105 protein-coding genes (1 of these 105 running past the window's edge) are annotated in these 115,343 nt (G+C 36.7%); 62 read left to right on the top strand and 43 right to left on the bottom strand.

All coding sequences use genetic code 11. The annotated features are described in order from the left end of the window. A partial coding sequence (locus tag WA249_RS10080) for a LysR family transcriptional regulator (protein WP_336168411.1) occupies positions 1-866 on the bottom strand: 866 nt, incomplete at its 3' end. A 130-nt stretch (positions 867-996) separates the two neighbouring features. Further along, a complete protein-coding gene (gcvA, locus tag WA249_RS10085; RefSeq protein WP_336168413.1) occupies positions 997-1,881 on the bottom strand; it encodes a transcriptional regulator GcvA in 885 nt (294 codons plus the stop codon). 120 nt (positions 1,882-2,001) lie between these two features. Between gcvA and WA249_RS10090 the strand changes: the two genes are divergently transcribed. Next, complete coding sequence (locus tag WA249_RS10090) at positions 2,002-2,706, top strand: SDR family oxidoreductase (RefSeq protein ID WP_198072579.1); 705 nt, start codon at positions 2,002-2,004, stop codon at positions 2,704-2,706. A 71-nt stretch (positions 2,707-2,777) separates the two neighbouring features. Further along, entirely contained in the window at positions 2,778-3,983 is a 1,206-nt protein-coding gene (locus tag WA249_RS10095; protein WP_336168418.1) for an MFS transporter, read from the top strand. Between the two features lie 53 nt (positions 3,984-4,036). Here WA249_RS10095 and WA249_RS10100 read toward each other — a convergent pair whose 3' ends face one another. The 6 genes from WA249_RS10100 to WA249_RS10125 all read right to left on the bottom strand — a co-directional run bounded on the left by WA249_RS10100 (position 4,037) and on the right by WA249_RS10125 (position 10,253). Further along, complete coding sequence (locus WA249_RS10100; RefSeq protein ID WP_336168422.1) at positions 4,037-4,789, bottom strand: SDR family NAD(P)-dependent oxidoreductase; 753 nt, start codon at positions 4,787-4,789, stop codon at positions 4,037-4,039. A 10-nt stretch (positions 4,790-4,799) separates the two neighbouring features. Continuing rightward, the gene (locus tag WA249_RS10105; protein WP_336168423.1) at positions 4,800-5,555 is read right to left on the bottom strand and encodes an SDR family NAD(P)-dependent oxidoreductase; all 756 of its coding nucleotides are present in this window, start codon (positions 5,553-5,555) and stop codon (positions 4,800-4,802) included. Positions 5,556-5,662: 107 nt separating this feature from the next. After that, positions 5,663-6,421 (bottom strand): SDR family NAD(P)-dependent oxidoreductase, encoded by a 759-nt coding sequence (locus WA249_RS10110; RefSeq protein WP_336168425.1) that lies wholly within the window; start codon positions 6,419-6,421, stop codon positions 5,663-5,665. Between the two features lie 100 nt (positions 6,422-6,521). Beyond that, the gene (locus WA249_RS10115; RefSeq protein ID WP_336168427.1) at positions 6,522-7,301 is read right to left on the bottom strand and encodes a helix-turn-helix domain-containing protein; all 780 of its coding nucleotides are present in this window, start codon (positions 7,299-7,301) and stop codon (positions 6,522-6,524) included. A 98-nt stretch (positions 7,302-7,399) separates the two neighbouring features. Then, the gene (locus tag WA249_RS10120) at positions 7,400-8,902 is read right to left on the bottom strand and encodes a CoA-acylating methylmalonate-semialdehyde dehydrogenase (RefSeq protein WP_205668346.1); all 1,503 of its coding nucleotides are present in this window, start codon (positions 8,900-8,902) and stop codon (positions 7,400-7,402) included. A 16-nt stretch (positions 8,903-8,918) separates the two neighbouring features. Beyond that, positions 8,919-10,253 (bottom strand): aspartate aminotransferase family protein, encoded by a 1,335-nt coding sequence (locus tag WA249_RS10125; RefSeq protein ID WP_336168429.1) that lies wholly within the window; start codon positions 10,251-10,253, stop codon positions 8,919-8,921. A 624-nt stretch (positions 10,254-10,877) separates the two neighbouring features. Between WA249_RS10125 and dapA the strand changes: the two genes are divergently transcribed. The 10 genes from dapA (at position 10,878) to WA249_RS10175 (ending at position 25,171) form a co-directional block, all read left to right on the top strand. Beyond that, on the top strand, positions 10,878-11,753 hold the full coding sequence (gene dapA / locus WA249_RS10130; RefSeq protein WP_141315359.1) for a 4-hydroxy-tetrahydrodipicolinate synthase: 876 nt from the start codon (positions 10,878-10,880) through the stop codon (positions 11,751-11,753). Between the two features lie 122 nt (positions 11,754-11,875). Next, positions 11,876-13,132: an NAD(P)/FAD-dependent oxidoreductase gene (locus WA249_RS10135; RefSeq protein ID WP_005110708.1), complete on the top strand. Its 1,257-nt coding sequence runs from the start codon at positions 11,876-11,878 to the stop codon at positions 13,130-13,132. A 27-nt stretch (positions 13,133-13,159) separates the two neighbouring features. Next, on the top strand, positions 13,160-14,638 hold the full coding sequence (locus WA249_RS10140) for an aldehyde dehydrogenase family protein (protein WP_336168433.1): 1,479 nt from the start codon (positions 13,160-13,162) through the stop codon (positions 14,636-14,638). Between the two features lie 12 nt (positions 14,639-14,650). Then, on the top strand, positions 14,651-15,673 hold the full coding sequence (locus tag WA249_RS10145) for a proline racemase family protein (protein ID WP_336168435.1): 1,023 nt from the start codon (positions 14,651-14,653) through the stop codon (positions 15,671-15,673). A 35-nt stretch (positions 15,674-15,708) separates the two neighbouring features. Continuing rightward, entirely contained in the window at positions 15,709-16,422 is a 714-nt protein-coding gene (locus WA249_RS10150) for a GntR family transcriptional regulator (RefSeq protein ID WP_336168437.1), read from the top strand. 765 nt (positions 16,423-17,187) lie between these two features. Next, positions 17,188-18,696, top strand: a complete 1,509-nt coding sequence (locus WA249_RS10155; protein WP_336168439.1) for an alanine/glycine:cation symporter family protein — start codon at positions 17,188-17,190, stop codon at positions 18,694-18,696. A gap of 107 nt (positions 18,697-18,803) precedes the next feature. Beyond that, positions 18,804-19,973 carry a hypothetical protein gene (locus WA249_RS10160; RefSeq protein ID WP_304392648.1) on the top strand — a complete coding sequence of 390 codons (1,170 nt, stop codon included), beginning with the start codon at positions 18,804-18,806 and terminating at the stop codon, positions 19,971-19,973. Positions 19,974-20,015: 42 nt separating this feature from the next. After that, positions 20,016-23,468, top strand: coding sequence for a pyruvate carboxylase (locus WA249_RS10165; protein WP_336168443.1), 3,453 nt, complete (start codon positions 20,016-20,018; stop codon positions 23,466-23,468). Positions 23,469-23,686: 218 nt separating this feature from the next. Beyond that, the gene (locus tag WA249_RS10170; RefSeq protein ID WP_336168444.1) at positions 23,687-24,613 is read left to right on the top strand and encodes a LysR substrate-binding domain-containing protein; all 927 of its coding nucleotides are present in this window, start codon (positions 23,687-23,689) and stop codon (positions 24,611-24,613) included. Positions 24,614-24,700: 87 nt separating this feature from the next. Further along, positions 24,701-25,171, top strand: coding sequence for a PaaI family thioesterase (locus WA249_RS10175; RefSeq protein WP_336168446.1), 471 nt, complete (start codon positions 24,701-24,703; stop codon positions 25,169-25,171). A 39-nt stretch (positions 25,172-25,210) separates the two neighbouring features. On the opposite strand, the gene WA249_RS10180 is transcribed toward WA249_RS10175, so the two are convergent. Further along, positions 25,211-26,395, bottom strand: a complete 1,185-nt coding sequence (locus WA249_RS10180; protein ID WP_304392644.1) for a YbfB/YjiJ family MFS transporter — start codon at positions 26,393-26,395, stop codon at positions 25,211-25,213. Positions 26,396-26,503: 108 nt separating this feature from the next. On the opposite strand from WA249_RS10180, the gene WA249_RS10185 reads away from it, so the two are divergent. Continuing rightward, positions 26,504-27,424 (top strand): LysR substrate-binding domain-containing protein, encoded by a 921-nt coding sequence (locus WA249_RS10185; protein ID WP_336168449.1) that lies wholly within the window; start codon positions 26,504-26,506, stop codon positions 27,422-27,424. A 49-nt stretch (positions 27,425-27,473) separates the two neighbouring features. Here WA249_RS10185 and WA249_RS10190 read toward each other — a convergent pair whose 3' ends face one another. The 6 genes from WA249_RS10190 to WA249_RS18960 are packed head-to-tail and all read right to left on the bottom strand — an operon-like array spanning position 27,474 to position 32,300. Further along, positions 27,474-28,661, bottom strand: coding sequence for an MFS transporter (locus WA249_RS10190; protein ID WP_336168451.1), 1,188 nt, complete (start codon positions 28,659-28,661; stop codon positions 27,474-27,476). A 60-nt stretch (positions 28,662-28,721) separates the two neighbouring features. Further along, on the bottom strand, positions 28,722-29,735 hold the full coding sequence (locus WA249_RS10195) for a zinc-binding dehydrogenase (protein ID WP_336168453.1): 1,014 nt from the start codon (positions 29,733-29,735) through the stop codon (positions 28,722-28,724). A 17-nt stretch (positions 29,736-29,752) separates the two neighbouring features. Further along, positions 29,753-30,844, bottom strand: coding sequence for a flavin monoamine oxidase family protein (locus tag WA249_RS10200; protein ID WP_336168454.1), 1,092 nt, complete (start codon positions 30,842-30,844; stop codon positions 29,753-29,755). Further along, positions 30,845-31,510: a cupin domain-containing protein gene (locus WA249_RS10205; RefSeq protein ID WP_336168456.1), complete on the bottom strand. Its 666-nt coding sequence runs from the start codon at positions 31,508-31,510 to the stop codon at positions 30,845-30,847. It lies immediately after the preceding gene. Positions 31,511-31,519: 9 nt separating this feature from the next. Continuing rightward, positions 31,520-32,029 carry a DUF2938 domain-containing protein gene (locus tag WA249_RS10210; protein WP_336168457.1) on the bottom strand — a complete coding sequence of 170 codons (510 nt, stop codon included), beginning with the start codon at positions 32,027-32,029 and terminating at the stop codon, positions 31,520-31,522. After that, positions 32,013-32,300, bottom strand: a complete 288-nt coding sequence (locus WA249_RS18960) for a DUF2798 domain-containing protein (protein ID WP_442891964.1) — start codon at positions 32,298-32,300, stop codon at positions 32,013-32,015. The genes WA249_RS10210 and WA249_RS18960 overlap by 17 nt, the downstream gene beginning before the upstream one ends. Before the next feature lie 1,350 nt (positions 32,301-33,650). Here WA249_RS18960 and WA249_RS10215 point away from each other — a divergent pair. From WA249_RS10215 to WA249_RS10230, 4 genes are all read left to right on the top strand, one after another. After that, complete coding sequence (locus WA249_RS10215) at positions 33,651-34,037, top strand: RidA family protein (RefSeq protein ID WP_304392637.1); 387 nt, start codon at positions 33,651-33,653, stop codon at positions 34,035-34,037. Between the two features lie 46 nt (positions 34,038-34,083). Further along, positions 34,084-35,265 (top strand): diaminopropionate ammonia-lyase, encoded by a 1,182-nt coding sequence (dpaL, locus tag WA249_RS10220; protein ID WP_304392636.1) that lies wholly within the window; start codon positions 34,084-34,086, stop codon positions 35,263-35,265. Between the two features lie 54 nt (positions 35,266-35,319). Continuing rightward, the gene (locus WA249_RS10225) at positions 35,320-36,483 is read left to right on the top strand and encodes a M20 aminoacylase family protein (protein ID WP_336168461.1); all 1,164 of its coding nucleotides are present in this window, start codon (positions 35,320-35,322) and stop codon (positions 36,481-36,483) included. A 229-nt stretch (positions 36,484-36,712) separates the two neighbouring features. Next, positions 36,713-37,993: an aromatic amino acid transport family protein gene (locus WA249_RS10230; RefSeq protein WP_336168462.1), complete on the top strand. Its 1,281-nt coding sequence runs from the start codon at positions 36,713-36,715 to the stop codon at positions 37,991-37,993. Between the two features lie 44 nt (positions 37,994-38,037). On the opposite strand, the gene WA249_RS10235 is transcribed toward WA249_RS10230, so the two are convergent. Further along, the gene (locus WA249_RS10235) at positions 38,038-38,505 is read right to left on the bottom strand and encodes an Lrp/AsnC family transcriptional regulator (protein ID WP_304392633.1); all 468 of its coding nucleotides are present in this window, start codon (positions 38,503-38,505) and stop codon (positions 38,038-38,040) included. A gap of 124 nt (positions 38,506-38,629) precedes the next feature. Here WA249_RS10235 and WA249_RS10240 point away from each other — a divergent pair, with 124 nt between their 5' ends. Beyond that, positions 38,630-39,883, top strand: a complete 1,254-nt coding sequence (locus WA249_RS10240) for a Zn-dependent hydrolase (protein ID WP_304392632.1) — start codon at positions 38,630-38,632, stop codon at positions 39,881-39,883. Between the two features lie 130 nt (positions 39,884-40,013). Here WA249_RS10240 and gmtX read toward each other — a convergent pair whose 3' ends face one another. The 7 genes from gmtX to WA249_RS10275 form a co-directional block, all read right to left on the bottom strand. After that, complete coding sequence (gene gmtX / locus WA249_RS10245; RefSeq protein ID WP_270907202.1) at positions 40,014-40,691, bottom strand: gamma-mobile-trio protein GmtX; 678 nt, start codon at positions 40,689-40,691, stop codon at positions 40,014-40,016. A 4-nt stretch (positions 40,692-40,695) separates the two neighbouring features. Then, positions 40,696-43,281, bottom strand: a complete 2,586-nt coding sequence (gene gmtZ, locus WA249_RS10250; RefSeq protein ID WP_304392631.1) for a gamma-mobile-trio integrase GmtZ — start codon at positions 43,279-43,281, stop codon at positions 40,696-40,698. A 15-nt stretch (positions 43,282-43,296) separates the two neighbouring features. Beyond that, on the bottom strand, positions 43,297-44,742 hold the full coding sequence (gene gmtY / locus WA249_RS10255) for a gamma-mobile-trio recombinase GmtY (protein ID WP_270907204.1): 1,446 nt from the start codon (positions 44,740-44,742) through the stop codon (positions 43,297-43,299). A gap of 173 nt (positions 44,743-44,915) precedes the next feature. Then, complete coding sequence (locus WA249_RS10260; protein ID WP_270907205.1) at positions 44,916-45,110, bottom strand: DNA-binding protein; 195 nt, start codon at positions 45,108-45,110, stop codon at positions 44,916-44,918. 387 nt (positions 45,111-45,497) lie between these two features. After that, positions 45,498-46,604 carry a porin gene (locus tag WA249_RS10265; RefSeq protein WP_336168467.1) on the bottom strand — a complete coding sequence of 369 codons (1,107 nt, stop codon included), beginning with the start codon at positions 46,602-46,604 and terminating at the stop codon, positions 45,498-45,500. Positions 46,605-46,860: 256 nt separating this feature from the next. Further along, a complete protein-coding gene (locus WA249_RS10270; protein WP_111853820.1) occupies positions 46,861-47,274 on the bottom strand; it encodes an HIT family protein in 414 nt (137 codons plus the stop codon). Between the two features lie 18 nt (positions 47,275-47,292). Beyond that, a complete protein-coding gene (locus WA249_RS10275) occupies positions 47,293-47,562 on the bottom strand; it encodes a YARHG domain-containing protein (protein ID WP_004792570.1) in 270 nt (89 codons plus the stop codon). Between the two features lie 800 nt (positions 47,563-48,362). On the opposite strand from WA249_RS10275, the gene WA249_RS10280 reads away from it, so the two are divergent. Continuing rightward, positions 48,363-48,827 carry a hypothetical protein gene (locus WA249_RS10280; RefSeq protein WP_336168469.1) on the top strand — a complete coding sequence of 155 codons (465 nt, stop codon included), beginning with the start codon at positions 48,363-48,365 and terminating at the stop codon, positions 48,825-48,827. Between the two features lie 233 nt (positions 48,828-49,060). Here the strand turns inward: WA249_RS10280 and WA249_RS10285 are convergent, their stop codons facing one another. Beyond that, positions 49,061-50,146, bottom strand: coding sequence for an alpha/beta fold hydrolase (locus WA249_RS10285; protein WP_336168471.1), 1,086 nt, complete (start codon positions 50,144-50,146; stop codon positions 49,061-49,063). A 134-nt stretch (positions 50,147-50,280) separates the two neighbouring features. On the opposite strand from WA249_RS10285, the gene WA249_RS10290 reads away from it, so the two are divergent. From WA249_RS10290 to WA249_RS10310, 5 genes are all read left to right on the top strand, one after another. Beyond that, complete coding sequence (locus WA249_RS10290) at positions 50,281-51,468, top strand: O-succinylhomoserine sulfhydrylase (RefSeq protein WP_336168645.1); 1,188 nt, start codon at positions 50,281-50,283, stop codon at positions 51,466-51,468. A 183-nt stretch (positions 51,469-51,651) separates the two neighbouring features. Next, complete coding sequence (locus tag WA249_RS10295) at positions 51,652-51,885, top strand: hypothetical protein (RefSeq protein ID WP_336168472.1); 234 nt, start codon at positions 51,652-51,654, stop codon at positions 51,883-51,885. Positions 51,886-52,168: 283 nt separating this feature from the next. Next, positions 52,169-52,498: a YbaB/EbfC family nucleoid-associated protein gene (locus tag WA249_RS10300; RefSeq protein ID WP_004792558.1), complete on the top strand. Its 330-nt coding sequence runs from the start codon at positions 52,169-52,171 to the stop codon at positions 52,496-52,498. 9 nt (positions 52,499-52,507) lie between these two features. Further along, entirely contained in the window at positions 52,508-53,104 is a 597-nt protein-coding gene (recR, locus tag WA249_RS10305) for a recombination mediator RecR (protein WP_004792557.1), read from the top strand. 329 nt (positions 53,105-53,433) lie between these two features. Beyond that, a complete protein-coding gene (locus tag WA249_RS10310) occupies positions 53,434-54,558 on the top strand; it encodes a ribonuclease D (protein ID WP_336168475.1) in 1,125 nt (374 codons plus the stop codon). 431 nt (positions 54,559-54,989) lie between these two features. Here WA249_RS10310 and WA249_RS10315 read toward each other — a convergent pair whose 3' ends face one another. Beyond that, entirely contained in the window at positions 54,990-55,688 is a 699-nt protein-coding gene (locus WA249_RS10315) for an FMN-dependent NADH-azoreductase (protein WP_336168477.1), read from the bottom strand. Between the two features lie 118 nt (positions 55,689-55,806). Between WA249_RS10315 and WA249_RS10320 the strand changes: the two genes are divergently transcribed. The 3 genes from WA249_RS10320 to WA249_RS10330 all read left to right on the top strand — a co-directional run bounded on the left by WA249_RS10320 (position 55,807) and on the right by WA249_RS10330 (position 57,538). Then, entirely contained in the window at positions 55,807-56,658 is an 852-nt protein-coding gene (locus WA249_RS10320) for a LysR family transcriptional regulator (protein ID WP_336168478.1), read from the top strand. A gap of 97 nt (positions 56,659-56,755) precedes the next feature. Beyond that, on the top strand, positions 56,756-57,022 hold the full coding sequence (locus WA249_RS10325) for a hypothetical protein (protein WP_336168480.1): 267 nt from the start codon (positions 56,756-56,758) through the stop codon (positions 57,020-57,022). Between the two features lie 180 nt (positions 57,023-57,202). Beyond that, positions 57,203-57,538, top strand: coding sequence for a hypothetical protein (locus WA249_RS10330; RefSeq protein WP_336168482.1), 336 nt, complete (start codon positions 57,203-57,205; stop codon positions 57,536-57,538). Positions 57,539-57,606: 68 nt separating this feature from the next. On the opposite strand, the gene WA249_RS10335 is transcribed toward WA249_RS10330, so the two are convergent. Further along, positions 57,607-57,771, bottom strand: coding sequence for a hypothetical protein (locus WA249_RS10335; protein WP_336168483.1), 165 nt, complete (start codon positions 57,769-57,771; stop codon positions 57,607-57,609). 472 nt (positions 57,772-58,243) lie between these two features. Here WA249_RS10335 and WA249_RS10340 point away from each other — a divergent pair, with 472 nt between their 5' ends. The 8 genes from WA249_RS10340 (at position 58,244) to WA249_RS10375 (ending at position 65,645) form a co-directional block, all read left to right on the top strand. Next, on the top strand, positions 58,244-58,549 hold the full coding sequence (locus WA249_RS10340; RefSeq protein WP_016138215.1) for a YcgL domain-containing protein: 306 nt from the start codon (positions 58,244-58,246) through the stop codon (positions 58,547-58,549). Beyond that, entirely contained in the window at positions 58,542-58,928 is a 387-nt protein-coding gene (locus WA249_RS10345) for a hypothetical protein (RefSeq protein WP_336168485.1), read from the top strand. The genes WA249_RS10340 and WA249_RS10345 overlap by 8 nt, the downstream gene beginning before the upstream one ends. A gap of 29 nt (positions 58,929-58,957) precedes the next feature. Further along, positions 58,958-59,809: an AAA family ATPase gene (locus WA249_RS10350; protein ID WP_336168487.1), complete on the top strand. Its 852-nt coding sequence runs from the start codon at positions 58,958-58,960 to the stop codon at positions 59,807-59,809. Between the two features lie 15 nt (positions 59,810-59,824). After that, a complete protein-coding gene (locus WA249_RS10355; protein ID WP_004792541.1) occupies positions 59,825-61,012 on the top strand; it encodes a vWA domain-containing protein in 1,188 nt (395 codons plus the stop codon). Between the two features lie 35 nt (positions 61,013-61,047). Next, positions 61,048-62,253 (top strand): tryptophan synthase subunit beta, encoded by a 1,206-nt coding sequence (gene trpB / locus WA249_RS10360; protein WP_336168490.1) that lies wholly within the window; start codon positions 61,048-61,050, stop codon positions 62,251-62,253. Positions 62,254-62,479: 226 nt separating this feature from the next. After that, the gene (gene prmB, locus WA249_RS10365) at positions 62,480-63,484 is read left to right on the top strand and encodes a 50S ribosomal protein L3 N(5)-glutamine methyltransferase (protein WP_003651622.1); all 1,005 of its coding nucleotides are present in this window, start codon (positions 62,480-62,482) and stop codon (positions 63,482-63,484) included. A 12-nt stretch (positions 63,485-63,496) separates the two neighbouring features. Continuing rightward, entirely contained in the window at positions 63,497-64,588 is a 1,092-nt protein-coding gene (gene aroC, locus WA249_RS10370; protein ID WP_336168493.1) for a chorismate synthase, read from the top strand. A 331-nt stretch (positions 64,589-64,919) separates the two neighbouring features. Further along, entirely contained in the window at positions 64,920-65,645 is a 726-nt protein-coding gene (locus WA249_RS10375; protein ID WP_336168494.1) for a hypothetical protein, read from the top strand. A 300-nt stretch (positions 65,646-65,945) separates the two neighbouring features. Here WA249_RS10375 and WA249_RS10380 read toward each other — a convergent pair whose 3' ends face one another. Continuing rightward, positions 65,946-67,175, bottom strand: coding sequence for a GGDEF domain-containing protein (locus WA249_RS10380; RefSeq protein WP_336168495.1), 1,230 nt, complete (start codon positions 67,173-67,175; stop codon positions 65,946-65,948). A gap of 320 nt (positions 67,176-67,495) precedes the next feature. On the opposite strand from WA249_RS10380, the gene WA249_RS10385 reads away from it, so the two are divergent. Next, positions 67,496-68,248: a TenA family transcriptional regulator gene (locus tag WA249_RS10385; protein WP_336168497.1), complete on the top strand. Its 753-nt coding sequence runs from the start codon at positions 67,496-67,498 to the stop codon at positions 68,246-68,248. A gap of 50 nt (positions 68,249-68,298) precedes the next feature. Here WA249_RS10385 and WA249_RS10390 read toward each other — a convergent pair whose 3' ends face one another. Together WA249_RS10390 and lipA are read right to left on the bottom strand one after the other, a co-directional pair. After that, positions 68,299-69,438 (bottom strand): transcriptional regulator, encoded by a 1,140-nt coding sequence (locus tag WA249_RS10390; RefSeq protein ID WP_336168499.1) that lies wholly within the window; start codon positions 69,436-69,438, stop codon positions 68,299-68,301. 156 nt (positions 69,439-69,594) lie between these two features. Next, complete coding sequence (gene lipA / locus WA249_RS10395) at positions 69,595-70,581, bottom strand: lipoyl synthase (RefSeq protein WP_336168500.1); 987 nt, start codon at positions 70,579-70,581, stop codon at positions 69,595-69,597. A 359-nt stretch (positions 70,582-70,940) separates the two neighbouring features. Between lipA and WA249_RS10400 the strand changes: the two genes are divergently transcribed. Genes WA249_RS10400 through WA249_RS10425 form a run of 6 tightly spaced genes read left to right on the top strand, consistent with a single transcriptional unit; the run spans position 70,941 to position 77,787 of the window. After that, positions 70,941-71,903, top strand: a complete 963-nt coding sequence (locus WA249_RS10400) for a thiamine pyrophosphate-dependent dehydrogenase E1 component subunit alpha (RefSeq protein WP_003651635.1) — start codon at positions 70,941-70,943, stop codon at positions 71,901-71,903. 13 nt (positions 71,904-71,916) lie between these two features. Continuing rightward, a complete protein-coding gene (locus WA249_RS10405) occupies positions 71,917-72,936 on the top strand; it encodes an alpha-ketoacid dehydrogenase subunit beta (RefSeq protein ID WP_336168502.1) in 1,020 nt (339 codons plus the stop codon). A 1-nt stretch (position 72,937) separates the two neighbouring features. After that, complete coding sequence (locus tag WA249_RS10410; RefSeq protein WP_336168504.1) at positions 72,938-74,473, top strand: 2-oxo acid dehydrogenase subunit E2; 1,536 nt, start codon at positions 72,938-72,940, stop codon at positions 74,471-74,473. A 10-nt stretch (positions 74,474-74,483) separates the two neighbouring features. Beyond that, positions 74,484-75,887, top strand: coding sequence for a dihydrolipoyl dehydrogenase (gene lpdA, locus WA249_RS10415; RefSeq protein WP_336168506.1), 1,404 nt, complete (start codon positions 74,484-74,486; stop codon positions 75,885-75,887). A 26-nt stretch (positions 75,888-75,913) separates the two neighbouring features. Continuing rightward, positions 75,914-76,699, top strand: a complete 786-nt coding sequence (locus WA249_RS10420) for an acetoin reductase (RefSeq protein ID WP_336168508.1) — start codon at positions 75,914-75,916, stop codon at positions 76,697-76,699. Positions 76,700-76,728: 29 nt separating this feature from the next. Next, the gene (locus WA249_RS10425; RefSeq protein WP_336168510.1) at positions 76,729-77,787 is read left to right on the top strand and encodes a 2,3-butanediol dehydrogenase; all 1,059 of its coding nucleotides are present in this window, start codon (positions 76,729-76,731) and stop codon (positions 77,785-77,787) included. A gap of 47 nt (positions 77,788-77,834) precedes the next feature. On the opposite strand, the gene WA249_RS10430 is transcribed toward WA249_RS10425, so the two are convergent. Continuing rightward, positions 77,835-78,746, bottom strand: a complete 912-nt coding sequence (locus WA249_RS10430; protein WP_336168512.1) for a bestrophin family protein — start codon at positions 78,744-78,746, stop codon at positions 77,835-77,837. 69 nt (positions 78,747-78,815) lie between these two features. Continuing rightward, positions 78,816-80,087 (bottom strand): sigma-54 interaction domain-containing protein, encoded by a 1,272-nt coding sequence (locus WA249_RS10435; protein WP_336168514.1) that lies wholly within the window; start codon positions 80,085-80,087, stop codon positions 78,816-78,818. A 191-nt stretch (positions 80,088-80,278) separates the two neighbouring features. Here WA249_RS10435 and WA249_RS10440 point away from each other — a divergent pair, with 191 nt between their 5' ends. From WA249_RS10440 to WA249_RS10455, 4 genes are all read left to right on the top strand, one after another. Then, positions 80,279-80,974 (top strand): MBL fold metallo-hydrolase, encoded by a 696-nt coding sequence (locus WA249_RS10440; protein WP_336168516.1) that lies wholly within the window; start codon positions 80,279-80,281, stop codon positions 80,972-80,974. A gap of 9 nt (positions 80,975-80,983) precedes the next feature. Then, positions 80,984-82,639, top strand: a complete 1,656-nt coding sequence (locus WA249_RS10445; RefSeq protein WP_336168518.1) for a TIGR01244 family sulfur transferase — start codon at positions 80,984-80,986, stop codon at positions 82,637-82,639. Between the two features lie 175 nt (positions 82,640-82,814). Continuing rightward, positions 82,815-83,606, top strand: a complete 792-nt coding sequence (locus tag WA249_RS10450) for a sulfite exporter TauE/SafE family protein (RefSeq protein ID WP_336168520.1) — start codon at positions 82,815-82,817, stop codon at positions 83,604-83,606. Positions 83,607-83,717: 111 nt separating this feature from the next. After that, on the top strand, positions 83,718-84,722 hold the full coding sequence (locus WA249_RS10455; protein ID WP_336168521.1) for a homoserine dehydrogenase: 1,005 nt from the start codon (positions 83,718-83,720) through the stop codon (positions 84,720-84,722). A 33-nt stretch (positions 84,723-84,755) separates the two neighbouring features. Here WA249_RS10455 and WA249_RS10460 read toward each other — a convergent pair whose 3' ends face one another. After that, a complete protein-coding gene (locus WA249_RS10460) occupies positions 84,756-85,673 on the bottom strand; it encodes a DMT family transporter (protein ID WP_336168523.1) in 918 nt (305 codons plus the stop codon). Positions 85,674-85,839: 166 nt separating this feature from the next. On the opposite strand from WA249_RS10460, the gene WA249_RS10465 reads away from it, so the two are divergent. Continuing rightward, positions 85,840-86,694: a helix-turn-helix domain-containing protein gene (locus tag WA249_RS10465; RefSeq protein WP_263031728.1), complete on the top strand. Its 855-nt coding sequence runs from the start codon at positions 85,840-85,842 to the stop codon at positions 86,692-86,694. Between the two features lie 18 nt (positions 86,695-86,712). Here WA249_RS10465 and chrA read toward each other — a convergent pair whose 3' ends face one another. Together chrA and WA249_RS10475 are read right to left on the bottom strand one after the other, a co-directional pair. Continuing rightward, the gene (gene chrA / locus WA249_RS10470; RefSeq protein WP_336168527.1) at positions 86,713-88,059 is read right to left on the bottom strand and encodes a chromate efflux transporter; all 1,347 of its coding nucleotides are present in this window, start codon (positions 88,057-88,059) and stop codon (positions 86,713-86,715) included. 182 nt (positions 88,060-88,241) lie between these two features. Then, positions 88,242-89,528 (bottom strand): MFS transporter, encoded by a 1,287-nt coding sequence (locus tag WA249_RS10475; RefSeq protein WP_336168529.1) that lies wholly within the window; start codon positions 89,526-89,528, stop codon positions 88,242-88,244. A gap of 524 nt (positions 89,529-90,052) precedes the next feature. On the opposite strand from WA249_RS10475, the gene WA249_RS10480 reads away from it, so the two are divergent. After that, positions 90,053-92,257 (top strand): TonB-dependent siderophore receptor, encoded by a 2,205-nt coding sequence (locus WA249_RS10480; RefSeq protein ID WP_336168530.1) that lies wholly within the window; start codon positions 90,053-90,055, stop codon positions 92,255-92,257. A gap of 55 nt (positions 92,258-92,312) precedes the next feature. Here WA249_RS10480 and WA249_RS10485 read toward each other — a convergent pair whose 3' ends face one another. Further along, a complete protein-coding gene (locus WA249_RS10485) occupies positions 92,313-93,731 on the bottom strand; it encodes an aspartate ammonia-lyase (RefSeq protein WP_192835877.1) in 1,419 nt (472 codons plus the stop codon). Positions 93,732-94,144: 413 nt separating this feature from the next. Here WA249_RS10485 and WA249_RS10490 point away from each other — a divergent pair, with 413 nt between their 5' ends. From WA249_RS10490 to WA249_RS10505, 4 genes are all read left to right on the top strand, one after another. Continuing rightward, entirely contained in the window at positions 94,145-94,327 is a 183-nt protein-coding gene (locus tag WA249_RS10490) for a hypothetical protein (protein ID WP_336168535.1), read from the top strand. A gap of 111 nt (positions 94,328-94,438) precedes the next feature. Further along, on the top strand, positions 94,439-94,660 hold the full coding sequence (locus WA249_RS10495; protein WP_080645707.1) for a hypothetical protein: 222 nt from the start codon (positions 94,439-94,441) through the stop codon (positions 94,658-94,660). A gap of 545 nt (positions 94,661-95,205) precedes the next feature. Then, positions 95,206-96,099, top strand: coding sequence for a LysR substrate-binding domain-containing protein (locus tag WA249_RS10500; RefSeq protein WP_336168536.1), 894 nt, complete (start codon positions 95,206-95,208; stop codon positions 96,097-96,099). A 241-nt stretch (positions 96,100-96,340) separates the two neighbouring features. Beyond that, on the top strand, positions 96,341-97,234 hold the full coding sequence (locus WA249_RS10505; RefSeq protein ID WP_003651675.1) for a LysR family transcriptional regulator: 894 nt from the start codon (positions 96,341-96,343) through the stop codon (positions 97,232-97,234). Between the two features lie 47 nt (positions 97,235-97,281). Here the strand turns inward: WA249_RS10505 and WA249_RS10510 are convergent, their stop codons facing one another. The 6 genes from WA249_RS10510 to WA249_RS10535 form a co-directional block, all read right to left on the bottom strand. After that, positions 97,282-98,454 carry a thiolase family protein gene (locus WA249_RS10510; protein WP_336168538.1) on the bottom strand — a complete coding sequence of 391 codons (1,173 nt, stop codon included), beginning with the start codon at positions 98,452-98,454 and terminating at the stop codon, positions 97,282-97,284. 65 nt (positions 98,455-98,519) lie between these two features. Further along, entirely contained in the window at positions 98,520-99,929 is a 1,410-nt protein-coding gene (locus tag WA249_RS10515; protein WP_336168540.1) for a short-chain fatty acid transporter, read from the bottom strand. A 115-nt stretch (positions 99,930-100,044) separates the two neighbouring features. Continuing rightward, positions 100,045-100,686: a 3-oxoacid CoA-transferase subunit B gene (locus WA249_RS10520; RefSeq protein ID WP_004642758.1), complete on the bottom strand. Its 642-nt coding sequence runs from the start codon at positions 100,684-100,686 to the stop codon at positions 100,045-100,047. A gap of 1 nt (position 100,687) precedes the next feature. Further along, entirely contained in the window at positions 100,688-101,392 is a 705-nt protein-coding gene (locus WA249_RS10525) for a CoA transferase subunit A (protein WP_016138175.1), read from the bottom strand. Positions 101,393-101,637: 245 nt separating this feature from the next. Beyond that, positions 101,638-102,519: a LysR family transcriptional regulator gene (locus WA249_RS10530; RefSeq protein ID WP_336168544.1), complete on the bottom strand. Its 882-nt coding sequence runs from the start codon at positions 102,517-102,519 to the stop codon at positions 101,638-101,640. A 115-nt stretch (positions 102,520-102,634) separates the two neighbouring features. Beyond that, on the bottom strand, positions 102,635-103,024 hold the full coding sequence (locus WA249_RS10535) for a hypothetical protein (protein ID WP_336168546.1): 390 nt from the start codon (positions 103,022-103,024) through the stop codon (positions 102,635-102,637). A gap of 187 nt (positions 103,025-103,211) precedes the next feature. On the opposite strand from WA249_RS10535, the gene WA249_RS10540 reads away from it, so the two are divergent. Then, positions 103,212-103,619, top strand: a complete 408-nt coding sequence (locus tag WA249_RS10540; protein WP_336168548.1) for a J517_1871 family lipoprotein — start codon at positions 103,212-103,214, stop codon at positions 103,617-103,619. Between the two features lie 408 nt (positions 103,620-104,027). Here the strand turns inward: WA249_RS10540 and WA249_RS10545 are convergent, their stop codons facing one another. Further along, on the bottom strand, positions 104,028-104,291 hold the full coding sequence (locus WA249_RS10545; protein WP_336168550.1) for a hypothetical protein: 264 nt from the start codon (positions 104,289-104,291) through the stop codon (positions 104,028-104,030). A gap of 230 nt (positions 104,292-104,521) precedes the next feature. On the opposite strand from WA249_RS10545, the gene WA249_RS10550 reads away from it, so the two are divergent. The 4 genes from WA249_RS10550 (at position 104,522) to WA249_RS10565 (ending at position 109,043) form a co-directional block, all read left to right on the top strand. Beyond that, positions 104,522-104,965 (top strand): BLUF domain-containing protein, encoded by a 444-nt coding sequence (locus WA249_RS10550; protein WP_336168646.1) that lies wholly within the window; start codon positions 104,522-104,524, stop codon positions 104,963-104,965. 525 nt (positions 104,966-105,490) lie between these two features. After that, a complete protein-coding gene (locus WA249_RS10555) occupies positions 105,491-106,912 on the top strand; it encodes a GntP family permease (RefSeq protein ID WP_336168552.1) in 1,422 nt (473 codons plus the stop codon). A 33-nt stretch (positions 106,913-106,945) separates the two neighbouring features. Then, complete coding sequence (locus WA249_RS10560) at positions 106,946-107,731, top strand: 3-hydroxybutyrate dehydrogenase (RefSeq protein WP_336168554.1); 786 nt, start codon at positions 106,946-106,948, stop codon at positions 107,729-107,731. Positions 107,732-108,056: 325 nt separating this feature from the next. Then, entirely contained in the window at positions 108,057-109,043 is a 987-nt protein-coding gene (locus tag WA249_RS10565) for an AraC family transcriptional regulator (RefSeq protein ID WP_107973821.1), read from the top strand. 68 nt (positions 109,044-109,111) lie between these two features. Here WA249_RS10565 and WA249_RS10570 read toward each other — a convergent pair whose 3' ends face one another. Then, positions 109,112-110,455: an MFS transporter gene (locus WA249_RS10570; RefSeq protein WP_336168558.1), complete on the bottom strand. Its 1,344-nt coding sequence runs from the start codon at positions 110,453-110,455 to the stop codon at positions 109,112-109,114. 329 nt (positions 110,456-110,784) lie between these two features. Here WA249_RS10570 and WA249_RS10575 point away from each other — a divergent pair, with 329 nt between their 5' ends. The 5 genes in view from WA249_RS10575 to WA249_RS10595 are tightly spaced (at most 52 nt apart) and all read left to right on the top strand, a layout consistent with a single transcriptional unit that may run on beyond the window. Beyond that, entirely contained in the window at positions 110,785-112,035 is a 1,251-nt protein-coding gene (locus tag WA249_RS10575; RefSeq protein WP_336168560.1) for a dienelactone hydrolase family protein, read from the top strand. 12 nt (positions 112,036-112,047) lie between these two features. Beyond that, positions 112,048-112,833 carry an SDR family oxidoreductase gene (locus WA249_RS10580; protein ID WP_336168562.1) on the top strand — a complete coding sequence of 262 codons (786 nt, stop codon included), beginning with the start codon at positions 112,048-112,050 and terminating at the stop codon, positions 112,831-112,833. A 43-nt stretch (positions 112,834-112,876) separates the two neighbouring features. Beyond that, entirely contained in the window at positions 112,877-114,115 is a 1,239-nt protein-coding gene (locus WA249_RS10585; RefSeq protein ID WP_336168563.1) for a styrene monooxygenase/indole monooxygenase family protein, read from the top strand. A 28-nt stretch (positions 114,116-114,143) separates the two neighbouring features. After that, positions 114,144-114,674 carry a flavin reductase family protein gene (locus WA249_RS10590; protein ID WP_336168565.1) on the top strand — a complete coding sequence of 177 codons (531 nt, stop codon included), beginning with the start codon at positions 114,144-114,146 and terminating at the stop codon, positions 114,672-114,674. A gap of 52 nt (positions 114,675-114,726) precedes the next feature. Beyond that, positions 114,727-115,343, top strand: the 5' portion of a protein-coding gene (locus WA249_RS10595) for a SphA family protein (protein WP_336168567.1). It continues 331 nt past the right edge of the window; only the first 617 of its 948 coding nucleotides appear in the window; it begins with the start codon at positions 114,727-114,729; its stop codon lies beyond the right edge, outside the window.

Here is a 115,343-nt window from a genome sequence, read left to right on the forward strand (position 1 = left end):
ATATTATTCGCTTTACTCTTTTTAGTAATTAAACAAATTTTAGTGTTGTAAGTAATTTCTGATTTAAATATAGGTTTCATTTTCTGTTCTTGTACCCATTTAGAAGCATAATGATCCGGAAGAAATCCAAGGAAGTTTCCTGTCAAAATTAAAAATGCTATGCCTTCTCTGTCTGTAGCAGTTGCCTTACAGTTAAGAAGTTGATGTAAATTAATAGCTTCTGCGGTTATATTATAGTTAGGTGTTACAGCATCCCATTTTTTCAAATCATTTTTTAATAATAAAGTGGTTGAAGAAAATAGAGGATGTTTATTACCACAATAGAGAAAAGACTTCTCTTCATATAGATCAAAGTAATTGAGTCCAGATAGGGAAGCAACAAATGGAATAGCTCCAACATGTAGACGACCATCTAATACTTTACTCTCAATATCTGAAAGAGTACTCATACTAATATTTATTTTTACATCAGGATGTTCATTACTTAACTGCCTTAATGTATGAGTAACATTACAATTTGGCATTGTAACTAAGTTATTGATAATGCCAATATTAAATTCACCTTTGAGCTTATTATGGATTTGGTTGACCTTTACGCGGAAATCTTCAATAGATACCAAAAGTATCTCAATATATTCTAATAGTTCCTTTCCTTCTTCTGTCAGAGCAAAACCAGCTCTACCTCGTTGGCATAATCTGAATCCCACTCTTTGTTCTAAGTCACTTACATGTAAGCTAATTGCAGATCGGCTAATACCCAACATACTTTCAGCAGAGGTAAAGCTGCCACATTCACAAACAGTTTTAAAAATCTTTAAAAGCTTTATATCAGTATTGCTAATTTGCTGTAGTTGTTTGAGCTTCATATTGGTGGCTTTTTGAGCAATATAAAACTAAATTTATCAAACATATAGTTGAATGTGAAATAATTTTAAAAGAAAAAATTAATTTGAAAGTCCTTATTAAGAATAAAGTTATAAATGAAATATTTTATTTTCAATTGAACTGATCAAATAGCCATTTACGAACTTTAGCAATAGATTCAGCATTTATAGAATATCGAGGAGTAACTAAATAAAATCCAGTTTCCATTTTTAAGTCTTGCTCAAAAATTTTAATGAGCTTTCCTGTTTCTAAGTCGGAACTGACAAATATGGGATTACTTAATGTAATACCTTGTGCAGCAACTGCGGCATCAATAGCCAATAAGGTTTGATTAAAACGGATATTTTTAAATAGGTTTTTAGTTTTTTTTACTTCTAATTTATCTAAAAAGTGGGACCAAAGATTATTAGCATCATGTAGTAAAGTATATTTATATAAATCATTTAAATCTAAAGGCTGATTTTTTAAAGGGATTAAGTGAGGGCTTGCTACAGCGATAAAACAATCTTGTAAGAGTAACTCTGTATGAAGACCAGCACCGAAAGGAGGTTTACCATAACGGATTGCTAAATCGACCCCATCATTTTGAAAATGTGAAATTCTTTCTGTAGCTAAAATCTGTAAATCAATATCGGGATGAGTTTGAGTAAACTGGTTGAGCCGAGGAATTAACCACTTAGATGCAAATGTTGGAGTTACGCTAATAGTAATATGTTTATTTGAATGGCGAAATGACTGAGTTGCTTCAAAAATTAAATTAAAAGCTTGAGTAATGCTATGAGAGTAACTTCTACCATTTGGAGTTAAAGTTACGCCTTTAGAATGTCTCTCGAATAATTTTGAACCTAGCTCCTCTTCAAGACTACGAATTTGTTGAGCAATTGCACTTTGAGTAACATTTAACTCTTCTGCTGCGAGTTTAAAATTTAAATGTCTACTTGCTGCCTCAAAAGCTTTTAGTGCATTCAATGAGGGTAAACGATTGGCCTGATTCATACTGTAGTTTTTCTTCATTCAATGGAGAGAAAAGTTAAAGTCAGCTGAAGAGTTCACCATGATATTCTATTCAAAATATTAAGGTGTGCATGGTTTTAGCACTTTTAAAGGATAGCATATATGACTGTAGAAAAAGTAGCGCTAATTATAGCGGGTGGTAGTGGCATGGGAGCGGCGGCTGCACGACAATTAAATAAAGATGGCTATCATGTAGGTATTCTTTCTTCTTCTGGAAAAGGAGAAGATATTGCCAAAGAGCTTAATGGTATTGGTGTGACGGGAACAAACCAATCAACTCAAGACATAGGTAACCTTGTTGACCAAGCTTATCAAAAATGGGGAAGAGTTGATGTATTAGTTAATAGTGCGGGACATGGTCCTCGAGCTCCTATTTTAGAGATTACAGATGAGCAATGGCATTTAGGTCTAGATACTTATCTCATGAATGTCATTCGAGCAACTCGTTTAGTGACTCCAATTATGGAGAAGCAAAATTCAGGCGTAATTATTAATATTTCTAGTGCATGGACATTTGAACCAAGCGATATGTTTCCGACATCAGCTGTTTTTCGTGCTGGCTTAGCATCCTTTACTAAAATTTTCGCTGATAAATATGCAGCGAATAATATTCGTATGAATAATATTTTACCTGGCTGGATAGATAGTCTTCCTGAAACAGAAGAGCGTCGCAAATCTGTACCATTACAAAGATATGGTACCAGTGAAGAAATTGCTGCAACCATTAGCTTCCTGGCTTCCCAAGGGGCTGCGTACATTACAGGACAAAATATTCGTGTAGATGGAGGCATCACTCACTCTGTCTAAATATGTTTCATCAAATGAGTTGGTTAAGCCTCGTAAAATAATTTACGGGGCTTTTTAAGTGAGTAAAAAAGATGGCAGCATTGACTCTAGGGAAACAGTCTAATTTAGACGTGACAAGGAAAATCATTTCAGTCGTTATTTTTACAGCTTTTGCTTATTTATCGGTAGGGTTGCCATTAGCAGTCTTACCAAAATTTATTGTAAAAGACCTTAATTTTGCACCTTTTTTGGTTGGTTTAATTATCAGTTTACAATATTTAGCAACGCTATTGACTCGCCATAGTGCTGGTCAACTTGTCGATAGAAAAGGCTCCAGATATGTAGTTCTTTTAGGGTTAAGTTGTTGTGGATTAAGTGGAGTATTTGCTTTTTTAGCACTTTCGTTAGTTTCATATCCACTAGTAAGTATTTCCTTACTCGCAATTTCAAGACTATTTTTAGGTAGTAGTGAAAGCTACTGCAGTACTGGTGCAACACTTTGGGGAATGCAACTAGCCGGCCCTACAGAAACTTCTCGGGTAATTTCATGGAATGGCGCAGCAACATATCTATCTATGGCAATCGGGGCTCCATTAGGAGTCTTTTGTAATGCGCAGTTTAGTCAATTCGGCTTTGCCATTTTGACTATAATTTTAGCTATTGTTGGATTTTTTCTTGCATATAGAAAGACAGCAATACGGACTGGGAATGTTCGACCTGTAAGTCTACCAATTTTATCAGTACTTTCTAAAGTTTGGATTTTCGGTTTAGGGCAAGCTGTTGGAACTCTTGGTTTTGGTGTACTTTCAACCTTTGTAGCTTTATTTTTCTTGGAAAAGGGTTGGAGTAATGCAGCACTGGCTTTGAGCTTATTTAGTATTGGTTTTGTAGGTGTAAGATTTATCTTCTCTAATACCATTCAAGCTTTCGGCGGTAAGAATGTGGCTCTATGCGCATTTCTTGTCGAAGCTATCGGCCTTTTAACAATTTGGCAATCAGGTGACCGAATAATTGCTTATGCGGGAGCATTTCTTGTCGGGACAGGTTTTTCTATGGTCTTCCCAGCGATGGGTGTTGAAGCAATGAAAAAATTTAATGACCAAAATAAAGGTATAGCTTTAGGTGTATTTACAGCCTTTTTTGATATCGCTTTATTATTAATTGGTCCAATTGCGGGCCTATTAATCCCGATTACTTCCGTGCAAAATCTTTATGGAGTAATGGGTTGTATAACTTTATTATCAATAATTCTTCTATATTTTTTATTTCTTAAAGACACTAAACAACAGATAATTTAATTTTTAGAATAAGAGTATTGGGGGGAAAAACCCAATACTCAAATAACTTAATTTTAGCGAACGTAATCTGCTCCTGTAATATCGATCGTTGCTCCAGTCGTATGACGGGAAAGACCAGTAGCTAAAAAGGCTACCATTTCAGCAACATCACTCGCAGGAGTAACTTCACCTAAAGGCAGATTTTCTAATACAGAAGGCTTAATTGCACCCTCTGCTAAATCTGTTGCAACCCATCCTGGTGCAATTGCATAAGCAAGAATATTGTCACGACCATATCCTCTGGCAATACCTTTTGTCAAAGCAAGCAAGCCACCTTTAGCTGCTCCATAAGCTAAATGCTCAGCATCATCACCACGATGCGCTGAACGACTGGTAATATTGATAATAATGCCGCCATGTCTTTGCTTGAAATGTAATAAAGCTAAACGGCATAATTCAGCAGGAGCTGCAAGATTAATAGCAATATTGCTTTCCCATCCCTCACGCCAAGCTTGGCTAGAATTGATATCAGATGGTAACCAAGCTCCTGCATTATTAACTAATACATCTATATGCCCGAAGCAGCCAATGGCTTTGACCCAAACATTCTCTGCACCATTTATACTACTTAAGTCACCCAATACTAAACGAACATTTTCACCTAACTGATTTAATAGTTCATCTAAATGAGGTGTCGAAGAACGTGCGTGAATAATTACTTTAGCTCCTCGTTTATGAAGAAGCTTTGCTGTAGCCAAGCCTATACCACGTGAACTACCTGTAACCAAGATAACTTTATCTTGTAGATCTAGAGCAGTATTTGTCATTAGTATTTCCTTATGCTACAGCTTGAGCACCAGTGATTTCTACACATGCGCCACAAGTAAATGCTGCTTCATTTGATGCTAAAAAAGCGATTAACGCTGCAACTTCTTCTGGTTTGCCAATGCGCCCAAATGGAACCATTGCATCTAAATCTGCAATTGTTTTCCCTTTTTCTGCAATACCTTTTTCAAGCATCGGTGTATGTATTTCACCCGGACAAACTGCATTTACTCGAACTTTATGAGGAGCATAATCACGAGCTAAGCTCTTAGTAAAAGCGACTACGGCTGCTTTACTTACATTGTAAGCGATATGACCTGGAGCAGGTGTTAAACCCCATTGAGATGCTGTATTTACAATTGCTCCACCACCAGCAACAATCATTTTGGGTAATACTGCTTGGCATAAGTGAAAGAGGGCATTCACATTCACTTCTAAACTTAACAACCAATCAGCTTCACTTGTATGCAGTAAATCACCACGACGCATTGCACCAGCATTATTAACTAATATATCTATATGCCCATAATTAGCTTCTATATCTGCTATCGCCTGACGGCATGCATTTCCATTCGTCAAATCAAATACTAAAGTTTCCGCTTTACCACCTTGTTTAATAATATAACTTACAGTTTTTTCTGCTGTCTCATATACGGCATCTGCCACGATAACTGTAGCACCTTCTTCTGCTAAACGAAGAGCAGTTGCTGAGCCAATACCACCACCAGCACCCGTTACTAAAGCTGTTTTACCAATGAATCTAGCCATTTTATTTCCTTTTAAATGGTTGTTATTAGTACTTTATATATTGCATGCAATTTTGCATACAATTTATATTTGATGATTAAATTTGTCAATTCTTAATTGGGAGAAAATTAACGAATATAACTACCGCCATTGATATCAATAGTGGAACCATTTAAAGAAAGTTGCGAAGGTATAAGAACAAAAGAAACTAGTTCAGCTAATTCTTCAGGCTTCACCATTTCAGCAATAGGTATTTCAGCCAAGGCGGATTGCTGTGCATTGCTAGAAATTGAGTTTTCATCGAGTTCAGACTGAACCCATCCTGGAGCAATCGCAACAGCAGTAATACCGTCGTTTCCGAAAGAACGTGCGATAGATTTTGTTAGATTAATCAAAGCTGCTTTACTGCAACCATAAGGTAATGCTTCTGCTACATAACCTCGTTGTCCTGCGCGGCTTGTAATATTAATAATTCTACCTTTACCAGCTAATTTAAAATGGGCAATCGCTTCTTTACAAAGATCTGCGGCAGCAAAGAAGTTTATTTGAAACTCTTTTCTCCATATTGCCTGCCAAGATTCAGGAGGTGAATCTATACTTAGTTCAGTTCGAATACTGGCATTATTAACTATTGCATGTATTTGACCTGCTTCTATGAGCGCTGTTTCCCATAATTTAAACGGCCCGTCTAGAGCAGATAAATCGGCTTGAATAATCCAGCCTTTATTATCAATTTCTCTAAGCAATGATTCGGCTAATTTTTTATCCTTTTCAAATTGGATAATAATGTTAGCCCCTTCACTGGATAATTTCTTTACAATTGATTTACCCATACCATTTTCAGAACCAGTTACCAGTATATTCTGGCCTTCTAAAGAGAGTTTCATTTAAGATTTCCTTAAGTTAATGTAAGCAGTGAAAATTAAAGGTTAAGCAAAATTCTTTTAAGGTGTAACTTGTTGTTTAAATTGAAGTATAAAATTTTATTTAGTTAAATCTGGATAGTATTTCTTTTTTATATTTATTAGGTGTTAATCCTGTCCACTGTTTAAACATAGTTATAAAACCTGAGGTTGTAGAGTAACCTAAGTTTTTAGCAATATTATCGATTGAAGCATTCTCATCTAATAAGGAAATTGTATTTAGGATCTTTAATCGTTGTTTCCATTCTATGAGACTCATTCCTAACTCGTGATTGCATTGTCGACTTAAGGTTCTTTCATTTACTTCAAATTGTTTTGCCAAAGTCGATATATTGATGTTTTGAGAAGAGTGGTCTTTTATATATTGAAGTATAGCCGCGAGCTTTGGATGATTTGTGAGAGGAAGAAAACTATTTGAATATTCTGAATCTGTAATTTGATCTAACAATACTTGATATAAGTGCTTATCTTTTTCAGATCTTATTGATGAAATGGTTTTCTCTTTACAGTGCCTCAAAATTGAATCTGTTATGGAATTGCAAATAACTGTACTTATAACAAATGGTAATGTATTAGCGAGTTCGTTAGGTATCCTGATGACACAATATTCTTGAGAATTGATAGTAATTATTTCATTTAAATACTTTTTTGGTATCCAAACACCATATGAGGGAGGGGCTTGAATTAAAGTTGAACCTAAACTGACATTTGATTTTTTGGAATAACAATAGATAAAAATTCCAAAATCATTTTTTGATTCTGAACAATCAAAAGCATTGTAGTTTATAAATATATTTTCTATATCATTATTACTTAAATTAGGTTCGCTTAGATAAGTGTTCATAGATATATAACTATATAAGTAAGATATTGTGTATTTTAGAAAACATAAATAGCGTTAAAATCAGAATGGGCTGATCCTAACGCTATATTTATAAACTACTACAGAGTTGGCATTGAGAATTGAGCACCTTCTCTAACACTTGAAGATGGCCAACGTTGAGTAATTGTCTTACGGCGAGTATAGAAGCGAATACCATCTGGACCGTAAACATGAAGATCACCAAATAGGGAACGTTTCCACCCACCAAAACTGTGATAAGCAACTGGGACAGGAAGAGGAATGTTTACGCCAACCATACCTACAAGTACGTTATCGCAGAAATAACGTGCAGCTTCACCATCGCGAGTATAGATACATGTACCATTGCCATATTCATGTTTATTAATGAGTTCTAAAGCCTCTTCCATAGTATCAACACGAATAACTTGTAATACTGGGCCGAAAATCTCAGCTTTATAGCTGTCCATTTCAGGCGTAACTTCGTCGATTAAGGTTGCACCTACGTAGAAACCATCTTCATGACCTGCAACTTTTGCTTCACGGCCATCAACGACAACTTTTGCACCTTGTTGTTCTGCACTTGTAATATGGCTAACGACTTTATCTTTATGGGCTTTAGTAATAACTGGGCCAAAATCGTTACTATTTTCTGAATAAGCGCCGTATTTTAAAGAGCCGATAGCTTTAGAAAGATTTTCAATTAATTGATCACCAATTTCTTTACCTACAGTTACAGCAACAGATAGGGCCATACAGCGCTCACCTGATGACCCGAATGCAGCACCAAGTAATGAGTTAACAACGTTATCAAGATCAGCATCAGGCATGACAATCGCATGGTTTTTTGCACCACCTAAAGCTTGGCATCGTTTTCCATTTGCAGCAGCAGTCTTATAGATATACTCAGCAATAGGAGTTGAACCTACAAAACTTACCGCTTGTACACGACTATCACTTAATAAAACATCTACAGCTTCTTTATCACCATTAACGATGTTAAAAACACCTTCAGGTAAACCAGCTTGATAGAGTAATTCCCCAAGAAACATGGTCGAACTTGGATCACGTTCTGAAGGTTTTAAAACAAATGTATTACCGCAAACTAGAGCCATTGGAATCATCCATAATGGCACCATTGTTGGGAAGTTAAATGGTGTAATGCCAGCTACCACACCTAAAGGATGAAAATCGCTCCAAGAGTCAATATTTGGACCTACGTTTTTAGTGAATTCACCTTTTAGTAGTTCAGGAGCACCACATGCATATTCAACAACTTCAATACCACGTTGTAATTCACCTTTTGCATCATGCAAAATTTTTCCATGCTCTTCACCAATAAGATGAGCAATTTTTTCAGCATTTTGTTCAAGTAGCTCTTTAAACTTAAACATAATACGTGCACGACGTAAGGGCGGCGTATTTTTCCACGCAGGAAAAGCGGCCTGAGCAGCAGTGATTGCTTCCTCTACAGTTTCTTTTGAAGCTAACGCAACTTGTTTAGAAACTTTGCCTGTAGATGGGTTAAAAACATCCTGTGTTCTTTGAGTGTCGTGAATTTTTTTACCATTGATCAAATGACCAACAACGTTCAACTCGCTCATTTATTATCTCCTAAAATTAATGGCAACCAATTTCTGTTAAAACTTCGTCATAGATTTTTAAAGCTTCTAAAACTTCTTCTTTAGTAACGATACATGGAGGTACAACATGAATACGGTTATCTGCAAGGAAGGTTAAAAGACCTTTTTGTGCACAAAGATTCTTAATTTCAGTCATAGTCTGAGCTGAAACGCGTTCTTTTGTTTTTTGATTGCTAACTAATTCAATTGCCCAGAAAACACCAGCACCGCGTACTTCACCGATAATATTGTGCTTCTCAGCAAGCTTTTTAAGGCCAGGTCCTAAAACTTCATTACTGATGTATTCCACATTTTCTAGAACTTTTTCTTCTTTCATAGCATCGATAGTTGCCACAATAGATGCCATTGCCAAAGGATGACCTGAATAAGTCAACCCTCCAGGGAAGAAAGTAGTATCAAAGTACTGGCTAATTTTTTCAGAAATAATCACTCCACCTACCGGCACATATCCAGAATTTACGCCTTTAGCAAAGGTAATTAAATCTGGAATAACTCCATAATGTTCAAGTGCAAACCATTTGCCAGTTCGGCCAAAGCCAGCCATGACTTCATCAAAAATCATGATGATGCCAAATTCATTACAGAGTTCACGAACACCTTGCATATAGTTTTTAGGTGGCACTAAGATTCCAGCTGTGCCTGGAAGGCTTTCAAGTAAAATTGCAGCAATACTTGATGGTCCTTCACTTTCGATAATTCTTCTCAAATGTTGTAAAGCACGCTCGCATTCTTCCACTTCATTTGATGCATGGAATTCCGATCTATAAAGATATGGGCTAAAAAAGTGAACGTGACCACGTGCATACTCGTTTGGAATACGGCGAGCATCACCGGTTGCTACAATTGCTGAACCTGTATTGCCATGATATGAGCGGTACGAAGATAAAACTTTTGTTTTACCTGTAAATAGTCGAGCCATACGAATAGCATTTTCGTTGGCATCTGCTCCACCATTTGTAAAAAAAACTTTATTAAAGCCTTCAGGAGCTAATTCTACAATTCTTTTTGCAGCTTCATTTCTTGCTAAGTTTGCAGTTGAAGGGGCAATTGTCATTAATTCTTGAGCTTGTTTAACAATTGCTTCAACCACTTTTGGATGTTGATGGCCAATATTTGTATTCACCAACTGGCTGCTAAAATCCAGATATTCATTACCATCAAAATCCCACAGTTTCGATCCTTTACCAGATTTAATAACTAAAGGATTTAAATTGCCTTGGATTGACCAAGAATGGAATACGTATTTGCGATCCATTGCGTAAACATCATCGTTATCGATGGTTGATACATGACTGATTGAGGACATATCCATAATCGTTCCTATGAAAATGGTTAGCGAAGTAATCGCTTTAACTCAGCAAATCCAATATTTCTATTATTCATCTGATGAGCACGACGAGCTAAATAACTAAAATTCAATACATTAAAATGTAGAATTTAAAATGTATGCAATATTGTATGCAATGAGATTAAGAGATAAAAATTATCCTGTCAATCAGTTCAAAAAAGATTTTTTTATTTAAATTTCTAACATTCGGGCAAGATTTAGTTTGGAAAAGAGAAATATCCAATTAAAACAAAAATCTATTTGGGGGCTTAAATATCTTAATATTTCTAATAATTCTAATTAAAAAATATCTTGCAATTTAAATCTTAATTAAAAATAAGATGAGTTAAATATAAAAAATCTTTTTCTTAAAAAATATATCTTTGAAAAATCTATTCTTTTTATAGGTAAATTAATTTTCTCATGAATGATTGACATCTAAAAAAATTACAGATATTGTTTGTGTATGCAATATTGTACACAATGTAATAATCTGGAATTGAATACTAAATCTTCAATTTTAAGTTATTGAAATAACATTAGTTATTTTCTTAATTTTGTATGAGATAGGGAAATTCAGATTTAAAAATTTTTATGGAGAAATTTAAAATGTTGCAAGGTATTCTTCCTGCTCTAGTAACACCTTTTGATGAAAATAACCAAGTCGACTATAAAACGTTGGTTGATATTATTGAATATCAATTAAAAGCCGGTGTTAAAGGTTTCGTACCATTAGGTTCTACTGGTGAGTATTACGCACTGACTAATGAAGAGCGCCGTGAAATTCTTAAGGTAGTAAAAGACACAGTTGGCGATCGAGGTATTTTAATTGCTGGTGCAAATGGTTCGTGTACACGTGAAGTTTTAGAACAGGTTCAGCAAACAGTTGATCTTGGTTATACAAACCTTTTAATTGCACCTCCTTATTATGCTTTACCATCTCAAGAAGAGTTGATTGCTCACTACAATGCGATCTTAGATGCTTTTCCACAAATTAATATTGTTCTATATAACTATCCTGTTCGTACAAATGTAGAAGTTGGGTACGAAGTACTTGAAGCTTTTAAAGACCATCCACGTGTTATTGGTATTAAAGAAAGTAGTGGTAATTTATTACGTGCTATTGAAATTGGTGGAAAGTATAAAGATAACTACCAGCTTTCATGTGGTTCAGATGATCAGGCATTGGATTTCTTCTTGTGGGGCGCAACAAGTTGGATCTGTGGTCCAGCTAACTGTTTCCCAAACAAAGTCGTTGAAATTATCGATAAATATAATGCTGGTGATATTAAAGGCGCTCAGGATGTTATGCGTCAATTATTCCCAGTTATGGCAATTATGGAATCAGGTAAATTCGTTCAAAAAGTTAAATATGGTTGTGAATTGGCTGGATTTAAAGTTGGTAATGCACGTATGCCATTATTACCTTTAACTGAAGAAGAAAAAGCTGAATTTAAACGCGCATTTGATGCAATCGATAAGTAAGTAAATTTGAAACCTATGAGTCAAAAGGCTCATAGGTTGAATAAAGTTTTTTTAAAAGAGTAGGATAGGTTTTTATTATATCTCATCAATATAAAACCTCAATTAATCAATGGAATGTAAAAATGTCTATAGAATCTAATTTGAAAAATACTGTTGTAATTGGTGGCGGTATAGTGGGTATCTGTTGCGCTCTTTATCTGCAAAAAAAAGGTTTTAAAGTCACTGTTGTTGACCCATCCGAAGCTGGTGAAAGCACCGCGAAGTGGAGCTGTGGACAGATGGCCGTGAGTGAAATTATTCCACTTTCAAAAAAAGGGATCTTAATGAAGATTCCTGGTTGGTTACTAGATCAACAGGGACCTTTAGCATTAAGACCATCCGCTTTTCCAAGCATTATTCCATGGTTTTTACGTTTTTTAAATTGTGCAAGAGAATCTCGTATAAATGAGATTGCTAGCTCTTTGGCTTCATTAACTCAACATGTCTATGAAGACTATGCAGTATTGTTGGAAGACTGCCCAGACAAAGATTTAATAGGCACACGACCTATTTTAGAGCTTTTTGACAGTGCTGATGATATTGAACATGAGAAGAAATATTTGGAGTTAAGACAAAGTTTTGGTTTCAAACATCAAATTCTAAATGAAAAAGAAATTTCAGACTTAGAACCTGTTTTTACAGGAAAATTCAAACACGGTTTGTTATTTAATGATTGGACCGCTGTAAAAGATACTAAAGGTTTTATTGCTGCACTCACTGAAAGTTTTATTGCAAAGGGCGGTGAAAGGATACGTGCAGAAGTTGTCGAATTACGTGAAGAAAATAATAGATTGCGCCAAGTTCTTTTAAGTAATCATCAAATTATTGATGTTGACTATGCAGTGGTTGCTGCAGGTGTTGGTTCACAACTATTTTCAAAACAACTCGGTATAGATCCACCTTTAGCAGGCATTGCGGGTTATCAAGTCGTTTTGCCAAAACCTGAAGTCGACATTAAGCATTCAACTATCTATGCGTCAGGTGGCTTTTGTTTTGCCCCAATGAGCAGAGGCCTGCAAATTGGTGGAACGATTGAATTTGCTGCAGCTGGCGCAAAACCCAATATGAAACGTGCTGAAATAATTTTGGATAAAGCTAAAAAAGTTTTACCTCAATTAAATACCGAAGGAATGGAATTTGGTGTTGGTTATAGACCATTTTTGCCTGATACAAAGCCAATTATTGATATGAGCTCACGTTTACCAAATGTTGCCTTAGCCTTTGGCCATGGGCAGCTTGGGTTAACTTTAGGTGCGACTACAGGACGTTTAGTCACAGAGATGCTATGTCAGCAACCTACCAAAGTGGACCTCACACCATTTAAAGCAAATAGATTTTAATTATTGAACTAATAAGGATAAATAGATATGACTTACGATCAATTATATATCGATGGAAAATGGACTCCGACACGAAAAGGAAATACTTTCCAAAGTATCGATCCAAGTACTGAAGAGGTTATTGCTCATGTTGCTTGTGCTTCAGTAGAAGATGCCGAGCTTGCAGTTCGTGCAGCGCGAGAAGCATTTGATAATGGTTCATGGTCGAAATTATCAGGTAAAGAGAGAGCGCATTATCTAAGGGCAATTGCTCAAGAAATTCGAGATAATCTAAAAGAAATTTCGTCTTTAGAAGTTAAAGATAATGGTAAACCTTACCCAGAAGCTGAGTGGGATATCAGTGATGCTGCAGGTTGCTTCGATTTTTATGCAAATTTAGCTGAATCACTGGATGAAAATAGTGAAGAGAAAATAGAGCTGAGTGATGATCGCTTTAGTTGCGTAGCAACAAAAGAACCAGTAGGGGTGGCATGTGCAATTATTCCATGGAATTACCCACTATTAATGGCTGCATGGAAGGTAGCACCTGCATTGGCTGCAGGTTGTACAATGATTCTTAAGCCTGCTGAAGCAACCTCACTTACAGCTGTTGAATTAGGACGTATTGCTGAAAAAGTGGGTTTACCGAAAGGTGTTTTAAATATTTTGACTGGATATGGGCGAGAAATTGGTCCGTACTTAACAGAACATCCTGATATTGATAAAGTTGCATTTACTGGTAGTGTACCTGTAGGTAAACAAATTATGTTATCAGCGGCTTCAAATGTTAAAAATATTAGTTTGGAGCTAGGTGGAAAATCTGCATTTATCGTATTTGATGATAGTGATATTGAAGCTGCTGTTGAATGGATCATGTTTGGTATTTTCTGGAACCAAGGACAAGTTTGTTCAGCAACATCTCGAGTTTTGGTACAAGAAGGCATCTATCCAAAACTTATGGAAAGACTAGTAGAAGAGAGCCAAAAAATTAAAATTGGAAATGGTTTTGATGAAGGCGTGAAACTTGGTCCACTCGTTAACCAAAAACAATATCAAAATGTTGTGGATGCAATTCAGTGTGGTATTGAAGATAACATCACTCTTTTGAGTGGTGGAAAACCACCTAAAAATCTTACGAAAGGTTATTTTATAGAACCAACCATTTTTGCTGATGTTCCAGAAGATCACCCATTGTGGGCTGAAGAAATTTTTGGTCCAGTTGTGAGTATTCGTTCATTTAAAACTGAAGAAGAAGCAATCAAGTCTGCAAATAACTCTATATTTGGATTAGCTGGTGCAGTAATGTCGAAGGATTTAGAGCGCTGTAATCGTGTGGCTCGAAAACTAAGAGCTGGCATTATCTGGATTAATTGTTCTCAACCTACTTTTACCGAAGCTCCTTGGGGTGGTTATAAACAAAGTGGCATTGGCCGAGAGTTAGGAGTCTGGGGGCTTGAAAATTACCTAGAAGTTAAACAGATTACGAGTTACGACAGTCAAGAACCATGGGCTTGGTATATTCAATAAGGAAGTGATGACATGCGTTGGGAAAAAACGATTCAACTTGTAGATGTTCACTGTGAAGGTGAGGTTGGAAAAGTGATTACTGGAGGAGTATTAAATATCCCAGGTAAGAGCATGGTTGAAAAAGTTAATTACTTGAACGAGGTGGATGATAGTTTACGCCGCTTTGTTATCCAAGAACCTAGAGGATGTTTACAGATTTCTGTAAATTTATTGCTACCTCCTACAGTTCCCAACGCAGACGCTGCTTTTGCAATTTTTCAAGCAGATAAGACTCACCCAATGTCTGGTAGTAATTGTATTTGTGTGACAACTGCATTGCTTGAAATGGGTATGGTAAAAATGCAGGAACCAGTCACAAATGTTGTTTTAGATACAGCAGCCGGATTGGTTACTGCAAAGGCTCAGTGCAAAGATGGGCGCTGTGAAAGTGTTACCTTAGAAATGATGCCTGCATTTGTAGAACAGTTAGACGCTGAAATAGATGTCGAACCATTCGGGAAAATCAAATTCGATATCGCTTTTGGTGGTGTTTATTATGCACTTATTAATGTTGATCAAGTTAATCTAACGATTGTACCTGATAATGCTCGTAAATTAGCGACACTAGGTATCGAGCTTAGAAAGCTCATTAATCAACAGTTTAATGTTCAACATCCTATTTATTCTGATATTAATGAAATTGCATACGTTATGTTTAGAAATCGATTAGATGAAAAAACAGTTCAGACGTGTACAACTTTACCACCAGGCCGTGTAGATCGCTCTCCTTGTGGAACGGGCAGCTCGGCTAATTTGGCTACTTTAGCAAAACGTGGACTTGTTCAACCAGGGGATGAATTAATTTCACAATCAATTATTGGCGGACAGTTTAAAGTGAAGTATGCGAGTAATGTACAAATTGGTGATAAATCTGCGATTATTCCTAATATTACTGGCCGTGCATGGCTATATGGTATTCATCAACTTGGTATTGACCCAACAGACCCATTATCAGAAGGTTTTATGGTAAGTGATACATGGGGAGAAGGTATATAATTAAATTAAAGTTAGAATTGGATAAGGCCTAGCCTATGAATAGTTTAGTAAAAAAAGAAACAGACGGGGTAAAGAAGAGACATAATGGTAAATATGTCTATGATCAACTCCGTGAAGAAATCTTAACTTTAAAGCTAAGACCGAATACTCAACTTGACGAAATTTCACTTGCTGAAAGGTTTGAGGTTTCACGTTCGCCCGTTCGTGATGCACTTGCACGTCTTGTTGCTGAAGGTTTAGTAATGACTCTGCCGAATAGAACAACTATTGTTCGGCCGTTTAACTTACAAGATTTTTCAAAATATATTAGTGCATTAGACCTTCTACAGCGTGCTGTAACACGTTTGGCAGCAGCCAATTGTACTGAAGATGATATACAAAGAATTAAAGATGTTGATACTGTTTATGTGCAAGCAGCAAGAGAAGGTAACTATCAACTAATGCTTGAACAAAATAAACAATTACATCTTGAGATTGCTAAAGCAGGACGAAATCCATTCTTAATTGAATACTATGAGCGGCTATTAGAAGAGGGCCAACGACTATTCTATTTACATTTTGATCATCTAGCTAAATCGACTAGTTTTGATAATTTGGAAAGTGATCATTTAAGCCTAATAGAAGCGATAGCTAATAAAGAACTGGATAAAGCTGAAAGTGAGGCACATGCTCATACCTTGCTGTTTAGAGATCGTTTTATGGAACACATGAAAGAAAACTTAATTGATCAGATAAGCGTAGCAACTTAAAAAATAATCAGCAAATCTATCTAATAATTAAAACCAATAAAGATTGTTTTATGACGATCTTTATTGGTTTTTTTATTTAAAAAACATAAGTTTAATCAATATTTTTATTTGTTTATTTTTTATCTTTTTTCATTGACAAGTAATAAAGTTCGTTATATTTTTAATGTATGCAATATTGTACACAACTTAAAATGGATGAAAAACTAAGTTTGTACATATAGAAAGTTAGCTGTTGGGATGAGTCTAATAGTGAAATTTCAAAAGCATTTGATGCATTCAAGTATACATATCGATTTGAGATACAAAGCTTGGATTAGTCATAAAGGGAATAATTATGAGACAAAATCTACTACGTTTAAAAAGATCAATAGTAGGGATAGCTGGTTATACGACCAAACAAGACCTTCTGATTTTTTCAAATAAGAATTTATCTATATGTATGAAAGAGCAGATAAAGCGATTATTAAATTTAATAATCACTTTTAATTGGGTTCTTCATTCTTCAAACCAAGTAAGTACCTCTGCAAAAGTCTTAAGACTATTTTGTCATGGCCTAAATCTAGAAGAGTATTTCAGGAGCTAAAAAGAACAAGAAGGATATAGCGACTAGATAAGGAAGTTTTCAATTATGCCATTTTAGTTCTACTAAATAGTAATTATGGCATATAGATCAAATACATATACATGCATTATGTAGGGTTCTTGCGTCTTTAAAAAACTGAACCTTGCTTAATTCGTATAAGGAAATGGAATAAGGTAACGGAAATGGAACAATTAATACATACCATAGTGGGATATCTATGGAGCGATACGCTAGTTTATTTGGCGCTTGGTGTTGGAATTTATTTTACGTTTATTACTCGAGGCGTTCAATTTCGGTACTTTCGCGAAATGTTCCGTGTAATACGTGAGAAAAAAGAAGATAGTTCGGGAATATCGCCAAGACAAGCACTATTTATGGCATTAGCTGGACGTATTGGTGTTGGAAATATTGCAGGGGTAGCTTTAGCTGTTGGTATGGGCGGTCCAGGTGCAATTTTCTGGATGATTATAATGGGATTCCTTGCAGGTGCATTAGCTTTCAGTGAATCTACAGTAGCTCAGTTATATAAGTTTAAAGAAGGCGATCAATATTATGGTGGTGTTCACTATTATATTGATCGTGGATTAAAACTTAAGCCTTTTGCAGCTATAGCCGCAGTTGTATTAATTATTTCTTATACGGTTATGATGCCTGGTATTCAAATGAATACTATTGCAACTACCTTTAAATCTACATTCCATATCCCTCCATATATCTCTGGTATCGTGGTGACTATTGGGATCGGATTAATTATTTGGGGTGGGGTAAAAAGTATTGCTCGTGCAGCTGAGAAAATTGTACCGACCATGTCAGGTCTGTATGTTTTGGCTACAGTAGTTTTACTCTGTGCACATTATGATCAGATACCTGAAACATTTGCTTTAATTGTAAAAAGTGCATTTGGTATGGATGCAGTTTTTGGTGCGATTATTGGTCAAGCTGTAAATTGGGGTGTACGCCGTGCTGTCTTTGCAAGTGCTGCAGGTGCTGGCGAGTCAACATTTGCTTCTGCTGCCGCAATGACTTCCCACCCTGTTAAACAAGGTCTAATTCAAGCATTCTCTATTTTCTTCGAAACAGCATTAATTTTAACTAGCTCTGGGTTAATGATCTTAATTACCGGAATGTATAACGTTACACCTCCTGGTAGTACATCACCATTAGTTGAACATGTACCTGGAGTAGCAGCAGGTGCAGAATGGACTTCTATGGCACTCCAAACCGTATTTCATGATGCTGGTGCTTGGTTAATTTCTCTAGCAATTTTAGTTTTTGCTTTCACAACATTAATGACCTATTACTATATAGCTGAGTCAGGTATTGCTTACTTTGATCGTCAAAATAAGTATCCAATTTTTAAGACAATTGCAAAAATTGCTAGTCTTACCGCATTGTTCATGGGCAGTATTTCAAGTACCGAAACAATGTGGGCACTTGGTGACATCACTTTCGGTAGCATGGCGTATGTCAATCTAATTGCTTTAATTTTGTTAAGTAAACCATTATTGAAAGTATTAAAAGATTACGACAGACAACGCAAAGCTGGAAAAGATCCGGTGTTTGACCCGAGAGAAGTAGGTATTAAAAATGCGACTTATTGGGAAGAATATGCTGATCAGAAAAAAGCGTCCCTAATAACACCTTCTATTGAAAAATCAGTTTCTGTAAAAAAAACAGCAGCCATAAAATAGCTTAAATGCTTTCCCTACGTAGAGTTGAATAAGTCAAAAAACCCATCTCTCTTCTTTAAAAAGGAAATTAAAGAAGAGAATAATCTTGATATTAAAGGAAATATGAAATGTTAAAATGGAGAATCAATCTTCTTCTTGGCGGAGCTTTATCTACACTTTCACCACATCTTTTTGCAGACACATTAAAATTTGGTGATGCAAATACTGATTCCGGTGAAGTCTCAATTTCCGGTTGGTTACGGGCTAATATTCAAGATAAAGACTATTCTGATAATGAGCACAAACTAAAGTTTGATGCAGCAAAAATAGCAATTAAATATGATGCTAAGAATCTATTCGGAAACTTTGAATATCGTTGTTATCAATTCGATAAATTATGCGATTTTTCATCACTTGTTGATGCTAATTTAGGATACAAGTTCAATGAAAATAATAGAGTTACGTTAGGTGTTCAGGAAATACCTTTTGGTCCTGGGCGTGGCTGGTCTACAAGTTGGTATGGTGGTGTTTTAATTAATGCAGGTTTAGAAGATGTACATAATCTGGGGATTAGCTATTCAACAAAACCTTTTACGACTACCAAACTTGATGCAGCATTCTTCGCACGTGATGCGGGAAATTATACGGGTAATAGTAAAGATTCTTCCCGTTATTCAGCTAATTATGTTGATCCCGATAATGACAGTGACCCATATGTAAAAGAAAAAAATATGTTTATTGTGCGGTTACAACAAGACATTCCTGTATCTGCTTACCCAGATTTAAAGTTAAATGTAGGGTCGTCTTACTGGTATTCGGACATTGAAAATAAAGATAACTCTGAAACTGGTCACCGAAATGCTTGGGCTCTGTTTAGTAAGATAAATTATAAGAATGCAAATATTACGCTAACCGCAGGCAAAAATAAGGTTTCTAATCATGATGTTTTAGGTCGTGATTATTCCGTAATCGGTTCATTTGATAGTTCTTATAACTTAGCTAATGAAGGCGATTTTTATACCGCAGACATCAATTATGTTTTTAAGGATGTACTTTACGGTTGGTCTCTAACCCCATATGCAACATATAGTGCTTTGCGTAAAGACCCGAAAGATTTTAAAACTTCTACCCGAAATATTTTTGGTGTTCAGGTAGATAAAGGGCATTTTTCTGTCGCTGCAGAATATATGCTCGGGAAAAATGATCCGTTTATAGGCGGTAATGCAGACTCTTTCGCCCAAGGCGATGATCAAGGGTGGAGTAGATTATTGAATCTTTTATTTTTCTATAACTTCTAAAAAGTTATTACAAAAAGATTTTCAGGAAGATTTACAAATTCGATGGTTAAAGAAATGATTAAGCCTATTCAAAAATTACTGATTGCCAACCGTGGTGAAATCGCAATTCGAGTAATGCGTGCCGCTACAGAAATGGGCATCCGCACGGTTGCAATTTATGCAGAAGAAGATAAATTTGCCTTGCATCGCTTCAAGTCGGATGAGGCTTATCGGGTAGGCGCAGGCAAAAAGCCAATCGCGGCCTATCTGGATATTGAAGATATTATCCGTATTGCACTTGAGGCAGGCGTAGATGCCATCCATCCGGGCTATGGTTTCTTGTCTGAAAACCCTGAGTTTGCCGAGGCCTGTAGCCAAGCGGGAATCCGTTTTATCGGTCCAAAACCGGAAGTAATGCGTCAGTTAGGCAACAAGGTAATGGCACGTAACGTTGCAATGGTTGCATGTGTGCCTGTGGTTCCTGCCACATCGGCACTACCGGAACGCCTTGAAGACTGCCAATTACTAGCGGCTGAAGTGGGTTATCCACTTATGCTCAAAGCCAGCTGGGGTGGAGGTGGCCGTGGCATGCGTGTGGTTGAAAATGAAAATGAACTCGAAGATGCAATTACTGTTGCACGTCGTGAAGCCAAATCCGCATTTGGCAATGACGAAGTCTATCTAGAGAAACTCATTCGCCATGCACGCCATGTCGAAGTACAGATCTTGGGTGATACCCATGGCAATATTGTCCATCTGTTTGAACGGGATTGTACGGTACAACGACGTAACCAGAAGGTGGTCGAGCGTGCGCCAGCACCTTATTTATCTGAAATACAGCGCAGTAAAATCTGTGACGCAGCTTTAAGACTGGCTCGTGCGGTAGATTACACCCATGCGGGTACGGTTGAATTTTTAATGGATGCCGAAACAGAGGACTTTTACTTTATTGAAGTTAACCCGCGCATTCAGGTTGAACATACGGTTACTGAAGAAATTACGGGCATTGATATTGTTAAGGCACAAATTCGGGTGACTGAAGGAGCTGCAGTTGGAGATGGTAGTAGTTTTATTCCACCACAAGATCAGATCAAATTATTAGGTCATGCACTGCAATGCCGACTCACCACAGAAGATCCTAAAAATGGCTTTATGCCAGACTATGGGCGTCTAACAGCATTTCGTAGTGCAACCGGTTTTGGGGTACGGGTAGACAGTGGTACTGCCTATACCGGTGCAGTCATTACGCCATATTATGATTCCTTACTCGCTAAAGTCACGGTTCGCGGTGCAAGTGGTGATGAAGCCAATGCCCGTATGCTGCGAGCGTTACAGGAGTTTCGTATCCGCGGCGTCTCAAATAATCTGGCATTTCTTGAAAATGTAGTAACTCATCCTTTATTTACACAAGGCACCTGTACCACCCGATTTATTGATACCACGCCTGAATTATTTAACCTTAAACCTAAACAGGACCGTGCGACTAAGTTACTAGAGTTTTTAGGCGACATTACTGTCAATGGACAACCCGAACTCAAAGGGCGTTCACTTCCTGAAACGGTACCTGCTCCGGCACAGTTACCGATATTTAACTTAAACCAGCCCCTTCCTAGTGGAACCCGAGACCAGTTTAAGTTGCTGGGTGCAGAAGGTTTCGCAAACTGGATGCTAGACCAAAAGCGTGTATTGGTCACTGATACCACTATGCGTGATGCCCATCAGTCCTTATTTGCAACCCGAATGCGTACCGCAGATATGCTGGCGATTGCACCTTATTATTCTCATATGGCCAGTGAGCTGTTTTCACTGGAATGTTGGGGCGGGGCAACCTTTGATGTGTCGATGCGCTTTTTAAAAGAAGACCCCTGGGAGCGTCTGGCTCAACTGCGTGAAGCTGTGCCAAACATTTTATTCCAAATGCTACTTCGCTCATCCAATGCAGTGGGATATACCAACTATCCAGATAATGTCGTCCGTCACTTTATTGGACAGGCTGCGCAAGGTGGGATCGACCTGTTCCGTGTATTTGACTCACTTAATGCGGTCGATAACATGCGGGTTGCCATTGATGCAGTTCGAGAGTCAGGCATGCTGTGTGAAACAGCAATCTGCTATACCAGTGATATTTTTGATAACAACCGCAGATATAACCTCAACTACTATGTTGATATGGCAAAGCAACTGCAAAAAGCAGGGGCTAACATTCTCGCCATTAAGGATATGGCCGGTATTTGTAAGCCAGCTGCAGCGCGTGAGCTGATCAAGGCATTGAAAGAAGAAACAGGATTGCCGATTCATTTTCACACCCATGATACCAGCGGTATAGCCGCGGCCAGCATTTTGTCTGCCATCGATGTTGGTGTTGATGCAGTTGATACGGCCATGGATGCCATGAGTGGACTCACGTCACAACCGAGTATGGGCTCAGTGGTTGCATCCTTACAAAATACCGAGCGTGATACAGGACTCAACCCGAATAACCTGCAACAGCTTTCTACTTACTGGGAAGGTGTACGTCATATCTATGCACCATTTGAGGCAGATATGCGTGCGGGTACAGCCGATGTCTATCACCATGAAATGCCGGGTGGGCAATATACCAACTTACGTGAACAGGCTCGCTCCCTAGGCATTGAAGAACGCTGGTCTGAAGTTTCCGATGCCTATGCACAAGTCAACTTATTGTTTGGCGACATTGTGAAAGTTACCCCAACGTCAAAAGTGGTGGGTGACATGGCTTTATATATGGTGTCGAATAATCTTAATTCAGAAGATATTGAAAACCCGAAACTTGAGATTGATTTCCCTGAGTCGGTGGTTTCCCTGTTTAAAGGTGAGTTAGGCACACCGGCACATGGTTTTCCAAAAGAATTACAGCACAAGGTGTTAAAGGGTGCAGCTCCACTCCTTGATCGCCCAGGAGCAGTGATGCCACCAGTCGATTTGGCAGGTGAAAAAGCAATGCTTAAAAATATGTTCGGGAAAGAACTTACCGAACAGGAGCTGGCATCATATCTGATGTATCCAAAGGTCTTTACCGACTTTATGAAACACAAACAGAAATATGGCACGGTATCAAGTATTCCATCTTCAGCCTTCTTTTATGGTTTAAAAGAGCAAAGTCCAGTTGAAATTGAGCTTGAACGAGGCAAGACACTAGAAATAAAATTGCTGGGCCGTTCAGAAGCCAAAGATGGTGTGATTGATCTATTTGTAGAGCTGAATGGTCAGTTACGTCTGGTTCAGATTAAACAGGCAAGCCAAAAAGAAGTAACTACTCATCCGAAGGCAGACCCGACAAATCCGAAACATATCGGTGCTTCAATGCCAGGGATGATTAGTACAGTACCTGTGAAATTGGGTCAGTCAGTCAAGAAGGGTGAAACCTTATTTACCATTGAAGCGATGAAGATGGAGCTTGCCATTAAAGCTGATCAGGACTGTGTGGTTCAGGAAGTTTTAATGAGTGCAGGTAAGCAAGTTAGAAATATGGATCTAGTTTTGACGTTAAGTTAAAGTGAATATATTAAATTCTTATGGTATGAAATTTTATACATATTTGAAATTATTCATTTAATCTCACCTTAAGACAATTTGTTTTTCATTTAACAAATTGTCTTATTTGTATAAAGTTGAAAGTAAATAACTAAAAAGTAATATATCTATAGACGAGACTTTTTAATAATTAAAATAATATATAGTATATTAGTTATTGAAATAAAATCTTTATCTGTATGAATAAGCCGATTTACTTAAATGCTCTAAAAGCTTTTGAAGCAAGTGCAAGATATAAAAGTTTCTCTGAAGCAGCTCAAGAATTAAATGTTACTCCAGCTGCAGTAGGGCAATTAGTAAGGGCATTAGAGGAATATTTAGGTTTTCCTTTATTCTATAGACAATCAAAAGGAAAAAATAGATTAATTACTACTGAAGTGGCTGAAATAGCATTGCCAGATATACAGTCTGGTTTTGATAAATTAGCTATTGGATTAGAAAAATTAAAATTAGGTAGTTCTACTGGTGTTTTAACTGTTACAGTTAGCCCTGCATTTGCTACAAAATGGTTACTGCCAAGAATAGATCAGTTTCAGAATAAATGGCCTGATTTAAATGTACGGTTAGATATGAATCTTAAAACTATAGATTTTTTAGCCAATAAAATTGATATAGGTATAAGATATGGAGAGGGATGTTGGGCTGATTTAGATGCAATCAAAATTATGGATGAAGAGGTTTATCCAGTATGTTCACCTAGCTTTTTACGGAACAGAGATTCAAAAATTTGTTTAGAAGATCTATTAACAGAAATCCTGATTCATGATCAATCAATGGAAGCTCATTCTAAATTCCCTACATGGGAAAAATGGTTAGAAGCAGCTGGGTTTAGTTCATTTCAAAATAAACGCAATATACAAATAAATAATTCTGCTGCTGTTTTACAGACAACTATGGATGGACATGGGATCGCATTAGCACGTAGTGTTATGGTACAGGATGATATCCGTTCTGGTAGATTAATAAGACTTTTTCCAAATATAAATTATCAATCGCCATTATCTTACTATATTGTTTATCGACATGAATTATCTAATTTACCTAGAATATTAGCTTTTAAAGAATGGATGATTCAAGAAAGTTACAATTTTAGCAGTTTAAATTAATGACCTAGTATTTAAATGGTTAAAGCTATATATTAAAATTTAGTCTTAATTAAATATAATTAAGACTAATTAATAGTAGGTAATATTATGCAAGGAAAAGCATTTCAGGATCTCTATCCTGAGGAATATAGTCATTGTTTTGGATGCGGCCGTAATAATAAACATGGGCATCATCTAAAAAGCTTTTGGAGTGACGATATGAATACTACCATTGCTAAAATAACACCATCTAATATTTATACTGGAGGTGTACCAGACCATCTTTATGGTGGGCTCATTGCCTCTCTGCTAGATTGCCATGGTGCAGCTTCAGCTGCAGCCTTCAAAAGTTTAACTATCGGTAATAAATTTGATGGGTCAGAACCATTAGTTAGATTTGTAACTGGTAGTTTAACAGTTAATTTTGAGAAACCAACACCTACAGAATGCGAATTAACAGTAACAGCAAAATTAATCTCAATAGAAAATAGGAAAGTAAAGGTTGAGCTCGCTTTATTAGCAAATGACTTAGTATGTGCCACGGGTGAGATGTTAGCTATTCAGCTAAAAGATATTTAAGAAGAGAAAAAGCTATTAATAAATAGCTTTTTTATAGATTTATAAGATTTTTTGAGGCGAAATATAGGAGTTTGATGCACGAGTAAACCACATTAATTGTATAGTACCCATAAGTAACACAATTGATGCCAGTATAAATTGTTGATTATATTCAAACCCAAATTTTTGTAAAAAACTAAAACAAATTCCACCAATTAATTGGATTGAAGCAAAACACAAGGTCGCTACACTCCAAAGCTTTTTATAGGAAAGACCATATAATTGTAGAATTGTATAAGAAGTTAAAAATACAACTGCTGGATTAAGTAACCCAGTTAGGAAGGAAGATAAAAAAGCGAATAACTGATTATAGCTAAATATAGCTATAAATATAGCTAAAATATAAAAGCTATATAAAATTTTCAGTGCAATAAAATTTCCAAGCTTTCTGGCTAGAAGATAAGCAATATAAGCACCCAGCGCACTTCCAGTGCCATAAAGAATCCAGTTTATATTTACTAGTATTAATTTTATTTTTAATTCATGACTTAAATAATCAATCCAAAACAATGAGTGAGGTATATATGCAAATGCACTCGAACTATATGCTATAAGTAAGCTATAAAACAGAGTCCCAATTTTTGTAGGATTAGCATCTATCTGAGCCTTTTCAGTTAGTTGATGTTTAAAAATCTGTAATAAATAGCTCAGAGCAATACATATTATAAGTGCAAAAGTACTCAGAATAAGCCATGCAGTTTGAATAGAAATACGATCTAAATAAGGTAAAAATAGAGTTGCTAATAAAACTCCAATACCTATTCCACTAAAGCCAATGAAATTAATTCTAAAGCGATCTTGGGGCGCGGAACATTGTGCGATAACACTTGGAGATAAGATCATTAATAAGCCACCACTAACACCTGAAAGTACGCGCCAGCAGATATACCATAATTCATCAAAATTTGAGAAAGCACAGCAGATTAGACTTATCATTCCACAAATAGCTGCACCTTGAATAACATTACTCATTATCTTTGTTTGTGGTAAACGCATTGCTAGAAGGGCTCCCACCAAATAGCCCAATAAGTTAGCGCTACTTAATACACTTGCAAATTCATGGCTCCAACCAAATGCTTCTCGTGTAGATGGGAGAAGAGCGGTATATGAAAATCTTAGGATACCGATACCTAAGCACATACTAAGACAGAGAAAGATACTTAGCTTGGTTCGATATGATTGCATTTTCTACTAATGTCCATTCCTTTATAAATCATCGATATTTTTTATATATTTAGGATATTGATCAAATGATTTATACTTTAATTCATTTAAAGAAAAACTTTAACGAAAATGGATATTCCAAAACATCTAAATGCGCTTAAAGCTTTCGAGGCAAGTGCGAGGCATCAAAGTTTCTCAGGGGCAGCCCAAGAATTAAACGTTACTTCTGCTGCAGTTGGCCAATCTGTCCGCTCTTTAGAGGAGTTGTTAGGAATAACTTTGTTTTATCGGCAATCAAGTGGAAAAAAGCGATTAAAGTTAACTGAGCTTGCAGAACAGATATTACCTGATATTCAAACTGGATTTGACTATCTTAGTAAAGCAGTGAATAAGGCAAAGGTAAGTAGTGCAAAACAAAAGTTAACAGTAGCTATTAGCCCAACATTTGCAAGTAAGTGGCTATTACCACGGATTCATAGTTTTCAGCAGGCATATCCAGAAATAGAAATTAATTTTGATACTGACCTAAAGCCAGTTGATTTTAGTAGTCACGGTATTGATATTGCAGTGAGATATGGAACTGGCTATTGGTCAGGCTTAGTGGCAGAAAAATTGATGGAAGAAGAAATTTTTCCTGTTTGTTCGCCTGATTTTTATCAGAATTATCAATCTCAATTAAAAGACATTAAAAAATTATTAGATCTACCTCTAATACATTGTTTATCAATGGATAATAATTCGGGTTTTATTACTTGGGATAAATGGCTTAAATCAAATCATATTACGAGTGAAAATAATCAAAGTGGTTTTAAAATAAACAATTCTGCTGGGGTATTGCAATTGGCTATAGAAGGGCATGGTATTGCATTAGGACGGAGCGTAATTGCTTGTGATGATTTAAAAAAAGGAAATCTAATGCGTCTTTATCCTGAAATATCCTGTATTTCACCGTTAGCTTATTATATTGTTTATCGTGAAGAAAGTTGTACATTGTCTAAGTTAACCGCATTTAAAGAATGGTTGGTTCAGGAAACGAAAGAAAGACAATAATTTGATAAAAGTACTAAGAGTAGTACTTTTATCTATATTATGCATTTTGCTATATCGTTTTTCTAGACTGTTTTGAATGTAGCCAGATAAGAGAAATTGCGGCTACTACCAACCAAGGTACTAATGCGATATTCATTGCTTTCCAGCCGAATAAATCGAGTAACGCACCTGCGCTAAAAGAACAAATTAAGCCTACAATAAAAACAGTCATGTCGTTAATGGCTTGGGCCTTAGCTTTTTCAGCCGCTGTATAAGTTCCTGTGAGTAAAGACGTGCTGCCAATAAATAAAAAATTCCATCCGACGCCTAATAAAATTAAAGAAATAGCAAAAGATGCGAACTGAATACCTGAGAGGGAAAAACCAATGTAACAAGCAAATAATATAAGACCGGCAAACATGATTTTAAGTACACCAAATCGGGCGATTAAATTTCCAGTAAAGAATGAGGGTAGGAACATACCAAGCACATGAAGCTGAATGACAGTTGTAATCGTGCCTAGTTCATGGTGTGAATGTCGCATGGCAATTGGCGTGGCGGTCATACCTAAAATCATGATGCCATAACCTGTAACTGCACCAAACAGAGCAACTAGATAGGTCGGTTGGAAGACAATCTGTTGCCATGGGCGACCAGCAGTAAAATCGGACTTTTGCTCAACTCTATCGGCAATATACAGGTTAGATAAAATCCCCATTGCTACCAGTGAGATGATACTAATAATTAAAAATGAACCGATATATTCTAAATGCTGGAATAAAGGCCCACCGAAGCGCGCTAAAGTTGGGCCAATGAGAGCTGCAACAATTCCACCTGCCATCACCCAAGAAATAGCGCGTGAGCGGAACGCATCATCTGCTACTTCACTGGCAGCAAAACGGTAAAACTGCGCAAAGGATTGATAAGATCCAACACATAGTGTGCCTAAAGCTAAAAGCATGAGTGAGCTATAAAAAATACCAATAGAGGCAATAATGCCACCAAGTACACCTAAGGCTGCGCCGCAAAGAAAACCACTACGTCTCCCTACACGTGCCATGAGCATTGAGGCTGGGAACATCATTAAAGCCGTACCCAAAAACATAGAAGCGATGGGCAGTGTTGCAAGTGTTGGTGTGTTTGCAATATTGGCCCCAGCCAGACCACCAATAGTCATGACCATAACAGAAACGGTTTGGAAAAGTGATTGCGAGCTCGCTAAAATGAGAACTTGGCGGTGCATGGTGTTTTGAAGCATAAAAAGCCTGTGCGGTACTGAATTTTTGAAGTTAAGAAAGAAACGTTTTTCGAAATAGTTCTACATGGTTAGCACAATTCGAAATTGAGCTTGCCCTGATTTCATTTTTAAATAAGCTTCCTCAACTTGCTCTAACGGGTAAGTTTTAACCATGGCACGTGTATTAGTTAATACACTGAAATCAAGGGTTCTTTCTATTTCATAAGGTGTCCCTGTGATTGCCCCCTCAACACTACGTTCTCCTCCAACTAAAGCTGGGGCGGGGATAGTGAGTGGTTCTTTACCGACGCCAACAATCATTAACTTTCCATGTGGAGCAAGGCCTGCAAATAAGTTAGATGTTATTTCACCATTAGTAATTGTTGATAAAATAACTTGTGCTTTACCTAAATGTTGTAGTTTTTCGACAGCATTTTCTAAATCGGTATTGATGTAGAGATGCGCTCCTAATTTTGTTGATTGTTCGGCAATATCTTGCCCACGACCAATAGCAACAACTTTAAACCCCATTTTTTTTGCATATTGAATAGCTAAATGGCCTAATCCACCGATACCAAATATAGCGACGAGATCACCTGCTTGTGCACCTGATTTTTTAAGTGCATTGAAGGTCGCAATACCTGCACAAAGTAAGGGGGCTGCTTCGACCGAACTTAATTCATCAGGAATGGCAACTAAACCAGTTTCTTTGGCAATCATCATTTCTGCATAACCCCCATCATGGGTACTGCCCATAATAGGTTGTTGATTACACAAATTAAATAATCCCTGACGACATTCAGAACATTGATTACAATGTCCACCTAATCGACCAACTCCTACACGCTGGCCAATTTCCCACGAACCCAAAGTATGTTTTGGAAGAGCAATAATACGACCAACAACCTCATGTCCCGGAACACGTGGAAAAAAGTCCGGATTAATATTCTCTACCGTCATCATATCTGCGCCACAGATTCCACAGGCTTCTAAGGCAAGTAAAACCTCACCTGTTCGAGGTACTGGAATAGGTCGCTCAACGAGTTCTAGTAATCCAGTTTGACTTGCTTGTGCTGCTGTATATGTCGTTTTCATGTTTTAAATCCTGATCTCTAAATATATTGATTATTCTTAAAAAGATACTGAATGCCTACTTTCGTAGCATCGACAGCACCCGCAAGGTAACCTGAATGGTGTTTTGACCATTCACTTGCAATTCCGATAATCTGGTTATCCCAGATTGAGGTAGTCGGTGTTATATCTGGTGAGAAAGCGTGTATTGAGGCTGGGTTCATCCAGTCTGCTTCTGTTGCTGTAAATGAATCTGTTGACCAATCTTTAAGCAATTCCAGTTCTGGTTTGTTTGCTTGACTTCCAAAGAGTCGAATAAGCTGTGCTTGGCAGTGAACAATGAGATCTTTTTCATCAATTTTTTGTCGTGCTGTAGATGGAACACCTAAGAAACCAAATAATGCTGCTTGATCATTGGGTATAGATGCATCATGAATTTCAACCATAGGCCCAATAGAGCTACGAACCTGACCAGATAAACCTTGTTGTTTCCAAAATGGTTCGGGGTAAATGGCAAGATATTTGGCATGGGGGGCCATCCATGTTGCAGTTTTTTGCCATTGCTGTGAAATATACTGGGGAAGTTCAGGGGTAAATTTTATTTTCTGTATGGCTAAACGAGGTGGGATAGCCAATAAAATGGAGTGTGCCTGATAAGTGATTTTTTGCTCTGCATGATCTTGGGCAGTCATTTCAATCTCATGCGGTTTGTGGCAAATAAGATCGGTGACTTGTTGTGCCATCTTGATTTTATTAGCAGGAATTTTTTGCTTTAAAGCTTGAATAAGATGATCCATTCCATTTTTAAGTCGAATAGATGGAGTAGACCAAATATGATTTGATAATCGTACGGGAGGCGTTGCTTGGCTTTGCTCAATGATTACATCGCCATTTGCAGCTTGTTCAACAACAGGCAAATCTAATTCATTCACTAATCGCCTTAACTGTGGATTCATTTCAGGCCAAATCCATGTTGCCCCCAAATCAAAGCCATGTGAACTAAAGATGCGACCACCTAGGCGATCTCTAGCCTCTAATAAAAGGTAGTCGGAGAAATTAGCCTGCTCTAATAAATAAGCAGCATATAACCCACTTAGCCCAGCACCAATAATAATAATTTTTGACTTAATCATTTAAAGGCTGCCTTTCAGATGCTCTTTTTTTATATAGAGTGTTGCACCGGTAAAGCCTGCATAGAATTTGAGGTGAGTTTTAGGAGGGAGCCGTATCCAAGTTCCTGCTTCATATGTCATATGTTCATGACATAATTGACCATTAATAATGAGAATTTCGAATCCTTTATCAGATGTTGCTTCAAAGCTTTGCTTAATATGGAGTCTTTCTAAATAAGTATGCTCATAAATTGTGGAAATTAATGGACAAATCAGACGATTCTTAATCGTTTTCCATTGTTTAGGATCATTTGTATTAATACGTAAAGGTTCTGTTTCTGACATTGGGAGTTGCATTAATTTAACGAAAATTAAAGCACCATCTTGACCACTTGAAGGTGTATGAAAGGAGCCATGGGGATTACGTAGATACCATCCTGCTGGATAATGCTGAAGATTATTTTCAGTAAATACACCTGACAGCACGAAAATCTCTTCACCTTGGGGGTGTTGATGTTCTGGAAATGCTGTTTGTGGGGCATATCGAACTAAGCTTGTTGCTCGAGCAGTTTCATCACCAATGCGGTCAAACATAACTCGTTCAACCTCACCACCAGGAGATTTTACCCAATGATAATCTTGTGATCGGATAATAGCGATTTGCGAGAAATCAGCATTAATTAACATTGTAGCTGCTCAACCAATATGAAGATTCGTAAGAAAAGCACTGATAAACATGCCTAGCCCAAAGATAGAATGTCCAATAAAACTAAAAAATCTGGTTTTTGCTGGATGAAGAGTATTTGATCCTGCTATACCAGCACCCATACCAGGCATCATCACAAAGAAGGGTGCAATTATTAGTATCCATGAGATTAAAAGAGGAGGAAGAATTGTTGGTTGCGTAAACCAATATGTTCCTTCAAAACTTATGAGTATAAGAACGTAAACAATACCAATGATGTAATGGGCTAACCAACCCAGGGCTTTTTCAAAAGGGATTGGACGAGCATTTACTAATTTTTTTTGTATAAATTGGCCAGATGGTAAATGCCCCAGCCAGCGGCCAACCATTGCCCAATTCGTGATAGATACATGAAACAACCTATTTAGGAGCAAAGCCCATAAATCTAAAATAAATGTAGCGCCTATACCAATGAATAGAGTTTTATAGATTAGATATACTGTTTCAGATATTGGAGGCATCTTTCTGTACTCTGATTCTACGGGGGGTCACGAATAGCAGGCTAAATTTTTTAGCCAAAGGTAATACAACCAAAGCCGTTGGAAATGCCACCATCCAAGAATAAAGCCATGTCGGTAACCATATGCCGATTAACGCTGTATTTAGTCCTATACTTTTGATAACGCTAATGATTGATATGACCCCACTCATAATGAAAGTTAAGAAAAAGGGGACGAGTAGGTTTAATGCTTGGGGAGGCAGTTTGGGAATATTGAAAAAAATTTTACTCATCTAATCCACCACTAGATACGAATATTAGAAGCTGGTCCAGACTGATTAGATATATGAACTTTTAATGTAATCACTAAATAAGACATAAAGGGAAAACCTTGTTATTAAAAAAAAATGAAATTTAGAACATGTGTATTTTTATTTTTGAGTTTTTTTTATTACTTAACAAATCAGATTAACTTTCATGGGTTGAAAGAAAATCTTTATTGAAAGATGCTTCTTATAAAAAGCCATAAAATTAACAATTCATAATGAGAGAATGTATAAAGAATCTAAGAAAAACTTAAAGACTAGAGAAAATTAATACAAAATAATTGATTGGGTTATCAAAATTTTCAAGGCTTATAGAAGGTCGAATAAGTCTTTGCTGAATGGCCATATCCTGAAAGATGGATATCCCAACATTCCACTAAATAATTGAAGATATGGTAATAATTAAAGTTTTAGTATTAGCGTCTCTAGTTGCTTTTAGCGGAATTTATAAATAATTTAAGAACTAATTGATTATTGTGAAGTTTAAGAAGTAGGAGTCATGCATATGTCTTAATAAATTGAACAAAATAGAATGCTAAGCAGGTGGTAAGATGCAGCAGTGGATTGACTTCATCTAAGAATATCATCCCCAAATATTTGTGAGAAATTATGACTAGAAGCAGCTATGTTACATATGTAAAGCACGAGTTATAAACCTAATGAAAGTTGTGGCGTTTGTTAAGTAGATAAATTCTTTATCATATCTCTTTGAATTATTTATTAATTTTTATAAACCCAATTGGTAAATTGGAGTAGAATTATGATAACTATCAATATTTTCTCAATAGTCATATGTTGAAATTGATAAATCCATAAGAAATTTAATTTCTCTAAATGAGTTTAAAAGTAAATTTAATTCATTAAAAAGCCCCAAAAAACATAAAAAAAATGTATTTAAGTAAATCTCGTTCAAGTTCTTTGACTTTATTGATTACTCATTACATTCTAGATCTACAACAAATAATTATGTTGTTGTGACGTTGTGTATATTTCTTAAGTAACTTATTAGTAATAATTACTAAGCCAAAGAGATTATACATAATCATATTATTTAATTTTCCATATTTATAGTTTCTATTTTATTGATTCGATATTTAATTATTCTTGAATCATGTAAATAACTAGTAATGAAGTTAATAAAACCTAAATAGTTTTATAAAATACTACTTCAATAACTAAATTTAAGCTGTAGAGAAATGGAATTTTAAATTTACAGTTATATTTACCATCATTAATTATAAATTTAAATATTACGAATTAAATGGTTATAAGTTAGTTCGTTATTTAAAATGATGATGTAGTTCAATGAGGACTAAAATGAAACAGATTATATGTACGAAGAATGCACCAGAAGCAATCGGTCCATATTCACAAGGTATTGGATTTCAAAATTTAATCTTTACCTCAGGGCAATTACCTTTAATTCCGGAAACAATGAAATTTCCAGAAGGGGGTATTCGTGAGCAAACATATCAATCATTACTCAATGTTAAAAGTATTTTAGAGGCTCAAGGTTCTTCACTTGAATACGTGATCAAAACAACATGCTTTTTAGCAGATATGGCTGATTTTTCAGAATTCAATGAAGTATATCTAGAGTTTTTCGGAACAAATAATTCACCTGCACGCTCATGTGTTGAAGCTGCTCGATTACCTAAAGATGCACTTGTCGAAATTGAAGTTATCGCTTTTAAGCCTTCATAAGGCTACGAGCCATTTTTTTCATAGGATTTAAAGAGCAAGATAGAGCATGTTTAGTATTAGTAATAACGAATTGTATTCAGGAAAGAGTAGCCCACTTTTTAATAAGGAGATAGCCAGTCAAGTTCGTAATCTACACCGAAAAATCGAAGGATATGATCCCACTCCTTTAGTTTCATTAGAATATTTAGCTAAAAAATTAGGCTTAAAAAATATTTTAGTAAAGGATGAATCGAAACGCTTTGGCTTAAATGCCTTTAAAGTTCTCGGTGGTTCATATGCTTTAGCTAAACTGCTTGCTGAAAAGTTAAATATTGATATGAATCATTTTGATTTGAAAAATATTAAAACTTTATTGAAAGAAACTGTTGTATTTACGACTGCCACAGCCGGAAATCATGGAACCGGTGTTGCCTGGGCTGCAAGAGAAATGGGGCAAAAAGCGGTTGTATTCATGCCTAAAGGTTCTGCAAAAGCAAGTGTAGAAAGAATCAGAGCTTTAGGCGCTGATTGTATTGTCACAGATGTAAATTATGATGACACCGTTCGTTTAGCTAACAAGACAGCACAGGAAAATGGATGGCTTCTTGTGCAGGACACTGCGTGGGATGGTTATGAGACGATTCCGACATGGATTTCTCAAGGTTATATGACTATGGCTGATGAGGCTGTAGAACAACTCAATGAATTTAAAGATTTAGTACCTACCCATATTATGCTTCAAGCAGGTGTAGGGGCGATGGCTGGTGGAATTCTAGGGTATTTGGTTGATGCGCTTGGTGTCCAAAATTTTAAAGCTATTGTTTCGGAACCTGTTACTGCCGATTGTGTTTATCAATCTGCACAAGATAAATCTGGACAGCTTATTGCAGTTGATGGTGACTTAAATTCAATTATGGCTGGTTTAGCTTGTGGCGAGGTCAATCCAATTACATGGCCGATCTTAAAAGATTGTACGTTTGCTTTTGCGAAGGTCGAAGATTCTATAGCTGCGACTGGAATGAGAATTTTAGGTAATCCATTAAAGGGTGATGACCCCATAACGAGTGGTCCTTCTGGTGCAATTAATCTAGGTTTACTTTATGCACTTAGTAACAGCCCAGAGCAGGCGGATCTAAAAGAAAGTCTAGGTTTAAATGAAGAATCAGTTGTACTGATTTTTAGTACGGAAGGTGACACAAACACAGATCTATATAGAAAAGTGGTGTGGGAAGGATGTTATCCCTACTAACTACAAGGTTATTTAATCAAATATAGAGATATTGTGGATAGACAAGGAATTTAGATGAGTTTAATAAGTTTTGAAGAACAGTTACACCGTTGGAGACACGAGCTTCATTCTAATCCTGAAACGGGTTTTGAAGAAATTACTACAGCGGAATATATTGCTCAACAACTAAAAAACATGGGTTTAGATGTTCATACCGGAATTGGTGGAACAGGTATAGTCGCGAACTTAACAGTGGGCAATAATCCTACTGTTATTGGCCTACGTGCTGATATGGATGCATTGAATATTACTGAAACAACCGGTAAATCTTATTGCTCTAAAAATCATGGAAAAATGCATGCTTGTGGCCACGATGGTCATATGAGCATGCTGCTGGGTGCTGCTAAATTATTAACTGAAAATCGTGATTTTAATGGAACGGTTAGGTTTGTTTTTCAGCCCGCAGAAGAACATGGCCGCGGTGCTAAAGCTATGATGAGTGAGGGATTATTAGAGCGCTTTCCAATCGATGAATTTTATGGTGTCCATAATTGGCCAGGCTTACCAGCGGGTAGTATCTGTACTCGAGTAGGTGGGATTATGGCAAGTGAGGATAATTTCACTATTAAAATTAAAGGTAAAGGAACACATGCAGCTCGACCTCATATGGGCAAAGACCCGTTAGTGATTGCAGCTGAGATTATCTTAGCTCTCCAGACTATTATTTCACGTAATCTTGATCCAAGTGTTCCTGCAGTGATTTCTTGTACAGAAATTCATACTGATGGCATTCGTAACGCAATTCCTAGCAATGTTGTTATTACAGGAGATACGCGTAGTTACTCTCCAGATGTACAGACAATGTTAGAAAATAGAATGCGTACCATTTGTGAAAGCATTTGTAAAATGCATGACGCCGAATGTGAATTCGAATATACACATGAATTTTCTCCAACCGTGAATCATGCAACTTGCGTTAATACTGCTGTTAACGCGGCAATTAATATCGTGGGTGAATCAAAAGTAGATGCAAATGTTCAAGCTATGATGGCTTCAGAAGACTTTGGAGCATTTATAGAGAAAGTACCAGGTTGTTTCGCTTTTATTGGAAATGGTGTTGAAGAAGATGGAAAGGGATTTATTCCTCTTCATAACTCTAACTATGACATTAACGACGATATATTAAGCGTTGGTGCCCAATATTTTGCTGAAATTATCAGAACTCGTTTGCCTTTATAAAAGGAAGAAATACTAAAAAGCGTATTTCTAATGATTTAACAGAAGGAACTGTTATGTCCATTTAATGCAGAATAACGTTAAATAAACTTAATTATAAATGAGGAGTAAATTTTATAAATTTACTTTATGGGCAACTATGTTCAATTTTTATAATAAGATATTTAGCTGTTCTGCATTCTAAGGCATTTCCATTCCTCGAAAACCTAAATAAGTTTCAGAGGCAAGAATTATGTCAAACATTTTAAATCAGACGAAAGGGTATTTGGATAGTAATAAATGGAATTCACAAGATACTACATGGATGCTAGGGCTGTTTGGAACAGCAATTGGAGCTGGTGTTTTATTCTTACCCATTAATGCAGGAATTGGCGGTCTAATTCCATTGTTGATTACTACACTGTTAGCATACCCAATTACTTTTTTTGCTCACCGTGCATTTGCTCGATTTATTTTATCCTCTAGTAAACCAGAGAGCGGTATTACTGGAGTAATCTTAGAGTATTGGGGAACTACTGCTAGTCGTATTTTTAATTTAATTTATTTTTGGGCAATTTATACGATCTTATTGGTATATGCAGTAGCAGTAACAAATACAGTTGAGTCTTTTATAACTCACCAATTGCATTTGGCCGCACCACCACGTGCTTTATTGTCATTTATATTAATTTGTATTTTGTTATTTATTGTCCGTTTTGGCCAAGATATAACAGTAAAAGTAATGAGTATTTTAGTCTACCCATTTATTATCTCATTAATTTTTATGGCTATTTGGCTAATACCTCATTGGAATACTGCCATATTTGAAAACTTTACTTTAACTTCAAATAATCATAATAATATCTGGATGACGTTATGGATGACCTTTCCTGTTTTAGTCCTTTCATTTAATCATTATCCGATTATTTCACCTTTTGTAGTCAAGCAACGTAAAGCATATGGTGAGATAGAAGCAGATAAAAAATGTGCACAGATTCAAAGATATGGTTATATGTTGATGGTGTGTGTTGTCATGTTTTTTGTCTATAGTTGTATATTAAGTTTATCTCCTCATGACCTAGCATCTGCAAAAGAACAAAATATTTCTATTCTTTCGTATCTTGCTAACTATTTTAACACTCCAGTGATCGCATGGGCTGCTCCTCTAATTGCTTTCATTGCAATTATGAAATCTTTTTTAGGACATTATATTGGTGCACATGAGACATTAACAGATATCATTTCTGATCAATGTCAAAGGAAAGAAATTAATCTAACCAAAGGATCTGTCGATAAAATTATTTTTATATTTATGATTTTGACCTGTTGGTTTGTTGCTTATAAGAATCCAAGTATTCTCGATATTATTGTGAGTATTAGTGGGCCTACCGGAGCAATCTTAGTTTTATTACTTCCTATGTATGCTATATATAAGATTCCTTCACTCGCAGCATATCGTAATAAAGCTAGTAATGTTTTTGTTACATTGATTGGGATAATTACAGTTTCTGCAATTTTTTATAGTTTAGTCTAATGAGTATAAAGGCAAAGCGAATTAGTGCTTTGCCTTTTTATTATTTAAATGGGAATTGAAAGAGAAGCTTTATCTTTTTTCATAGCTACAAGTGTTTTAAAACGTTTTACATTATTATTTTTTATAAATAGTTTTTCAGAAATATCCGTATATTGATCCATGTCTTTTACTTGAAATATTAGTACAAAATCCCATTCGCCAGTAACATAATATGATTGTTGAATATATTCGCAGTTTGAAAAAAGTTTTCTTGTATTATCCAAATGTTCATGCTGTTCACTTAAAATTTCAACCATAGCAATGATAGTAATAGGAAGACCTAAAAAAGCTGCCTCAATATTGGCTGTATAAGATTTAATTACGCCTTCATCACTTAATTTTTTTAATCTTCTATTTACTGCAGCTGTAGACAAATTTACCCGCTCACCTAAATCTTTTTGAGCAATTCGGGCGTCTTCTTGAATAATCTTAAGAATTTTTAGATCAAATTGATCAAGTTGAACTTGTGACATAATTTACTCAGCTAATTTGGATCAATACGCAATAAAATTTCATATGAGAACTCATTTTATCAAAAAAGAATCAAGTTAAAGAAATATTATATCAATTATTGGTTAGTATTATGGATATATTGAAATGGAAGATGTTAAGTCATTACAAATGGAAATGTTAATTGACGGTGAGCTTCTTATTAAACAGATTAATGAATTAGGTGAAATAGGTGCTGACTCGGACGTTGGAGGGCGTACGCGTATTGCCTTAACTGATGATGAAAAGAAAGGCCGTGACTTAGTTGTTCAATGGATGAAGGAACTTGTTCTAAATATAGAAATTGATGAGATAGGTAATATTTTCGGAACTTTACCTTCTATTAATGGAAACTGTCATGAGAATGTACTAATGATGGGATCACATATAGATACTGTACAAAATGCTGGTGCACTCGATGGTTGTTATGGTGTATTGGCTGGTTTAGCTGTTGTAAGAGCTTATCGTAAAGCTGGAATTCTTCCTTTACGTCCGATCACTGTTGCTGCTTTTACTAATGAAGAGGGTGTACGATATCAACCTGATATGATGGGTTCATTAGTTTACGCGGGTGGGATGCCAGTTGAAGAAGCCCTAAATGTGATCGGTACAGATGGAACTCGTCTTGGCGACGAGTTATCGAGAATTGGCTATGCGGGTCATTTAAAGGTAGGAACCATTATTCCTCAAGAATATGTTGAGCTTCACATTGAACAGGGGCCAATTTTAGAGAAAGAAAATATAGAAATAGGTGCCGTAGAAAACTTACAAGGTATTTCTTGGCAACAAATTATTATTAGGGGAAAGGCAAATCATGCAGGTACAACTCCAACTGAGATGAGACATGATGCTGGTTTTGCGGCAGCTTCAGTAAATACATTTTTAAGAGAGTTAGCTGTAGAAGCCAAGACAACTTTGGCAACCGTTGGAAGTGTAAAGGTTCATCCTAATTTAATTAATGTCATACCAAGAATGGTCGAATTTACGGTTGATTTGCGTGATCCAGATGAAAGCAAATTAAAAAATGCTGAGAATAAATTAAATAATTTTTTAAAATTATTGGAAGAACAAGAAGGTGTTCAGGTTGAACAAAAGCAATTAGCTCGATTTGAGCCAGTTCATTTTAATGAAAAGATTGTTCAGCTCATTGAAAGCACTGCTAATAAATTAGGTTTTAGCTACCGCCGTATGACTTCTGGTGCTGGTCATGATGCTCAAATGATTGCACGGATTACTCCTACAGCCATGATCTTTGTTCCAAGTAAAGGAGGAGTTAGTCATAATCCTCGCGAGTTTACAGAGCCAAATCAGCTTATAAATGGTGCCAATGTATTACTAGAAGTGGTTAAAAATTTAATTTAATTATCCAATGATCTATACCTCAAGAGGGTATAGATCATTACATATATATATTCTATATGAAATATATAATTATAATTCATCAGAATCTCATTTTTTAAATTGAAAGAGCAATAAGGTGGTTCTATTCAAGTTAGGCAGAAATGTGCATTAATATTTTCCGTATTGCAAATATAAAACCTGTTTTAAATAATATACGACCATTTTCATCTTTTACTGCTCCAGATTCAGAAGGAGTCAGTCCGCGGAATTCCATTTTTTTCTTATCAATAGCATCTTTTAAAGCCTCAATTTCACTGGGAAGAAAAATATCATTTAACGCTGGTAAGACTTCTATTGATTGATTTTCACTGTTTGATCTCATAATTTGTTTTGGTCGCATGTCTACAATGACTTCTGCATTTTTTTTAAGAATATTGTTTTCTACTTTAAGCTTATTTTTTTCAGCAATAATTTGGCCAAAAACTGCTCTCAATGCGGGATCATCTAATCTTGTTAATAACTGTAAATCAGTTGGTATATTAAGTACTCTTGATTGGGTTACATGCGGTTTTTTCAAAGTGGTATTGGCTTTCGTCGCCCACGCTTCGATCAGTAAACGAAAATGCACACCTGTTTTATTACGAATACTGACAGTACCTACGCCATTATTTGCTTTTGATATTCGCCCTATAGTTGCAATTGAGAAATCTTTCTCTCCTGAATTATAGCGAGCTTTCAATAAAGAATTGAGTTGATCTAATGATTTTTCCGTCCGAGGACTTTTATCTAATTTTAAATTTTCTAATAAAACATTTATATCAATGTTCATATGATTATTCCTTAAAATACTTTTTTTGTTTTAAACCGAGAGTTGATAACTTTAAAATTTTTTGGTTCATATTATTTTCTAGAGCTTTGATTCCGACATCTAATAAATTGCTATCTTGCATGTATTGTTCAAGTTCTAAATAATTTGCAACTTTTTTATACCCATCAAGCTTATTATTCGGGTCAGCTAGTAATGCCATTTGACGAAACATAGCATTCGTTGCAATAAGTTGTTGTTCCGGATCAAGCATTAAGAGATGAGGTGTATAGTTTTTACGCATCATTAATCGACTAAGACTTTGAGTCAAGCGCTCAATGGCTGATGTTTTTCTTATTTCATCGAGCATGTCTGGATAGATTTCTGCATCATCGCAAAGCAATGAAAGATGAAGCAACTCTGATTTAGTTTCTATAAAATCGACTTTAATATCACTTTCTGTACCGACAGCTATTAATTTATTGACGACATCATTTTCCGTTCGTTTTTGCTCGATTTCAATGATACGACGAATTAACTTAAAAGTTGCAATCCAGTCTTTTGCGCATTCATCAGCTTCGACTAACTGTTTTTCGTATCGGCGCTGAAGTGCTTGTAGTTCATCGTGTTTTTTAAATAATTGACCTGCATATTCAGCTTCATATTTGGACTCTTCTATTTTTTCAATCTCATATTCTAATTTAATTGCTAAATTAGCAGCTTCATGTGCTTTGTAACTCATAAAGTTAAGATGCGCATTAAGTGCTGGGAGATAACTTGCATCAGTAATGAACCAACGACACCGCACACAATTTTCTAAGCCATGCGGAACCGAATCATAAACTTTTCGTAATATATCAGTTGAATCTTTGAGTAGTGCTCCACCATTCCAGCAGCCAGGTATTGTTTGACTTTCGTTTGAGCGAACAGTATTTCCGCCCGCTAGGCATAGTCCATGATGACGATATTCCCAGCCGATGGGATTTCGTTTAACTAATGCCGCCTCAATAGATAGATTATCGTGATAGGCCATTTTGTGCTCAATTTGTCGTATTTCAGCATCTTGCAGAAATACTTTAACACTCTCCTGTGCTTTGCTATCGAGAAGCTTCTCCGCCTCGTTCATTTTATCCTTCATAATTGTTGGGGTGAGTTTCGTATAATAAAGGGTCATGATTAGACGCGAATGACCTGCTAGTATCTTCGATACAATAGGTAATGGAAGCTTGGCATCAAGAACATAGCTGGTGATAAGTGATACACGAAGGCTGTGTAATGGAAATTCAGTTTTCGTTTTTACTAATTCAGGAGTATTGCTATATTTATGAACTAGATTAAGTGGGTGACCATTTGACAAAGTATCACCAGAAATGAAAAGATTTTTTTCTAACTGATGTAATAATTTATACCAGAATCTCTGAACTAAAATTTCTTGAATTGGCTTACTGCGATCTGCAACATTCTTTGCCCTAGCATCACGAAATAAAAAGCAAATATGTCCCATTTCTTTCAAGTTAGCTTTTGTTTTTAGTATGATAGTGTGCTTCATTTCAAGCGTTAAGCAGTCAGTAGCCTTATTGATTGGATTATATTTTTCTTGCCAATTACGTAATTTTTCAAGCCAATATAAAACCTCGTCATTTTGCCATGGAATTTCATAACCGCGCTCAAATTCATTTTTATTCTGATCTGCAGTTTTATTTGTGTTGATATAAAATCCGGTCGATTCTAATCCAGATGCATTATCTCTAAATAGACGAAATACACCTTTGCGGTGGTTGATACGAGCAAAAGAATGTGTATTTTTAATCCAGTTACCATTTTCATATCTCATTGAATCTGATTCGCCAGAGTCAAGCATACGTATCTGATATGAACGTAGAGGTAAGTGTAATTTAATAAGCAATACCATGCTTGTTATAGGTGACCATAATTGATAAATGTTTGTTACTTTACCATTGCGAGTAACTTTTTTAATTCTCCAGACACAATCCTTATCATTTTCATCAATCTGATTCTTATTAACCTCAAACCAACCACTACCATTCGCTTGTGCCCATAACCAATCTGAAAAGTATCCTCTTGGGTTGGGGCATATAATATGGCGTAAATTGCAAATGTAACGATACGGCAGTGGGTTATATACTGTTTCATGAGTATTATTTTGAACTTTTACACTCTCGAATGGATTGGTATATAAACGAACTGTTACACCATAATCATTTTTTACACTAAAATGTGTATCTATCAGCCAATCAATAAAATGCTTCGTATAGATTAATAATGCTGCTGTTTGTCTATTATCACCTTTATTCGTTTTTTTTAGTAAAGCGCTTTTAAAATCAGCAGTTGATGGTTTTCTATAATTATTCTTATTAAAGAAACTCACAACATCAGCTGTAAAGGGCAATGTATCGACAAGATAAACATCAAAAAAGTTACACAAAGCTTTTAACTTACCACTAACAGCAGCATCTTGTTTTTTAATCCACTCTTCAGCAAATTGTCGCCATATTTCCCACTCATTTCCGCGATTTTTTACAAGCCATTGTAAAGTTAAATCACTACTACGACCATCATTGTTCTTTCTTTTAAATACCATTTTATTAACCATTATTTTGCCCTAATTTTAAATCCATTTGTGTAAATAATCAGTTGAACCTAAAATGGTTGAACTATATTCGGATAACATTTCCCAGCTGCAAGAAAAATTTTTTTCCTCTAATTCAGAAGGGTTTAGCAGACGCTCAGTTGCCGCATTAAGTTTATTATTTATTTCTTTTATGGTGGGCGTCGTATAAACTCTTTGTGATTCTAAAGCAGAATGATGTAAGCATTTTTTAATTATAACTTCTGGCACTTCAGCTCTTCTTAAACGTCTTCCATAACTATGACGATGTGAGTGCGGAGATAACCCATCCGCTTTAGATGTTTTAAGTCCAATACGCTTTAATGCTTGACGATAATTGTCATGAAATGCATTCAAAGTATAAGGCATTCCTATATGTTTCCGATGGAAACTAATAAATGCATATGGATGATTACGATCAATTTTTGCAAGAAATCTTGTATAGTTTTGCCACAGTTTGGCAAAAACCTCACCAAAAATAAGAGGAAACCAATGTACCTCTAGGTATTCATCTTTACTGTCAGTTACTCGACTTTTCCAACCGACATGTTTTTTTCCGATTAGGTCATTTCGCGGGCTTAAAGCATATATTTCTTTTAAATATGCTGCTCGGGTTGTTTTACCAGAACGTCCACGCCAGTTGTGGGGAGCTTTTCCGTCTGCTGGATGATAAATTCGAACTTTAACACTTGAAGGATTAAGTTGGTCAATGAGGACATCTTCAATCCATAAGTGAAAAGCTTCAGATTCTCTCAATCCACCACCATGCATGAGTAATACAATAAGTTGATCACGTATAGCAACTCTTGCATCTACAGCTCCACCAATCCCTTGACAATAGAAAGCTTCAAAATATTTTTCAGGAAATTCTATAGCATCCTGAAATTGCTTTCCTAAAGGGCGTTTTCCTTGAATTTGTCGAACGTAAAGAACAGTAGAATTAATATATTTATCTTTAATATGCCCCAAAAAGTTGTGTTGATTTTTGCGAAACCATGCTGCGTAATTAAGGCGTTTCTCTAAACTGTCAGCTTCAATTAAAGGATTTACTGGGATTTCACCATATTTAGCAGACAGCCAATCAGTTATTTTCGTTAATGCAGTGATATATGTTCTAGAGACTTGTTTACTATGAGGTAACCAATACAGGCCCGAGGGGTCTAAGCCATCGTTCCCAATAGTTCCAGTATATAATCGACTACTAAAACCTTCGAATAAAGACAGGGGAGTAGCAAAACAATTAATATTTGCATTCATATATTCCAACAAAAGTTTTGATGCATTTACATATTGCGAAAGAGTTGCATAACTTTTGCCATTTCTTTTTAATGTAAGAATATATTCTAAAAGTGGCATGAGAACTTGTTGATTTTCGTCCAACAGAACTGGTATTTCAAGATAAACACCAGAATTATCCTCTACTATTTTAGCGATTATTTTTACCATCTATATACTTATCCACTTAAACTAAAAGTTAAGAAAAAAAGCAGAAAGTACGTAAACATTGATAAAGTTATTAATGTCTCATAGAATAGAAATGTCTTGCTACGGCACGTAAAAAGACAAACCTATAAAGACTCATGTTGGCGCATGGGTCTTTATACTTTCTGCATCAAAAACTAATCTATAGCTTTCTGACACTTGATACCAAGTTGTACAGCAATTTTGTGACTTTCACCACGCCGTGGGATTCTATTATTTTTTAGAATCCGATAAACAAGGTCAGGAGAAAAGTTATTTTCTCTTGACCACTCGGCAATAGATTTTCCTGAAATTAAAAAATCATCTTTTACTTGCTTAATAGATTTGAGCATTTTAGATAAACTCTGAATAAATTTGATCAAAAAATATCGAATATAATTATTTAAGTCAAGATAATTAATATTAATTAAATGATTAGTTTTATTTAAATATAATATTTATTAATTGTTTTGTTTATATTTTTAATTATTATTTTTTAAATATTAAATTAGATTTATTATTTCATAATTACTAGGATAGTAATTACTTGTGTGTAGATTTTATATTTATATAATTTTTACTAGTAATATTCATTGAAAAATTTACATTAAAAGTAAGAAATAATCTATAAATAGTAAAAAAGATCCCTGTTAGGGATCTTTTTTAGGGGTTTTATATATTATTACCAACTAGTAATAACATTAGCCCTTTTATTTTAGATATGAATTGAATGTAACTGATTAGAAGTTATATTCGATACCAGTACCAACAACTGTTTGTTTGTCGTTATCACTCAACCAGTCACGTTTTTGCTGAGCAACAATGCCGTAGAAACGAGCTTGTTTGTTGATTTGGTAATCAAGACCTACACCGTATAAGTCAATTGTACGATCTGATAGACCACTTACTTGTGTTTGAGCAGACGAATATTCTGCTTTCACTTTAAGTTTGGTGTTCGGGATTTTATAAGCAGCTGTTATTGAATAAGCTTCTTCTTGTAAATCACGGTAAGCTTTACCAGCTTTATCAACTGATCCATCAGTTTTGTATGTTTGACCATATGCAGTCAACTGATCAGTAGGTTCAGCGTGTTGCCATAAAGCGCCAATTACAAGACCTGTTTTTGCGATGTCATATGAGCCTGTTACGCGGTAAGCATCTGTATAAATATCTTTCAGACTGTAAGCCGCATATTTACCTCTAATACCAAAGTCACCTGCCGCAGCAACTGCTAAGCCAAGATCTTTGTTTTCATAACCAAGCGCAGTTGATACAGAGTCAAAACCATTATTTTTACTGTCTTTACCAGTTTCACCTGCTTTATTATCAGTAGTACTTTCACCAGTTTGAGCCATGATGTTGAAAGTTATACCAGCTAATAATTTAGGGTCTAATTCAAAACCAATTACGTTATCTAAACGGTTTTCACCATACATGATATTAGTAATATCTAAACGTGTATCGTCATTAAAGATATCTTGGTTATTACCAGCAGCAGTTTTAAAGTAAGAATCGTATTTACCTACTTTTAATGTACCAACGCCTTCAGTTTTTAAACCGATAAAACGGTTACGAGCGCTAAGATCACTATCAGAACCTGAACCATCAGTGGAAATTGCCCACTCAGCTAAATAAACAGCAGACAGCTTGTCAGTTAATTTCTCTTCGCCTTTTACCCCAATGCGAGAAGCGTTTGAGTTAATTTCGGTAACGTCACTTTTTCCATCGAAATTTTTATTGTCAACTTGGTTAATAGAAACATTCAGTTTGCCATACAAAGTTGGCGCTGCTTGCACCGCGTTTATGCTCAAAGTTGCAACTGCGGCAGCGAGTAGCAATTTCTTCATTGAGATTTCTCCAAAAAGTATTTAAAAATGGCATATGCCTAGTTAACTATTTATTTTGTAGTTGACTTGTGTACAAAAAATTACAAAAGCTCACCAACTTGCTAAGCAGTATCGGTAAATTTTGTGACAGGGGCGTGAAAAATAAATGACAGTTTTATGACAGCTGGAATTTAGAAATAAATTAGTTATATTAATTTTTTATAGTTTTTAGACGAAAAAAAAACGGAGTTTTAACTCCGCTTTAATACATTAAAAATCAAAGAGCTGCTTTAATTTTTTCAGCTAATGCTTTGATTTTTTCTTGATCTCCTAACTCTACAGCATGGCGTCCAAGTTGATGCACATTTGTAGGAATAAGATGAAAATGGACATGTGGAACGGTTTGTCCTGCCGCTGCTCCAGAAAGTTGCATTAAGACAATACCTTCTAAATTGAGAGCTTTTTCCATTGCCTTCGCAATCTTCTGAACAATTTGTATGGTATATGCTGCTGCTTCTGGTGGTAAATCAAGGAGCGTTACAGCAGGTGTTTTTGGAATAACTAATGTATGACCATCGGCTTGAGGCATAATATCCATAAAAGCGAGAACTTGATCATCTTCATAGATTTTTATCGCTGGAAGTTCATTGCGTAAAATTTTTGCGAAGATATTTTGATCATCGTATGCCATGTATTATTCCTTTAAAAATTATTTACATTTCAATTCTTTCTGACGCTCTTTAATAGCATCAAGACGTTGTTGCTCTTTGTCAGAAAACTTTGGTTTTGTCGTATGACAGTTCTCATTACCATATTTTTCTTTAGCATCGGGATCTTTAAAACAAAAGCCTTTTGATGCATAAATCAAATTATAATCGTCTTGCAATTTCTGACATTCTTGCTCAGGTGTTGCAGCTTGAACGCTTAAACCAGCAATGCTCACCATGCCAGTAAAGACTGCAACCATAAATTTATTCATGAGCGTTTCCTCAGTTAAAGGTATGAACCTGTACTCAATATAAGGTTTATTACTAATATTTCAATGACTATTAATTACTCAAGTGTTATTTTGGTTGATAAATTGTTCACAAAATAAATAAAAACCTTAGATATCAATATCTTATAAAAATCAAATAAAAACATAAACTTAAGGTGAATTTTATATATATTTCCAGAATTTGATTCCTAATTAATTTACTTTATTTCTTAATAAAGATAGAAAAATATACTCCTTCATTTGCTAAATAAGCGATTTAAACTTGAAAGGAGGTTAATAAAAAATATTAATGACATTAGAAAGATAAAAAGTGTGATAATTGTCACGCTTTTTTTGATTATGAGTTAAGTAGAATTCACTGGATCTATTTTAAACTAGATGGAAAGGGACTTTTCCTTTTGATTTGTAAAATATAAATAAGTCAAAATTAATCTTAGTTTACAATTTAATTGAAAGATGTATTGATTTTACATATTTTAGTTTCTATTATATTGTCCTTAATTGCTGCGTTTGATAGTTTTTTGTTTTTGTAGCCCATTTCTATAATTGAAATGGGCTTTTTTTTATAAAAGTTATTTCGAAGTATATTAATTTAAATCTATATATTGAGACGTAATTGGCTTTATATTTAATTTGTGTGACTGGTTGTGCGGCTTACTTTCTTGTTTACTATTTTGGTTACTTTTTACTCTAAGCTGCTTACATATAGCAATGTTATATTCATTATACTTCCTTAAAGGATCTGATTATTCATCGGAGACAAAATTAAAAGGAAATAGGAAATGCCACAGTTTTTACTCATTGCTGAAAGAGTTTATAAAAAATCTGAAGAAGATAAATTTTTCTCAAAAGATATTATTGAGCATCTAAATAGTTTAATAAATATGATCAGACAAGAGATAAAAGGAACTCCATACAGACTAAAATATAATTTTATTGATTTTGAAGAATGCTTAAATAAACCTGCCGAGGAGTGTGCAGTTAAGCTCGATATTAGCTTAATGCCAGCATTTAAGAATAAGGGTGAGTACATTATGTGGTTGGCAAGTTTCATTGAAAAAATCACTCTAGGAGGAAGAGAAAATTTTCCTCCGCTTGCAAATACTTTGCTGCCGAGCTGTATACATACCAATCCTTATTTAACAAAAATGGAACAAACTAAGATTGTGTCTGAAAAAAGTGCACAAATGATTGTTAATTACTTTAAATCACCTGATTACAAAAAAATTATTCACGTACCGACATAACGTCAAGCTTTCTAAAATTTCACAAATTTAGTGTTTTAGACTATAAAAAAGTTTCATAGAAATGTGCTTACTTTAAATAATGGGGTTTTCACATCATCATTAGTCACTTTGTTTTAAATAAGCATCTTCAGTACTTACTGTTTGTTTGCTTATTGGAGCATCCAGAAAATATCAATATTTAATCGCTTTAATGAGCTTTCTAATGTGCAGGCAGAGTCAGCAATACCACATCCTTAAATTTGCGTTGAACGTTCAGCCAACCATGCCGCCAGTTTTGGCCAAAACTCCAGAGCACTTGCTTGACTCGACATTAGGCCTAAATGACCACCAGGGATGAGAGTAAACGTGACATCTTGGCTGCTTGTCAATTGACTTAATGGAGAAGCAGCGTCAGCAGTTACCAGTTGATCACTACGACCCGCGCCAACTAAGAGGGAACAATCTATATTTTTTAATTCGATTTTCTTATCTTTTAACTGAATAAAGCCGCGTTTTAACGGATTTTGTAGCCAGACATTAAACAACATGTCCTGATTAATGCCACCCGGATAGTCAATCATATTATTTAAAAAGTTACTTAGGGTGGCATGCTCTTGTACAAATTGTAGGTTATCAAGATTTTTTAGCAATTGCACATGTCCATCTAACCAACCTTTAGGATCAAGAATTTTGAAACCTAATGAATTTAAAATTCCGGGACTATGAATCAGACGTTTTGGCAATCCAGAGTAAATACGTTCCTGAATCTTCTTATTGCGACTAATCAAATGGTTTATTGTTTGATAGAGCTTACCAATATGGCCAGATGCATAACTATCTATTGGGCTACCAAGAACAATTAAATTTTTAATATGGTTGGGTTGGTTCAGAGCAGCATATAAAGTAACGAATATGCCTGCCATACTCCAGCCATGAAGCGAGATTTGCTCACTTCCCGAATGTGCGCGAATGAGTTCTATTGCTTTAGGAATGAAATCTTCAATAAATGATAAAAAGTTAAGATGTCTATCTTTAAATTTTAAATGTCCCCAATCGACTAAATAGACATCGAAGCCCGCATTTTGAAAGTACTTAATAAGAGAACGATAAGGATATAAATCATATATCGCCATATTAATTGCGAGTGGGGCAACAAACACTAAAGGCTCTTTAAATTTTTTTTGTGTTGCTGCGTAATAACGAATACGCGTTTGATTGAATTCGCCAATCACCTCAAATGGAGTGCTTTGTGACAGAACCAATGTTTTTGAATGAAATAGTCGGGCAGAAAGGTGCTTGATTTGACTTTGTTCAGAGACAAGGGACTTTATGAGTTTCATCTTGCTTTGCCAACTATTTACTAAAGTTGAATAAAGTCTAAGCGATAATTTTAAGGTTTACCTTGACCTTAAATACCTTAGACACTCAAAATGATGATAGTTTTTAGTACATGACCAGTAAAGGCGAACATTTAATGAACCAGTCTGATGATTTAGAATACCAACTTGATACCTTAGCCATTCGTACCGGACATACTCGTAGTTTTGAAGGTGAACATGGCGAACCGATTTTTTTGACTTCATCTTTTGTATATGAAAATGCGGCTGAAGCTGCAGCAAAATTTTCTGGTCAGGTTCAAGGAAATATCTATTCTCGTTTTACTAATCCGACTGTATCGATGTTCGAAAAACGTTTAGCAGCTTTAGACGGTGCTGAACGAGCTGTTGCGACAAGCTCTGGAATGGGCGCGATTTTGTCAGTTGCTATGGCATATCTAAAAGCCGGTGATCATGTTATTTGTTCAAGAGCAGTTTTTGGTTCAGTTGTTGCCTTATTTGAAAAATATATTGCTAAGTTTGGTGTAGATATTACATTTGTTGATTTATGTGATTTGAATGCATGGAAAAATGCAGTACGTCCAGAAACTAAACTTCTATTTGTTGAGTCACCATCTAACCCTCTAGCTGAAATTGCAGATATTCCAGCACTTGCTGATATTGCTCATGCAAATGGTGCATTACTGGCGATTGATAACAGTTTCTGTACACCTGTTTTGCAGCAACCATTAAAATTTGGCGCAGACCTTGTAATCTATTCTGCAACTAAATATTTAGATGGGCAAGGGCGCGCATTAGGCGGCGCTGTGGTCGGTAATCATCAGTTATTAGAAGAAGTTTTTGGTGTTGTTCGTACGCTTGGACCATCAATGAGTCCATTTAATGCATGGGTTTTCTTAAAAGGTTTAGAGACCTTGCGCTTGCGTATGAAAGCACACTGTGAGAGTGCTCAAATTCTTGCAGAATGGTTAACTACTCATGAAAAAGTAGAAAAAGTTTATTACGCTGGTTTGCCAACTCAAGATGGTCATGAACTTGCTGCTAAACAGCAAAGTGGTTTTGGTGGGATTGTTTCTTTCGTTGTTAAAGGCGAACGTGAAGGTGCTTGGAAGGTAATCGATAATACCAAGTTTATTTCTATTACGGGTAACTTGGGCGATGTGAAGTCAACAATTACACACCCTGCAACGACTACACACGGCAAACTTTCTGTTGAAGCAAAAGCCGCAGCAGGCATCCAAGAGGGTTTAATACGTGTATCTGTGGGCTTAGAAGATATTAACGATATTATTCGTGATATCTCACGTGGTCTCGATCTAATCTAATTATCTCGATCGAAATAGCTATCTTGTTCATGAAACCATCTCTTTAATCGAGATGGTTTTTTTATTTAAATGTTATTCAAATTTCAGAATTACAATAAAAAACCTACATTTTTATTCAAATGAGAGCTAAGAGCACAGGTTATAAAGAAATTAAATTTAATTAAAAGAAATGTGAGTTTTAAAATGCTTAAGCCTATTGCTATCGTTGTTGTAGTGGGGGTAATCGGGGTAGTGGGTTACAAATTGCTGACCAAACCGAATCAGAACCCAGAAAATGAGACAACCTTGTTGATTAACAATGCAGAGAAATCGGTGCAAGAAGCAGATAAATCTATTCAAGAAGCAAATACTTCCTTTAAAAAAGTTCCTCTAACTGAATATAAAACAATTGATAAAGGGTTACAGGCATCTCAATAGTGATTCAAATTTTTATAAGACTTTTTAATGTCTAACATTTAGGTATTTATGAAGTGTGCCTAAGTGTAAGCATGTTACTCATGTAGCTATGTGAAATAGAGCGAGAGATACTGATAGAAAACATTAGTCTATTGTGTCAGAATTACGGATTAATTTGAGTTCAAAGCACTAATCTGTATGTATTTTAATCGCATAGGTTGGTTCAATGAGATTAAGTTTTTATAAAGTATTACCAGATAACGAATAATACTTTAAAGATTTGATAGAGATACGGAGTAAAGTTATGAATATCAATATGCTCATGCAGCAAGCGCAGCGCATGCAAAAAGATATGGAAACAAATATAAAAAAGGCGAAAGAAGAGCTTGCTCAAACTGAAGTTCACGCAGAAGCTGGTGGCGGTTTGGTTAAAGTAACCATGAATGGTCGCTATCTTGTAAAACGTATCGAAATTAACCCTGAATTACTTCAAGATGAACCAGATATGATTGAAGATTTGATTGCTGCAGCGGTAAATGATGCTGTACGTCAAGCAGAAGTTATTTCTGAAGAAAAAATGCAAAAAGCGAATTCTGGTATGGGCTTGCCACCTGGCTTAGCGGGCATGTTCTAAGGAAATTCTGTGTTTAGTGATAGATTTGAACAACTCGTTCAAGCTTTACGTATATTGCCTAGCGTTGGTCCGAAGTCGGCTCAACGTATGGCATTACATCTTTTGATGAAAAATAGAGAAGGCGCGTTTGCATTAGCCCATGCTTTACATGAAGCTTCAAGTTATATTCATGAGTGCAGTGTTTGCCATTCTTTAACTGAACATGAAATTTGTGATATTTGTGCCTCAACTGAGCGAGAAGATCAACTATTGTGTGTAGTTGAATCACCAGCAGATGTCATGGCGATTGAGCAAAGCGGAAGTTTTCGTGGTAAATACCATGTTTTAGGCGGGCATCTTTCACCTTTAGATGGTATTGGCCCAGAAGAAATTGGTATTCCTTATCTGATTCAGCGTTTAAGTCAAGGCAAAATTGAAGAAGTAATTTTGGCAACAAATGCGACTGTAGAGGGACAGGCGACCGCTCATTATTTGGTAGAGGCGACTAAGCACTTACCCATACAAATGACACGTATTGCTCAAGGTGTACCGCAAGGTGGTGAACTGGAGTATGTAGATAGCCATACCTTAAGTCAGGCAGTTCATAATCGTATGAGAATGAAATAAGCATTTCGATGCTTGTTTCATTAATGCTATATAAAATTGAATCAGATTTATTAATTTAGCTATATAAAGGCAAATATTATTTTGTCTTTAATTACAAAAGATCTTTTAAATAAAATATGAAAGCCCATAAGAATGAAAAAGATCTGATAGATTTTAAACAATGTATATTTGGAGTTAACTTTAAAAATATAAATAAAAGATCAAAAAATTATCTATTTTCGAAAAATTGTTCAAAAATAGAGTATTCAAAAAGGTTTAAGTGGTAATTTCCTACTTCTATGTTATATATACCAGAGTTCTAAGCACTCTTTGCATTTACTTGAGAAAGCATGTTTCAGTTTATCCAACAGCAAACCGATTTGGTTGATGTTCTGCAAAAAATGGATCAATGTTCGATATATGGACTTGATACAGAATTTATTAAGGTTGACACACTTTGGCCTAAACTTGGAGTATGCCAAGTCAATGTAAATGGCAATGTCTATCTGTTGGATGGTGTTTCATTAGATTTAAGTCAGTTTTGGAAAAAAATATTTCTCGCACAGCAAAATATTTTTCATGCTTGTGGAGAAGACATCGATTTAATCTACCATTACGCTGATCAAGAAGACTTACTTAATGTGTTTGATACTCAAGTGGGTCTTTCTTTCTTAGGCCATGGACTACAAGTAAGTTACCAAGGTGCTCTAAAGCTCTGTCTCGACATTGACATTGAAAAAGATCAAACAAGATCTGATTGGTTGGCTCGACCTTTATCGCCTCAGCAACTCTGTTATGCGGCAAATGACGTTCTATATATAATGAAGTTAGCGCATCATATTCAAGAACAGCTTAAGCAGAAAGGGCTTTATGACTATGTTCTTGAAGATTGTAGTAGTTTAACTAAAGAAATTATTAGTGAAACGCCTACAGAGTTACTCTATAGCGATGTTGGTAATTATCGTCATTCGCGCCGTCAATTGATGCAACTACAAAATTTAAGTGAATGGCGTGAATACATTGTTAAAGCGACGAATCAGCCACGTAGTTTTATTCTTAGAAACTCAACCATGATTGATATGGTCGAAAAGAATCCACGTAATAATTTTCAGCTCTCGCAAGTTAAAGATATTCGCCCAAATGTAGTCCGTGAATATGGAAAAACGATTCTAGAATTACTTAAAGATTTACCTCATGAAAGTGAATGGCCAACCAGAATTGCCAAACCTTTTAAAGTAACCTCGAAAGAAACTTTAGATAAAATGGATATGGTGCTTGCCCATGCAATAAGTGAGACTTCTATTCCTAAAGAAGTATTACTTAGAAAAAAATGGCTAAACGCAATTCATCAACATGTTCTTTCTCAAGGGGATGAACAAGATTTACCTGATTATCTTTTGGGTTGGCGTTACGAGCTATTAACTCAACCATTAATTCAGTTATTTCAAGAAGAAAAAGAAAGTCTATCCATTTAAAATGATTTGATCGTTAAAATTTTAAAGCTCATCTTCGTGATGGGCTTTTTTAATTAAAAATAGTAAATAGTTTAAATTGAGTAGTTTTTGTTTAAAATAATAGGTATTCAATGTTAATAGTTAATAAAATGAATAGTTATATTAGTTATATTAAATAATCAACTTATTTTAAAAGCTAGTAAAGTGATGAATCGAAGAGGTTTTAATTTGTAAAAGTGATAATGAATTAAATTAACTGATTCAATGAGAAAAATTCAATTGATTAAACATACAGGTCTGTATATTCTTGGATACAAGAAAAACAATTTCAATATAAATAATATATAACTATAAGTTTGTTTCGGTGCAGAAATAAGAAAGCCAACCCAATTGGGTTGGCTTTTTATTTTTAATGCTAGAACTCAGTTAAAATGTCAGTAGGTTATAAAAAGTTAAGTATTAATATTCTCATGATTTTTTGTGAATAAACCTGAAAGTTCAGCTACAAGTTCTTCAGATTTTTGAAAAGCATGTTCTAATGACGCTATATGTCGATCATCTCCAAACTCTTGATATTCTGAAGAAATTTCATAAATTTTCTCTACGCCTAAATATTTGCTGAGAGTACGAAGGTGAGGAGCAAGATGATTCATGTTGTGACGAATGCCATCTTTCTCAAAACCAAATTCCCCACTAGACGTGATAATGATTAAAATTTTTCCAGACAAAATAGGTTTTAAAGGAAAGTCCCCTCGAGCAAGGTCAAAATCAAATGTTTTATTCATCCGAATAATTTGGTCAAACCATGCTTTAAGTTGAGCAGGCATACCGTAATTGTACATAGGAGAAGAAATTAAAATAATATCTGAGCTCGAAATTTCAGCTATTAATTGATCTGATATCGATAAGACATCACATTGAGCTTGGGTTCTTTTGTCTTCAGGTGTAAAGACAGCATCTATCCAGTCTTGAGTAATAAGTGGTGGCGGATTCATTCCTACATCACGATAGATATACTCATCTATAGGCCGTTGCTTTTTCCATGAGCTGACCAAACGGTTGGCAATATTTTTAGAAATCGAATTATGGTTTGGATTAGGGTTAATCGCAGCTCTTACGCTTGCATCTATGTGTAACATCTTACTCATCATGAGTTCCATAAGGGCTAGGAGTTAACTTATTTTGAGTTTTAAAAGAGAAGTAGACAAACGAGAAAATTACATTTATAGATGATTTTAGTTCACCTATAAATATAACTTGGGAGAAAGCATGCAAGTTTCTTTACAAGCACTTAAGGCATTTGAATCAGCTGCTCGATTGGGAAGTTTTAAATTGGCTGCTGAAGAACTCTCGCTAACGCCGACTGCAATTTCACATCATATTACTAATCTAGAAAGCAGATTAAACGTTGACTTATTTCATCGACAGGTAAGAAAAATAACGCTTACAACCACAGGTGACAGACTGGCTGTAGCAATTTCTGAAGGATTTCGTAAAATTGAAGATGCATTAGATGAAATAACAGTAAATGGAAATGTAGTGAGAGTGGCTAGTACGTCTTCACTAGCTGCAATGCTGTTAATTCCTTCTATAAATGAATTTTATCAATTGCACCCCGATATCTCAGTTGAATTTTCTACAGGCGAAGCTTTAGAAAGTCACTTATATACATTGCCTATTCGATATGGTGATGTATCTTCAGTACCTTCTAAAGATGTCCTTAAATATGAGTCTTTTAATGTATTTGGTGCATCTAAACTTGCTCTGACTAAAGATATGAGTGAGCCAATAACGTTATTCACCACAGAGTGGAAAAATAAAGCATTACCAAGCCCACCATTAGAGAGCTGGCTTGAGGTGAATGGATGGGACAAAAAGAGGGTGACAATTAAGAAATTTGATCAGGAAATTTTTGGCATACATGAGGCTTTATCTGCCAATGGATTAGTATTTTGTTCTGCTACACTTACCCATAGGTTCGTTAAGGCGAATCTTTTACAGGAGTTGAAAACTAAACCTATTCAATCAGAGCTGTGTTACTACATTCCAAATAAGGAAGATTTTAAAAATAGAAATGCTAGGAAATTTATTGAATGGGTAGAAAAGTTATTTAATCAATAAGCTTCTATTTTTGATTGGTTTTAACTACACAACACTAAAACTTATATAGTCTTTTTATGCTATAAACTTAGATAAATTAATAATTAGAGAGATAAATATGCTTAACAACTTTAATGCTGAACAAGCTCGTCAAAACGCTAAAAACTTTAAAATAAACCAAGAAGTTATATTGGAAAAAATTTTAACTGGTACTGAGGCTGAATCTAAGGAAGGGAAGCGAAAAGCAACTTTCTGGTTTCCTGTTGATGCCATAAGTCCTGATCATCTTACACTGGTTGAAGAAGAGCTTAAAAACAAAGGGTTTAATGTCTCAACTGATATTGAGCATTCCGGGACCACAATCACAATTGAAATAAGCTTCTAATTATTGATACGTTTTAACCAAACCGCCCTTAAAACAAGGGTGGTTTTTTGTTGCATGATTTTTTCGTGATCTAGGGGAAGTAAACATAAATTTATTTACATTTAAACTTATGTTAATCATGATTTTATTTGACAGGTTTTATCATCTTCTGTAGCTTTACTTTTTGAGTGGAATATGGATATGAACTTCCAAACAATACTTTTATCTTTCAAAAATCAATCTACTGGTACAGATGCATTTAAAGATTTAAAAAATGCTAGTGAACAGTCTCTTAAAGAATCTCAAAATACAAAAGAAAAAGCAGCAGTCTATTTAATCTATGGATTTGCACGTAGCTACGTGATTTTATATGAAGATGAAGCAGTAACCTCTGAATTTGCCAACACCTCTAAGACTATGCTTATAGGCTATATGGAATGCCTTAATGAAGCTCTGTTAAGCCAAGATGATAGCGCTATTTTGAATGCCTTAAATCAAGTAAGCGATGACTATATAAAGAGCTCTCGAGTTTTCTAAACACTATTAATTTATTTTTGATAAAAATACTTCTTTAGCCCAAGCTAAAGAAGTATTCAAAGTTTGTTTTAGTGAGACTTTTTCTTACCGCCATCATCCTGTTTATTGACAGTGGACCATGCAATACGTTCAGCTTCTTCTTGAGAATGACCTCTATCTACTTCACTCTCAACAATATGTTTAGCCTGACGTTTTTGCTTTGCTGTGTAAGCTGTTTTATCACCGCGAGGCATAGGTTCATCCTCCATATCTATGATTTAGATTTTTATTATTGAAACATATTGAGAATTTAAACCAGTTAAGTAATGTCTGCTAATGTGTAGTAAGTGGTTAGAAGTTTGACTTAAATGTGAATTTAAAAAAGATAATATTTAAGTTTAATATGATAAATTTCATAGCATTAAAGGGTGAAAGTATTAGAAGTAGATTACAAAAAATACTCAATAATGAACGATTTCTTATTTTTTTCTAAAATTGTTTTTATTTTATTAAAAATGATAATTATATTTATTGTTTTAAATCAAATATTTGTTAATTTATTATAGAAGCCAGCTTTTATCTGGAACAAAGTTATTATCGACCTTAATCAATGTTGTAGGTTAATATTTCCCAAGAATTAAAAAAACGACTGATGCGTAAACAAACCTGCGTGTGTGAGTCGTTTTTTTTCATGTATGCTGTCCTTAGTTCAAGAGTTGATTTGAAATGCACTGTGATATTTATAGATCGAGCAAAAAAGATGAAATGTACATGTATATTGCTCGTCCAAACTATCCTGACGATGCGGAACAAGCTGATCCGTTTGAAAATATTCCTGAAGCTGTTGTACAAGCGTTTGGTCGTGCAACGTTTGTCATGCATTTAGAATTAGCTCCAACACGTAAATTGGCGCGTGCTAATGTTTTACATGTTTTAGACTCATTACAAACAAAAGGTTTCTTTATTCAGATGCCACCAGAAGGGTTAATTAACCCAAATGCGGTTGAACCAGAGGGCTTACGTGGTGCGTGAAGATCAAACTGGAATAATGAATCAATTATTCTCTTTTTTGGATGTTGTTCCTGAAGGTGTTATTGCTTTAACAGCTTATGGAATAGGCGCTATGATTGCTTTATGGTGTTGGTGGCGATTAATGCGTCGCCTTCCTACAACTTTTGGTGCAATTAGCTGGCTTATTGCCTTTGCTATTTTAGTTACACCAACAGTGTCTGAAGGACCGAATGCATCGGTAGCACCAGCTATTTTTGGACTACTATTTGGTGTTTTAACCAAAGATAGCCCTTTAATCTGGTCAAATTTATCTTTAATTCTGTTTGTAGTTGGTCTAGGTTTGGTGATTGGATATTGTTGGTCAAAATATTCAACGAACAAAAGCATGCGTTCCATCTAACCATTGAAATAGAAAAATAAGGTCTTTACATGTCTGCTGATACCCAACATTTTACCGGTACAGATCAATATATCGCGACGGATAGTCTTAAGCTCGCTGTAAAAGCAGCTCGTGCTTTACAAAAGCCTTTACTGATTAAGGGTGAACCAGGTACGGGTAAAACTTTACTTGCTGAACAAATAGCACAAAGTTTGGGCTTAAAACTAATCACTTGGCATATCAAATCGACAACCAAAGCACAGCAAGGGTTGTATGAATATGATGCAGTTTCTCGCTTGCGAGACAGCCAGTTGGGTGATGATCGCGTTTACGATATTAAGAACTATATTAAACCCGGTAAATTGTGGGAAGCTTTCACGAGTGAAGAACGTTGTGTATTGTTAATTGATGAAATTGACAAAGCCGATATTGAGTTTCCAAATGACTTGTTGCATGAACTTGATAAAATGTCTTTCTATGTTTATGAAACGAGTGAAACCATTACGGCAACACAACGCCCAATCGTCATTATTACCTCGAATAATGAAAAAGAATTACCCGATGCTTTCTTACGTCGTTGTTTCTTTCATTACATTGAGTTTCCAGATGAAGTGACCATGCGAGAAATCATTGCGGTTCATTTCCCGAATATTTCTGCAACACTCGTCAACGAAGCTTTACAGGTTTTCTTTAAACTACGTGAAATTCCTAATTTGAAGAAACCGCCATCAACCTCTGAGTTAATTGATTGGTTAAGCTTACTCATGGCAGATGATATGCCAGAAGATGTATTACGCAATCGAGATACATCAAAAGCGATTCCACCTTTATATGGTGCGCTGATCAAAAACGAACAGGATGTGCAACTCCTCGAACGTTTGGCTTTCATGTCTCGACGTTAAAGGAGGGAATAACCCATGTTTGTGCGGTTATTTTACACCTTACGTAAATACGGTGTTCCAGTTACAACTCGTGAACTTATTGACTTAAACCGTGCAGTAAGTGAAGGTTTAGTTTTTGCCGATCAAGAAGAGTTCTATCAACTTGCTAAAACAATTTTAGTTAAAGATGAGCGCTTTTTTGACAAGTTCGATCGCGCCATGAAAGATTACTTTGATGGCATTGAAACCTTTGATCTGGATGAATTACTCAAGCAAGTTCATAAATTGCCAAAAGACTGGTTTGATTTAGAACTTCTAGAAAAGCATTTAACTCCTGAACAACGGGCAGAACTCCAAAAAGCAGGTTCCTTAGAAGAACTGATGAAAATGCTGGAAGAGCGGTTACGCGAACAGCATAAAAAACATCAGGGAGGTAACCGCATGGTGGGTACTGGTGGTACTTCACCTTTTGGGGCCTTTGGGGATCATCCTGAAGGTGTACGAATTGGTGGGCCAGGGCGTAAACGTTCGGCAGTTAAAGTCTGGGAACAGCGTAAATATCAAAATTTAGATGATGACCAAGTTCTTGGTACTCGTCAGATGCAAATTGCTTTGCGCCGTTTGCGTAAATTTGCGCGCCAAGGTGCAGCTGAAGAGTTGGATGTTGACGGTACAATCCGTGAAACAGCCAAGCAAGGTATTCTAGATGTTCAAATGGTACCTGAGCGTCGAAATCGAATAAAAGTGCTGATGTTGTTCGATGTGGGCGGTTCGATGGATGCTCACATTGCTCAATGCGAAAAACTCTTTAGTGCTGCTAAAAGTGAGTTTAAGACACTTGAGTACTTCTATTTCCATAATTGTCTCTATGACTATGTCTGGAAAGATAACTACCGAAGAACAGCAACTCGCATGAATACATGGGATTTATTTCACACCTATGGACGCGACTATCGTGTAATTGTAGTCGGTGATGCCAGTATGGCACCGTATGAGCTGAAATCGGTGGGTGGCTCGGTTGAATACATGAATGATGAAACAGGTGAGGTTTGGTTACGTCGCCTACGTCAACATTTTGATAAAACAGCTTGGTTAAATCCTGAAACTGAAGGGTATTGGCATTACACTCAAACCATTGGTTGGATTAAAGAGATTTTTGAAAATCATATGTATCCAATGACGCTAAAAGGCATTGAGGATTTGACGCGTTACCTTTCTCGATAAGCTTAATAACTTTAATAATTTAAAAGAGGGATGATATGCAACATCAAATTAACGGTATTGCTTTGCCGAATGAACAAGGATTTTTTGGTGAATATGGCGGACAATTTATTCCTCCACATTTAAAAGAAGCAATGGATGAAATTAATGTTGCTTATGAAGAAATTCGCCATACAGCTGAATTTCAAAATGAACTATCAGACCTTTTTACAAATTATGTAGGCCGTCCAAGTCCCTTATTTCATGCGAAGCGTCTTTCTGAAAAGTTAGGTGGTGCACAAATTTATTTAAAGCGTGAAGATTTGAACCACACTGGTGCTCACAAGATTAATCACTGCTTGGGTGAAGCTTTACTTGCTAAATATATGGGCAAAAAGAAAGTTATTGCTGAAACAGGTGCTGGTCAGCATGGCGTTGCATTGGCAACCGCTTGTGCATTAGTAGGCATTCCCTGTGAAATTCACATGGGTCAAGTCGATATTGAAAAAGAACATCCAAATGTGGTCAAAATGAAAATTTTGGGTGCTCATTTGGTGGCAGTTACACGTGGTACAGCAACATTAAAAGATGCTGTAGATAGTGCATTTGAAGAATACTTAAAAGATCCAAAAAACTTTATATATGCCATTGGTTCTGTTGTAGGTCCACATCCATTCCCTAAAATGGTTCGTGATTTTCAATCGATTATTGGCAATGAAATTAAAGATCAAACGCATCAGCGATTTGGAAAAAGCCCCGATTATGTTGTGGCCTGTGTCGGTGGTGGTTCAAATGCAATAGGCGCATTTACAGCCTTTTTAAATGACTCAGACGTAAAACTTGTTGGGGTTGAGCCTGCTGGACATGGTTTAGAAACCAATATGCATTCAGCAACGCTAACTTTAGGTAAGCCAAGTCAAATTCATGGTATGGCGTGTTATGTCCTTGAAAATGAAGCGGGTGAACCTTTACCTGTGCACTCTATTGCTTCAGGACTAGACTATCCGGGTGTTGGACCACAACACAGCTTTTTAAAAGATTTAGGACGTGTTGAATATAGCACCGCTACTGACCAAGAATGTTTATATGCTTTTATGACACTTTCTCGTGTTGAAGGCATTGTTCCTGCGCTTGAAAGCTCACACGCTGTCGCTTGGGCAATTCGTGAAGCGCCAAAACTACCGAAAGAAACCATGATTGTGGTAAATCTGTCGGGCCGTGGGGATAAAGACTCTGATTATGTTGCCGAAAAGCTTAAGCTTTAAAATGAATTAAACTTTAAAGGCAGCCCATCATTTAAGGGCTGTTTTTTGTTTTGAACATCTAAATTAAATTTTATTATTTTATAATTAAAACAAAGTATTCTGATTTTAACGTGTGATTGTTCGAGATAGGCCTGTAAAACTCTGGTTCATAGGGCAAAGCGTTGCTTTGCTGTATCTCACTCAGTAGAATAGTCACTTTGCAAAATTTGCCTTTGGAGACGCCTAAGTGGAGCGACCGACGATTAGCCCTGAAAATTTACAGGAAGCGGCTGAAAATTTATCAACAATTCGAGATTTCATTCGTTTTGGGGTATCAGCATTACGTCAACATGATGCACATTTAGGACAAGGTACTGAAGATTATTTTGCAGAAAGCTCTGCATTAGTTTTACAAACCTTATCTCTTGAATGGTCAGCAGACGCAGAAATTTTAGATGCGAAGTTATTACCAAGCGAAAAAGCAGAATTTTTAAGCTTATTGGAACGTCGTATCAATGACCGCATTCCAACATCTTATTTATTAAATCTTGCTTATTTCTTTAATAAGCCATTCTATGTAGATGAACGTGTACTCATTCCACGCTCACCAATTGCAGAATTAATTGAGCAACGTTTTGCACCATATTGTTTAGATGAAAATGGTCAAATGCGCGAAGCTCTCAATAATTTGCCAGAAAATGCAAAGCCTAAAACTCCACACCGTATTTTAGATATGTGTACTGGTTCTGGATGTATTGCAGTTGCTTTGGCTTATGCTTATCCAGACGCTGAAATAGATGCAACTGACATCTCTAAAGAAGCGTTAGAAGTTGCTTCAATTAATACTGAACACCACAATAAGCAATATCAAGTTGCATTACTTGAATCTGACTTGTTTGCCAAGATTCCAGCTGAAAATCAGTATGATTTGATTGTAAGCAATCCGCCATACGTTGATGCTGAAGATATGGCTGACCTACCGGAAGAATTTTTACATGAACCTGAACTTGCATTGGCAGCAGGCCAAGATGGTTTAGATTTAGTTCGTAAAATGCTTGCACAAGCGGCAGATTACTTAACTGAAGATGGTCTCATTGTCATTGAAGTAGGTAATTCTGAATGGTCAATGCGTCAGAACTTTAATACGATTGATTTCAACTGGCTCACTTTCCAAAAAGGCGGTTCAGGTATTTTTGCTTTGACTGCTGAACAATGTCGCCGTTATAGAAAACTATTTGAAGAGCAAATATAAGGAGTTGGGCATATGGCAGGGAATACTATTGGACAACTCTTTCGTGTAACTACTTGCGGTGAGTCTCATGGCGTTGGCTTAATGGCCATTGTTGATGGTGTGCCACCGGGCCTTGAGCTGTCTGAAGAAGACTTGCAAAAAGATCTTGATCGTCGTAAACCGGGCACTTCTAAGTTTGCGACTCAACGTAAAGAGCCTGATCAAGTTAAAATCATTTCAGGTGTTTTTGAAGGTAAAACGACAGGTACACCAATTGGTTTGTTGATTGAGAATACTGATCAGAAATCAAAAGATTACGGCAATATTGCCCAAACTTTTAGACCTGGCCATGCCGACTATACATATACGCAAAAATACGGTTTCCGTGACTATCGTGGCGGTGGCCGTTCAAGTGCTCGTGAAACTGCTATGCGTGTTGCAGCAGGCGCAATTGCTAAAAAATATTTAGCAGAGAAATTTGGTGTCTTAATTCGTGGCCATGTTACACAAATTGGTAATGAAGTTGCTGAAAAACTGGATTGGAATGAAGTTCCAAATAATCCATTTTTCTGTGGTGATGTAGACGCTGTTTCGCGTTTTGAAGCCTTGGTGACTTCTTTACGTGAACAAGGAACAAGCTGCGGTGCAAAGCTAGAAATTTTAGCTGAAAAAGTTCCTGTGGGATGGGGCGAACCTGTTTTTGACCGTTTAGATGCTGACATTGCTCACGCGATGATGAGTATTAATGCGGTTAAAGGTGTTGAAATTGGTGATGGCTTTGCAGTTGCTGGACAGTTTGGTCATGAAACACGTGATGAAATGACCAGTAATGGCTTTTTAGCGAATCATGCAGGTGGTATTTTGGGTGGTATCTCAAGTGGTCAGACCATTCGAGTCGCTATTGCACTAAAACCAACAGCAAGCATTACGACACTAGGTAAAACGATTAATTTAAATCGTGAAGATACCGATGTGTTGACTAAAGGTCGTCATGATCCATGCGTAGGTGTACGTGCGACACCGATTGCAGAAGCCATGCTAGCTATTGTTTTGATGGATCACTTCCTACGTCATCGTGCTCAAAATGCAGATGTTATTCCGCCATTTGCTCCAATTGAACCGTAGTCATAATTTTTGACTATAGTGAATAAAACCCCATATTTAATTTAAATATGGGGTTTTAATTTTTATTACATAGAGTTTGATTAAATTTTAAATTATTTTCTTGTCTTATAATATTTATATAAATATAATATTCTGCGAATTATTTTTGAGTATATTCATCTGTAGAACTTGGCAATTAAATATTGTTAATTTTTACTGCACCCGATATCTATATTTATCACTGAAAGTTAATTTACTCAAATTGCTTTTATATAAGTTTATTACATATTTAAATTTTTATTACTTTAAACAAAGAATTTTCAAAGTCATCATTGAAATTGGGGAAATATCAATGAATCAGTGCACATATAGAATTGGCTGTATGTCAAAGGATAGGCTATTGCCTAAGAATTTAGAGGCAATGATAAAAGTTATTCATGACTTATCTTTGTCATCTCATCTTGTGGGGAATTGGATATATAGCGAAGACAATCCAGATATACATATTATTGATTTAGATAGTGGTTATACCAATATACTTATTCCTAAAAAAATTAAGATCGTATTAAGTAATAATCCTGAGCTCTTAAAAGGCTATCAGTATGGTTTGAAGAGACCAATAAGATATCAGGAGCTTCTAAATATTCTACAAGATATTGAGAAGAATGAATATTTTAAAATAAGTCATCAAGAACGTATAATAAATAACGAGAATATAGTGTCTAAAGAACATTTAGAGACAAAAATTATTTATAAGCTTGTGTGTTATCCAAACTTTAAAAATATTCATGCAGAGCAGATTGTTAATGTCACTAGAGTTTGTGCTTTATTATCTATTGAATCAAAAACAGCTCAAGAAATTAAGAGATTTTTAAATTTATCTATTGATGAAATACAAAAAATTATAGAAATAATAAAAAAAGAAGCCTATCCAAATTATGAAACAATCCATGAGAATATTGTTTCGATTTTACCATTTTCAGCTGAAGCTGTTTCCACTGGGCCGCAAAGAATAGTACAAAATTCATTATTCTATTTTTTAATTAAATTCTGGAAGAGGCTGAAAGGTGGGTTCTAATAAAGTGGAATTTTTCTATATTATATTAACTAAAGCTTATAATTTTAATTTCTAAAATAGGATATTAATGCGTGGGATATCACTGAATTTATTAAGTTTATATAAGTTGTTTTTAACGATTGGTTTAAATTTAAATAAAAGAGGTTTTTTATACTATTGCTTCTAAATTATATTTTAGCTTTACCACGGATGGAAAAGCTAATTGTATTTCTCTATTCGTTTTAATTGAAAAAGGAGCTATAAGAAACTTAAGAGAGATAATCGTTGATCAAAAATCATTTTGAATAGAAGTTTGAATTTTTAAGTTAAATCTACAATTTGTTCTTCGTTTACAGCGATTTTATATTGATTACGCCCATTCGTTTTTGCTTTATACAAAGCATGGTCAGCACGCGCTACAAAAGCAGAAATTGAATCGTTTAGACGAGGAATTGTGGTTGCGACTCCAACACTAATGGTGACATGTGGTGAAACATCACTACATGGATGCTCAATTGCAATTTTATCAATCGCACTCATTAAACGTTCAACCTGGATCAAAGCTTGCTGAGCATTTGTCATTGGGAATAACAGTAAAAACTCTTCGCCGCCATAACGTGCTACTAGATCACCACTACGGGCAGCAATAGAAGAAATAGCAATTGCGATTTCTTTTAAGCACTCATCTCCCTTTAAATGCCCTAATGTGTCATTGTAAGATTTAAAATAATCAATATCGACCATCATAATGGTGAGCGGTGTTTCATGTCGCAAAGCACGTCGCCATTCATTATCCAGTGTTTCATCTAAATAACGTCGATTTGCTAAACCAGTGAGTGAATCTTGTTGTGAAAGTAAAGATAATTGCTGGGCTTGTTGCATGAGTTCAATGCGATTCAGCTCGATCATGCAGTTTTGTAAGTAGTTTTCTCGATGTTGGCGGTCAGTTGCATAGGCAAGAGTCATTCCCAAGAAACTACTGAAGGTGTAAGTTCGGTTTAAGAAAGTCCAGTCGATTACCCCATTTAAGTAGTTACTTGCCAAAATTCCAACAAGTCCTCCAACCCATCCAGCAAATATGGCGGTATAAAAACGCATACCTACTGCACCATAGATAATCACAATCGCATACATCATCGCTGCATGAAAAAGAACATTCTCTTGGCCATTTTCAATAACATTAATTAAAATAAAAGTAATTGCTACCGCTAAAGCTGAGCCAATCCCTACATAATAATCAAAATACTGATTTAATTTTTTAATGAATGATAAAATCCAGGCAAGAAAAATAATGACACCAACCCAAGAATAATAACTAAACCAGGGTAAAACTTGCTCAGTTGGCAATACTTGATATATACCAAAGCTTAAAAATATATATAATATTAAAATAATAGGAGCTCTATAGCGGAACTCATAGGCAGCACCGTTTTGGTATTGAAAACGATAAATCGTTTCAAGCTGCTTTGGAAACCATACGAAATTTAATCCTCGTGTGGTTAATAAATCTATTTGTTCCTGTCCCAATATATTGGAACCCTGCAACTTCATAATTAATGCTCTCTATATTGGAAGTTGTCATAAAATGAGACTTATTTTTGGTAAAGTTCCATCTAAAAATATTGATTATATAATGTGTCATTTATTCAAAATAATAATACAGTTTTTTTAAAAAAGTAATGATTTTTATCTAAGTTAAATGTGATAAAAATCACGACATTTCAATGATTAGCGTAACAATTATCTAAAGAATCGCAATCCATCGAAAAAAGTTACAAATGGTCGATTAACGATTGTATCTTTATCATTTTCGGATAGACTTGTAGCGTGAAATACAGATGATTGCTGTCATATAAATAGGAAAATTAGCAATGACTGCTCTAAATCAATATGGAATGCATTTAGAAATTACACCGCATAATGGATGGTCACAGCAGTTCTGGGATGATCTGCTACCAGCGAAAGAACGGGTGAGTAAACATCCGTTTTTTTCGGAAATGGCCAATGGGGGATTGAGCCTAAATAGTTTCCGTTATGCTTTACTTAATTTCTATCCATTAGTCGCGCATTTCCCGTCATATATGGCTGGGGCATTAGGCAAAGCAACAGGGTTTTCTGAACCTGGCGTTACAGAAGCACGAGATTGGTTAATCCAAAATATTAAGGTAGAAGAGCGACACTTAAAATGGTATCGCGATTGGGCTGGAGGTTTTGGTTTAACTGTAGACAAGCTTGATAGTGTGCGGCCACCAGCTGCGATGAATGCAGTAAACCATTTCTTATGGAATATGAGTCATCGCGGTAATTTGGCAGAGTGTCTTGCTGCAACAAATCTGGCAATTGAATGGGCAACTGGAGACTGGTCTATTCAGGTCTATAAGGGTATTCATGCCTATACTGATCATCCTGAAGTAACGATTGATAAACGTTCTTTGGCTTGGTTACGTGCGCATGCACATTATGATGATCTTCATCCTTATGAAGCCATGGAGCTGATTAAGCGTTTATGTAATGATCGTCCTGACTGGCAGCAAAAAGCATTTCATGCTGCTGAAGAAGGTCTTCGGTATTATGAATTAGCTTTAGATGATTGTTATAAGGTACAGCTTCAAGCCTCTGCTTGATCTCACCTTAATAAAAGGGAGAATATTGTATAGATATTCTCCCTTTTATTTTATTCGAGTAATTTTAAAAGTTTAGTTCGATAAGGTGTTTCTTCTGGTAATAATTCAAGTAAACGTTCAACAGCATCTACACGATCTGGCACACGACTGACCACTCGTAATAGTTGATCAACATCTTCAATCTGATAAATTACATGACTCAAGCGAGCATCAAAACAGTCTCTCCATGCGCACAAAAATGGGCTTTCTGATTTAGCTAAAAAACTTCCTCTATAGAGAGTAAGGGTAGTCGATGTGAAACCTAGGTTTAATGCTTGCTCTGCCATTAAGAAATCACATTGAATTTCACAGTTAAGTTTATAAGGGCGAGACTCAATGACGTCGGGTATTAGGTTTCTAAGTTGAGAAAGTTCTGCTTTTAAGGTGGTGGTACTTACTGGTCGATCACCATATAAAGCATAGTGAAGTTCTTCAAGGTTAATTCCCTCAGGACAAAGTGTCAGAATGCACAGAATTTCAATCTGACGTTGAGTCAATGTCAGGCTGTGCTGGTTATATTGAACTTTAGGTGTACCAAACGCCTTAATATATAAAATATTTTTCTGATGAAGCTGAATTGCTTGCTTCACAATATCAGCACATCTTTCAACAGCTAAAAGACCAAGAGAATTATGTTTTTGATATTTAGTCGATAAATTCATAATCCCATAAAATTGGCCTGTATTTGTATCGGTAATAGGTGCTGCATAGCATACCCAATCTCTTACACTATTCATTTGGTTTTCGTGTGAGTAAACGCAGTTAGCTGAATGAGTATTTAATGCTAAACCAATTGCATTTTGGCCTACTGCCTGAGTAGACCATTGGCCACCTTCAACAAAGTGGACTTGCTCTGCCGATGAACGCATAGGCGTACTACTCCATGTCCAGAGTAGCGTGCCATGTGGATCGGTCACACCAATTGCCATATCGGCATCTTCAGCAATGTGCATTAAATTCCGATGGCACTCATGAATAGAACGACCAAATAACGAATGTTCCCATTCTTCGGTTAGGTCAAATAAAGGAGCAGCATCAAGATCAACTGATGGCTTTTTTGCTAATTGTTTAGAATGAGATGACTTTTCTGGCCGAAATAATGACGGCGTAGTATCTAAAAAAGGCGATGATAATTGTTTTGACATATCCATATCGAAATTCCTTTATCATTGAAATGGCGTATCCGTAGCCGCTCAACAGTTATAACTTTTTTATTGTGACTATTTCCTCGTTATCTCCTTACCTTAAATACTTTTATGAGTCTTGACCATTAGCCTATTGGATAAGTTTTGTTAATTACATGATCGTTAAGATAAGACATCTTGTCGACTAAAAGGCTTTGGTACAGATTCTCCAAAATATTGTCGATCAGCAAAATAGCTAGAACGAACCATAGGTGCACTCCAAATATTTTTAAAACCTAATCGCTTACCATGTCGCGTGTATCTTTCAAATTCTTGTAAGTTTACAAATCGATGAATAGGGGCATGTGACTTTGAAGGCTGTAAGTACTGTCCAATGGTAATAAGGTCTACCTGATAATCTTTTAAGTCATTCAGTAGCGCAAGCACTTCCGCTTCAATTTCCCCTAATCCAACCATTAAACCAGATTTGGTTTTGATATCGGGACAATATGATTTAAAGCGTTTTAGTAACTCTAGTGAATGTTGATAGTCTGAACCAGGGCGCATCGCTTTATATAAGCGCGGAACAGTTTCAATATTATGATTAAACACATCTGGAGGAGATAAGCTCAAAGTTGAAAGAGCTGTTTCTAAACGACCGCGAAAATCTGGTACTAAAATCTCAATCAGCGTTTCTGGGCAGCGTTTTCTGATTTCTTCAATGCACTTTACAAAATGTGCGGCGCCGCCATCATGTAGATCATCACGGTCTACAGAGGTAATCACGACATATTTTAAGTTTAAGTTTGCGACCGTTTCAGCCAAATGTTTAGGTTCATCTTCATCTAAAGGTTTTGGCCGACCATGAGCAACATCACAAAAAGGGCAACGTCTAGTACAGATATCTCCCATAATCATAAATGTTGCCATGCCTCCGCCAAAACATTCAGGTAAGTTTGGGCATGCTGCTTCTTCGCAAACACTATGCAACTTCTGTTGGCGCAGTAAATTTTTTATGCGCTTGATTTCTTCAAATTCGGTTATTTTTGCTCTAATCCATTCAGGTTTAGTAGGTAACTCTTCTGTTGGTAAAACCTTAATTGGAATACGGGCGACTTTATCAGCTCCTCGTAATTTAATACCAGTTTCAACTTGTCTTTTAAAATCCATATTAATAATTCCATTTTATTTAAAACTTAATTAAACTCCTATTTTTTTAATTAAAGATTTATTTAAACCTTTTTAATAAATCAAAATTAATTAAAGCACAGGATGTGGCTAATACTCTAAAATAAGAAAGGTTGGTTAAAGGTTTGTTTTGTAACTTGATGAAAATTATAAAAAATTTTTAAAATTATTTTTGCTGGTTAAGTTTTTGAAATTTAAAAAAGAATTAATAATATTTTAAATAAAAACTTTTTAGTCTAATAGATCAATTATTAATTTTGCGTTTAAGTATTTATAGCGAATTAGATTTTCGCTTGAAACTTGGTTAGATTTTTAAAATCAAGATAATAAAGGAAAAGGATATGCAATTAACGGAAGAGCAATTACTCGCAGCATATAAAAGCATGCGTGATATTCGTGAATTTGAAGATCGACTTCACGAAGAAAATACCAATGGTGATATTCCAGGTTTTATTCACTTATATAGTGGAGAAGAGGCTGTAGCAGTCGGAATTTGTGAAAACCTAACCGATAAAGACTATATCACTTCAACACACCGTGGACATGGACACTGTATTGCAAAAGGTTGTGACATTCACGGCATGATGCTGGAAATTTTCGGTAAAGATGATGGGCTGTGCCGTGGAAAAGGCGGCTCTATGCATATTGCCGATTTAGATAAAGGCATGCTTGGTGCTAACGGGATTGTGGGTGGTGGGCCTCCTTTAGCAATTGGTGCTGCACTAACAGCGAAAACCTTAAAAACTGGCGGTATCGGGCTGTCTTTTACAGGTGATGGTGGTTCAAACCAAGGCCTTACTTTCGAAGCAATGAACATGGCAGTTGTGCTTAAACTCCCAGTCATTTTTGTCTTTGAAAATAACGGTTTTGGCGAAGGTACGGGCCATGATTATGCAGTCGGAAGCAAAGATATTGCTGGTCGTGCAGCAGGTTTTGGTTTACCAGCGGTTAAAGTCGACGGTACAGATTTCTTTGCAGTTTATGAAGCTGCTCAAACTGCCATTGAACGTGCACGCCGTGGCGAAGGTCCAAGTGTCATTGAGACGATTACTAACCGTTTTTATGGACATTTTGAAGGTGACCCGGGCCTCATTCGCTCAAAAGAGGAAGTCGATTTCGTTAAAGAAAATAAAGATCCTTTGAAAATTTTCCGAGAAAAAGTTAAAGGCAAAATTGATGAAGCCAAATTAGACGAGATTGATGCTGTGTCTAAGGCAAATGTTGATGATGCAGTTGCTAAAGCTCGCGCTGCGGCATATCCCAAACCAGAACAACTCCTTACCGACGTCTATGTCTCTTACTAAAGGAATAGTAAAGATGCCAAATAAAAGTTTTCGTAATGCGATTAAAGAAGCCATTGAATCAGAAATGCGCCGTGACCCAACTGTTTTTGTTGTGGGCGAAGATGTGCGCGGTGGACATGGTGGTAAAAATACTGAAGATAATGAGCTTGAAGGCTTCGGCGGTGTACTTGGTGTAACCAAAGGCTTATGGACAGAATTTGGTTCGGAACGTGTTATTGATACGCCAATTACCGAGTCTGCAATTATTGGTATGGCCGCGGGTGCTGCTGCAACAGGTTTACGTCCTGTTGCTGACTTAATGTTTATGGATTTTTACGGCGTGTGTCATGACATGCTTTATAACCAAGCTGCTAAATTCCGCTATATGTTTGGTGGAAAAGCAAAGGCGCCAATGGTTGTACGTGGCATGATTGGTGCTGGTTTTTCTGCGGCAGCTCAGCATTCTCAGTCACCGTATAACGTATTTGCCGCAGTTCCAGGTTTAAAAGTTGTGGTTCCATCTAGCCCATATGATGTGAAAGGACTTTTAATTCAAGCAATTCGAGATGACGATCCTGTCGTGTTCTGTGAGCACAAAATGCTCTATGACATTAAAGGTGACGTTCCTGATGAAGCCTATACCATTCCTTTTGGGGTAGCGAATTACACCCGAGAAGGTACAGACGTAACCATTATTGCTTTAGGTTTGATGGTACACCGCGCTAATGAAGTAGCAGATAAGCTAGCAAAAGATGGTATTTCGGTTGAAGTTGTAGACCCTCGAACAATTTCACCTCTGGATGAAGAAGGAATTTTAGAGTCTGTGGCATCGACAGGGCGTGTTGTGATTGTGGATGAGTCAGCGGCGCGCTGTGGTTTTGGTCATGATGTTGCTGCATTGGTTGCACAGAAAGGTTTCCATTATTTAAAAGCACCTGTTGAACTCGTAACGCCACCACATACGCCTGTTCCATTCTCTCCTGTTTTAGAAAAAGAATGGATTCCAAGTGTAGAGCGTATTGAGCAAGCTGTTCGAAAAACATTGGAGGCTTAGGATGAGCGAAATTAAAACGCTGGAGATCCCGAAATGGGGATTATCCATGGAAGAAGGCACGATTGCCCAATGGTTGATTAAAGAAGGCGATAGTTTTAATAAGGGCGATGAAATTTGTGAAATTGAAACCACAAAAATCGTCAATGTGTTAGAAGCGCCTTTTGCTGGAACGCTTCGTAAAATTTTGGCAAAAGACGGTGATACGCTACCCGTTGGTGGTCTTATTGCGGTATGTGCTGATAGTGAAGTTTCTGATGCAGAAATTGAAACGTTTATTGCATCACTAGGCGGTTCAGCTGCTAAAGCCCCTGAAGCACCTAGTGAGCAAAGTAAAGCGGAAACATCTGCACCTGTTGCTGAAAAAGCCGAACAACCACAGTCTGTAGCTGCAAGTGCTCAAGCTCCTGCAAAGGTAGCTAAAAGTGACTATGCTGTACCTGAGTCATTACAAGGCTATCAAACATCTGATGAGTTGTTTACAACACCGCATGCGTTAAAGCTTGCAGAAAAGCACAATGTGAACTTGGCAAAAGTCACAGGTTCTGGTCGTGAAGGACGTATTAGTGTTCAGGACATCCAGAAATCTGTACAAGCTGCTGGAGGTCAATGGCCGGATGTTAAGCAACAGACTCAAGCTAAAGCGGTTAAATCTACTGCCGACGATAGTCAAGTTTCAGCGACACCTGTAGCACGCCGTTTAGCAAAACAATGGGGCATTAACCTAAATGACTGCCGCGTTTCAGGTACTCGTGGTCGTGTCTGTAAAGAAGATGTTGAAGCAGTTTACTACCGTAATAACCCTGCATCGGTAAATGAACAATCTGCTCAATGTGCTGTTCAACCACAATCGACAATTACAACAGTCGCGATGAATGGTATGCGTAAAGCGATTGCTTCACGGCTACAGGCTGCAAAACGTAATGCACCGCATTTCCGCTTAGTGGTCGATCTAAACGTAGAGGCTTTGCAAAATTTACGTAAACAGATTAATGAGACTGTTCCACAAGTCAAACTTTCTATTAATGACATGCTAATTAAAGCGGTGGCGGCGGCACTGATTAAAGTACCTGAGGTGAATGTTCAATTTGATGAGGCAACTCAATCAATTTTACAGTTCTCTCAAGCGGATATTTCGGTGGCCGTGGCTATTCCAAACGGTTTAATTACACCCATTGTAAAAGCAGCAAATCAGAAGTCTTTAGCACAGATTTCCGATGACATGCGTGATTTGGCAACGCGTGCCAAGACTGGCAAGTTACAATCTGATGAGTTTCAGGGCGGCAGCTTTAGCATTTCAAATTTAGGAATGTTAGGCATTAAACAGTTCGATGCCATTATTAATCCACCGCAAGGTGCAATTATGGCATTAGGTGCTTCTGAATCACGTGCTGTTGTTGAAAATGGCAATGTAGTGGTTCGTGAGATTGTTACAGCAACGTTGTCATGCGATCACCGAGTCATTGACGGTGCAGTTGGGGCGAAATTTTTGGCCAGCTTTAAGCAGTTTGTTGAAAACCCAGCTTTAATTTTGGTGTAGGAGAACCCGCATGTCAGAAACTCAATTTGATTTAATTGTGATTGGCGCGGGACCGGGTGGGTATGTGGCTGCAATTCGTGCAGTCCAGCTCGGATTAAAAACCGCAATTGTAGAAGAGCAACATTTAGGCGGAATTTGCCTAAATTGGGGCTGTATTCCAACTAAAGCTTTGCTTGCTGGGGCAGAGCTTGCAACTCAGTTTAAACATGCCGGACAGTTTGGTTTTCAAGTATCTCAACTCGATTTTGATATTCAAAAGCTTGTACAGCATAGCCGACAAGTTTCAGCACAGCTGGTACAAGGCATCGATTACTTACTTAAAAAGAATCAGGTGACAGTGTTTAATGGCCGTGCTCAATTTACAGCGAAAGAAAAAATTGAAGTGACCGATGCTCAAGGTAACAGTCAGGCTTTGAGTGCGGCACACATCATTTTGGCAACTGGAGCTAAAGCTCGAAATGTTCCTCAGCTTCCTGTCGATGAAACGTACGTTTGGAGCTATAAAGAAGCGCTTGTACCAGAGCAATTACCAAAAAGTTTACTGGTTGTTGGTTCAGGTGCAATTGGTAGTGAGTTTGCTAGTCTTTATCAAGACTTAGGATGTCAGGTCACGCTTATTGATTTAGCCAAGCAGATTTTACCGACTGAAGATGCCGAAGTTGCTCAATTTGTCAGAAAACAATTTGAACAAAAAGGAATGAGGGTCTTAACCGATGCTGTCGTTCAAAGTATTCAAATTGAAAATGAGCAAGTTCACTGTGTAATTGAAACGGCAAATGATGTCCAGACAATTGTTTTTGACCGTGTGCTTTCAGCAATTGGTGTACAGCCTAATACCGCGGGACTAGGACTGGAACGTTTAGGCGTAGAACTGAATCCACAAGGTTTTGTGGCAATTGATGACTATTGTAAAACCAACGTAGTAGGCCTCTACGCAATTGGTGATGTTGCTGGAGCACCGTGTCTTGCCCACAAAGCAAGCCATGAAGCCATGATATGTGTCGAAAAAATTGCTGGCGTAGCAAACGTGCATTCACTCGACCGTAGCCAAATTCCGGGTTGCATTTTTACTCATCCACAAGTGGCGAGTATTGGTCTGACAGAAAGTGCAGCAAAAGCTCAGAATATACCTATACGAATCGGCAAGTTTTCTTTAACTGCGAATGGCAAAGCTTTAGCAATTAGAGATGCGTCAGGTTTCGTTAAAACTGTCATACATGCAGAAACGGGCGAGCTACTTGGTGCACACATGGTAGGCCATGAAGTGACCGAGCACATTCAAGGTTTCGCAATTGCTAAATATCTAGAAGCAACTGATGAAAGTCTAGCTCAAGTGATTTTCCCACATCCAACATTATCAGAAGCCATGCATGAATCCATTTTGGCTTCAATGCAACGAGCGATTCATATGTAGAAATTCTGCATTTACAGGAGTTGAAAATGGTTAAGGGATTAAAAAATAAAGTCGCGTTAGTGACAGGGGCAGCTCAAGGCATTGGCCGTGGGATTGCCCTGCGCTTGGCGCAAGAAGGAGCACAAATTGCATTGGTCGATATGAAACAAGATCGACTCAATGCTGTACAGCAAGAGATTCAAGCTCTAGGCGTAAATGCCAGTATGTTTATTGCCGATGTCAGTGATCGTGAACAGATTTATGCAACGATTAACGATGCTGAGCAGACGCTTGGTGGCTTTGACATCATGATTAATAATGCTGGAATTGCTCAGGTTCAGGCTATTGCAGATACAACACCAGATGATTTTCACAAAATCGTTGATATCAATATTGGCGGTGTACTGTGGGGCATACAGGCTGCTGCTGCAAAATTTAAGCAACGCCAACATAAAGGCAAAATCATTAATGCTTGCTCAATTGCAGGCCACGACGGGTTTGCTTTGCTAGGTGTTTATTCTGCTACCAAGTTTGCAGTGCGTGCGCTTACCCAAGCCGCCGCAAAAGAATATGCCAGTCACGGTATTACGGTAAACGGTTATTGTCCCGGAATTGTTGGAACCGACATGTGGGTTGAAATCGATAAACGGTTTGCTGAAATAACAGGTGCCGCAATCGGTGAAACTTATAAAAAGTATGTGGAAGGGATTGCTTTAGGTAGAGCTCAAACACCAGACGATGTAGCGGCATTAGTTGCTTTTCTGGCAAGTGAAGATTCGGACTATATTACGGGTCAATCCATTTTAACGGACGGCGGAATTGTCTATCGCTAAAACAACATCCTGATTTGAGGGAGATAATAATGAAAGCAGCGCGTTTTTATGACAGAGGGGATATTCGTATTGAAGATATCCCTGAACCAGAAGTCACTCCTGGCACTGTAGGCATTAAGGTAGCTTGGTGTGGAATTTGTGGTACAGATTTGCACGAATTTATGGAAGGGCCAATTTTTATTCCACCATGTGGACATCCACATCCTATTTCAGGCGAATCTGCGCCGATTACGATGGGACATGAGTTTTCAGGTGTGGTCTATGCCGTAGGTGAAGGCGTTGATGACATTGAAATTGGTCAGCATGTCGTCGTAGAGCCCTACATTGTGGCCGATGATGTACCAACTGGACCGGGCGATAATTATCATCTTTCTAAAAATATGAACTTTATTGGTTTAGGTGGTCGTGGTGGCGGTTTGTCGGAAAAAATTGCAGTTAAACGCCGTTGGGTACACCCAATCTCTAATAAAATTCCACTGGATCAGGCTGCCTTGATTGAACCGTTATCGGTTGGTCATCATGCTTATGTACGAAGTGGCGCTAAAGCAGGTGATATTGCTCTGGTTGGTGGTGCGGGCCCAATTGGTTTATTGCTTTCGGCAATTTTAAAAGCGAAAGGGCTTAAAGTCATCATTACTGAGCTGAGTGCAAAACGTAAAGAAAAAGCCAAAGAGTCGGGAGTCGCAGATTATATTTTAGACCCGTCAGAAGTTGATGTGGTTTCTGAGGTTATGAAAATCACCAATGGTGGTGGCGTCGATGTTGCATTTGAATGTAGTAGCGTTAACAAAGTTCTAGATACTTTGGTTGCGGCAGTGAAACCAACAGGCGTGATAGTGATTGTTTCGATCTGGAGCCATCCAGCATCAATTAATGTGCATAGTGTGGTGATGAAAGAGCTTGATGTACGAGGAACAATTGCCTATGTGAATGATCATCAGGAAACCATTAAACTGGTCGAAGAAGGTAAAATAAATCTGGAACCTTTTATTACGCAGCGCATTCAACTTGATGATTTGATTTCACAAGGCTTTGAAACTTTAATTCATAATAATGAGTCAGCTGTTAAGATTATTGTACATCCATAAATAAACACTTAAACCTATAAAAAAGAGCGAATCATAGCTCTTTTTTATTAAAGTAAATTATTGTTTTGAGCTTCAATAATAGGGGGTAATGGCTGTCCTAAAGAACTTAAAGACTCTCGTTCAATCAAACGCACAATAGAATCGAGCGGTAAATCATTTTCCTGCAAACCGAAAGGCTCTTCAATTTGAGCACTTAGGGCGTCTAGCCCTAAAAACATATAAGCGATTAAGCCGACAATAAGCGGTGTCCAAATACCTAAAGCTGCTTCAAGACTAAACGGTAAAATGAAACAAAAACAATAAACAGCACGGTGCAAAAGTACTGAATATGAGTAGGGCAAAGGCGTACCAGCAATTCGGTCACAACCTGCTTGAATATTGCCTAGCTCAACAATATGACGCGTCAATGTGCCATAGATAATGTCACTAATTTCGCCGTTTTTTAGGGTTTTGACTAAATCTTTTTGAATATTTTCGAGTACAAACTGGGGGGCATTAATATGTTCATTTAAGTGATCAAGTGAAGAGTTATTTAAATAAGCATGTTCAAGAAATTTCGTTGGCTCTGCTGTTTGTTGGCGCAAACGGTCGCGCAATAAATTACTAAAAATTAAGACTTGATGAATTAAATGCTCGCGTTGCTCGTTTGATAGAACATGACTATCTCTGACAATATGTCTGGCATTGGCAATTAAAGCGCCCCATAACTTGCGTCCTTCCCACCAACGGTCATAACACGCGTTATTTCTAAAACCGGTACAAATTGAAAGAATAACGCCAAAGATGGTAAATCCAATTGCGGGAACGGTAGGGATTTGAATCCAATGATAATAAGAAAGCCAGACTACACATGCTGAAATAAGAACAACAAAACTCAATGCGGGCAAAACTTTGGGTAGAACTGTTCCTTTCCATGCAAATAAGAGTTTAAAAACGCTGTTTTTATCGCGAACAATCATAGAAAGCCTTTGAACTAACGGACCTAACCAAGTGCAGTATGATACGCCTTAGATCAGATAAATACCTACCTAAAGCTTATGTTTTTGTCTATATCGCCAAAGCGTAGTGCGGCTAATTCCAAAAATATTAGCCACCATATTCAGGTTGTGGTTATATTTTTCCAAAGCTGCTTGCACATTTTCAGGGGTAAGTTCTGTATTTGTCTCAGGCAATTTAACGTAATCATCTGCATTTAAAAGCTCATTTGGTAAGTCTTCAACTTCAATTTCATCCTTACCATTTGCCATGGTTAACGCATAAAGCAGGGTGTTTTTAAGCTCACGAACATTTCCTGGCCAGTCATAATTTAAAAGAACTTGCATGGCTTTTTGATTGACATGACGAGGCATGGTGTCGAGTTGAGTTGAGCTTTCTTTTAAAATCTGATCGACAATAAGAGGAATATCGACTTTCCGCTCTCTGAGTGGCGGTATAAAAATTGGAATTACGCGTAAACGGTAGAGTAAATCATGACGGAAACGCCCAGCCTTAGCCTCTTCGCGTAAAGCTTTATGTGTTGCGGTAATAATTCGGACATTGGCTTGAATCGGTTTTTCACCACCTACAGGAGTAAATTCACCTGTTTCTAACACCCGTAATAATTTAGCTTGAAGCTCTAAAGGAATCTCGGCAATTTCATCCAGAAACAGTGTTCCGCCTGCGGCACGTTCAAAAACGCCTTTATGGTCACGAATTGCTCCTGTAAAAGCGCCTTTCACATGCCCAAATAGTTCACTTTCTAAAATATTAGAATTTAAAGCTGCACAGTTAATCGCTACAAAAATCTTATTTTTACGTTGGCTATAATCATGAATTGCTTTTGCCACAAGCTCTTTACCGCTACCAGATTCGCCGCGGACGAGCACTGGAAACTCAGTAATTGCCACTCTTTGAATAATTGAAAACATGCGGGCCATTTCTGGTGAGCAACTATTAAAAACCTTGGCTAAGTCTTGTAACTGCTCTGTTAATTGCACTTGATCAGCAATATTATCTTCTGTGCCAACTGGCTGTAAAATATGTAGCTTCCCAATAAAATGGTTTTCGCTAATATAAATGTCATGCTCTTGATAGATAAATCGCTTTTTAATTTTATGCGTATTGATTTCAAGATATTGATTGTGATGATCTTGAGTCAGAGCTGCCATACTCTCGACAGAAATGTCATCTGTATTAAATTTATAGTGAATTGCTTGAGTCGTCGTGTCTGCTAAAAACAGACTCGCATTTGGGAATAAAGCTTTTAATTGTTCAAATAAAATAAAAAAATCTTGCTCTGACTCAAAATTTAACTTTGCCATTGTCTGTGTTTCATAATCGTTTCATTGAAACATACTTGAGTTTCAAAGGAACATCAAGCTGAATTTATTTTCTAACTTTAATTTTACTTATCATTTTAAGTATTTGATTTTTATACTTATTATTTAATTTAAAATAATTGGCATCTTATTTGCAAAATATAGGAAAGAAATAAATTATTGGGGTATAAATCATGTTATTTAAGCAGTTTTTTGAGCAGGAAAGTTCGACTTATACATATATGCTTGGGTGTGAAGAAACACGAGAGGCTGTTTTAATTGATCCAGTCGCATCAGATATGGAGATTTATACAAAAGAATTAGAGCAGCATCGATTTACGCTCATCTATACCTTAGATACACATGTTCATGCAGACCATATTACTGCTGCAAATTTACTTCGGGAACGTTTTCATTGCAAATCGGTTTTACACCGAAACTCTGATGTAAATTGCGGAGATATTTTAATTACAGATGGTTGCACGCTTAAACTGGGCAACCACAGTATTGAAGCACGTTATACCCCAGGCCATACCAATGCTTGTACGAGTTATTTGTTAGGAAACATGGTTTTCACTGGTGATGCATTATTAATTGATGGATGCGGTCGAACTGACTTCCAGCAAGGTAATGCAGGCACACTTTATGACAGTATTCATAAGCAACTTTTCAGCCTACCTGACGAAACTATTGTGTATCCGGGGCACGATTATAAGGGGCGTTTGTCTTCAACGATTGGTTATGAACGTTTAAAAAATTCACGTTTAGGTCAGAATCGCTCACGAGAAGATTTTATTAAATTGATGAATAATTTAAATCTGCCATATCCAAAACAAATCGATAAAGCACTACCTGCCAATCAGGCCTGTGGTTCAACTTCACAATCATAAGGTGGCGATATGGAACTTAAACGAGTTAATCAAGAATTTTATGTTGCTGACCAGATTACTGCTAATGACGTCGCGAAAATTGTAGATCAGGGAGTAAAAACACTGATATGTAACCGTCCAGATGGGGAAGGTGCAGATCAACCCAATGTAATTGAAATTGAAGAAGCAGCTCAGCAATATGGCCTAAAAGTGATTTATCAGCCTGTGACCAGCGGAAAAATTACTGACCAACAAGTTGCCGAGTTTAAGCAGCTTTATCAGGATGCCCAGAAACCTGTTTTAGCGTATTGCCGTTCTGGTATGCGTGCAATCAGTTTATGGGCTTTGGCCGAAGTTGCTCCAAAAGATGTAGCACTGTTAGTTGAATCGGGGAATAAACTTTGTTTTAACTTAAAAGGCCTAGTTCCACGTATTTTAAAACGTGATCATGAATCAGCGACAATTCCTTGTTATAGCGTTGTGATTGTGGGAGCAGGCGCAGCTGGAATTTCTGTAGCGTCTAGTCTTTTATGCCGTGAACCGAACTTGGACATTGTTATTATTGATCCGGCAGATACGCATTATTATCAACCCGGCTGGACCATGGTAGGGGCTGGAATTTTTAAGCCGCAAGTGACAGCACGCTCAATGGCAAGTGTGATTCCTTCAAAAGTGAAATGGATGAAAGCTGCTGTTGCCGGATTCGACCCTGAGCACAATCAGGTTATTTTGGAAGGATGCCAACCCATTCAATATAAAGCATTGGTCGTCTGTTCTGGTTTAAAACTCAATTGGCATGGCATTGAAGGCTTAGTCGAAACCTTAGGTAAAAATGGGGTGACGTCTAACTATCGTTATGATTTAGCGCCGTATACATGGGAACTAGTGCAACAGTTAAACGGCGGAAAGGCAATCTTTACCCAGCCTCCTATGCCGATTAAATGTGCTGGTGCTCCTCAAAAAGCGATGTACCTTTCAGCCGACTACTGGTTAAAGCAAGGCAAAATTAAAGATATTTCTATCCATTTTTATAACACCGGCGGTGTTTTATTTGGTGTGAAAGAATATGTACCTGCACTGATGCAATATGTCGAAAAATATGGTTCTGAACTGCACTTTAACCATCAACTTGTCAAAGTAGATGGGCCTGCGAAGAAGGCTTGGTTTAAGGTAGTGAACAATGAAAATGCAGAACTAGTCGAAACCGATTTTGACATGTTGCATGTTGTTCCACCGCAACAAGCGCCTGATTTTATTCGTGCCAGTACGCTCACTGATGAAGCTGGATGGGTGAGTGTTAACCCGCAAACCTTACAACACACCGAACATGCCAATATTTTTGCTCTAGGTGATGTGATGAATGCACCTAATGCAAAAACTGCTGCTGCGGCACGGGCACAAGCACCAATCGTTGCTGTGAATGTTCTTGCGAAACTAAAAGGTGAGCAAAACTTTTGTGAATACAACGGTTATGGCTCGTGTCCACTGACTGTAGAGCGTGGAAAAATCGTTCTGGCTGAGTTTGGCTACGGTGGCAAGCTGCTTCCAAGTTTTCCAAAATGGGTGATTGATGGGCAAAAGCCATCTCGTTTGGCTTGGTTACTTAAAGAGCAGATTTTACCGCCGATTTATTGGCAAGGCATGCTCAAAGGCCGCGAGTGGATGGTCAAACCTGAGCGAGGATAAACAAAGCAACGCTTTGTCCGAGCGCAAGACGAGAACTATGTTCGAGTGGAAGAGGATAAGTAAAGCAACGCTTTGTCCTGAGAAGCGACTAAAGCTTCGCAAGAAGATGAGATCTATTCACTCATTAAACAGCAGTCTACTGCAAATGATGTATATGCAATTTTAGGCTTTTGATATGTTATTACTTGTCGTTGAAGGCATCGTGATTGGCTTTTTACTTGGTCTTACTGGCGCAGGTGGCGGTATTCTTGCTGTACCTGCGCTCATGACCAGTCAAGGCTGGAGTGTGGCTCAAGCTGCGCCGATTGGGTTATTGGCAGTTGCGCTGTCTACACTCATTGGAACCATTGAAGGCTTATTTAAAAAGATTGTTCGTTATCGTGCTGCTATTTGGATTGCCTTAATTGGTGCCCCTATGGCACATATCGGAATTTTAATAGCCAACGCGATTTCACCTGTCTGGCTCATGTTAATGTTTAGCTTGGTCATGTTTACAGTAGGTTATCGACTTATTAGTAACCGAGTATCAGACTTTCATAACCCGCCGTGTCAGGTCAACCCAAGTACGGGACGCTTTATCTGGAATTTTAAAACGGGAAGCGTTCTTGCCAGCATCGGAATTATTGCTGGGCTTTTAACTGGTATGTTAGGAGTCGGCGGTGGCTTTGTAATTGTGCCAGCGCTTAGAAAAGTCACAAATTTGGATATGCATAGTATTGTTGCAACTTCACTCATGATTATTTTTCTCATCAGTGGAATGAGTATTGTGATGCATATTGCAGAGGGTTTTCACTATCCTGTAGGCATTACCAGTACATTTGCTCTCGCATGTGCATTCGGTATGTTGTTAGGCCGCCGAGCCATTCGTTTTATTCCGGCTGCAATTGTACAAAAAGTCTTTGCTTTAATGGTGTTTGCTGTCGCAATTTATATGGTAGTTAAGATTGTTAATCTCACAAATATCTAAGTGATATAGTATTTTAACTTACCTTTATAAATACAAAGTTTCCAAATGAAGCCTTAACATTAACTTTGGAAACTTTTGGATTTAAACCATTGAAATTTTTGAGAAAGCGATATGAAGCGAGTTAACGTGGCAATTTGTGGTTTTGGACGTATTGGGCAACAAATTGCAGAGCTTCTTTCAAATCGATCAACATACTATCAACAAAAATATCAAATTGATGCCCGTTTAGTGGGTATCTGCAACTCATCATCAGGTTTAATTGATCAATATGGTTTACAAGCTTCAAAGTGGTTAGATAAAACCCAATATCAAGCAGGACTAACTGAGCAAAAGTTTTTAGAACAGGTTCAAGCAGATGTCATTATTGAGACTGGCCCAAGTGATTATGTTACCGGTGGGAAAGGCCTATTTTATTTAAATTATGCTTTAACACATAGCATGAATGCGATTGCAGTATCTAAAGGAGCGTTAGTCGTAGAAGGCAAAAAATTAATTAACTTGGCTCATCAACACAAGCAAAAATTATTTTTTAGCGGTGCAACGGCTGCGGCCTTACCGACTGTTGATTTGTTTGAATATAACTTAGCTGGCTGTGGGATTTTAGAAATAGAAGGTGTTTTTACTGGAACCACAAATTTTATTTTGAATGATATGTTGCAAAATGAATGTGCGTTTACAGAATCTCTTGAAAAAGCTCAAGCAAAAGGTATTGCGGAACATGACAGTTCTTTCGACGTGGATGGATGGGATACCGCTGCCAAAATTACCATACTAGCCAATACTGTTTTAGGAGCTGATGTAAAAATTAAAGATATTCCAAGACAAGGAATTAGTCATGTTACAGCCGACCATATACGTGATTGGAAAAAAGAAGATCTAATTCCTCGTTTGGTCGGTTTTATTCATATTAAGAATCAGAAAATTCAAACAGGTGTTGAATTAAGATTAGTTCCAACACATCATCCTTTTGCTCATCTGCAAGGTTCAAATAAATGCATTCGGGTGTTAACGAAAGAAATGGGTGAACTTGTTGTAAGTGGAGGAGCATCCGCACCTTTAGCTACAGCAGCAGCGGCTTTAAAAGATTTTGAGCTGATGCTAAAAACGTCCTGCTAGAGGTGAATTATTACTTATAAAAAAAGCAGGCTTTTAGGCCTGCTTCTCACAACTTTTTTGACTATTAAATAGCTTCTTTCCAATTTCAAATTTACTAAACATTAAGTAGTTACCAAGTAAAATTAAAAGAATTCCAAATAATGCATTTAAGGTCCACTCATATCCTTCAAAGAAGGTAGAAACTGTTAGAGCAACTAACGGGAAGAGTAAAGTGCTATACGCTGCTTTTGAAGCACCAATTCGCCCAACCAGCGAAAAATAAGCAGAGAACCCAATAACTGTACCAAATACAGCCAAGTAAAGTAGCGAACTTAAAAATGGGACATTCATCGGAGGCATTAAATCTTGGCCAGTAAATAAGGCTAGACTTAACATCACCAAAGAACCATAAGTCATGGCATAACAGTTTGTTGAAAAGATATTTAGACCACGTTTTTGGTGTCTAACACTAATCATATTCCCTAAAGAAAAACCGTAAGTGCCAACCGCACATAGCCCAATACCCATTAATAACTGCGCATTAAACTGACTATTAATAAGGTCATGCCAAAAGAGTAAAACAATACCACCTAGTCCTAAAAGTGCAGCTAGAGCAAAATTTGGTGAAGGTTTTTGCTTAAAAAAGATAAAAGCATTAATGGCATTAAAGAAAACAGCCATTGAAAAAATAACGGACTCTAAACCGCTATTTACATATTTAACCGCGGTATAAAAACAAATAAAGTTTAGGCCGAAAACACAAAGGCCTTGCAGCATACAAAACAAGTGATCTTTTAAAGCAATTCGCTGTAATTTTCCTGAAAATAATAAAACAACCCAAAGTAATAAGGCTGAAATAGCAAAACGCCATAAAATTGCGACGATGGGTGTTGCATAATGGCTCTGAACGGCAATTCCAATCCATGTTGTTCCCCAAATCAACACCACCGCAACATAGAGCAAAATATTCATAAGTTCATCCTCGATTACCAAACTTAAGTATCTAGGAATGCTTAATTTTTCACGTATATATTCTTGTGTTATACATGCAAGATCTTGCGCTTTTTATATAACTGAACTAGCTGAATTTTGCTGAATATGGTTAACTTAAGCTCAATGATATTCGTTTTAATTTTGCATGGCCTATCAAACTTTAGAACAGCTACAGCAATCTAAAGCCAAGCTTCACGAAACTGTGGTGCTTGATGAAAATATGCAACTTGCATTTTGGTCTAATGAGCAAGATCGTGTAAGTGTCTGTAGCGATCACCATACTTTAAGTCTTTATATTCAAGATGGCTATGAAAGCTATCAGAAAACCCCTGCGGGCTGGAAAAATGGCGGTGGGCCGGGTCGTTTTTGTTTGTTGCCTGAACATCAGGAGTCTACTTGGGATATACGAGGCGGGCTTAAGTTCGTTCACTTGTATTATACCGACCAACATTTGCGTGATGTCGCCGAAAAAATATGGGACAAAGAGCCGAATCAAATTGAACTAAACGAAGTTGTTTTTAACGATGACGAAAAGATTCGAGCGCTATATCAGTTTTTCTTGCTGGATTGTGATTGGAATGATTCAGCAAACCATTTACAAATGAGTACAACTGCCAGTTTATTGCTAAATCATTTAATTCGAAGATATAGCAATGTTAAGTGGCAGCAGCCTGTCATTAAAGGTGGACTGGCACCTCATAAACTCAAATATATTCAAGACTGGATTGAAGGGCATTTAGACCAAGCACTCACTTTGTCTGATTTAGCAAATGTTGTTAATTTAAGCGAATATCATTTTGCCCATATGTTTAAACAATCTATGAATATGGCACCTCACCAATATGTCATGCAAAGACGCTTAACTAAGGCAAAGGGATTAATTCAGTCATCTCAGCTTTCTTTACAAGATATTGCCCTAGTATGTGGTTTTAGTTCAGCGAGTCATTTAAGCCATCGCTTTAAACAGTTTTATGGAATGAGTCCTTCACAGTTACGTTAAAGGACTCATGACTAACTTTTATAAAAGATAAATACCTAAACCAATCAGTGCTGATGTAAAAATGACGTACAGCACGTTAATGTTAAAGCGGAATAAGGCAATAAATGCAGCAATGGCAATTAAGGCTGCGATAACATCAAAGTGGCCAGAAAAACCGTGTGGCCATAGCACGTGATAACTAAAAAATAATGCTAAATTTAAAATCACACCAACCACAGCCGCGGTAATTGCAGTGAGTGGTGCAGTAAATTTTATTTCATTATGGGTCGATTCAATAAAAGGACCACCAGCAAAAATAAAGACAAATGAAAAGAGAAAAGTAAACCAAGTAACAATGATTGCACCTAATGCACCAGCAAAAAATAGATGTTCTGGACCAAGTAGTGCATGATTCACACCTCCTAAAAAACCAACAAAAGCAACAACCATAATCAGTGGGCCTGGTGTGGTTTCACCTAAAGCGAGTCCATCAATCATTTGAGTAGGTGAAAGCCACCCAAAGTTATTAACCGCACCTTGATAGACATAAGGTAAAACTGCGTAAGCCCCACCAAAAGTGAGTAATGCAGCTTTAGTAAAAAACCACGCCATTTGAGTATAAGAATGATGCCACCCAAAATATGCGCCTAAAGCTAAAATTGGCAATAACCATAAAACGATTGCCACAAAAATAAGTTTAGCTAACCGCAACCAATGGAATTTAGCATGCTCTGGCGTCGGGGTATCATCATCAATAAATGCTGGACCATAATCCTTTTGACTGGCTTTATGCCCAGCGACTGAGGAAAAAAGTTCTGGGTACTTTTTACTGGCTAAATAGCCAGCAATACCAGCTGATAGTACAATAAGTGGGAAAGGAAGCTTTAAGACAAAAATGGCAAGAAACGCAGCAATTGCGACGAACCATAAAAATTTATTTTTAAGCGAACGGCTACCTATACGGTACGTTGCATGAAAGACAATTGCGGTAACGGCAGGCTTGATCCCATAGAAAATACCTGCGATAACAGGAACATCTCCGAATTTTATATAGACCCAAGACAGCCCAATTAAAATAAATAAGGAGGGCAATACAAATAGAATACCTGCAACTAATCCTCCAGCAGTTCTATGCATAAGCCAACCAATGTAGGTTGCTAATTGCTGTGCTTCAGGACCGGGTAACAACATGCAGTAGTTCAAGGCATGCAAAAATCTTTTTTCGGATATCCAGCGCTTTTGTTCAACCAGTTCCTGATGCATTACAGCGATTTGTCCAGCTGGCCCCCCAAAGCTAATAAAGCCGAGCTTCAGCCAAAATAAAAAGGCTTGCCAGAAGGTGACTTGAATAATACTTTCAGGTAAAGGGGATTTTTCGTTTTCCATTTTTTATCCCATCAAAAAATTGATTTATATAGATCAACAGTACCAAACTAGCAATTGCCAATGAATCGAATAGGTTAAATGTACTATGCAGCTATAAGATACAGAACAAAAGTGAATTTCTTATTATTTTAAAAAGATATTCTTCTAAAAAAAGCTCTAGAAGAATATCTAACTTTTAGTTTTTAGTGATCATGTTCTAAATAGTCTGGTTTTTTCGGAAGCGCAAGGCTACACAAGAAACAGATAATCAGCATGATAATCACATAAATAAAGAAGGTATTTTCAATTCCAGCAGCTTTGAATTGCAAGGCAACTGAAGGCGCAGAACCACCAAAAATAGCATTACCTACCGCATATGAAAATCCTACGCCGAGTGCGCGTACGTGAGGTGGAAACATTTCAGCTTTTACTAAGCCACTAATAGATGTATAGAAACTCAAAATCATCATCATAAAAATGAGTAGTAAGGTAATGATGATCGGCGAATCTATATAATTAGGCATTCCAATTGCCATCACTGGATAAATAAAAATCGCAGATAATAAGCTAAATGCTAGCATTGAAGAACGTCGCCCAATACGGTCGGAAATTGAACCAAATACAGGTTGAGCACACATATAGACAAATAGCGCGAAGGTCATAATATAACCAACGGTTTTTCCATCCATCCCTAAATTAGTTAAATAGGTTTTTGAATAAACAGTTTCTACATAAAACGTTAATGAACCCGCAGAGGTATAACCAACCACCAATAAAAAGGTTTTCCAATGTTTTTTAAAGAGTTCTCTTAAGCTACCAGACTCTTCACGTTCACTATCTTGATGAGAAAGCGTTTCTTCTAAACGACTCCGTGCGAGTAAAGATACAATGGCAGCAATACCACCAATAACAAATGGGATACGCCAACCGCCATTGAGCAATTGGTCCTCACTCAAAAACGTTAATAAAATTACACCGAGTAAGCTGGCGAGTAACTGGCCACCAGAGAGTGTGACGTATTGAAAAGAAGAGTAAAAACCACGTTGACCTTTTAAGCCTAATTCACTCATGTAGGTTGCTACGGCACCATATTCACCACCCACCGATAGACCTTGAAGTAAGCGTACTACCAGTAAAAGAAATGGAGCAAATAAACCAACTTGATCATAAGTCGGTAGGGCTGCAAATAGAAAAGAGCTCAAAGCCATTAAGCAAATTGAGACAATCATTGATTTTTTTCGACCGTGTCGGTCTGCAATGCGCCCAAATATCCAGCTACCAATAGGACGCATAAAAAAGCTTGCTGCAAATACACCCCAAACGTAGATCGATTTGGTCGTGCTATCCATGTCTGGTGCAGTCAGAGCTTGAGTAAAGTAAGCAGCAAATACCGCATAGATATAAAAGTCGAACCATTCAACCAAATTACCTGAAGCTGCGCCTACAATCCCTCGTATTCTGCTGCTCTTTTCTTCCTTAGTATATGTCATAGATATTCCGTCAGTTAGCAGAAAAAAATAGAAATTTTCAGATGTACTGAACAGGAAATAGAATGAATCTTTAGATATCACTCAATCCTGAGTACTTTCTTAGAATTCCTCTCCATTCATTTTTTATAATTTTAAATTTCCATTCTAGTGATTCTATGATCTTTTGTTCGATTTAAAGATATTTTTATCGATAATCGAACAATTCCTTAATTTAGTGAGTTGATCAATGCACCATAAACTTTATTTAAAATCAAACATCTAATTTATTAACCATATTCGTTATTGTATTCCTCCTTGGTCTAGACCTATTTCTGAGCTTAGTTTTATTTTGACTATTTGGTAATACTTAAAAAGTTATAGTCCTAATTTCAAAGAAAATAAACGATATTCATATAATGATGACGCTTTATTACACAAAATTTACTTGATCTAAAAATTATATAATTTGTTGTTTCTCGATATTTGTCACTGTATTCTTGCGTGGCTAAAAATAGGCTCAGTAGTTACTTCTAGCGCTTCAAATTATGCACGGTATGGCAGGTAGTTATTCAATGGAAAGACGTTCGTTAAATCTTCACTTCATGACATGCTCTAAAACAGTATTGGCTTCATCTATTGCACTCATAACATCTGTCGTTTATGCAAATGAAGCGGAGGTTTCGCAGCTCCCAACGATTACCGTGAATGCCACTCAAAACTCTAACGATTTGTATTCCTCAAAAAAAGTTGATTTATCTGGTTTTCAAACAGGCGATGTAAAGAAAGTTCCTGCATCTATTACCACCATTACTTCTGAGCGCCTAGCAGATCAACATGCAAAAACGCTAACTGATGTTATTAAAAATGATCCATCGTTGGGAGATGGCTACGCTGCTATTGGCTACTATCCAAACTTTGTAGCACGTGGTTTTGCCCTCGATTTAGGCTCTAGTTATCTCATTAACGGCCATACCATACGTGGCGAGCAAAATGTAGCTTTAGAAAATAAAGAGCAAGTTGAGATTTTAAAAGGTATTTCTGCGATTCAAAGTGGCATGTCGACTCCTGGCGGTGTTGTTAACTATGTAACTAAAAGACCTGCCGATATTAAAACTATTACGGTCGATGCAAATTCAGAAGGTGGTTATACACTTGCAACAGATGTAGGCGGCTTTTTAAATGATAATTTTGGCTATCGAATAAATTTAGCGCATGAAAGTATTCACCCAAATGTTGATCATGCAAATGGTAAGCGTGAGTTTGGTTCAGTTGCTTTAGACTGGAAAATTAATGATCGCTCTAAATTACTGTTTGATATTGAAGCACAGCATCAAAGCCAACGCTCAGTACCGGGTTATCAACTGCTTGATGGACAAGAAGTACCAACAAATGTAGATCAAGACCGTTTATTGGGTTATCAGTCTTGGAGTAAACCGGTTGTAAATAACAGTATAAATGTGAGTTTAAAATATCAGTATGCATTTAACGATCAATGGAATGGTAGCTTAAGTGCATCGCAAAGTCGTGTTGTGATTGATGATAATAGTGCTTTCCCATGGGGATGTTATAACGATATTTGTGAATATTCTGGTTTAGGCAATACTTTTGATAAACACGGTAATTATGATATTTACGATTTCCGTAGCCCAGATGACACGCGAATTACCAACCAGTTTTCTGCTGGTTTAAATGGACAGTTCAATACTGGCAACATTCAGCATCAAGTTGCTTTCGAATTACAACGTACTTATAAAACCTTAAAGCACCATACACCTCTGAATGTAGCGGTAGGAACAGGCAATATCTATCAAGATACGGTTGACTACAGTCCATCATCAGACAGCTTAGGCGATCGTTACAAAGCCCTAGAAAGTGATCAGACTGCACTTACTGTATCTGACCGAGTTCAATTTAACGATCAATGGTCAACGTTATTGGGTGGGAAGCTTATTCATCTTGATGAGCAAGCCTATAAGTCAGATGGACAGCAAAGCCGAGACACCGATTTAAATAAGTTCTTACCGCAATTAGCGCTCATGTATAGCCCAACTGCTAAAACTAATCTTTATGCTTCATATGCGAAAGGATTATCAGATGGTGGTGAAGCTCCATGGTTTGCTAATAATGCTCTAGAAGTTTTATCACCTAAAAATTCTGAACAATATGAAATTGGCGTTAAGCAACAAATACGCAACTTCCTGGTAACAGCAGCTATTTTTGATTTAAAACAAGACAATCAATATAGCAAAGTAAATGCAGATGGAACTTTCGATTTTATTGAACAAGGCGAACAACACAACCAAGGTGTTGAGTTAGGTTTAACGGGCGCTTTAACCGATACAGTTGACGTAAGCTCTGGCATAACCTACACCAAATCTCGTCTTATTGATATTGATAATGACAGCTACAAAGGTCATCAAACTCAAAATGTGCCGAAAGTCCGCGCAACTGCACAGTTATCTTATAGAGTACCTTCTGTTGAAGGATTAAGATTGCTCAGTGGTATGCAATACAGCAGCAGTAAATATGCAAATAAAGAGGGAACTGCAAAAGTAGGTGGCTATAGCGTCTTTAATATTGGTGCTGCCTATAAAACAAATTTTGCTGGGCATGACACTACTTTTAGATTCAATATTGATAACTTATTTAATAAGAAATATTGGCGTGATGTAGGGGCATTTATGGGTGATGACTATTTATTCTTAGGTAATCCACGTACAGCTCAGTTCTCTACAACTTTCAGTTTTTAAAGTATAGAATAAATAAAAAAGGAGCTTATAAAAGCTCCTTTTTTATTTTCAGGAATTAAGCCGACATTTTTGGTTTAACCATATTATTAATCGACAAGATCTCATCAAGCACTTGTGCTGATAATAAGCCTTCGTTCTGAACGAGTGCTAATACACTTTGTCCAGTTTCATTTGCAGTTTTAGCAATACGAGTTGTAGTTTCATAACCCAAATATGGGTTAAGTGCGGTCACAATACCAATTGAGTTTTCAACTAAAGCTTTACAATGCTCAGGGTTCGCCGTAATCGTATCAATACATTTACTTTGGAACATTGCCATCGCGTTACCAAGCAAATCCATAGATTCAAATAGTTTGAATGCAATAAGTGGTTCCATTGCATTTAACTGTAATTGACCAGCTTCAGCAGCTAAAGTTACAGCCAAATCATTTGCAATAATCTGGAAGCAAGCAAGGTTCATCGCTTCAGGAATAACTGGGTTTACTTTACCCGGCATGATTGAACTACCCGGTTGACGTGCTTCTAAGTTAATTTCATTGATACCAGTACGTGGGCCACTTGAAAGTAAACGCAAGTCATTGGCAATTTTTGAAAGTTTAGTTGCGGTACGTTTTAATAAACCAGATAAAAGAACAAAGTCACCCATATCTGAAGTTGCTTCGATTAGATCAGGGGCAGACTTAATTTTCTTACCAGAAATTTTTCCAAGCGCTTGAATCGCAAGTTCACGGTAACTATATTCAGTGGTAATTCCCGTACCAATCGCCGTACCGCCAAGGTTCATATAAGCTAAAACATTTGGAATAAGCGTATTAATTTGCTCAAGGTCTTTTTGTAAAGTTACTGCAAAAGCACCAAACTCTTGACCCAATGTCATTGGCACAGCATCTTGTAACTGAGTACGACCCATTTTTAAGATGTGAGCAAACTCTTGAGACTTGTTGCGGAAACTTAAGATTAAATTATTAAAAGGAAGGTTTAATTCATCTAAACTTAACAATAAGCCTAAACGGATTGCAGTAGGGTACACATCATTTGTTGACTGTGACATGTTAATGTCGTTATTTGGATGTAGATATTGATATTGGCCTTTAGAATGTCCCATATATTCTAAAGCAACATTCGCCAATACTTCATTTGCATTCATATTGGTTGAAGTACCAGCACCGCCTTGCATCATATCAATTGGGAACTGGTCGTGAAAATTACCGCGAATAAGTTGATTGCAGCTATATTCAATCGCTTCAAATTTAGTTTGATCTAAGCTTTTAAGATTATAGTTAGCTTCAGCACAAGCAAGTTTTACCATTGCTAAGGCTTTAATTAAATGAGGAAAATTTCCAACTTTGCTTTGAGTTAAGTTGAAGTTTTCTAGAGCACGTAATGTTTGAACTCCGTAATAATCATTATTATTGATTTCTCTATAACCAATAAGATCCTTCTCAATACGGGTGGTGATTTCAGCGTTCATCATTAAACTTCGAATTAGTAGAGTAGATGATTCATATTAGATTTCGAAATGCTTCACTTCTAATGCATTTATCAAGTTAATTATGCGTTTTTTGCATATCAAGTTTCTTTTTATCTAACCCTGAAAATTAAAAAACTTATTTCTTCTCCCATTAAATTTAAATTTTACTCTTTAAATTAATAGCTTATTGTTTAGATATATTTAACACAAAAAGTTATCTAATGAATTAAATGATCATTTAATTTGAAAAATAACTGTATGCAAAATTTTAGACTCATTAATTTAAGTGAAATATCAAGTAAGTTAATAAGATCTGCAATCCTAAAAGTGTAGCTTATCTAATAAATTTATATAAAAATGTGATGCATTTCACATAAAAAACACTATAATACGAAAAAATCTTAGTTTTTAAGTTTATGTTGAAAGTCACAGCTACATTAATTATTTTGGGTAGTTTTACATACTGTGTACTTTTTCAGGGTGAAGAGAAGAACGAGTCTAAAACTTCTCATCTGCTTAAAGAAGCAAAGCAGTCTATTGCATCTGCGGAAACTTCTGTAAACAAGGCAAATAGGATTGTAGCAATATCTTATAAGTAGCCACGATTACTCAGCTTAACTGTTTTATATTATCCATCAAAATATTGTTTTATCTAGATTTTATTAAATTTTAGATAAAAGACTGTATGTATAGAGACAAAATTCATGAGAATGAAGTTTATCGCCTATGATCCCAATTCTGGGGAAAAAGTAAGCTTAAAAGAGCATATCCATCACATGGATAAATACACCACTTATATTTTTTTTAGCGATGAAAAAGATAATATGGTATTTAATCCACAGAAAAAGCAAGTTTTTGAAATTACTCAATATACAGCGAATATGATGGTTGAAATTTCAAGAAAGCTATATTATCTGATTGGTGAATATTAGAAATTTAGTTCAGTTCAATCTTGAATAGATACTTTAGTAGAATAGTCAGGTTTATTTAGTTGAACTATACTGCAAATATATCGTCTGATTTGAATGAGTTCATTAGGTCAGAAAGCTTAAATCCTGAAATGATCAAATTAGCAACATTTTAGTTTTACAGTCCGTATTCTTCCCCAAGGTGCGGACTTTTTTTTATAAAAATTAAAACGTGATGAAATCATAAGATTATTTTTATTTTTTATTAAGGCTTAAGTGATCATTTACTTGAGTTATATCAACCTTACTTTTTGATTTAAAATAATTTTTAGAATAATAATTTTATATTTGTATGAGTTGTTGCGCTAAATGAAAGTCTTTTATTCTCTTACACTCTTTTCTATGTCAGAATTATTAAATACTTACTTTTATCGTTTGGCTTTGCCATCCTTCCATCGCATTTTTGCAGGTACTCCCATGTTTTATATATTTCATTCATCTATTCAGCTATTTATTCAGCTTCCCAAGCAGACAAATTAAGGACATAACTATAAAAAGGGAATGCAAAAATGAACTTAGAAGTACGTTGGGTAGAAGACCTTTTGACACTTGAACGAGAGCGTTCTATTTCAAAAGCAGCCGAAAAACGATTTATTAGCCAATCTGCTTTTACGCGTAGAATTCAGCAAATAGAAGAGATGATTGGAGCTGAAGTTATTATTAGAAATAATAAAAATAATATTGAATTTACAGACATTGGGCGAATTATGCTGGTCATGTCTAAAAATATTGAGAAGCAGGTAGAAGAAACAGCTAAGCTGATTAAAAACATCAAAAATGAAACCGAATCTACGATTCGTTTTTGTGTAGTCCACTCATTAGCATCTGGTTTTTTAACGACTTTTCTAAAAAAATTCCCAACGTTTATGCGTGATTTAAAAATCGAAATTGTCGCAACGAACAGTGGTGAGGGCTTATCTCTTTTAAAAGAAGGTGCCTGCGATTTTATGATTTGTTATGCAGATCGATCTCATATTAATCGTGTTGGTGATGATATTTTAAGTGGGATCAAGATTGCTGAAACAGAGATTGTTCCAGTGTCAGCTACCGAAGCAGATCATACACCTAAGCATACGATTCAGAATAGTTTTTCATTGCTTGCTTATAGTAAACATGCTTATTTGCGAAAATTGGTAGATCAACTGATTGAAGGTAAGTTGATCTATAAAACCTTATACGAGACTGATAATGCAACCAATTTGAAAGAGCTGGTATTGCAAGGTCTTGGCGTGGCATGGATTCCAAAAATTAATGTTGAGGAAGATCTTGCTAACGGAAAACTGGTCATGTTAGATCATCATGAGTATTGTCTTCCCCAAGATATTTATATTTTTAAAAATAATTTAAGTGATAACAAAGCAGTCCAGCAGATCTGGAAAGGTTTTCAAATTCAGCATGATTAAATTTTAAAATTTATAATGATATGAGCTGTATTCACTAGATTTATATACAAAGTAACCAAATAAAGAGGCTATGCTTTTGTCTTTATGATGAAAGGCTTTATAAAGCATTGCCGACGGTCTAGATTCTTTGTTAATTTAGACGATACATCAATAATTTAAAAACAGGTTTAGCATTCTCATCTAAACTATACCTGTTTTCAGTCCTTTTTGAATGGATTATTTGATCCAGACGGAGACAATTTTGTTTGATCTAGATAGTAGATTACTAAATATTTTTTATCATATTTATCGGTTTAAAAGCGTTTCAATGGCTGCTGATGCGATTGGCCTTACACAACCGAGTGTTAGTAATGGACTGAACAAAATCCGTCAGCATTTTAATGATCCACTTTTTATTCGTGTTGGAAATGAGATGATTCCAACCGAATTAGCGAAAGAAATCTTTCCACTCATTAGTGAAGTGATTGATAAGGTTGAAAGCATTAATAACTTTAGTGTGAACTTTGACCCGCTTACTTCGGATCAACTTTTTACAATTGCGATGACAGATGTATCTCATCTGGTTTTGTTGCCGCAACTAACAAACTATTTAAAAGAGAAGGCTCCTTTAATTCGTTTGAATATTCGGCCGATCACACCAGAAACTAGCTATCAAATGGCAAATGGTGAAATTGACCTCGCAATTGGCTTTTTACCCCAATTAGAAGAAGGCTTTTATCAGCAGAAATTTTTCAAACAACATTATGTTGTGATTAGCTCTAAGAGCCATCCTCGTTTAGATCCAAATAATTTTACTTTAGATGATTATATGCGTGAATATCATATTGATATTGATGCGGGAATCGGGCACTACCATATTAAAAATGAATTACAGAACAAAGGTTTGGATCGAAATATTCTAATTCGCTTGCCAAGTTATCTAGGGGTAGGATTGGTCGTTCAGGAAACAGATGCGATTGCAACGGTGCCGTATTATTTAAGCCAAGTCTTATTAGTTCGAGAAAATTTACAGATTTTACCAGCACCTCTAGACTTCCCAACTTATGATGTTAAACAGCATTGGCATATGTCTTGCCATCATAAAAGTAGTCATAAATGGTTCCGTCAAACCTGTTATGAACTTTTTAAAGTCTAAAAAAGAAGATGTAAGAAAAACACTTACATCTTCTATGCTCTTGATTTTTAAATTTCAATTGCGACAGCTGTAGCTTCACCGCCACCAATACATAGTGCAGCAACACCTTTCTTTTTACCTAGGCGTTTTAAAGCATAGATAAGAGAAAGAATAATTCTTGAGCCAGTTGCACCAATTGGGTGTCCTAAAGCACATGCTCCACCATGTACGTTGACTTTTGCTTCATCGATACCTAAATCATGAATTGGTGCCATTGCCACCATTGCAAAAGCTTCATTAATTTCCCAAGCATCTACTTCGTCAACAGACCAACCCGCACGCTCAAGTACTTTTTGAATTGCACTAATTGGAGCAATGGTAAATTCACTTGGATGCTGTGAGTGCGTAGAAGTTGCAACTATTTTTGCCAAAGTATTTAAACCATGGCTTTGAGCATATTCTTCTGTGGTAAGTACTAACGCAGCAGCACCATCAGAAATAGAACTAGAGTTTGCAGCTGTAATTGTACCGTCTTTACTAAAAGCAGGACGTAAAGTTGGAATCTTCTCAAGATTAGCTTTTAATGGTTGCTCATCTTGATCGATAACTTCCACACCTTTACGTGTTTTTACTTCAACAGGAACAATTTCTTCCTTGAAGTAACCTTCTGTAATCGCAGTTTGCGCTTTTTTAAGTGAAGAAATCGCGAAATTATCCATTTGTTCACGTGTAAAGCCTTTGGTGTTTGCCATATCTTGAGCAAAAGAACCCATTAGTCGGCCAGTTTCAGCATCTTCAAGACCATCTAAAAACATGTGGTCTTTAATTTCACCGTGACCCATACGGTAACCACCGCGAGCTTTAGGCAAAATATAAGGCGCATTGGTCATAGATTCCATACCACCCGCAACAATAATATTGGCACTACCAGCTTTTAAGGTGTCTGATGCCATTAATACGGCTTTCATGGCAGACCCACACAATTTATTAATGGTGACTGCACCCACATGATCAGGCACACCAGCTTTACGCATCGCCTGACGAGCAGGACCTTGACCAATACCTGCGCTCAATACGCAACCAAAAATAACTTCATCTACTTGCTCAGGTGCAACACCTGCACGTTGAATAGATTCACGAATTACAGCGGCGCCAAGTTCTGGTGCAGTTAAAGCGGATAGATTGCCTTGAAAACCGCCCATTGCAGTACGGCTACCTGAAACTATAACAATTGAACTCATCTTAATATCTCTTATTGATGTATTTGCTAAATTTGCCTTTAGCCGAAACTAAAGGCGCCAGTAAATTAAAAAGTGGGTGGGGTGTAGCTAAGCGTTCTTCCAAAGAACCACAATAAAAATAAAACTAACGGAAAATGAACAACGAGCTGAGTGACTGTAAAACCAATCACATCTTTTGCTTTTAGTTTTAAAATACCTAACATTGGTAGCATGAAGAATGGATTGATTAAATTTGGTAAAGCTTCGGCTGCATTATAAATTTGTACAGACCAGCCTAAATGAACTTTTAAATCATTTGCTGCTTGCATGACATATGGTGCTTCGATAATCCATTTTCCACCGCCAGAGGGTACAAAGAACCCAAGGATGGCAGAGTAAATTCCCATCACAATTGCGAAGGTTTCTTTTGATGCAATTGAAACGAAAAACTCGGCAACATAGTGCGACAGTGATAAATCTTGGCTGTTTAAAGCTTGTGTCATAATAAAAGCGATGCTTCCGTAAAGTGGAAACTGAATTAAGATGCCTGATACGGCTGGAACTGCTTTTGCAACAGCATTTAAGAAGTTTCGTGGTGTTCCATGTAATGCTAGACCAAGCATTAAAAACACAAAGTTGTATGTATTTAAGCTTGAAATAGCAATGATTGGATTACTTTTTGAAAATTCAAAAAACATCCAAATTACGCCTAAAGCAACCACAATAATCGTTAAAATAGGTGAGTTTTCTAACCAGTCGCCCGGACGCGTTGATTTCTCCTCATGTGGTTTGTCTTCTTCAAACTGAACGTCAAAACTATCAATCGTTTTAACATTATTACCTTTTGGAGCTGACCAATACGCGATTGCGATTGAAACAATCACCAAAATAATGGTCATTGCAATTGATTGCCAAAGAAAGATCGTTTCGGTAAATGGAATAACACCCGTAAGATTATAAATTGACTCTGGCAGACTGCTTTTATTTGCCTGAAGCTGTGCTGCCGAAGAGCTGATGCCAAGCGCCCAAGTTGCACCCATACCAATAATGGCCGCTGCTGCTGCAGCACGGTAATCCATATTCAACTCTTTACGTTTCGCTAATGCGATCACTAAAAGTGCAGTAAGAATTGTACTAACAGCCCAATTGACCAGTGAAATTAACAAACTAACTGTTGCAACCAAAACAATAGCACCACGTCCAGAATTTGGAATACGTGCCATTTTTTGAATCAGAAACTTTACTGGCTTAGAAACAGAAACGACATAACCTACAATAATCAGCATTGTCATTTGCAGGGTAAAGGGAATAAGACTCCAGAAACCATTACCAAAAGAAGTCGCTACATCGTGAATTGGGGCACCAATACTTAAAGCGGCAACTGACACGATAATGACGCCGAGTAGTGCAAAAATATATGAATCAGGAAACCATTTTTCAGACCAGTCACTAATCCGAAGAGCAAATCTTTCAAAAATTCCTTGCTGTTTTTCCATAGCTGAAAAATCCTTCTCGTTCTTATTTATAGACAGCACATCCGGTGCTTAAAAGGGTTAAGACTTAAGCTCACTTTCTAACTTAAGTCTTATATTTCTTACTAAAAATTTAATTTTATGCGACTAATGTTTTATAAAATTCGACGCCTGTAACAGCTTGAATCTGTTCAAGCGTGACATCCTTAGCAAGTTCAATCAGCTCTACACCTTGTGGAGTAATGTCCATTACACCTAGGTCAGTAATTACGCGATGAACCACACCTTTACCTGTTAAAGGCAAACTACAGTTTTTCACAATTTTTGGCGTACCATCTTTTGCACAGTGTTCCATAAGCACTACAACTTTTTGGACACCAACAACCAAGTCCATTGCGCCGCCCATACCTTTGACTTTCTTACCTGGAATCATCCAGTTAGCCAAGTCACCATTTTCAGAAACTTCCATTGCACCTAAAATAGCAATGTTTACATGGCCACCACGTATCATGGCAAAAGATGCTGAGCTTGAGAAAAAAGCAGCGCCTGGGCGAGCAGTAACCGTTTGTTTACCAGCATTAATTAAATCAGCATCAACCGTTTCTTCAGTCGGGAACTCGCCAATACCTAATAAACCATTTTCAGATTGAAGCCAAACATTAATATTTTCAGGAATATAGTTGGCAACTAGAGTAGGTAAGCCGATACCTAAATTGACATAAAAACCATCTTCAAGTTCTTTTGCAGCACGTTGTGCCATTTCATTGCGTGACCAAGCCATTTTATACTGCCTCCGTGCTTAAAGTTTTATGCTCAATGCGTTTTTCAGGTGATGCGTTAAGTACAATGCGGTTTACATAGATACCCGCTAAATGGATTTCATCCGGATCCAATTCACCAATTTCAACAACCTGTTCAACTTCTGCAATTGTAATTTTTCCAGCCATCGCACATTCAGGATTAAAATTCTGAGCAGTTTTACGGAACACCAAATTACCTGCTTTGTCTGCCTTATACGCTTTAACAAGCGCGATATCCGCAGTTAATGATTCTTCTAAAATGTAGTTTTTGCCTTTAAAAGTACGTTCTTCTTTACCTTCAGCAATGAGTGTACCTACACCAGTTTGAGTATAAAATGCGGGAATTCCTGCACCACCAGCACGTAACTTTTCAGCTAAAGTGCCTTGTGGGGTGAGTTCTACATCAAGTTCACCATTTAAATACTGACGCTCAAATTCTTTGTTTTCACCAACATAAGAAGAAATCATTTTTTTAATCTGTTTGGTTTGAAGTAAAATACCTAAGCCAAAGTCATCTACACCTGCGTTATTCGAAATACAAGTGAGACCAGTCACGCCACTTTGCTTAACTGCAACAATCAGTTTTTCAGGAATTCCGCATAAACCAAAACCGCCAACGGCAAGTGTTTGATTATCTGCAATAACATCTTTCAGTGCTGCCTCTGCATTGGCATAAACTTTATTCATTCTATTGTTATCCTATATCCCTTAGTAAGCTTAGTTTTAGCATTTCAATTTGTGTTATAGAAGTTAATTTTTTTAAAGGATTAATGAGTATAGTCAATGAATGCTATCAAATTAACAACAAAAAAACAGACGTATAAAACGCTAAAACCTTTAATAATTTGTTTTAAGATATTGAAAATGATATAAATTAATAAATTTAGCTTAAGCGTGCGCGTAGCTCACCCTAAAATGCAGTCTTTAATTTTTTAAAATTTATATTGAACCAGAGCATCAATAAATTGAGTAGAAATATTTGAAATTTCAAAGTTCTTTTTATAAACAATTCCCACTGTCTTATGAATAGTTTCGTCTTTTAATTCAATCAACACATTATGTTCTTTATCAATATGTTTAGCGAAGTGCCTTGGAATAGCACTTACTCCAATTCCGTAAGCAACGAAGCTTGAAAGTGATGAAATTTGGTGACATTCAACTTTCAAATCGAGCGTTATATTATTTCGCAAACAATTTTGCTCAACCAAATAACGAACAATTGAAGGTTTTTGTAATGTCACAAATGGATTTAAACAAAGCTCATGCCATGTAATAGAAGATGATTGAGCGAGTGGGTGAGTCTTAGGTAATAGAGCCAAGAAATCTTCTTCGAACAGTGGCTTAAACTCTAAGCCTTCAGTGAGATCAGGTTCAAAGCAGATACCAAGTTCAAAAATACCATCTTGGACTTTTTCTATAATGGTCTCATTTGGAATATCTTGAATTGAAAAGTTTAGATTGGGGTGAAGTGCTAAAAATTGATGAATCACCTCAGGCAAAATTGCATGAGTCACAAATGGCATAGAGGCAATACTTAAGGTTCCACGGTTGAGCTTAAATCTTTGTTTGACATCATTTTCCATTTCATCCCAGTTGGCAATTAATTTTTTTGCATAGGGAATAAGTGATTTGCCTTCCTGAGTAAGTTCAACACGGCGAGTATTACGGTTAAATAGTTTCCCACCTAATTCTTCTTCTAGGCTTTTGATGGTGAGGCTTAAAGCTGATTGGCTAAGATGTAAATCTAAAGATGCATTGGCATAGTTGAGGGTACGCGCAAGAGCTAAAAAAGCTTTTAATTGTTTAAGCGTCATTTCATTCCTTTAGATTGCTCAGCTCACCTAGAAGGGTAATTTATACGAAAATTTGTCTAATATGATGTTTTTTGACAAAAATTATGAAAAAGAAAGTTGAGAACAATATGTGGAACTACTTTAGTAAATTTTCCCAGCAGAATTCATCCGTGTTGTTTGCAAAATATAGAGCCATTCCAACTACATGGAAAAATAAATAACCTAGCCAAATTGCTTGAGGGGCAACTTTTAAGCCTTCTAATAAAATAGTTGTTGAATAAATTGCTACTAAAAAAGTGAATAAGATGATGTATGTAATACTCGCTACAAATTTATGTTTCGGTGCTAATTGAGGAACTTTATAACCAATCAAAATTTGCATACCGCAATTTATGATCAGCGCAATTATACCTACAACTATTTGTGGTGTATTTAAAAACTCTAAAGAAAGTTGTTCGATGATGAAAATGATTTGCCATAGTAGAAACATTCCCAGAGGGTACAAGATAAATTTAAGCCACATCATATTTTGTTTTCTTATCAAGATTTTACATTGACATTCTATTGAATAACCATGATTAAATAAATGCTGTTTATCAAAAAAACTATATCTCAATATAAAGCTAGTCTTAATTCAATTAAAATATTTGTGAATTTTAAATTCTTTAAAACTTAATTTAAAAGATAAATGAAATTGTATAAGGGTAAAATTAATGAATAAAACTATGCTTAGCTTAGTGATAGTACCACTTATATTGAGTGGATGTGTAAATCCATCTACTCAATTGATTAATAATAAATTTAGCGAAGTGCAGCCGTCAACACCTTCAGTGTCTGGTATATGGACGATTTCGATCGGGCCAGGCATATCAACCATAAAACTTGATTCAGATGGCAATGGAATACTTTGTGATGATACGAGTGGACATGTTGTATTCAACAAAGTTAAGTATGCAAATAATATGATTTACATTCAAAATGGTATGACTCTAGAAGTGAAGCTTCTAAACAAAGATATACTCGAAACTAGAATAACGTTAAGTGCCTCTAACTCAAATATGATCTACAAAGCTGATAATGACTTAAAGGCAGCTTCGTTGAAGTGCGTCAAAGAAATATAGATAACCACCTTCATAAACTCACAGTGGTTTGGAAAGTAAAATGGCGCAAGAATCCCATCTCGTCATTGTTATTGATTAACAGAATGCCAAACGTAATGTCAAAGGTTTAGTAGAAGAAATGTCGCAAATTACGGATCGAGGTGATTTGGTATCACAAACTACAATAGACATGAGCAAAACAGTTTCCGATTACTAACAACATTATTCAGAGCTTTAATACCATTGTAAATAATTCTAATTCTGTAATGAATAAAGCTGCTGAAATAAAAAAGCTGACAGCTGAACAAATTCAATAAACTCATTACCAAGAACAATTTCTATATGATTGGCTTGCTAATCCAGTAGTGATTTAAAAACTTTAAGGAATGACCATTTCCTAAGCTTTTATCTTATTCGTACAGCTATAAGTTAAGAGGGCCTGACTTTAGTTTTCTTTGACAAAATCTTGATAATTTTAAAAACTTGATTATCGAGCTTTATCTTTTGATGAACAGTCGCATTGTCGAGCTGATCCCACAATTCAAATGGGAAAAACTCTGAACTATGATCAAATACCCATAACCATTGATAACTATTGTTAAGCGTATTTACATCAAAACGGACATCCTGAACTTTGACAATCTTAAGTTGTTTATGATGTTCGTCCTGAAGAGTAATTTCATGGTTCTCCATTAGACATCCATAAATTAAAGACAATTTTCAATTTTACTGAAATTAATACTTTCTGGTTGGTTTGTTAAGTTGGTATTAATTTACAAAAAAATTCTAGTTGTTAAAGTTTGTTATTTTCAAAATGATAATAATCTTTACTCTTTAAATATAAGGTTTTAAATAGGTCAGGTTGTAAGCGTGGAGGGTAGATGTCAGAATGCCCAACTGACATATATCTTCGAGTTATCGCTATGAGTTTAATCGGCTTTATGTATGCAAGTAAAACCAATAGTGAACATAGTCAAGTAAAACAAGATTTAATCGATATTCTTACAGAAGCAGTCAAATTTAACTCTTATAATGGTATTACAGGAGTGCTTTACTATGGTAATGGGTATTTCTTGCAATACTTAGAAGGCGAGAAAGAACAGGTCGAATCGTTATTTTATAAATTAATTTTGAAAGATCCAAGACATCAGAACTGCGAAATCATCTTTTCGGAACCTGCTGAACAACGGTTATTTAAACACTGGAGTATGAAATTTGCTCCTATAAATACGAAAATAAAAGACTTCTTTTTTCATCACCATGTAGATGAATTTAACCCATATTTGCTTAATACTACATCAATTCCATCTTTTATCGAATTACTTGTAGAACAACCAAATCTTAAAGCTGATCAATATCAAATTTAATCAATGATAGGATCTGAATTAGAGTAGTTTTTTCTACTTGAAAATATAAGCCCTCTAAAGAGGGCTTTTCTTAGTTCAGTCGTGTCAGTTCTTTAGTCCACTCAGCGCACCTAGAAGTGTAATTTATATAAAGATTTTTCTAATATAATATTTCTAAAAAAATTGACTAGAGGAATACTTATTAAATTATTTTAAAAAATATATTATTTAATTATCTTTATTAAATAATATAGAGGTATTAATTTAATTTACTCAATAATTAATAAGTTTTATAAAACAATAATAATTTTTAAATAGATGAATTTTACCAATTAAAAAACATAAACATTTGTATTTTATTAGTATTTTAAAATTTAAATAAATTACATTGTTTTTAAATATTTTAGTGATATTTTGTTTTTAAGCTCATTTACCTATTACCACTCATAGATACTGTGATTTTTATCATTTTAGGTTTGGGATAACCTAAATATCTTTTGGTAATTTTATTGAACCTAATATCTATTCTTTAGGGAGAAGGAATATATGTGGGAATTATTTGTAATTCTACTTTCGCTTGGGCTGTTAATGTATACAGCTTACAAGGGTTTTTCAGTCATTCTCATGGCACCAATTTGTGCCTTACTTGCTGTTCTACTCATTAACCCAGCTAATGTTTTACCGTTTTATTCGGGTGTATTTATGCCCAAAATGGTGAACTTTATTAAAGATTACTTTCTTGTATTCTTGCTTGGCGCAATTTTCGGTAAAGTTGTTGAAATGTCAGGAATTGCCGAGTCTATTGCAAGAACCATCGTAAGATGGATTGGGGTAAAAAAGGCAATTTTAACGGTTGTATTACTAGGTGCAATTTTAACCTATAGCGGTGTGAGTCTTTTTGTTGCTGTATTCGCAATTTATCCTTTTGCCAATCAGTTGTTTAGACAAGCTAATATTCCAAAACGTTTAATTCCGGGAACCATCGCGCTGGGTGCATTTACATTTACGATGGATGCATTGCCTGGTACGCCACAAATCCAAAACGTAATTCCTACCACATTCTTTGGCACCAATATTTATGCCGCACCATTTCTAGGAATTATTGGCGCTATTTTTGTACTATGTATGGGTTTGAGTTACTTGGAATGGCGTCGCCGCGCTGCTGCAAAAGCTGGTGAAGGCTTCTCTGGTTTTGGTGTAGACGATACGCCATCTCAAGAAATTGAAGCCGATATGACTGGGCAAAATAACGGAAGTACTGCACGTCAGTTTTTAGCGTTTGTACCCCTTATTCTTGTTGCAGTAATGAACAAATATTTGTCTAAAGCCATTAAAGAGTGGTACCCAAATGGCTTTGATTTTGCCACGGTCGGTTTAGCTGACTACACCGTAGATGTAGCAAAAACTGGTGCGATCTGGGCGGTTGGGCTTGCGCTTATTGTCGGGATTATTTCTGCAATTTTGTTTGATTATCAGCGTGTAGTGACGAATTTTAAAGAGGGCATTAATGCCAGTATTGGTGGCTCACTTTTAGCAGTGATGAATACGGCTTCTGAGTATGGTTTCGGTGCAATTATTGCGTCATTACCGGGCTTTGCCATGATTAGTCATGCAATGAGCAGTACCTTCACAAATCCTTTAGTGAATGGGGCAGTGACCACAACCGTATTAGCAGGTATTACCGGTTCAGCTTCTGGTGGTATGAGTATCGCTTTAAGTGCGATGGCTGAACACTATAACGCCGCGATTTTACTAGCAGGTATTCCGCCAGAAGTTATGCATCGCGTGGTTGCGATGGCATCGGGCGGTATGGATACACTTCCGCATAATGGTGCTGTCATCACTTTACTCGCTGTTACAGGTTTAACCCATAAACAATCGTATAAAGATATTTTTGCAGTCACAGTAATTAAGACATTAGCGGTATTTGTAGTGATTACGGTCTTTACCGTAACGGGTATTGTTTAAATCAGCACGTTATAAGTATTAAGGAGTAAATAGATGACTAAACTTTTAGACGGTAAAGTTGCTTTTATTACAGGTTCTGCAAGTGGTATCGGTTTAGAGATTGCTAAGAAATTTGCTCAAGAAGGTGCCAAAGTTGTCATTTCTGATATGAATGCCGAAAAGTGCCAAGAAACGGCGAGCTCACTTAAAGAGCAAGGTTTTGATGCATTATCTGCACCATGTGACGTAACTGACGAAGATGCTTATAAACAAGCAATTGAGTTAACTCAAAAGACTTTTGGTACAGTTGATATCTTAATTAACAATGCTGGTTTCCAACATGTTGCTTCTATTGAAGAGTTTCCAACGGCTGTTTTTCAAAAGTTAGTTCAGGTCATGCTCACTGGTTCATTTATTGGTATTAAGCATGTTTTTCCAATTATGAAAACTCAAAAATCTGGCCGTATTATTAATATGGCTTCAATTAATGGCTTAATTGGCTTTGCTGGGAAAGCAGGTTACAACAGTGCTAAACATGGTTTAATTGGTTTGACAAAAGTTGCGGCTTTGGAATGTGCACGAGATGGTATTACCGTAAATGCACTTTGCCCAGGTTATGTAGACACACCATTAGTTCGAGGTCAAATTGCAGATTTGGCGAAAACTCGTAATGTGAGTTTAGACAGTGCTCTTGAAGATGTAATTTTGGCCATGGTTCCTCAAAAGCGTTTGTTGTCAGTTGAAGAAATTGCTGATTATGCAATTTTCCTTGCGAGTGACAAAGCAGGTGGGGTAACAGGCCAAGCTGTTGTCATGGATGGTGGCTACACAGCACAATAATTTAAGTGTTTTATAAAAGCCGCTTATTTAAAATAGGCGGTTTTTTATTCGTTAAAATTTACGATAGTCTACTGTTCAAAATAATGATTTATCTCTATTCTAGTTGTTTATAAAAAATCTAATAAAATAAGTTTGTTAAGGTATAAAGTTATACTTTAAAGGTATTTAACTTATTTCCATTTTTAAAATCTAATAGAGTATGAGAAAGTAATATTTACTCTCTTTCTTGATTCGATATTTTTTCAGGAAAACTCGTCAATTAAAGGATATTAATTGGCATACAAGTTGCTTTTTAAGCAATAAGTTATTGCTAGGTGAAAAGGATATGATATCACTCAGCCAACAGACGGAACTCAATCATTATTCGCGTAAAGCTGAATTTGCGCAGAATTTGATGTCCACAATTTGTGGTGAACACCGTCTAGACACAATTTACAAAGACACTCTCGATTTTCACTATGATGGAATGCGTCTGCCTAATAAAAAAATGGCAATTGGCACAATCAGTTATGGTGCAAATGTTGCCATTAACATCTCTAATCTAAAAGCTTATAGCATTAGTTTGCCTATACAAGGTCGACAAGCTCTCAACATTCGTGGCGCTCATTATCAATCTGATGAAAACAGAGGCCTTATTGTTTCAAATAACGATCAACAAGATTTGATTATCGATAAAGATTGCAGAAAATTTCAGGTGGTTATTCCTGAGCGGAGTATGCAGATTGTTCTTGCGGATCTACTGAATAAACCTATAGAAGCTCCCATTATTTTTAACCCCGAAATGCATCTGGACTCGGAGCAATTGATTGGTGCATGGTGGAAGAACATTCAAAATTTTGTACAGTTAAAATCGCAATATAGCAATTTTTATGGTTTGCAGATGTTGTCTGAGGACTATGAAAATTTTGTAATTAAAGCGTTATTGTTGTCTCAAGAAAACAACTACTCTGAAGCCTTAAAGTCACTATCCCATCAAGATGAGCCAGCTTATATTCGTAAGGTTCGTAATTTTATTATTGAACATGCGCACGAAGAAATCTGTGCAGAAGATTTGCAACGTCTGGCTGGGGTTTCAAAATCAAAATTGTATGACGAATTTCAACAATACTACGGCACCAGTCCAATGTCGTATTTGAAAAAATATCGCCTTCAACAAATTTATAAAATCTTGAGTACCACAGGAGCGGATAGAAAGGTTTCTATTTCAAAGCTTGCCTATGACTGGGGCTTTAACCATTTAAGTCGTTTCTCTCAAGAATATCGCGAAGAGTTCGGAGAAAATCCAAGTGAAACTAAAGGCAAAATTTTCTAATATTTAATTTTTCCAAATAAAAACCTGATTTAGTTGCCTAAATCAGGTTTTTATTTATCTATATATTTTTAAATACTATTTTCAAGATTCAACACTTGCTTATTTTTAGATTTTTCATAAATGACTTTAAGACTAAGGGCAATAAATGAAATGAAGGTTGGTAATGCAAGAATAAAGAAAATACCGCTTAAGCTTAAGTTGAAAGTAAAAATAAGAGAGCCAAAGAAAGCACCTAAAATTGCACCGATACGACCAATACCATGCATCCACGAAACGCCAACAGCACGGCACACTGCTGGATAGAACATAGCTGCAAGTGGCAGTAATGAAGACTGAGCACCTGCAAGTAAGGCACCAATTAAGAAGATAGTAAGACCTAACAAGAAAATATTTGAGCTCACCAGACCTGCAACAATGAATAGTCCAAAAGCAATCAGATATGAATATTTAATCACTGTAGTTGGATTCAGTTTATCCATGTACCATCCCATAATAGTTGCACCAATCACACCACCAAAAGGGAAAATCGCTGCAATTAAACTAAACTGTTGAGTACTAAAACCTGCTGTTTTTAAAATTGTTGGCATCCAGCTTGTTAAAAGATAAAACACCAACAGACTGGTAAAGCAGCAGAGCCAAAGCATGCTTGAACCCCACAGGTATTTTCCTAAAACGATTTTAACTGGATTTTCATCAGAGGTATTTTCTGCTTGAGTTAAAACAAGTTTTACAGGCTCTTGAAAAGAATGACCTTGAATATTTTCTAAAATACGCTGAGCTTTATCTTGTTGATGACGTGTAATTAAGTATTGAGTTGATTCAGGTAATTTAAGTAATAAAGCAACCACTAAAATTAGGGGAATGCTTCCGCCAATAATAATCACCTTAGCCCAGCCATAGCTTTCTAATAGATAAGCTGACAGCACACCGCCACAAGAAATACCCAGCATAAAGCCACAACCAGCAAGGCCTGTTAAGAATGCTTTACGTTTTACAGGCATGTATTCCGAGACAATGGTACTGATGTTTGGCATGGCTGCACCTAAGCCAACACCTGTAATAAAGCGATAAATCATTAAGTCTTGGGTTGAATTGGCAAAGCCACACAAAATCGTAAATATTGAAAATAAAAGGCTTGTAAAAACAATGACGCCTTTACGTCCAAACTTATCGGACAGAGGGCCAGAAATGATTGCACCAATCGACATGCCGACTAAGGCAGCACTTAAAACCGGAGCAAGTTGCGGCTTGGTAATTCCCCAATCATCGAGTAATGCAGGGGCAATAAAACCAATAATCCCTGTGTCTAGACCATCACAGAAGAAGACGAAAAAGCCAAGGATAAAAACCATCCACTGTAGTGGAGACAGTTTTTCGCGGTTGATAATCGTGTTTGCATCTATCGTTTTCATATGTATTCCTTCTTAAAATTATTTAATTCCCTGAGTAATTCAATGCATTCGTTACAAAACATCTGCCTTTGATTGAACTATTTTTAGCCAATCGTCACTATCCAATAAGTCCTAATCTTCATCCATTTTTTCCAAATTAGATAAAAAGCATTAATTTAATTTTTTAATTTAAACTTTTGAAATATAGGTGTTTCTTGTTTTTAAGTTTTTATTCAGTTTGATGAATTTTGATAATTGCGCAGAGATTGGATAGTGCTTGCAGCTTTTGGACAGTCTAAAAATATATTCGGATAGAAGATAAAGCCATAACAATGTCAGGAGTTGACACTATGGCTAGTCAAACCGTTCAAATTAAAACCGCATCTGGAAAGCAGTTCTGTGCATATCTAGCAACACCAGAAACAGGAAAAGGACCTGGAGTGGTGCTTTGTCAGGAAATCTTTGGGGTGAATGCAGCCATGCGGGAAAAGGCAGACTTTCTTGCAGAAGAGGGATATACCGTTTTAGTTCCTGATTTATTTTGGCGTGTAGCACCTAATATCGAACTGGGCTACACACCAGAAGACTTTCAAAAAGCTTTCGAGATTTATCAGCAATATGATGAAAACCTCGGTGTTGAAGATATTCAAGATAGCTTGTCTTTTTTAAAGACTCGACCAGAATGTGACAGCTCTACAGGCCTTGGAGTGGTGGGGTACTGTTTAGGTGGAAAGCTTGCGTATCTTGCAGGTTGTCGTCTTTCGGAAGTGGCATGTGCCGTAGGTTATTACGGTGTAGGTATTGAAAAAGCGTTGGATGAGTTAGCTAATGTAAAAGGACGTTTAGTTTTACATATTGCCGAACTAGACCAATTTACGCCGCCAGATGCGAGACAAGCGATTGTTGATGCAGCTAGCCAATATTCAAATGTACAAGCTTATGTTTATGAAGGGGTTGACCATGCTTTTGCACGCCCAAAAAGCAATCATTATCACAAACCTTCAGCACGCTTTGCCCACGAGCGTACAGTAACAGCGCTACATGACACGATTGGACCGAAATATGACCTAGTCGCGCTATGGGAAGAGCATATTCGTCATGAGTTCGATACGCGTGATGTGCCAGCAACCATGGTAACAATGGTCGCAGAACCTTATGTCAACCATATTCCAACCTTAACTGGTGGTGTAGGCCAAAGCCAGCTTGCCCGTTTTTATCAGTACCATTTTGTTCATCAAAACCCGAAAGATATGAAGATTACTTCAATCTCTCGTACGGTTGGCTCAACGCAAGTGGTAGACGAGTTCATTATGAGCTTTACCCACGATGCTGAAATTGACTGGTTATTACCCGACGTAAAACCGACTGGTAAATACGTTGAAATTCCAATGTTAGGTGTAATTCAGTTTAGAGGCTCAAAGCTGTGTCATGAGCATATTTACTGGGACCAAGCCTCTGTACTTGTTCAAATTGGTTTATTAGATCCGACGGGACTACCAGTTGCAGGTGTTGAGACCGCACGAAAACTTCTTGATGAAGATCTTCCTTCAAATACTTTGATGCCATCTTGGTCAAGTAGTGAAGGCAAGCCAGTCAATTAAGGAGTATCTGCAATGAATATAGATTTAAAAGGGAAAGTTGCGGTGGTGAGCGGTGGAGCAACACTCATTGGTAAGGCCGTTGTGCAAGCTTTGGTGAGTGCGGGTGCTCATGTCGCTATTTTAGATATTGATGCCAAAGGCAAATCGATTGCGGAAAGCTTTAACCATGACGTGATGTTTATTCAAACCGATTTAACCAGTGATGCGGCTATTCAACAAGCTGTAGCGGATATTCACCAACATTTAGGTGAAGTGAGCTACTTGGTAAATCTGGCATGTACATATTTAGATGACGGTTTTAAATCTTCACGTCAGGACTGGTTACAAGCACTCGATATTAATTTGGTCTCTACCGTTGAGTTAAGCCGTGCTTTTTACAATGACCTAAAAAAGCAGCAAGGTTCAATCGTTAACTTCACTTCAATCTCGGCCAAAGTGGCTCAAACAGGCCGCTGGCTATATCCAGTGTCTAAAGCCGCAATACGTCAACTCACACAAAGCATGGCAATGGATTTTGCCGCCGATGGTATTCGCGTCAATTCAGTTTCACCGGGTTGGACATGGTCTCGTGTCATTGCAGAAGTCAGTGGCAATAACCGTGAAAAAGCCGATAGCGTGGCAGCCGATTATCACTTACTAGGCCGATTGGGTCATCCCGAAGAAGTCGCCAATGTTGTTTTGTTTTTATTGTCACCCGCTGCGAGTTTTGTCACCGGAGCAGATTATGCGGTCGATGGCGGATATTCAGTAATGGGCCCTGAAGGATCACAGCCCGCTATTCCACGTTTAGCCGAATAGCACAGCGTTTTAAAAGCACATTTAGAAAATTATGGAGAAGATTATGCGCCGTATTGCAATTGTTGGAGCAGGACAGTCTGGTTTACAGCTTGGTTTGGGCTTACTAGATACAGGTTACGACGTGACAATGATCACTAACCGAACTGCCGATGAAATCCGTCAAGGTAAAGTCATGTCAAGCCAGTGTATGTTTCATACCGCTTTACAAACTGAACGTGACTTAGGACTAAATTTTTGGGAAGAACAATGTCCAGCGGTAGAAGGCATTGGGCTGGCTTTAGTTAATCCTGAAAATGGTGGTAAAGCATTTGAATGGAGTGCTCGTCTTGAGCGCTACGCCCAATCGGTCGATCAACGCGTCAAAATGCCATATTGGATGGAAGAGTTTGAACGCCGTGGCGGTCAATTGGTGATTCAAGATGTGGGTATTGAAGAGTTAGAACAACTCGCAAACGAATATGAACTCGTATTACTCGCTGCTGGTAAAGGCGAAGTCGTTAAACAATTTGAGCGTGATGATGCACGTAGTGTTTTTGATAAACCTCAACGTGCTTTGGCATTGACCTATGTCAAAAATATGAAGCCAATTTCTCCATACTCTCGTGTGACTTTTAACATTATTCCCGAAGTCGGCGAATACTTTTCATTTCCGGCACTCACCGTGAATGGTCCTTGCGACATCATGGTTTTTGAAGGCATTCCAAACGGGCCAATGGACTGCTGGCAAGATGTGAAAACACCTGAACAACACCTGCAATGCAGCTTGGACTTACTCAAGAAATTTGTGCCTTGGGAATATGAACGTTGTACAAATGTTGAGCTGACTGATGCTGGTGGATATTTGGCAGGGCGTTTCCCGCCGACAGTACGCAAACCAATTTTGACATTACCGTCTGGCAAGAAAATTTTTGGGATGGCAGATGCCTTGGTGGTGAATGACCCGATTACTGGTCAAGGCTCAAACAACGCTGCTAAGTGTAGCAAAATCTATTTCGATGCCATTTTAGCTAACGATAATCAAAGCTTTAGCGAACAATGGATGGTTCAAACCTTTGAACGTTATTGGGCTTATGCAGAAAAAGTCGTGGCTTGGACCAATAGCTTGTTATTACCACCAGAGCCTCATGTCGTTGAACTCCTAGCAGCTGCAAGCCAAAACCAGAGCATTGCTTCCATTATGGCCAATAACTTTGATGACCCGCGCTCTTTTGCCCCTTGGTGGTTTGATGCAGATCAGGCTCAGGCATTCATGGCCTCAAAAACCGCAGCAAAAGTTGCTTAAGGTCAAAATATCAAAGGGAGAATTAAAAATGGACACAATTGAAACTTTAGCTTTACAAGCGATTAATGCTGAAAACCCAAGAGAAATCCGTAATTTACTTGGTCAGTTTGCAACTGGCGTTACCGTGATTACAACCCGTGGTAAAGATGGTCGGAAAATAGGTATGACAGCCAATTCATTTTCGTCTCTGTCTTTAGACCCACCATTAATTTTGTGGAGCCTTTCAAAAACAGCGCCAAGTTTGTCTGATTTTGTTGAAGCTGAATATTTTGCCATTCACATGTTGGCACAGGAGCATCACCAGCTTTCGGGACATTTTTCTCGAGGTGCTGAAGACAAATTTGCAGGCATTGCACATCAACAATGCAATGCAGGCGTTCCAATTTTGGCAGATGCACTCGCAACGTTAGTTTGCCGAAATATTAATCAATACGAAGGGGGGGATCATCTGATTTTTATTGGTCAAATTGAACAATACCAACAACGCCAAGGTGAACCATTGGTATTCCACGCAGGAAAGTATCGGATTGCCGCAGAGCATCCAGAATTAGCACATTAATTCACCACAATCACGATCAATCTGGTCGTGATTTTTTATAGGAAATAAGAAGATGAAAAGCACTTTAATTAAACATGGATTTTTAGCAGGGACATTGTTGGGTTTGCCATTGGTTACACATGCCTATGATTTACCGACCGTAAACTTAGGTATGACCAGCTTTCTCGATGGCGGGTTACCCGCAGGGCCTGGCTGGTATGCTCAAACCTATTTTCAAAATTACGATAGCAATAAGCTTGTTGATGGGCAGGGGCAAAAACTCGGTTTACCTAAAACAGATTTAAATTATCAAGTATTGGTTGAGCAGATTAGTTATTTATCGAATGTTCGAGTAAAAGATAAAGCTAGCCTAGGGATGAATTTTTTAATTCCCTTTGTCAGCAAAATGGACATGGATGATGGCTTGAATAATGCTGCAATTAAAGCTCAAAGTGGTTTTGGCGACCTTATGATTGGACCTTTTATTCAGTTCGATCCAGTCATGGGCGCACAAGGGCCGAAGTTTGTGCATCGTTTTGAGTTTCAGGTCAATTTACCTACTGGCGAATACGACCAGAAAAAAGATATTAATCCAGGCAATAACGCCGTTTCATTTGACCCTTATTGGGCTGCCACATATTGGTTTAATCCAAAATGGACAGCTTCAACACGCATCCATTATCTCTATAA

The organism is Acinetobacter sp. 161(2023) (assembly GCF_037027805.1).
GTDB lineage: Bacteria > Pseudomonadota > Gammaproteobacteria > Pseudomonadales > Moraxellaceae > Acinetobacter.

Bases quoted from the DNA above. Each gene is read 5' to 3' on its own strand.
- gcvA (WP_336168413.1), bottom strand. From the start codon at position 1,881: ATGAATCAGGCCAATCGTTTACCCTCATTGAATGCACTAAAAGCTTTT.
- WA249_RS10090 (WP_198072579.1), top strand. From the start codon at position 2,002: ATGACTGTAGAAAAAGTAGCGCTAATTATAGCGGGTGGTAGTGGCATG.
- WA249_RS10095 (WP_336168418.1), top strand. From the start codon at position 2,778: ATGGCAGCATTGACTCTAGGGAAACAGTCTAATTTAGACGTGACAAGG.
- WA249_RS10100 (WP_336168422.1), bottom strand. From the start codon at position 4,789: ATGACAAATACTGCTCTAGATCTACAAGATAAAGTTATCTTGGTTACA.
- WA249_RS10105 (WP_336168423.1), bottom strand. From the start codon at position 5,555: ATGGCTAGATTCATTGGTAAAACAGCTTTAGTAACGGGTGCTGGTGGT.
- WA249_RS10110 (WP_336168425.1), bottom strand. From the start codon at position 6,421: ATGAAACTCTCTTTAGAAGGCCAGAATATACTGGTAACTGGTTCTGAA.
- WA249_RS10115 (WP_336168427.1), bottom strand. From the start codon at position 7,301: ATGAACACTTATCTAAGCGAACCTAATTTAAGTAATAATGATATAGAA.
- WA249_RS10120 (WP_205668346.1), bottom strand. From the start codon at position 8,902: ATGAGCGAGTTGAACGTTGTTGGTCATTTGATCAATGGTAAAAAAATT.
- WA249_RS10125 (WP_336168429.1), bottom strand. From the start codon at position 10,253: ATGGATATGTCCTCAATCAGTCATGTATCAACCATCGATAACGATGAT.
- dapA (WP_141315359.1), top strand. From the start codon at position 10,878: ATGTTGCAAGGTATTCTTCCTGCTCTAGTAACACCTTTTGATGAAAAT.
- WA249_RS10135 (WP_005110708.1), top strand. From the start codon at position 11,876: ATGTCTATAGAATCTAATTTGAAAAATACTGTTGTAATTGGTGGCGGT.
- WA249_RS10140 (WP_336168433.1), top strand. From the start codon at position 13,160: ATGACTTACGATCAATTATATATCGATGGAAAATGGACTCCGACACGA.
- WA249_RS10145 (WP_336168435.1), top strand. From the start codon at position 14,651: ATGCGTTGGGAAAAAACGATTCAACTTGTAGATGTTCACTGTGAAGGT.
- WA249_RS10150 (WP_336168437.1), top strand. From the start codon at position 15,709: ATGAATAGTTTAGTAAAAAAAGAAACAGACGGGGTAAAGAAGAGACAT.
- WA249_RS10155 (WP_336168439.1), top strand. From the start codon at position 17,188: ATGGAACAATTAATACATACCATAGTGGGATATCTATGGAGCGATACG.
- WA249_RS10160 (WP_304392648.1), top strand. From the start codon at position 18,804: ATGTTAAAATGGAGAATCAATCTTCTTCTTGGCGGAGCTTTATCTACA.
- WA249_RS10165 (WP_336168443.1), top strand. From the start codon at position 20,016: ATGGTTAAAGAAATGATTAAGCCTATTCAAAAATTACTGATTGCCAAC.
- WA249_RS10170 (WP_336168444.1), top strand. From the start codon at position 23,687: ATGAATAAGCCGATTTACTTAAATGCTCTAAAAGCTTTTGAAGCAAGT.
- WA249_RS10175 (WP_336168446.1), top strand. From the start codon at position 24,701: ATGCAAGGAAAAGCATTTCAGGATCTCTATCCTGAGGAATATAGTCAT.
- WA249_RS10180 (WP_304392644.1), bottom strand. From the start codon at position 26,395: ATGCAATCATATCGAACCAAGCTAAGTATCTTTCTCTGTCTTAGTATG.
- WA249_RS10185 (WP_336168449.1), top strand. From the start codon at position 26,504: ATGGATATTCCAAAACATCTAAATGCGCTTAAAGCTTTCGAGGCAAGT.
- WA249_RS10190 (WP_336168451.1), bottom strand. From the start codon at position 28,661: ATGCTTCAAAACACCATGCACCGCCAAGTTCTCATTTTAGCGAGCTCG.
- WA249_RS10195 (WP_336168453.1), bottom strand. From the start codon at position 29,735: ATGAAAACGACATATACAGCAGCACAAGCAAGTCAAACTGGATTACTA.
- WA249_RS10200 (WP_336168454.1), bottom strand. From the start codon at position 30,844: ATGATTAAGTCAAAAATTATTATTATTGGTGCTGGGCTAAGTGGGTTA.
- WA249_RS10205 (WP_336168456.1), bottom strand. From the start codon at position 31,510: ATGTTAATTAATGCTGATTTCTCGCAAATCGCTATTATCCGATCACAA.
- WA249_RS10210 (WP_336168457.1), bottom strand. From the start codon at position 32,029: ATGCCTCCAATATCTGAAACAGTATATCTAATCTATAAAACTCTATTC.
- WA249_RS18960 (WP_442891964.1), bottom strand. From the start codon at position 32,300: ATGAGTAAAATTTTTTTCAATATTCCCAAACTGCCTCCCCAAGCATTA.
- WA249_RS10215 (WP_304392637.1), top strand. From the start codon at position 33,651: ATGAAACAGATTATATGTACGAAGAATGCACCAGAAGCAATCGGTCCA.
- dpaL (WP_304392636.1), top strand. From the start codon at position 34,084: ATGTTTAGTATTAGTAATAACGAATTGTATTCAGGAAAGAGTAGCCCA.
- WA249_RS10225 (WP_336168461.1), top strand. From the start codon at position 35,320: ATGAGTTTAATAAGTTTTGAAGAACAGTTACACCGTTGGAGACACGAG.
- WA249_RS10230 (WP_336168462.1), top strand. From the start codon at position 36,713: ATGTCAAACATTTTAAATCAGACGAAAGGGTATTTGGATAGTAATAAA.
- WA249_RS10235 (WP_304392633.1), bottom strand. From the start codon at position 38,505: ATGTCACAAGTTCAACTTGATCAATTTGATCTAAAAATTCTTAAGATT.
- WA249_RS10240 (WP_304392632.1), top strand. From the start codon at position 38,630: ATGGAAGATGTTAAGTCATTACAAATGGAAATGTTAATTGACGGTGAG.
- gmtX (WP_270907202.1), bottom strand. From the start codon at position 40,691: ATGAACATTGATATAAATGTTTTATTAGAAAATTTAAAATTAGATAAA.
- gmtZ (WP_304392631.1), bottom strand. From the start codon at position 43,281: ATGGTTAATAAAATGGTATTTAAAAGAAAGAACAATGATGGTCGTAGT.
- gmtY (WP_270907204.1), bottom strand. From the start codon at position 44,742: ATGGTAAAAATAATCGCTAAAATAGTAGAGGATAATTCTGGTGTTTAT.
- WA249_RS10260 (WP_270907205.1), bottom strand. From the start codon at position 45,110: ATGCTCAAATCTATTAAGCAAGTAAAAGATGATTTTTTAATTTCAGGA.
- WA249_RS10265 (WP_336168467.1), bottom strand. From the start codon at position 46,604: ATGAAGAAATTGCTACTCGCTGCCGCAGTTGCAACTTTGAGCATAAAC.
- WA249_RS10270 (WP_111853820.1), bottom strand. From the start codon at position 47,274: ATGGCATACGATGATCAAAATATCTTCGCAAAAATTTTACGCAATGAA.
- WA249_RS10275 (WP_004792570.1), bottom strand. From the start codon at position 47,562: ATGAATAAATTTATGGTTGCAGTCTTTACTGGCATGGTGAGCATTGCT.
- WA249_RS10280 (WP_336168469.1), top strand. From the start codon at position 48,363: ATGCCACAGTTTTTACTCATTGCTGAAAGAGTTTATAAAAAATCTGAA.
- WA249_RS10285 (WP_336168471.1), bottom strand. From the start codon at position 50,146: ATGAAACTCATAAAGTCCCTTGTCTCTGAACAAAGTCAAATCAAGCAC.
- WA249_RS10290 (WP_336168645.1), top strand. From the start codon at position 50,281: ATGAACCAGTCTGATGATTTAGAATACCAACTTGATACCTTAGCCATT.
- WA249_RS10295 (WP_336168472.1), top strand. From the start codon at position 51,652: ATGCTTAAGCCTATTGCTATCGTTGTTGTAGTGGGGGTAATCGGGGTA.
- WA249_RS10300 (WP_004792558.1), top strand. From the start codon at position 52,169: ATGAATATCAATATGCTCATGCAGCAAGCGCAGCGCATGCAAAAAGAT.
- WA249_RS10310 (WP_336168475.1), top strand. From the start codon at position 53,434: ATGTTTCAGTTTATCCAACAGCAAACCGATTTGGTTGATGTTCTGCAA.
- WA249_RS10315 (WP_336168477.1), bottom strand. From the start codon at position 55,688: ATGATGAGTAAGATGTTACACATAGATGCAAGCGTAAGAGCTGCGATT.
- WA249_RS10320 (WP_336168478.1), top strand. From the start codon at position 55,807: ATGCAAGTTTCTTTACAAGCACTTAAGGCATTTGAATCAGCTGCTCGA.
- WA249_RS10325 (WP_336168480.1), top strand. From the start codon at position 56,756: ATGCTTAACAACTTTAATGCTGAACAAGCTCGTCAAAACGCTAAAAAC.
- WA249_RS10330 (WP_336168482.1), top strand. From the start codon at position 57,203: ATGAACTTCCAAACAATACTTTTATCTTTCAAAAATCAATCTACTGGT.
- WA249_RS10335 (WP_336168483.1), bottom strand. From the start codon at position 57,771: ATGCCTCGCGGTGATAAAACAGCTTACACAGCAAAGCAAAAACGTCAG.
- WA249_RS10340 (WP_016138215.1), top strand. From the start codon at position 58,244: ATGCACTGTGATATTTATAGATCGAGCAAAAAAGATGAAATGTACATG.
- WA249_RS10350 (WP_336168487.1), top strand. From the start codon at position 58,958: ATGTCTGCTGATACCCAACATTTTACCGGTACAGATCAATATATCGCG.
- WA249_RS10355 (WP_004792541.1), top strand. From the start codon at position 59,825: ATGTTTGTGCGGTTATTTTACACCTTACGTAAATACGGTGTTCCAGTT.
- trpB (WP_336168490.1), top strand. From the start codon at position 61,048: ATGCAACATCAAATTAACGGTATTGCTTTGCCGAATGAACAAGGATTT.
- aroC (WP_336168493.1), top strand. From the start codon at position 63,497: ATGGCAGGGAATACTATTGGACAACTCTTTCGTGTAACTACTTGCGGT.
- WA249_RS10375 (WP_336168494.1), top strand. From the start codon at position 64,920: ATGAATCAGTGCACATATAGAATTGGCTGTATGTCAAAGGATAGGCTA.
- WA249_RS10380 (WP_336168495.1), bottom strand. From the start codon at position 67,175: ATGAAGTTGCAGGGTTCCAATATATTGGGACAGGAACAAATAGATTTA.
- WA249_RS10385 (WP_336168497.1), top strand. From the start codon at position 67,496: ATGACTGCTCTAAATCAATATGGAATGCATTTAGAAATTACACCGCAT.
- WA249_RS10390 (WP_336168499.1), bottom strand. From the start codon at position 69,438: ATGGATATGTCAAAACAATTATCATCGCCTTTTTTAGATACTACGCCG.
- lipA (WP_336168500.1), bottom strand. From the start codon at position 70,581: ATGGATTTTAAAAGACAAGTTGAAACTGGTATTAAATTACGAGGAGCT.
- WA249_RS10400 (WP_003651635.1), top strand. From the start codon at position 70,941: ATGCAATTAACGGAAGAGCAATTACTCGCAGCATATAAAAGCATGCGT.
- WA249_RS10405 (WP_336168502.1), top strand. From the start codon at position 71,917: ATGCCAAATAAAAGTTTTCGTAATGCGATTAAAGAAGCCATTGAATCA.
- WA249_RS10410 (WP_336168504.1), top strand. From the start codon at position 72,938: ATGAGCGAAATTAAAACGCTGGAGATCCCGAAATGGGGATTATCCATG.
- lpdA (WP_336168506.1), top strand. From the start codon at position 74,484: ATGTCAGAAACTCAATTTGATTTAATTGTGATTGGCGCGGGACCGGGT.
- WA249_RS10420 (WP_336168508.1), top strand. From the start codon at position 75,914: ATGGTTAAGGGATTAAAAAATAAAGTCGCGTTAGTGACAGGGGCAGCT.
- WA249_RS10425 (WP_336168510.1), top strand. From the start codon at position 76,729: ATGAAAGCAGCGCGTTTTTATGACAGAGGGGATATTCGTATTGAAGAT.
- WA249_RS10430 (WP_336168512.1), bottom strand. From the start codon at position 78,746: ATGATTGTTCGCGATAAAAACAGCGTTTTTAAACTCTTATTTGCATGG.
- WA249_RS10435 (WP_336168514.1), bottom strand. From the start codon at position 80,087: ATGGCAAAGTTAAATTTTGAGTCAGAGCAAGATTTTTTTATTTTATTT.
- WA249_RS10440 (WP_336168516.1), top strand. From the start codon at position 80,279: ATGTTATTTAAGCAGTTTTTTGAGCAGGAAAGTTCGACTTATACATAT.
- WA249_RS10445 (WP_336168518.1), top strand. From the start codon at position 80,984: ATGGAACTTAAACGAGTTAATCAAGAATTTTATGTTGCTGACCAGATT.
- WA249_RS10450 (WP_336168520.1), top strand. From the start codon at position 82,815: ATGTTATTACTTGTCGTTGAAGGCATCGTGATTGGCTTTTTACTTGGT.
- WA249_RS10455 (WP_336168521.1), top strand. From the start codon at position 83,718: ATGAAGCGAGTTAACGTGGCAATTTGTGGTTTTGGACGTATTGGGCAA.
- WA249_RS10460 (WP_336168523.1), bottom strand. From the start codon at position 85,673: ATGAATATTTTGCTCTATGTTGCGGTGGTGTTGATTTGGGGAACAACA.
- WA249_RS10465 (WP_263031728.1), top strand. From the start codon at position 85,840: ATGGCCTATCAAACTTTAGAACAGCTACAGCAATCTAAAGCCAAGCTT.
- chrA (WP_336168527.1), bottom strand. From the start codon at position 88,059: ATGGAAAACGAAAAATCCCCTTTACCTGAAAGTATTATTCAAGTCACC.
- WA249_RS10475 (WP_336168529.1), bottom strand. From the start codon at position 89,528: ATGACATATACTAAGGAAGAAAAGAGCAGCAGAATACGAGGGATTGTA.
- WA249_RS10480 (WP_336168530.1), top strand. From the start codon at position 90,053: ATGCACGGTATGGCAGGTAGTTATTCAATGGAAAGACGTTCGTTAAAT.
- WA249_RS10485 (WP_192835877.1), bottom strand. From the start codon at position 93,731: ATGATGAACGCTGAAATCACCACCCGTATTGAGAAGGATCTTATTGGT.
- WA249_RS10490 (WP_336168535.1), top strand. From the start codon at position 94,145: ATGTTGAAAGTCACAGCTACATTAATTATTTTGGGTAGTTTTACATAC.
- WA249_RS10495 (WP_080645707.1), top strand. From the start codon at position 94,439: ATGAAGTTTATCGCCTATGATCCCAATTCTGGGGAAAAAGTAAGCTTA.
- WA249_RS10500 (WP_336168536.1), top strand. From the start codon at position 95,206: ATGAACTTAGAAGTACGTTGGGTAGAAGACCTTTTGACACTTGAACGA.
- WA249_RS10510 (WP_336168538.1), bottom strand. From the start codon at position 98,454: ATGAGTTCAATTGTTATAGTTTCAGGTAGCCGTACTGCAATGGGCGGT.
- WA249_RS10515 (WP_336168540.1), bottom strand. From the start codon at position 99,929: ATGGAAAAACAGCAAGGAATTTTTGAAAGATTTGCTCTTCGGATTAGT.
- WA249_RS10520 (WP_004642758.1), bottom strand. From the start codon at position 100,686: ATGGCTTGGTCACGCAATGAAATGGCACAACGTGCTGCAAAAGAACTT.
- WA249_RS10525 (WP_016138175.1), bottom strand. From the start codon at position 101,392: ATGAATAAAGTTTATGCCAATGCAGAGGCAGCACTGAAAGATGTTATT.
- WA249_RS10530 (WP_336168544.1), bottom strand. From the start codon at position 102,519: ATGACGCTTAAACAATTAAAAGCTTTTTTAGCTCTTGCGCGTACCCTC.
- WA249_RS10535 (WP_336168546.1), bottom strand. From the start codon at position 103,024: ATGATGTGGCTTAAATTTATCTTGTACCCTCTGGGAATGTTTCTACTA.
- WA249_RS10540 (WP_336168548.1), top strand. From the start codon at position 103,212: ATGAATAAAACTATGCTTAGCTTAGTGATAGTACCACTTATATTGAGT.
- WA249_RS10545 (WP_336168550.1), bottom strand. From the start codon at position 104,291: ATGGAGAACCATGAAATTACTCTTCAGGACGAACATCATAAACAACTT.
- WA249_RS10550 (WP_336168646.1), top strand. From the start codon at position 104,522: ATGAGTTTAATCGGCTTTATGTATGCAAGTAAAACCAATAGTGAACAT.
- WA249_RS10555 (WP_336168552.1), top strand. From the start codon at position 105,491: ATGTGGGAATTATTTGTAATTCTACTTTCGCTTGGGCTGTTAATGTAT.
- WA249_RS10560 (WP_336168554.1), top strand. From the start codon at position 106,946: ATGACTAAACTTTTAGACGGTAAAGTTGCTTTTATTACAGGTTCTGCA.
- WA249_RS10565 (WP_107973821.1), top strand. From the start codon at position 108,057: ATGATATCACTCAGCCAACAGACGGAACTCAATCATTATTCGCGTAAA.
- WA249_RS10570 (WP_336168558.1), bottom strand. From the start codon at position 110,455: ATGAAAACGATAGATGCAAACACGATTATCAACCGCGAAAAACTGTCT.
- WA249_RS10575 (WP_336168560.1), top strand. From the start codon at position 110,785: ATGGCTAGTCAAACCGTTCAAATTAAAACCGCATCTGGAAAGCAGTTC.
- WA249_RS10580 (WP_336168562.1), top strand. From the start codon at position 112,048: ATGAATATAGATTTAAAAGGGAAAGTTGCGGTGGTGAGCGGTGGAGCA.
- WA249_RS10585 (WP_336168563.1), top strand. From the start codon at position 112,877: ATGCGCCGTATTGCAATTGTTGGAGCAGGACAGTCTGGTTTACAGCTT.
- WA249_RS10590 (WP_336168565.1), top strand. From the start codon at position 114,144: ATGGACACAATTGAAACTTTAGCTTTACAAGCGATTAATGCTGAAAAC.